This is a genomic window from Bacillus sp. FSL R5-0439, assembly GCF_038008805.1.
GTDB lineage: Bacteria > Bacillota > Bacilli > Bacillales > Bacillaceae > Bacillus > Bacillus safensis.
Window position 1 is genome coordinate 57,672 of sequence record NZ_JBBOZW010000001.1, and the last position, 115,343, is coordinate 173,014.

Genomic DNA, 115,343 nt, shown 5'->3' on the forward strand with positions numbered 1-115,343 from the left:
TGAAGGCAATTTCCACGAGTTTTTTCATTCGAAAGCGTAAGCTTTGATCAAACATGTATTTGAATGGGAGAGATTGATATGACAAAAGTTGTTCAAACCAAACATGCACCAGCAGCCATTGGACCTTACTCTCAAGGAATTATTGTCAATAACATGTTTTACAGCTCAGGGCAGATTCCATTAACCCCAGCTGGAGATTTTGTTAATGGAGATATTAAAGAACAAACACATCAAGTATTCCGTAATCTTGAGGCTGTTCTTGAAGCAGCAGGTGCTTCCTTTGAAACAGTCGTGAAAGCAACTGTTTTCATCAAAGATATGGAACAATTCGCTGAAGTGAATGAAGTGTACGGTGAGTATTTCCATACACACAAGCCAGCTCGTTCATGCGTGGAAGTGGCAAGACTTCCAAAAGATGCGCTTGTAGAAATAGAAGTAGTTGCATTAGTAAAATAAACAGGCACTCTCGATGAAAGCCGTTTGGTTTCATCATATGCAGGGAAAGACATCATCATGATGTCTTTTTTCATGCTGAGGATGTAAGCGCCGTCACTAATATGACAAATAATGTATAAATATCCCGATATTTCAAAAAAAGTTTAAAAAAAGAGCAGGAGAATCACCACGATCGTTGAATACCTAAGTAATGCTTTTATATTGGGAAAAGGTGGTGAACTACTGTGGAAGTTACTGACGTAAGATTACGCCGCGTGAATACCGATGGTCGCATGAGGGCGATTGCATCCATCACGCTGGACCACGAATTTGTTGTTCATGATATTCGTGTGATTGATGGAAACAATGGGTTGTTTGTTGCAATGCCTAGCAAACGCACGCCTGATGGAGAGTTTCGCGATATTGCACATCCAATTAATTCAAGCACTCGGGGTAAAATCCAAGATGCTGTATTAAATGAATATCATCGCTTAGGCGAAGAGGAAGAAACAATTGAATATGAAGAAGCTGGAGCTTCTTAATCATACTTAAACCTAAAAAGACGGCTTTAAGAGAAAATGAATGTTTTCTTTTAAATGCTGTCTTTTTTGCGTTCTTTCTCTTGTTTCTTAAGTCTTTCATCTGTTAGAAAATTATTGTACTTCCTTTTGTATCCTTGAAATCAGTCTTTATTTAGGATATATTTTTCTATGGATAATAGGGATATTGGAGGCCAATCAATGGATAAGCGGTTCGCAGTGATTTTAGCAGCGGGAAAAGGGACGAGAATGAAGTCGAAGCTATATAAAGTACTTCATCCAGTTTGCGGAAAACCAATGGTCGAGCATGTGGCAGATGAAGCGTTAAAGCTTTCTTTAGCCAAGCTAGTGACGATTGTCGGTCATGGAGCAGAGGACGTCAAAGAGCAGCTTGGAGACAGAAGTGAGTATGCACTTCAAGAAGAACAGCTGGGAACAGCTCATGCCGTCAAACAAGCAAAGTCGTTCCTTGCGCAGGAAAAGGGAACAACCATTGTCATTTGTGGTGATACGCCATTATTGACAGCGGAAACAATGGAAGCCATGTTAAGCGAGCATCAAAAACATCAAGCGAAAGTCACTATTTTAACAGCACATGCGGACGATCCGACAGGCTATGGCCGAATTATTCGTGACGAAACAGGTGCTGTCGTAAAAATTGTGGAGCATAAAGATGCGAACGATGCAGAGCGTCAAGTGAATGAAATTAATACAGGGACTTATTGCTTTTCAAATGAAGATCTCTTCCGTGTGATTGAGCAAGTATCGAATGAAAATGCACAGGGTGAATACTACTTGCCAGACGTCATTGAAATTTTAAAAAATGAAGGGCAAACAGTTGCAGCTTATCAAACACCGCATTTTGAAGAAACACTTGGAGTTAATGACCGTATCGCTCTATCACAAGCAGAGCAATTCATGAAGCGACGTATTAATCATCAGCATATGAAGAATGGTGTGACCTTGATTGATCCTGAGAACACGTATATTTCGCCAGATGCTGTCATCGGTGAAGATACAGTTATTTATCCTGGGACGGTCATCAAAGGGAATGTAAAAATCGGTGCAGACGCCACTATTGGGCCAAACACTGAAATTGTTGACAGCATCGTCGGAGATCGAACAGTCATTAAGCAATCTGTCGTCTGCGATAGTGAGGTTGGAGTTGATGTGACAATTGGACCGTTTGCTCATATTCGCCCGTTGTCGAAAATTGGCGATGAAGTGAAAATCGGGAATTTTGTCGAAATCAAGAAAACAGTTTTCGGAGACCGCAGCAAAGCATCTCATTTAAGCTATATTGGAGACGCAGAGGTCGGAACTGATGTAAATCTTGGCTGTGGTTCCATTACAGTCAACTATGATGGGAAAAACAAATTCTTAACGAAGATTGAAGACGGCGCCTTTATTGGTTGTAATTCAAATCTCGTTGCACCAGTCACTGTCGGAAAAGGGGCATATGTTGCAGCCGGTTCAACAGTTACAGAAGATGTACCGCAGGATGCATTGTCTATTGCTAGAGCAAGACAAGTCAATAAAGAAGATTATGTGAAAAATATTCATAAAAAATAATCCAAATACCCGGAGGTTTACCATGTCTAATCGTTATGCTGATGCGAATTTAAAGATATTCTCTTTGAATTCAAACCCTGAACTTGCCAAAGAAATTGCCGATCGTATCGGAGTTGATGTAGGAAAGAGCTCTGTTAAACGTTTTAGTGACGGTGAAGTCCAAATCAATATTGAAGAAAGTATCCGCGGCTGTGATTGTTATGTCATTCAATCAACAAGTGCGCCAGTCAATGAGCATATTATGGAACTGCTCATTATGGTGGATGCGCTAAAACGCGCTTCTGCGAAAACTGTCAATATTGTGATCCCTTATTACGGATATGCACGTCAAGATCGTAAGGCAAAACCTCGTGAGCCAATCACTGCGAAGCTTTTTGCAAACTTGCTTGAAACAGCAGGTGCTACACGTGTTATTGCACTGGATCTTCATGCGCCGCAAATCCAAGGTTTCTTTGATATTCCAATCGATAACTTAATGGCTGTGCCAATCTTAACAAACTATTTCGAACAGAAGAACTTGAATGATATCGTTGTTGTGTCTCCTGACCACGGTGGTGTGACGCGTGCGCGTAAAATGGCAGACCGCCTGAAAGCGCCAATCGCAATTATCGACAAACGCCGTCCAAAGCCAAACGTTGCTGAAGTCATGAACATTATTGGTAACATTGAAGGCAAAACAGCTATTTTGATTGATGATATCATTGATACAGCTGGTACCATTACACTTGCAGCAAATGCGCTAGTCGAAAATGGAGCAGCTGAAGTCTATGCTTGCTGTACGCACCCAGTATTGTCTGGACCAGCAGTAGAACGCATCACAAACTCTAAAATTAAAGAATTAGTTGTGACAAACAGTATTCAATTAACTGATGACAAGAAAGTTGGAAAATTCATTCCGCTTTCAGTTGGGCCTTTGCTTGCAGAAGCCATCATCCGTGTACATGAAGAAGAATCTGTGAGCTACCTTTTCAGCTAATTTTATTATGGAAAAGGCCCTAGGCATCAGCCTAGGGTCTTTTTGCTTTCATCAATCACAGGCAAACATGTTTAAAATGATTCGGTTATGGGTAATTATGAGAGTAGTGACAAAAAAGAAATAGGATGGTGCTGAATATGGCAACTTTAAAAGCAAATAAAAGAACTGATTTCAAACGTTCCACACTGCAAAAAATCCGTCATTCAGGACACGTTCCTGGTGTCATATACGGAAAAAATACAGACAGCCTGGCTGTTTCATTAGACAGCATCGACTTATTAAAAACCTTACGTGATGAAGGGAAGAATACAATCATTACCTTAGACGTGGGTGGTGAAACGAAATCTGTGATGGTGACAGAGTTACAAACAGATCCGTTGAAAAACGAACTTGTCCATGCTGATTTCCAAGTCGTTGACTTACAGCGTGAAATTGACGCGGATGTACCAGTGCAGCTGATTGGCGAGTCTAAAGGGGTAAAAGATGGCGGTGTGCTTCAGCAGCCACTATTTGAACTATCTGTTACAGCGAAACCAAAAGATATCCCGCAGAATATTGAAGCTGATATTACAAACTTAGAAGTCAATGATGTCTTAACAGTTGCTGATCTGCCTGTTCAGTCATCTTATCAAATCAATAACGATCCAGAAGAAGTCGTTGCATCCATTCTGCCGCCTCAGCAATCAGAGGTTCCTGAGCCAGATAGCGAAGAGGAGCCGCAAGAGCCTGAGGCTATTAAAGAAAAGGATGACGATGGAGAATAACTGGTCATTTAGAGACGTAACCCTCCCGCGGTTGCGTCTTTTGTGCTAGAATGAAAAGAATTCATACGTTTTACATGAGGCAATCTGATTGGCTCATTTTTTAGGCGTGTGCTGTGTGACAAAGGAGGTTATTGGTTTCATGATTGCATTCGTTGGATTGGGTAATCCAGGAAAAGAATATGAAAAAACAAGACATAATGTCGGGTTTATGACAATAGATGAACTATCGAAAAAATGGGACATTCCTTTAAATCAATCAAAATTCCATGGACAATTTGGAACTGGGTTTGTTTCGGGGCAAAAGGTTCTACTTGTAAAGCCGCTTACATATATGAACTTATCAGGAGAATGTGTGCGTCCGCTGATGGACTATTACGATATTCCCCTTGAACATTTGAAAGTGATCTATGATGATCTTGATTTGCCAACTGGCCGAATTCGCTTACGTACAAAAGGAAGTGCAGGCGGGCATAATGGAATCAAATCATTGATTCAGCATTTAGGTTCACCTGAATTTGACCGATTCCGTATCGGCATTGGACGTCCTCAAAACGGCATGAAGGTCGTTGATTACGTACTAGGACGTTTCTCAGAAGAGGAACAGCCTGACATCGAATCAGCCATTCAATCGTCTGTCGAGGCCTGTGAAGCGGCTTTAAAAAAGCCATTTTTAGAAGTGATGAATGATTTTAACAAGAAGGTATAAGAATGATAAGCAAAGCACATACTGATCATAAAATCTCAGCATGGGAGGATCACGTATGGCTTTGCATTATTACTGCCGCCACTGTGGTGTAAAGGTTGGCAGTCTAGATGAATCCGCTGTCCAAAGTGAAGCACTTGGATTTCATCACTTAACAAATGAGGAAAGAAACGATATGATTTCTTATAGGGAAAATGGTGATTTACATGTACAAACCATTTGTGAGGATTGCCAAGAGGCGCTCGAAAGAAATCCTGATTACCATCAGTATCATACTTTTATTCAATAAAAAAGCTTTGGTGTAGATATTAGACCAAAGCGTTTTTCTGTTTTAAACAAACAGGGAGGAGGAGCCAAATGAAAAACATACAATCATTTATCAAACAAAGTGATGATTTTCAGTCTATTTTTAATGGACTAAAGGAAGGGTTAAAAGAACAGCTGCTTGCCGGACTATCAGGCTCCGTCAGATCTTTATTTACAGCCGCGATATCAGACGAACTGAAGCGGCCAATGTTTATTGTGACTCACAATTTATATCAGGCACAGAAGGTAACAGATGATCTAGCAAGTGTGATGCCGGATCGCTCGGTTCTTCTTTATCCTGTCAATGAGCTTATTGCCTCAGAAATTGCAGTGGCAAGCCCTGAGCTGAGAGCACAGCGTTTAGATGTCCTGAACCGGCTTGCGAATGGAGAAAACCCCATTATCGTCACTCCCGCTGCTGCGGTGCGCAGGATGCTTCCACCAGTTGAGCTCTGGAAGGAGAGTCAGATCCATTTAAAGATCGGTGAAGAAATTGATTTGGAGGCGTTTTCAAAACAACTCGTACAAATTGGTTATGACCGGACGTCGATGGTTGCGGCGCCCGGAGATTTTAGTGTGCGCGGAGGAATCATCGACATCTATGCGTTAACGGAAGATCATCCAATCCGTATTGAACTGTTTGATACAGAAGTAGACTCGATTCGAACGTTTCATTCGGATACACAGCGTTCATTAGAAACCCTTCAAGAAATTAAAATAGGTCCTGCAAAAGAGCTGATTGTGAGAGGTCCTGAACGAGTGAGAGCCATTGAACAGCTTGATCAAGGGCTGGCGAAGAGCTTAAAGAAATTCAACTCAGATCAGCAAAAAGAGCTGCTTCATCAAAATATTTCTGCTGACCGCGAGAAGCTGCTAGAAGGCATCGTGACACAGGAAATGACGAAGTACCTAGCCTATTTCTATGAAAAGCCTGCTAGTTTGCTAGATTATACATCGCAGGATACGATTATTATTTTAGATGAAATCAGCAGAATTCAGGAGATGGAAGAACAGCTTGAACAGGAAGAAGCCGATTGGACAATTAGTCTGCTTGAAGAAGGGAATATTCTTCATGATTTATCTCTTTCTTTCCCGTTCCAAGAACTGATCAATCAGCAATCAAGGTCCATTCTGTACTACTCCTTGTTCCTGAGACATGTCCAGCAGACAAATCCGCAAAATATCGTCAATGTATCTAGTAAGCAAATGCAGAATTTCCACGGGCAGATGAATGTGCTGGCGAGTGAAATTGAACGCTATAAAAAACAGCAATACACGGTTGTCTTCTTAGGTGCGGATGAAGAGCGGACAGAAAAGCTATCGTCTGTTCTGCATGATTATGACATTGAAGCTGCTCTTGCTAAACCGGACGCTGAACTTGTGAGCGGACAGGTGTATATTTTACAAGGTGAGCTGCAAACAGGCTTTGAACTTCCGTTATCAAAAATTGCTGTGATCACAGAAGGTGAACTCTTCAAGAAACGTGTGAAAAAGCAGGCACGTAAGCAAAAGCTGACCAATGCAGAGCGAATCAAGAGCTATTCAGAGCTTCAAGTCGGCGATTATGTGGTGCACATTAACCACGGGATCGGTAAATATTTAGGAATTGAAACGCTTGAAATCGGCGGCATTCATAAAGATTATTTAAATATTCATTATCAAGGAAGCGACAAGCTTTATGTACCGGTCGAACAAATTGATCAGGTCCAGAAATATGTAGGATCAGAAGGTAAAGAACCAAAGCTGTACAAACTTGGCGGCAGCGATTGGAAACGCGTGAAGAAAAAAGTTGAAACATCCGTACAGGACATCGCAGATGATCTGATTAAGCTGTACGCAGAACGCGAGGCTAGCAAAGGATATGCCTTCTCGCCTGACCATGAGATGCAGCGCCAGTTTGAATCTGCGTTCCCTTACCAGGAAACAGATGATCAAATCCGTTCGATTCACGAAATTAAGCAGGATATGGAGCGGGAACGTCCAATGGACCGTCTGCTTTGTGGAGATGTGGGCTACGGAAAAACAGAGGTGGCTATTCGTGCGGCCTTCAAAGCGATTGCTGACGGGAAGCAGGTAGCCCTGCTAGTTCCGACAACTATCTTAGCGCAGCAGCATTTTGACACAATCATGGACCGATTCCAAGACTACCCTGTCAAAATCGCGCAGCTGAGCCGTTTCCGTACAAGAAAAGAAACAACTGAAACGTTAAAAGGGCTGAAAAACGGGACGATCGATATGGTCATCGGCACACACCGTCTTCTTTCAAAAGACATCGTCTACAAGGATTTAGGGCTGTTGATCATTGATGAGGAACAGCGTTTTGGTGTGACGCATAAAGAGAAAATTAAGCAGATGAAAGCCAATATCGATGTACTGACATTAACGGCTACGCCAATTCCCCGTACGCTTCATATGTCCATGCTTGGTGTGCGGGATTTATCGGTTATTGAAACACCGCCTGAAAACCGATTCCCTGTTCAAACCTATGTGGTTGAGTACAACGGCGCTTTAGTCAGAGAAGCAATTGAGCGAGAATTAGCACGCGGCGGTCAAGTGTACTTCCTTTACAACCGTGTTGAAGATATCGAACGAAAAGCAGACGAAATCTCTATGCTAGTCCCAGACGCAAAAGTCAGTTATGCACACGGGAAAATGAGTGAGAACGAGCTGGAATCAGTGATGATCAATTTCCTTGAAGGTGAATCAGATGTATTGGTCAGTACCACCATCATTGAAACGGGAGTCGATATTCCAAATGTGAACACGCTCATCGTCCACGATGCAGATAAAATGGGGCTTTCTCAGCTGTACCAGCTAAGAGGACGAGTAGGACGCTCGAATCGTGTCGCATATGCTTATTTCACATATCGAAAAGATAAAGTTCTTTCTGAAGTTGCAGAGAAAAGACTTCAAGCCATTAAAGAATTCACAGAGCTTGGATCTGGGTTTAAAATTGCGATGCGTGATTTAACGATTCGAGGAGCAGGGAACTTACTTGGGGCTCAGCAGCATGGCTTCATTGATTCGGTTGGATTCGACCTCTATTCTCAAATGCTGAAAGAAGCCATTGAGGAAAGAAGAGGCGATACAACGGCTCAAGATAAATTCGAGCCAGAAATTGATCTGCAAATTGATGCGTACATCCCAGACACTTATATTTCGGATGGCAAGCAGAAGATTGAGATGTATAAACAGTTCAGAGCAATTGGATCGATTGAAGAGCGAAAAGAGCTTCAGGATGAAATGATCGACCGATTTGGTGAATATCCGCAAGAAGTGGCAGACTTGTTTACGATTGCGACAATGAAGGTGTACGCTGTCCAGGAACGTGTCGAGCTGATCAAGATGGAGAAAGGCATTGTCAGAATGACCCTTGATGAGCAAGCAAGCAGTGAAATCGACGGTCAAAAATTATTTGAGCTTGGCAGTAAATATGGACGTGAAATTGGGTTGGGAATGGAAGGCAGCAAGCTGATTATTTCTGTCCAAACGAAAGGCAAGAAAACGGAGGAATGGCTTGAGGTTGTTCTTAATATGCTTCGAGGCCTTCAAGATGTGAAAAAAGAAACCATTCCATCTTCATAAAATTTTGTTTGTCTCTCGTGTATATTACGTTTGATGTGACGGATACTAAACTCAGGGTCAAGTGGTGAATGTTGCATAAAGTGGACGCTTTTGTTCCATTCACCCAACACATCATCAAACGAAAGAGAGGCAGCAGTGAATGAAAGCAACTGGAATTGTACGCCGTATCGATGATCTAGGTAGAGTGGTTATTCCGAAGGAGATTCGCAGAACATTGCGCATCCGGGAAGGAGATCCGCTTGAGATTTTCGTCGACCGCGATGGAGAAGTGATTTTGAAGAAGTATTCGCCGATTAGTGAGCTAGGAGACTTTGCGAAGGAATATGCTGATGCATTATTCGACAGTTTGGGTCATTCCATCCTGATCTGTGATCGAGATACGTATATTGCTGTATCCGGCAGTTCGAAAAAAGAGTACTTAAACAAATCGATCAGTGATTTACTTGAACGAACAATGGATCAGCGTAATTCTGTTTTAGAAGAAAGCAAAAAAGAAATTCAACTTGTCGATGGTATTGATGATGACGTATCTGCTTATACCATTGCACCTATTGTTGCAAACGGAGATCCGATTGGCGCCGTCGTCTTATTTTCTAAAGAGCGTTCAATGGGAGAAGTGGAGCATAAAGCGGCAGAAACGGCAGCTGGCTTCTTAGCCCGTCAAATGGAACATTAGGTCTAATAACTCTATATCATTTTGATAAAACGAAAAAATGCCGATGAAATCATTTGATTTTGTCGGTTTTTTATATGGGATGAAACAAATCGGGACATGTGCCGTCTACTCCTTAGAAAGAAACGGCTTTTCATTCACGTATGATATAATGAGTTCGTTTAACTGTAGATCTATTTTAAAGGAGTCATCCATGAAAAATGCTGTGAATCAGCCGCATTGGCTTTTCCAGGGTGCGGTGATTTTGACCATCGCAGGCCTGTTATCAAAGGTACTAAGTGCCGTTTACCGTGTCCCGTTTCAAAACATCGTAGGGGACACAGGGTTTTATATTTATCAGCAGGTATATCCTTTCCTTGGTATTGCCATCATGCTTGGTACAACAGGTTTTCCTGTCATGGTGTCCAAGCTTCTGAGTGAGCATGGGGAAGAGAATCGACAGATCATTACAAGGGTATCCTTGGTATATATCACTTTACTGAGCTTGGTCTTATTTCTTTGTCTTTACATAGGAGCAGGCACAATGGCGAGCCTTATGGCAGATAGTCAATTAATTCTGCTCATCCAGATGAGTGCTTTTGTGTTTCTATTTCTGCCGCTCACTGTGATGCTGAGGGGAGTTTTTCAGAGTGACGGTCTGATGCTTCCGACGGCTGTTTCTCAATTGGTTGAGCAGTTCATCAGGGTAGGCGTCCTGCTTGTTTTATCCTTTTATTTCGTGAGACACGGCTATTCGCTTTATGAAACAGGGGCGGGTGCGGTGTTCTCTTCTATCGCGGGAAGTGCGGCGTCGCTCATTTTGCTTCTTTTCCTTTGGTTGACCTATCGAAAACCGTCTGCTGCAAGTATGTCAGGCAAACAGGCGACACTTCGAAAAAAAGATATTTTGAAGAGTTTGGTGCTGTATACATTGACGATTTGTGTCAGCGGTTTGCTTATTTTATGGATGCAAATGATTGATGCTTTTCATCTGTATGCGTTGCTGCGCAGTGAGGGGCTCAGTGAAGCGGCGGCAAAGGCGGCAAAAGGTGTGTATGACCGAGGTCAGCCGTTCTTGCAGCTAGGGACGGTGTTTGCCATCAGCATCGGAACCTCTCTTGTGCCATTTTTATCGGCAGCCATGAGGAATGGGGAGCATGAAACGATACGGCAAAAAGTGCGGTCATCGGTTAAGACCACGTCGGTATTAGGGATTGGGTCAGCTGTTGGGCTGATTTGTATTTTATCACCAGTAAATACAATGCTTTTTCGTAATGATTTAGGCACAGATGCCCTGCAAATATTCTGTATATCGATTGCGTTTACGTCGATTGCCATTACGCAGGCGGCTTTACTGCAAGGGCTCGGACATACTGTGTATCCCGCTGTTGTGGTGATCATCAGCGTGCTGGTGAAATGGATTCTAACGATTGCGCTTGTTCCGTTATTTGGCATCCACGGTGCCGCATGGTCAACTGTATGTGGTTTTCTCACAGCAGCCGTGCTCAATGCTGTTTATTTGAAGCATAAAGGATGGATTTCATTGAGAGAGCTATTCCCAGTGAAAATTCTTTTATCAGCTGCCTTCATGGCTGTGGTCTTAATGGGATATCAGGCTTTGTTTTCCTGGGTAATCCCTTTTGAAAAACGTCCGTTTTCCGTTTTAGAGAGCCTGACATCAGTTTTTATTGGTGGTTTCGCCTTTTTATATAGTATTCTTAAGCTAGAAGTATTCACGGAAGAGGAATGGAGACTCATTCCATTAGGAAAAAAGATTTTATATTTTAAACAGATGAGAGGGAATCAAAATGGCAGGTAAGATTACCGTCGTCGGTCTCGGGGCAGGCGACATGGATCAGCTGACGCTCGGTGTATATAAGCAGCTGAAGCAGGCGAAAGAAGTATATATGAGAACGCAGGACCATCCGCTTACCGCAGAGTTAATGCAGGAGGTCCCATCTCTCACCTTTTTTGATGAAATTTATGAAAAGCACGATCAGTTTGATCAGGTGTATCAGGAAATTACCGAAATATTATTTGCAGAGGCAGCGGAAAAAGACATTGTGTACGCAGTACCTGGTCATCCATTTGTGGCAGAAAAGACCGTACAGCTGCTCGTCGCCGGGCAGAAAGAGCGCGGGATTGAGGTGTCTGTCGCTGGTGGACAAAGCTTTTTAGATGCGACATTCAACTCCTTGCAGATTGACCCCATCGAAGGATTACAATTCGTTGATGCAGGGGATATGAGAGCGGATGATCTGAAATTAACCCAGCACGTCCTGATTTGTCAGGTATATGATCAGATGACAGCATCGAATGTGAAGCTCACGCTGATGGAAAAGCTTCCTGACGATTATGAAGTTTATATTGTGACTGCAGCTGGAAGCAGTCAGGAACAGATTACTGCCGTTCCTTTATTTGAACTTGATCGAGATGTGTCGATAAATAACTTAACAAGTGTTTATGTTCCTCCAATTCAAGATGAACAGCTGCTTTATCAACAATTTGACACCTTCCGTGACGTCATACGTACATTAAGAGGTCCGGGCGGCTGTCCATGGGATCAAAAACAAACCAATGAATCACTCAAACCATATTTAATTGAAGAATGCTATGAGCTGCTTGAAGCGATAGATGAAGATGACCCAGATCATATGGTGGAAGAGCTTGGCGATGTGCTGCTACAGGTGCTACTTCACGCTCAAATTGGCGAAGATGACGGTTATTTCTCAATCGATGACGTCATTCAGCATGTCACAGAAAAAATGATTCGGCGACATCCCCATGTGTTTGGTGACACGAATGTTTCTGAGGCAGCAGATGTGGTGGCCAACTGGGAAAAAATCAAGCAGCAGGAGAAGCCAGAGCGGACCGGTTCTATTTTGCAATCGATTCCGGCGACACTTCCAGCATTAACAAAGGCATATAAACTCCAAAAGAAAGCCGCCAAGGTAGGCTTTGATTGGACAGATGTTCAAGATATTTGGAACAAATACGAAGAAGAAAAGCAGGAATTTCTTGTTGAAGTGGCAGAGAAGACGGACGAAGGTGCAACGAAGCAGATGAAAGATGAATTTGGAGATCTTTTGTTTGTTCTCGTCAATATTGGACGGTTCTATCACCTAGAGCCTGAAACGGCGCTCGCTTCTGCCAACACAAAATTCATGCGGCGCTTTAAGCATATCGAACAAAAAGCAAAGGACATGGGACGTTCACTAGATGACTTAACGCTAGAGGAAATGGACGATCTATGGAACGATGCGAAACGTATAGAAAGAGGTGAACATACATGAGACTAGATAAGTTTTTAAAAGTGTCCCGTTTAATTAAAAGAAGAACATTGGCAAAGGAAGTAGCTGATCAAGGCAGGATTTCTATTAACGGAACACAGGCGAAAGCAAGCTCTGACGTGAAAGAAGGAGATGAGCTGCAAATCCGCTTTGGTCAAAAGCTAGTGACTGTTCAAGTCAACGAGTTAAAGGACACGACGAAAAAAGAAGAAGCGGCTGGCATGTATACTGTGCTAAAAGAAGAAAAAACAGCAGAATAGGGCTTGTTCTAAATGACCCTCTTATCACATACAATGCAGTAACATGCAAGTATGAGATATGGGGGATGTATAAATGAATCAATATTATAATCAACCTCAAGGCACGAAGCTGTCATCAGACGCGGAGCACAATGTCACAATGCGAAACAGAAAGCATTTAGATATCACTGGTGTCAAACAAGTGGAAAGCTTTGATAGTGAGGAATTTCTGCTGGAGACGGTCATGGGGATTCTCGCCATCCGCGGAGAAAATCTGCAAATGAAGAACCTAGACGTCGAAAAGGGCGTTGTGTCGATCAAAGGGCGTGTCTTTGATTTAATCTATGTTGATGAGCAGCACGGGGAGAAAGCTAAAGGATTTTTTAGCAAGCTGTTTAAATGACGCTGACAGTCCAGTTTTATACGATGCTTTCCATGGCGGCGATGGGCATCTGGCTGGGCGCATCGCTTGATACGTACAAGCTGTTTGTGAACCGGGAAAAAACAGCAAAATGGCTTTTGGCTATACACGATCTCCTTTTTTGGATGGTGCAGGGTCTCTTATTCTTTTACGTCCTGCTGCTGACAAATGAGGGAGAATTCAGGCTTTATATTTTTCTAGCCGTTGCTCTAGGTTTCTCGATGTATCAGGCATTGATGAAACAGCTGTATCTCAAGATTCTCAAGTTTATCATGATGTGTGTATATCAGACCGTTCTCTTCCTGAAAAGGCTGGTCATGTCGATTGTCTTCCAACCGATCCGCTGGATGATCACATTGGTCATAAGTGCTATTCTGTTCTTGCTCCACTCGCTCTTACGTCTAGTTCGTTTTACGTTTCGGCTCGTGTGGAAGGTGCTGTCGATTGTTTGTTATCCGCTCATCTGGTTACTCAATGTGACCATTATTCATCGGATTCCCGAAAAATGGCTAACATCAATGAGATTGTTTTTCTCAAAAGGAGCAGGAATTTTACAAGGGGCCAAGAAATTATCTGGTACCATCAAAACGAAATGGAAACAATTCTGGACAAAGTAAGAGAGGAGGCCTTCAACCTTGAACAAGAGAAAAAGAAATATCGCACAAATTCAAAATGATTACCAAAAACAAATGGAACAGCAAGCACAGCGCTTAAAACGCAAACGTCGCGGACTCCTTAGAAGGCTTACCGTGTTTGGTGTGATCGTGCTCATGTTTGCTGTCTTGGTGACAAGTGCCCTCTGGTCGCAATCGTCTTCACTAAAGGAAAAAGAAGAGAAGAAGGTTGCGCTCGAAAAAGAGTTGAAGCAATTACAAACAAAGCAGGAAGATATTTCTGATGAAATTAAGAAGCTGAAAAGCAAGGAATACGTACTCGAACTGGCACGACGGGACTATTATATGTCCAAAAAAGGCGAAAAAATCTTTGATGTGGGCAATAAGAGCGATTAGCCTTGTTGACACTTAAAATTCAGTTTATGTATAATTGAACAAATGAGATTTTTTTATAAGTCTAAGGAGGAGCACTTTTTTTATGTCGATTGAAGTTGGCAGCAAGTTACAAGGGAAAGTTACGGGCATTACAAATTTTGGAGCTTTTGTGGAGTTGCCAGGCGGTTCAACTGGTCTCGTTCATATCAGTGAGGTAGCCGATAACTATGTAAAAGATATTAATGAGCATTTAAAAGTCGGTGAACAAGTTGAAGTGAAAGTGATTAACGTTGAAAAAGACGGTAAAATCGGCTTGTCCATTAAAAAAGCAAAAGATCGTCCTCAACAACAATCAAGACCAAGCAGAAATGATTTCCGTCCGAAGGAATCGTTTGAACAAAAAATGAACAAATTCTTAAAAGATAGCGAAGATCGCTTAACATCTTTAAAACGTAACACGGAATCAAAACGTGGGGGGCGCGGAGCAAGAAGAGGTTAACTTGTTGCTGCTTTCTATATATTTTCACAACAAAGCATCTGCTGTTCAGCAGGTGCTTTTTTTCATGACCTATCCTACATTTTTTGAGATTTCGTCATTTAATTTAAAACTTTCTATTGACGGACAAGCGAATCCTTTGTATTATAGTTCTTGTGCTTCTTAGCGCATTATTATTATGGCGGTGTAGCTCAGCTGGCTAGAGCGTACGGTTCATACCCGTGAGGTCGGGGGTTCGATCCCCTCCGCCGCTATCCTTTTAACTAGAACATAAAGCAAGGCCCGTTGGTCAAGCGGTTAAGACACCGCCCTTTCACGGCGGTAACACGGGTTCGAATCCCGTACGGGTCATCTTCGAAACAGCTTTCTATAGGAAAGCTGTTTTTTTGTGCTTTCGTAAAATTCTGATGAAAGACATCGACTTTCATGAAAGTATGCCTCTTTGACGAATAAAGCGTCGAACGTTTTATGGAAACGACAACTTCTTTTGACAAAATTTCTTTTTCACCTTCGCTATAATGACAAGCAACGAATATCAGGTGGGGGATGAGAAGATGGAAAAACTAGAAAGAAGAACTGATTTAACAGGAGCGGGGTTTGAAAGAATCAGTGCGGGGTTAAAAAAGATGAAAAACCTGTTTCTTCATCACACGCATTCTCTTTTTTTCTATAAAGGGTTTATTTATGTTGTTCTAGGCTTTTTATTAGGACGAGCCTTTATATTATCTGAAATTATGCCGTTTGCTCTGCCTTTCTTTGGTTCCATGCTGCTTATTAAAAGAGATAAGGCAATGCTTGCTTGTCTCGCTTTACTCGCTGGGGCGATGACGATATCACCTCAAAATGCATTGTTTGTGTTTGCATCGCTGCTTATATTTCTCCTTATGTCAAAGGTGGTTTCTTTCATCATCAAAGACCCAGTGAAAACATTACCGGTTGTCATTGTTCTCTCGATGCTGATCACCCGAGGAGCGTTTGTTTACCTAGAGCAAGGTGCTGTGCAAAGCTATGATTACGTCATGGCGGGTGTCGAAGCAGGACTTGCCTTCATTTTGACACTGATTTTTCTTCAAAGCCTGCCGATTTTTACAGTCAGGAAAATTAAACATTCTTTAAAGGTCGAAGAAATTATTTGTTTTATGATTTTAATTGCCTCAGTTTTAACTGGACTTGCTGGGATCTCATTTCAAGGGATGCAGGCAGAGCATATTTTATCACGTTATGTAGTGCTGACCTTTGCCTTTATTGGCGGAGCCAGTATTGGTTGTACGGTCGGTGTCGTGACAGGATTAATTCTCGGTCTCGCCAACATCGGAAACCTTTATCAGATGAGTCTTCTTGCCTTTTCAGGTTTATTAGGCGGATTGCTGAAAGAAGGGAAGAAAGCAGGGGCAGCCATCGGCTTAATTGTGGGTTCCTTACTCATTTCACTGTATGGGGAAGGGTCGGCAGGTCTCATGACCACATTGTATGAATCACTTATAGCGGTTGCGCTCTTTTTGCTCACGCCGCAATCAGTCACCTCCAAGGTAGCGAAATACATTCCTGGCACGGTAGAGCATGTACAAGAGCAGCAGCAATATGCTCGGAAAGTACGAGACGTGACAGCAAAAAAGGTAGACCAATTCTCTAATGTATTTCATGCGCTGTCTGAGAGTTTTGCGACATTTTACGAATCCATTCCTGAAGAGAAGAAGCAGGAAGAGGATGTAGATCTTTTTTTAAGTACGATCACAGAACGATCCTGTCAAACGTGCTATAAGAAAAATAAATGCTGGGTGCAGAACTTTGATACAACCTATGAACTAATGAAACAAGTTATGCATGAATCTGATGAAAAAACGTATGAGCATAACCGAAAATTGAAAAAGAAATTTAGTCAGCACTGCTCAAAATCAAAACATGTCGAGGAATTGATTGAAGAGGAGATCGCTTACTATAAAGCCAACCAGACACTGAAGAAAAAAGTCCAAGACAGCAGACGTCTTGTGGCTGAACAGCTGATGGGGGTCTCGCAAGTGATGGAGGATTTTTCCCGGGAAATAAAACGAGAAAGAGAACAGCATTTTATTCAAGAAGAGCAGATGATAGAAGCGCTTCAGCACTTTGGTATTGAAATTCAGCAAGTAGAAATCTATAGCTTGGAGCAGGGAAATGTCGATATTGAAATGAGAATCCCATATTGCCAAGGGCATGGGGAATGTGAAAAAATCATTGCTCCAATGCTTTCAGATATTTTAGAAGAACAGATTTTAGTCAAAGCAGAGCAGTGTGCAGAGCATCCAACAGGCTATTGTCACGTTGTATTTGGCTCTGCCAAATCATATCGAGTGGCTACAGGCGTGGCACATGCAGCAAAAGGCGGAGGACTGGTATCTGGAGACAGCTACAGCATGATGGAGCTTGGTGCAGGCAAGTATGCCGCAGCTATTAGTGATGGAATGGGTAACGGAGCACGTGCTCATTTTGAAAGCAATGAGACGATTAAGCTGTTAGAAAAAATATTGGCGTCAGGTATCAATGAAAAAGTGGCGATTAAAACCATTAATAGTATTTTATCTTTACGAACAACGGACGAGATCTATTCAACATTGGATTTATCGATTATTGATTTACAGGATGCAAGCTGTAAGTTCCTCAAGATTGGTTCAACACCCAGCTTTATTAAACGGGGTGATCAGGTGATGAAGGTACAAGCAAGCAACTTGCCGATTGGCATTATTGATGAATTCGAAGTCGAGGTTGTGAGCGAACAGATGAAAGCAGGAGATCTCTTGATTATGATGAGTGACGGCATTTTTGAAGGGCCAAAGCATATTGAAAATCATGATCTGTGGGTGAAACGGAAAATGAAAAGCTTTAAAACAGAAGATCCACAAGAAATTGCTGATTTATTAATGGAAGAGGTCATTCGAACAAGAGCAGGCCAAATTGACGACGATATGACGGTTGTTGTCATTAGGCTCGACCACAACACACCAAAATGGGCTTCCATTCCGACAGGTACATTCTATCTTGAGAAACAAGAGATTTCTTAAAATATCGTATAATATGAATTTCTTCTGGCGATGATGGGGATATAAGCATTCAGTTACAATCCCAGGAGGAATGAAGATGCGAAAAGGTCACGTCAACCAAATCTTATTGATTACAGATGGCTGCTCAAATCACGGGGAAGATCCGCTTGCGATTGCCTCATTGGCAAAGGAACAAGGGATTACAGTCAATGTCATTGGCATTATGGAAGAAAACAGACACGATCATGAAGCGATGAAAGAAGTAGAGGGGATTGCTCTCGCAGGCGGAGGCATCTATCAAGTTGTCTACGTCCAGCAATTATCTCAAACAGTACAAATGGTCACGAAAAAAGCGATGACACAAACCTTACAAGGTGTTGTGAATAAAGAATTGCAGCAAATACTCGGCAAAGACACTGAAATTGAAGAGCTTCCACCAGATAAGCGCGGGGAAGTAATGGAGGTTGTTGATGAGTTAGGAGAGACGGTTCACCTTCAAGTACTCGTGCTTGTTGATACAAGTGCAAGTATGAAACCGAAGCTGCCGACTGTCAAAGAAGCACTTATCGACCTTTCCATCAGTTTAAATTCAAGAATTGGAGAAAATCAGTTTGGGATGTGTGTATTTCCCGGGAAAAACTCAGATGCAGAAATTGTGTTGAATTGGACGCCTCGATTCGATTCATTATCATCTATTTTCCCAAAACTGACCACTGGAGGAATCACCCCAACGGGACCAGCACTTCGGGAAGCACTTCAGCATTTCAAATCAGTTCGCTCACGTAAAGGGCTGCTTGAAGCAAAGGAAGAGCATGATGATGAATTCGGTTTCTAACATCCCGTTAGGCACGGTGATTCAAGGGAAATGGCACCACCATCATTACCGTATTGTAAAAGAGCTTGGAAAAGGGGCGAACGGTGTTGTCTATCTCGCCGAATCACCACATGGGCAAGCGGCCCTTAAAGTGAGTGATGACAGTATGCTCATTGCATCTGAAGTCAATGTATTAAAATCCTTTTCAAAGGCTCCTGTGAAAACCATGGGGCCTTCTTTTTATGATATGGATGATGCAATTTATCCCGGTATGCCTCAAAAACGCTCCTTTTACGTGATGGAATATGTCAGAGGCCCATTACTGCTTGAATTTGTAAAACAAAAGGGTGATGAGTGGATCGTTGTTTTGATGATTCAGCTTTTATCTAGCCTGGCTCATTTACATCAGGAAGGCTGGATTTTTGGTGACTTAAAGCCTGATAATCTCATTGTTTCTGGTCCCCCTGCCACGATCCGGTGCATTGATGTGGGAGGAACGACAAAAGCGGGCAGGGCAATTAAGGAGTATACCGAGTTTTTTGATCGAGGCTATTGGGGATTCGGCTCACGAAAAGCTGAACCAACTTATGATTTATTTGCCCTGACCATGGTGATGGTTAACTGTGCGTATAAGAAAGAATTCAAAAAAGGAGCAGAACCAGAAAAGCAGCTTTATCGAGCCATTGAAGGACATCCTTTATTAAAGCGATATGAAAGGGTGTTAAAGGCTGCTTTACAAGGTAAATATCAATCAGCAGCAAACATGAAAAGTGCGATGCTGAAAGAAGGACAGCTGATTGAATCAAGAAAATCACGCCAAAAGAAGCAACAGCAAAAAAACGCGCCAAAACCCGCTGTTAATCAAAATCAACAAGTGGCTTCACGATCGCGGGCTGCAGCAGCAAAAAGAACGTCAGTACGTAAAAAATCAGGCGGACTTTTTGAAACCATTCTTATCGTGTGCAGTGTACTCGCCCTTTACTGTGCATATGTGGTTTTGTTCCTGTTGTAGAGCTGTAAAAAAGCAGGCTTCTTCTTTGCTTGGAGCTACTGAAAGTGATAGGATATGTATATCTTTAAATTACCTGCTCTTTGTGAGGAGGAAGTTGTGAATAGAATTGAATCTTTTTTGAAAAAACATGATGTTTACCTTGAAAATACGACAGTCATTGTCGGGGTTTCCGGCGGACCGGATTCCATGCTTTTACTGCATGAACTTAACAAGCGCCGCAAAGGTTCCTATCAGCTGATTGCAGCCCATGTAGATCACATGTTCAGAGGAGAAGAGTCCTTTGCTGATTTGGCATTTGTTGAGGCTTACTGTAAGGAGCACGAGATCCCTTTTGAATCGTCCCGCATACAGGTCACCCAATATGCAAAAGAAAACCGCTTAAACAAACAGGCAGCTGCAAGGGAGTGCAGATATGCTTTCTTTCGTCAATTGATGGAGCAATACAAGGCTCAATTTATAGCGCTTGCACATCATGGAGACGACCAAGTAGAAACAATGTTGATGAGACTTGCGAGAGGAACTGTTGGTATAGGACTCGCGGGTATCCAAGCAAAACGTCCTTTTCAAAATGGATGGCTGATTCGTCCGCTCATTGGATACTCTAAGGACGACGTGCTAAAAGCTTGTGAAAAAGAACATGTTCCCTATGTCATTGATCAAAGCAATCATACAGATGACTACTTGAGAAACCGGGTAAGAAGACACATTCTTCCCGTGTTAAAAGAAGAGGCACCTCATGTACATGAAAGCTTTCAGTTTGTAAGTGACATGCTGACTGAGGATGAGCAATACTTGCAGGCTTTAACAAAGGTACAAATGAACCAAGTGATAACGAGTCAATCGCCTAAGCAAATTGAGATCAAAACGAAGCCTTTGCTTGACCTGCCTTTGCCTTTACAAAGAAGAGGCATTCAACTAATATTAAACTATCTTTATGAAAACACTCAATCAGCGTTTTCAAACCAGCATATTCTAGGGACTTTAGACTGGTTATCTCATACTGATCAACCGTCTGGATCATTAGATTTGCCAAAAGGTTTACAAGCTGTCAAGTCTTATGATCACTGTATGTTTACCTTTGAACGATCGCATGTAGTAGACCAGTCTTATGCTCTTCACTTAAAGGTTGAGCTTGGAGAAGAGCTTTTTCTCCCAAATGGACAGTCTATCGTCGTATCAAATCATGTTCCGAAGGATGCACGGAACGGAAACCATTTTTTCTTGCTTCAAAAAGATCATGTTCGTCTCCCTTTGATCATTCGCTCACGAAAAAATGGTGATCGAATCAAACTTAAAGGGATGAATGGATCAAAAAAGGTGAAGGATATATTTATTGATAAAAAAGTGCCTCTTGCAGAAAGAGACAGCTGGCCGATCGTCACTGACTCGGATCATCAAATCATCTGGATCCCAGGTCTGAAAAAATCCGTTTTTGAAGAAATTGATATGACAAACAGCGATCTCATTGTATTACAATATAGACAGCACGAAAATTTGTAGGGGGCAAGCAAAAGCATGAAACAAGATATTGAAAAGATTTTGATCTCAGAAGAAGAGATCCAGCAAAAAGTGAAGGAACTGGGTGCAACATTAACCAGCGATTATGATGGTAAATTTCCCCTGGCTATTGGTGTTTTGAAAGGGGCTCTTCCATTCATGGCAGACCTGATCAAACACATTGATACATATTTAGAACTTGATTTTATGGATGTATCTAGCTACGGAAAGTCTACCGTATCTTCTGGAGAAGTAAAGATCATTAAGGATCTAGATACTTCTGTTGAAGGAAGAGATATTTTGATTATGGAAGATATCATCGACAGTGGGTTAACTTTGAGCTATCTGGTAGAGCTTTTCCGATACCGTAAAGCAAATTCCATTAAAATTGTGACATTGCTTGATAAACCAAGTGGCCGCAAAGCAGACATCAAAGCAGATTATGTTGGATTTGAAGTACCAGATGCATTTGTTGTCGGCTATGGATTGGATTTCGCTGAACGTTACCGAAACCTCCCGTATATTGGAGTGTTAAAACCATCTGTTTACGAAGGCTGATCAGCATACGTATACATGAGGTTATTGGTTGTGTTGGAATGATTTTCTATGATACTATTGAACATAGTTGTGCTTACTGTGGGAGGAGGTAAGGAATGAATCGGGTTTTTCGTAATACGATTTTTTATATACTTATTTTATTACTTGTGATAGGGGTCGTTAGTTGGTTAGGATCCCCAAATCAAAAGCCTGAGAACATGTCTTACAGCAAATTTTCGCAAAATCTAAGTGCGGGAAAAGTGGAGAGTATCTCCATTCAGCCTGTAAGAGGGGTTTATGAAATTCGTGGTCAATTAGATGGCGCGAAGAAAGATCAATACTTCATTACCCATGTTCCAGATGGTCAAGGTGTTGACCAAATTTACAGTGCACTGAAGAATACAGATGTAAAAGTAGAACCAGCACCTGAAACAAATGGATGGCTGCAAGTTCTGACAACCATCATTCCGTTTATCATCATCTTTATCCTGTTCTTCTTCTTATTGAATCAAGCTCAGGGCGGCGGAAGCCGAGTCATGAACTTTGGTAAGAGTAAGGCGAAGCTTTACACAGAAGAGAAGAAACGTGTGAAATTTAAAGATGTTGCTGGTGCAGATGAAGAAAAGCAAGAGCTTGTAGAAGTGGTGGAATTCCTGAAGGATCCACGTAAATTTGCGGAGCTTGGCGCAAGAATCCCTAAAGGGGTTTTACTAGTAGGACCTCCAGGTACAGGTAAAACATTGCTTGCGAGAGCATCTGCAGGAGAAGCAGGCGTTCCTTTCTTCAGCATCAGTGGTTCTGACTTCGTCGAGATGTTCGTCGGTGTCGGTGCATCACGTGTACGTGATTTATTCGAAAATGCGAAAAAGAATGCACCTTGCTTAATCTTTATTGATGAGATTGATGCAGTGGGGCGTCAGCGTGGAGCCGGTCTTGGCGGTGGTCATGACGAGCGTGAACAAACGCTTAACCAGCTTCTTGTCGAAATGGATGGTTTTAGTGCCAACGAAGGTATTATTATCATTGCTGCGACGAACCGTGCAGATATTCTAGACCCTGCATTGCTGCGTCCGGGACGTTTTGACCGTCAAATTACGGTTGACCGCCCAGATGTTATTGGCCGTGAAGAAGTACTGAAAGTTCATGCGAAAAACAAACCGCTTGACGAGTCAGTCAACTTAAAAGCCATTGCAAGCAGAACACCAGGGTTCTCTGGTGCAGATCTTGAGAACTTACTAAACGAAGCAGCGCTTGTTGCTGCACGTCAAAACAAAAAGAAAATCGATATGCGTGATATCGACGAAGCGACTGACCGTGTCATCGCTGGGCCGGCGAAGAAAAGCCGCGTCATTTCGAAGAAAGAACGTAATATCGTGGCTTACCATGAAGCCGGTCATACCGTCATTGGTCTTATCTTAGACGAAGCGGACATGGTGCATAAAGTAACGATCGTTCCTCGTGGTCAGGCAGGCGGATATGCGGTCATGCTTCCAAGAGAAGACCGTTATTTCCAAACGAAGCCAGAGCTTCTTGATAAGATTGTCGGCTTGCTCGGCGGTCGTGTTGCAGAGGAAATTACGTTTGGTGAAGTAAGTACAGGCGCTCACAACGACTTCCAGCGTGCAACAGGCATTGCAAGAAGAATGGTCACAGAGTTCGGTATGTCTGATAAACTTGGTCCGCTTCAATTCGGTCAATCACAAGGAGGTCAAGTATTCCTTGGCCGTGATTTCAACAATGAGCCGAATTATAGTGAAGCGATCGCTTACGAAATTGACCAAGAAGTTCAGCGTTTCATTAAGGAGAGCTACGAACGCGCGAAACAAATTCTCACTGAGAATAAAGATAAGCTAGAAATCATCGCACAAGCCCTTCTAGAAGTTGAAACATTAGATGCTGAACAAATTAAATCTCTTTACGAAACTGGAAAGCTTCCAGAGCGTGTATACGCAGATGACGAAGAGAAAAACGATGATGTGAAAGTAAACATCAAGAAAAAAGAAGATGAGGAGATCTAATCTCCTTCTGTGAAAGCTGCCGGGATCACCGGCAGCTTTTTTATTTCGATTCATGAATGGATCGGTTTCGAATTGTTTACAAATGGAACTCAATTCGTGTATGGTATGATAGAAAGTCGAAAAATGCTCTTTTTGAGAAACTATTCAAAGTGGTGATGAAGTTGTTACTCGTGATAGATGTAGGAAACACAAATACCGTTTTAGGTGTTTATCATAATGGCGATCTAAACTACCATTGGCGAATTGAAACAAGCCGTCATAAAACAGAAGACGAATTTGGTATGTCCATTAGGGCCTTATTCGATTATGTGGGGCTGATGTTTGATCAAATAGAAGGGATTATCATCTCGTCTGTGGTCCCGCCAATGATGTTCGCACTTGAAAGAATGTGCGAAAAGTATTTTCACCTAACACCCCAAATTGTAGGGCCTGGAATGAAGACTGGATTAAACATTATGTGTGACAATCCAAAGGAAGTCGGGGCAGATCGAATTGTCAATGCAGTAGCAGCAATTCACCTATATGGGGCGCCTCTTATTGTGGTAGACTTTGGAACAGCAACAACCTACTGTTATATCAATGAACAAAAACAATACATGGGTGGAGCGATTGCACCTGGTATTACCATCTCAACTGAGGCTTTATATACAAGAGCGGCGAAGCTGCCGAGAATTGAAATTGTCCGTCCTGATCACATTGTTGGAAAAAATACCATCAGTGCGATGCAATCCGGCATCCTTTATGGATATGTTGGTCAAGTCGAGGGAATAGTGAAACGGATGAAGCAGCAAGCCAAACAAACACCGAAAGTCATTGCAACAGGCGGTTTGTCTACATTGATTGGAAATGAATCAGACTGCATTGATATTGTCGATCCGTTCCTCACATTAAAAGGACTGCAGCTCATTTATGAACGTAATCGTGTCGGTGTATTATAGGAGGTTTAAATCAAATGGATTACTTAGTTAAAGCATTAGCATATGACGGAAAAGTCCGCGCATATGCTGCAAACACAACAGATACAATCAACGAAGCACAAAGAAGACATCATACGTGGCCGACTGCATCAGCTGCCATCGGCAGAACGATGACAGCAACCGTCATGATGGGTGCTATGCTGAAAGGTGAGAATAAGCTAACTGTCAAAATAGAAGGCGGTGGACCAATCGGCGCCATTATTGCTGATGGAAATGCAAAAGGTCAGGTGCGAGGATATGTCTCAAACCCACAAGTTCACTTTGATTTAAATGAACATGGCAAGCTGGATGTTAGACGTGCAGTCGGAACATCTGGAACCTTAAGTGTTGTCAAAGATATCGGGCTGAAGGACCACTTTACAGGACAAACGGAAATTGTTTCAGGTGAAATTGGAGATGACTTCACATATTATCTTGTTTCTTCTGAGCAAGTGCCTTCCTCTGTAGGCGTAGGCGTCCTTGTCAATCCAGATAATTCGATCCTCGCAGCAGGCGGTTTCATCATTCAATTGCTGCCTGGTACAGAAGATGCTGTTATTGAAAGACTAGAAAAGCGCCTGTCAATGATTGAACCAATCTCTAAACTCATTGAAAAAGGGATGACACCAGAAGAAATATTAGAAGAAGTACTCGGTGAAAAACCTCAAATTTTAGAAACTGTACCTGTCGAATTTTCTTGTAACTGCTCAAAAGAACGGTTTGCAAATGGCATTATCAGCCTAGGGAAAGCCGAAATTGATGATATGATTGAACAAGACGGACAAGCAGAAGCTCAATGCCATTTTTGTAACGAAACGTATGTATTTACAAAAGAAGAGCTAGAAGAGCTACGTGAAGAATTAACCCGCTAAGCTCTAAGCAGCGGGTTTTCTTTTTAGAATGGAAAGGAGACGAAAGATGAGATTAAAAGCAAGAGTGGTATGGACATTTATCCTCGTGTTGCTCATGATTAATGCCGTTGTCATTGCATATGTATTAACAAAGTCACAAATGTCACAGGCTTCTTCTAATGGGAAGAGCGGTGAAGAAATTGCATCGATTGGAAAAGAGAAGGTAACGCGTCAAGAATGGTTAAAGAAGATGGAAGACCGCTACGGAAAGGCAACACTTGAACAAATGATCAATCTGAAGGTGGTCAATCAGCTTGCCAAGCAAAACAAGCTGGACGTGTCTTCGAAAGAGATCAATCGTGAATTGCTTATGCTCAAAGCAGTATCTAATAATTTCTACGAAGATGGACATACAAGTGAGAAGGAATGGAAAGAACAGATTCGTTATCAAATTTTATTAGAGCAGCTTTTAACAAGAGATGCCGTCGTTTCTGAAAAAGAAGCGAAATCGTTTTATGAAAAAAACAAGGACTTATATCAATATGATGATTCATACCGCATTCGCCATATTGTCGTGAAGACAAAGGACGAGGCTGAAAATGTATTGAAAGATTTAAAAGGTGGATCCAGCTTTGAAGCCGTAGCAGCTGAACGTTCAATCGACCGTTACACCTCACCATACGGCGGAGATCTTGGATTTGTGACAGAAGAGCAGGAAAGCATCCCAGCCCTATACATACAAGAAGCTCAAAAGCTTCAGCCAGATGAATGGACGAAAGAGCCAATTCAGACCAAAAACGGGTATGCCATTATTCAGTTAAAAGAAAAATTAAATGGCCGCTCTTTCTCCTATGACGAAGTCAAAGATCAGATTAAAAGGCAGATCGCGATGGAAGATCTAGGTGAAAAGGCGAATGTCAAAACCCTGTGGAAGGAAGCAAAAGTCACATGGTTTTACGATGGCGAGCAGGACTAAAAGCATTGACAAAATTTTTTGAAATTGATAATTTAATATTAATACAATAAAATTACTCGGAGATAGAGGTGTTAGTGATGGCTCGTATTGCAAATTCAGTTTTTGAACTAATAGGAAATACACCAGTCGTTAAATTAAACCGTTTAGTAGATGAAGACAGTGCGGATGTCTACTTGAAACTTGAATATATGAACCCAGGCAGCAGTGTCAAAGATCGTATTGCTTTAGCGATGATCGAAGATGCTGAAGCGAAAGGTACACTAAAAGCCGGCGATACCCTTATTGAACCAACAAGTGGAAACACAGGAATCGGCCTTGCGATGGTAGCGGCTGCTAAAGGAATCAACGCGATTTTGGTTATGCCAGACACAATGAGTCAGGAGCGCCGCAACCTTTTACGCGCTTATGGTGCGGAGCTTGTCTTAACACCAGGTGCAGAAGGAATGAAAGGTGCCATCAAAAAAGCAGAAGAATTGGCAGAGGAGCATGGTTACTTCATGCCTCAGCAATTTAGCAACGAAGCCAATGCGGAGATTCACCGTCGTACAACTGGGAAAGAAATTCTTGAACAGTTTGACGGCGAGCTTGATGCATTTATTGCAGGTGTTGGTACGGGCGGTACGATTACAGGTGCTGGTGAAGTCCTAAAAGAAGCCATCCCATCCATCCAGCTTTATGCGGTAGAACCGACAGATTCCCCTGTATTGTCAGGCGGAAAGCCGGGTCCGCATAAAATTCAAGGAATTGGAGCAGGTTTTGTTCCTTCAATCCTGAACACAGAAATATATGACGGCATCATCCAAGTGAAAAACGAAGATGCATTTGAGCTTGCAAGAAAAGCAGCGAAAGAAGAAGGAATCCTTGGTGGTATTTCTTCCGGAGCAGCTATTTACGCAGCACTTCAAACAGCGAAGAAGCTTGGTAAAGGGAAAAAGGTTCTCGCAATCATCCCAAGTAACGGTGAGCGTTACCTCAGTACACCTCTTTATCAATTCGATTAAACCAATCACCCCAGCGTTTGCTGGGGTTTTTTCATGAATTCTGAAGATGGAAAGCAAATACTATTTTCTAAATAAATTGGATTGCATTACAATAAGATTAATGAAAATAAAAAAGGATGATAACATGACACAACGCAGGCCGATGGGCATCAAAATTCCTTTTACGAAAGATGCATTCTTGAAAAGATACGAACAATTAACTGCTCGTGAAACACATCATGTGCTTCTAGAAAGTGCACGCGGCGGTTCATATAGCATTGCTGGTATTCACCCGATCGCTAAAGCGAAGGGGAAAGATGGGATGACGACCATCCATTATCAAGGTGAGGTATTGTTCAAAGAAGGTGATCCATTCAGAGCGTTTACGGATTGGTTTCAAACCCTTCAAACCGAAACAAACGACGAATACCCCGACTTCCAAGGTGGAGCGATTGGGTTTTTAAGCTACGATTATGCTAGATACATCGAGCATTTTAAGATGCTGGCAATTGATGATCTTAAAACACCAGACCTTTATTTCCTCGTGTTTAACGATGTTGCAGTTTTTGATCATGAAGAGAACGCACTGTGGCTGATTACTCACACAGAGGAAGCAGAACCAATGAGTGAAGCGAATCAAAGGCTGGAAGAATGGAAGCGAAAGTGGACAAGCTCTTTTGAAGAATCAGCACAATCACCTGTCAATGAATCTTCCACAGAATTTGTACCAGCAGCACCTTTTACTGAAGAAACCTTTGGAGAAGCAGTAGAGAAAATTAAGCAATATATCGCAAACGGTGACGTGTTCCAAGTGAACTTATCTATCAGACAAGATGAACAGCTTCACACTCATCCGTATGATTTATACAAAACGTTACGTCAAGTGAATCCATCTCCTTATATGTCTTACCTGCATACGCCTGACTTCCAGATTGTTTGTGGTTCTCCAGAGCTGCTTATTAAGAAAAAAGGAACTCAGCTAGAAACAAGACCAATTGCCGGAACAAGATCACGAGGCAAAGACGACGCTGAGGATCAAGCACTGGCAAAAGAACTCATTGAAAATGAAAAAGAACGCGCAGAGCATGTCATGCTCGTTGATCTTGAGCGGAATGACCTTGGACGAGTATCTACTTATGGATCCGTAAAAGTGAACGAATTTATGGCAATTGAGAAATATTCACACGTGATGCACATTGTATCTAATGTACAAGGCGAGCTGCGTGATGAATGTGATGCAGTAGATGTGATGAGAGCTGTATTCCCAGGAGGAACGATTACAGGTGCACCAAAAGTGAGAACAATGGAAATCATAGAAGAACTTGAGCCAACAAGACGTGGGCTTTATACTGGATCTATAGGCTGGTTTGGATTCAATCAAGATATGCACTTTAATATCGTTATTCGGACTGCGTATTGTACAGAAGGAAAAGCCTTTATGCAGTCAGGTGCGGGGATCGTCATAGATTCTGTCGCAAAACACGAATACAAAGAATCCATTAAAAAAGCCTATGCAGTGAAAAAAGCAATACAGTTGAGCAAAGAAGAGACTATTTTGAGTTAGAGGTGAGCAGAGTATGATTTTAATGATTGATAATTATGATTCATTTACGTACAACCTGGTCCAGTATTTAGGGGAGCTTGGAGAAGAATTGATCGTGAAACGGAATGATCAAGTGACCATTCAAGAAATTGAAGAGCTCAAGCCGGATTTTCTCATGATTTCTCCAGGTCCATGCAGTCCTGATGAAGCGGGAATTAGTATGGAGGCGATCAAGCACTTTGCAGGAAGTATTCCGATCTTCGGTGTGTGTTTAGGCCACCAATCCATCGCACAAGTCTTTGGCGGGGATGTTGTTCGAGCAGAGCGCTTAATGCACGGTAAAACGTCAGAGATTAAACATGACGGAAAAGGTGTCTTCACAGGACTTCAAAATCCGCTCGTTGCAACGAGATACCATTCATTAATTGTCAAAAACGAGACGCTGCCAGAGTGCTTTGACGCAACAGCCAGCACAAAGGAAGGCGAGCTCATGGCGATTCGCCATAAAGAATTGCCGATTGAAAGTGTGCAATTCCATCCTGAATCAATTATGACGTCCTTCGGAAAAGAAATGCTGAAAAATTTCATTGAAACCTATCGTAAAAAGGGGCATGAAGTAAACGCATGATCATTTATCTGAACGGTCAGTATATAGAGGAGAAAGACGCGACTCTTTCTCCTTTTGATCATGGTTTTCTATATGGCATCGGTGTATTCGAAACATTTACCAGCCTGGCAGGACAAGTCTTCCTGTTGGATTGGCATCTTGAAAGGCTCAATCAATCATTACGTGACCTTTGCATCGAATCCACAATAGAGAAACCATTTGTACTCGACATCATTCATACCTTACTGAATAAAAACCAAATAGCCGGCGGCCATGCGAGAATTCGCTTGAATGTTTCTGCGGGCAGAGGAAACGGATTCTCTGCAGATCCTTATGAAGAGCCTGTCGTTTTTGTCATGATCTCTCCTTTCCGTCCAGAATCTATTTTGGATGAGAAAAAGGGAGTCATTCTTCAAACGAGAAGAAATACACCGGAAGGCCCAAGACGCCTCAAGTCTCATCATTATATGAACAACTTGCTCGCTAAAAGGGAAGTGGGGAATGACCCGTCGTTAGAAGGCATCTTTTTAACAAAAGAAGATGATGTGGCAGAAGGCATTACCTCGAATATCTTTTGGCGAAAAGATGATGTGATCTATACACCGTCACTTGATACAGGCATTTTAAATGGGGTCACTCGTCGATACTGTATGGAAACGCTCCGCGCTATGGAGGCTTCGCTAAAGGAAGGGCGATACCCAGTCTCACATTTGCTTTCTGCTGATGAGGCATGGATGACCAATTCTGTTCAGGGAGTTGTACCGTTCAGAGGAATAGGAGAAATCCACTTTCCCAAAAACAGCCGGACAATTTCAACAAAGTTAAGAATGCAATACACTAAAGAACGTCAAGACCATAAAGAGTAGGTGGACACAATGACACAACAATTGATAAAACAGCCTAAAATCATACAGGCCAAGCACCATACCCTTAGTTATGAAGAAAAGACATTAGTCATGGGCATTTTAAATGTCACACCTGACTCTTTTTCAGATGGAGGAAAGTTTAATCAAGTAGATAAAGCGCTGGCTCATGCAGCGCAGCTGATAGAAGACGGGGCACATATTATCGATATTGGCGGAGAATCGACTCGTCCGGGAGCGGCACTTGTCTCGGAAGAAGAGGAGCTTTCAAGAGTCATTCCGGTCATTGAGAAGATTACAAAAGAATTAGATGTACCTATCTCTATTGATACGTATAAAGCCCGTGTTGCAGATGAAGCGGTGAAAGCTGGAGCCTCCATTATTAATGATGTATGGGGAGCAAAGGCAGATCCCCAAATGGCACATGTGGCAGCGAAGCACAATGTTCCAATCATTTTAATGCACAATCGGCCAGAACGAAACTACACACATCTGATTTCAGATATGATCGCCGATTTGAAAGAAAGTGTCCAAATTGCCCAGCAAGCGGGTGTCAGCGATGACATGATCATATTAGATCCTGGTGTAGGATTTGCGAAAAATAAAGAGGACAACCTGAAGGTCATGAATGAACTTGAACATTTTTGTCACCTTGGGTATCCACTGCTGCTGGCTACATCTCGAAAACGATTCATTGGTGCTGTCTTAGACCTGCCGCCTGAAGAACGTACTGAAGGAACAGGTGCGACGGTCTGTCTTGGGATTCAAAAGGGCAGTGCGATGGTCCGTGTACATGATGTAAAAGAAATTGCAAGAATGGCAAAAATGATGGATGCCATGCTGAATAAGGGAGGCGCTTATCATCGATAAAGTATATGTAAACGGAATGGAATTTTACGGGTACCACGGCGTATTTGCAGAAGAAAACAAACTAGGGCAGCGATTCCGCGTGGACTTAACAGCTTCACTTGATTTAAGTAAAGCCGGACAAACTGATGACCTCAATGAGACGATCAACTATGCAGAGCTCTACCAAATCTGCAAAAGCATCGTAGAAGGTGAGCCGGTCAATCTCGTTGAAACACTGACAGAAAGAATTGCAAACCAAGTGTTAAAGGACTTTCCGACAGTCCAGGAATGTACAGTGAAGGTGATCAAGCCAGATCCGCCAATTCCAGGTCACTATCAGTCCGTTGCAATTGAAATGACGAGATCACGCACATGAATAACACGGCATACATCGCATTAGGCTCAAACATAGGTAAAAAAGAAACCTATTTAAAAGAAGCCGTTAAAAAACTGCATGAACATCCAGAGGTACAAGTGGAATTAATCTCATCAATATATGAAACAACACCTGTAGGCTATGAAAACCAAGATGACTTTTTAAATATGGCCGTGAAAATTACCACTTCACTTCGTCCAGAGGAACTACTGTCTCTTACTCAGACAATCGAGCAAGAGTTAGGCAGAACAAGAGAAGTGAGGTGGGGGCCGCGAACGGCTGACCTTGACATTTTACTTTATAATCGTGAAAATATTGAAACAGAACAACTTGTAGTGCCGCATCCTAGAATGTACGAACGTTTATTCGTCCTTGTTCCGATGAGTGAGATTTGCCCAGAAATCGGCGAAGTACAAATAAATGCCGTAACAGACCAAGAAGGTGTAAGCATATGGAAAAAGACATGTGGGGTAGAAGAATTCGTGCATACCGAAAGCTAAAAGGGTATACTCAGGAAGGGTTCGCGAAAAGACTGGGCATCTCTGTCTCTGTCTTAGGAGAAATTGAGCGAGGCAATCGATTACCAACAAACCAATTGGTTGGTCAAATAGCAGATGCTTTAAATATAACGGTGGAAGAACTTTCGCCAATCCTTGAAGAAGAAAGGAGGGGGAAAAATGTTTAAAATCGGAGATATCGAGATTAAAAACAAAGTAGTGCTCGCGCCGATGGCTGGTGTGTGCAACTCTGCCTTCAGACTGACGGTGAAAGAGTTTGGAGCGGGCTTAGTCTGCGCTGAAATGGTCAGTGACAAAGCGATCCTGATCAACAATGCAAGAACAATGGGTATGCTATACATTGATGAACGGGAAAAGCCTTTGAGCCTTCAGATATTTGGAGGGGAAAAAGACACACTCGTCGAAGCGGCAAAGTTTGTAGACAAGAATACCACAGCGGATATTATTGATATCAACATGGGCTGTCCTGTGCCGAAGATTACGAAATGTGATGCAGGAGCGAAATGGCTGCTTGATCCAAACAAAATTTATGAAATGGTCTCTGCTGTTGTAGATGCTGTAGACAAACCAGTTACAGTGAAAATGAGAATGGGCTGGGACGAAGACCATATCTTTGCTATTGATAATGCCCGTGCTGTTGAACGAGCAGGTGGACAAGCGGTTGCGCTTCACGGACGGACACGCGTGCAAATGTACGAAGGAACAGCGAATTGGGATATCATGAAAGAGGTTAAACAATCTGTATCCATTCCTGTCATCGGCAATGGCGATGTCAAAACCCCTCAAGATGCAAAACGTATGCTTGATGAAACGGGTGTGGACGCTGTCATGATCGGAAGAGCCGCACTAGGAAACCCGTGGATGATCTATCGAACGGTTCATTATTTAGAAACGGGTGAACTGAAAGAAGAGCCAAACGTGCGTGAGAAAATGTCAGTGTGCAAACTTCACTTAGACAGACTCATTGACCTGAAAGGCGAGCATGTGGCTGTCAGAGAAATGAGAAAGCACGCAGCATGGTACTTAAAAGGTGTCCGAGGCAATGCGGACGTAAGAAATCAAATCAATCAAAGTGAAACGAGAGCGGAGCTTGTACAAGTTCTTGATGACTTTACGATCGAAGCCGAGGCAAAAGAGCTTCAAAGTATAAAAGTAGGATAAGACTATCTTTCTTTTTGTAGCTCACTGCTAGTGCATGTACTGGCAGTTTTTCTGCTTTTCTCTGCAAAATACATTATTGGAGTGATATAAATGAGTAATGAAGGGCTTAATAACGAAGAATTAAATGACCAATTTCAGGTCAGACGTGACAAAATGAATAAAATGAGAGAAGAGGGTATCGATCCATTCGGTGAACGATATGACCGTTCTCATCAATCTGCGCAAATTATCGCTGAATATGACGAGTTTTCTAAAGAAGACTTAGAAGGAAAAGCGGCTCAAGTAACAATCGCTGGACGTATGATGACAAAGCGCGGAAAAGGAAAAGCTGGCTTTGCACATATTCAAGACCTAGAAGGACAAATTCAAATCTATGTTCGTAAAGATAGTGTAGGGGAAGAAGCTTACGAATTATTCAAAAGCTCAGACTTAGGCGATATCATCGGTGTAACAGGGACTGTTTTTAAAACAAATGTAGGAGAACTTTCTATTAAAGCGACCAGCTTTGAGGTTCTTACGAAAGCACTTCGCCCGCTTCCTGATAAATATCATGGATTAAAAGATGTTGAACAACGCTATCGTCAGCGCTACCTTGACCTCATTGTAAATCCAGAAAGTAAGCAGACGTTCATTATGCGAAGCAAAATCATTCAATCCATGAGAAGATACTTAGATTCTAAAGGATACTTAGAAGTTGAAACACCAACAATGCACAGCATCCCTGGTGGTGCATCAGCGCGTCCTTTCATTACTCATCACAATGCACTTGATATGCCGCTTTATATGCGTATTGCGATCGAGCTGCACTTAAAACGCCTAATTGTCGGTGGTCTAGAGAAAGTATACGAGATTGGTCGCGTATTCCGTAATGAAGGTGTATCAACTCGTCACAACCCAGAATTCACTATGATCGAGCTGTATGAAGCATACGCAGACTACAAAGACATCATGAATCTGACTGAAAACCTGATTGCTCATATTGCCCAAGAGGTGTTAGGAACAACAACCATTCAATATGGAGAAGATGAAATTGATCTCAAACCTGAATGGAAGAGACTTCATATGGTTGAAGCGGTCAAAGAAGCAACAGGTGTAGACTTCTGGCAGGAGATGTCTGTAGAAGAAGCAAAACAGCATGCTGCTGATCATGGTGTTGAAATCACGAAAAATATGACAGTAGGTCATATTATCAATGAGTTCTTCGAGCAAAAAGTAGAAGAAACATTGGTTCAGCCTACATTCATTTACGGACATCCAGTGGAGATTTCTCCATTAGCTAAGAAAAATCCTGAAGACCCTCGCTTTACTGATCGCTTTGAGCTGTTTATCGTACGCCGCGAGCATGCAAATGCATTCACAGAGCTAAACGATCCAATCGATCAAAGAGAACGCTTTGAAGCTCAATTAAAAGAACGTGAAGAAGGAAACGACGAAGCACATCTAATGGATGACGATTTTGTTGAAGCATTAGAATACGGTATGCCTCCAACAGGTGGTCTAGGAATCGGAATCGACCGATTAATCATGCTTTTAACAAATTCTCCATCAATCAGAGATGTACTGCTTTTCCCACAAATGAGAAACCGCTAATACATCAACCAAAGCGCCATTTTATCTATGGCGCTTTTTATTTTTCATAAAATGAAACTTTTTTTAAAAAAACTATTGCAAGGAAAGAATCCAGATGGTATATTATTATTCGTTGCCGCAAAACAGCAACGAGGTTAAAAAAAGAAATTGAAAAAAGTTCTTGACTTTAACTGATGCAAAATGGTAAGATATTAAAGTCGCTTACGAGCGATAACGAAAATGATCTTTGAAAACTAAACAAGACAAAACGTACCTGTTAATTCGAGTTTTTATAAAAAATCCTATGATACTTCATAGGTAGTCAGTCAAACGCTGACGAAAAACAAAACTTCGGTTTTGTACTTTTTCGGAGAGTTTGATCCTGGCTCAGGACGAACGCTGGCGGCGTGCCTAATACATGCAAGTCGAGCGGACAGAAGGGAGCTTGCTCCCGGATGTTAGCGGCGGACGGGTGAGTAACACGTGGGTAACCTGCCTGTAAGACTGGGATAACTCCGGGAAACCGGAGCTAATACCGGATAGTTCCTTGAACCGCATGGTTCAAGGATGAAAGACGGTTTCGGCTGTCACTTACAGATGGACCCGCGGCGCATTAGCTAGTTGGTGGGGTAATGGCTCACCAAGGCGACGATGCGTAGCCGACCTGAGAGGGTGATCGGCCACACTGGGACTGAGACACGGCCCAGACTCCTACGGGAGGCAGCAGTAGGGAATCTTCCGCAATGGACGAAAGTCTGACGGAGCAACGCCGCGTGAGTGATGAAGGTTTTCGGATCGTAAAGCTCTGTTGTTAGGGAAGAACAAGTGCGAGAGTAACTGCTCGCACCTTGACGGTACCTAACCAGAAAGCCACGGCTAACTACGTGCCAGCAGCCGCGGTAATACGTAGGTGGCAAGCGTTGTCCGGAATTATTGGGCGTAAAGGGCTCGCAGGCGGTTTCTTAAGTCTGATGTGAAAGCCCCCGGCTCAACCGGGGAGGGTCATTGGAAACTGGGAAACTTGAGTGCAGAAGAGGAGAGTGGAATTCCACGTGTAGCGGTGAAATGCGTAGAGATGTGGAGGAACACCAGTGGCGAAGGCGACTCTCTGGTCTGTAACTGACGCTGAGGAGCGAAAGCGTGGGGAGCGAACAGGATTAGATACCCTGGTAGTCCACGCCGTAAACGATGAGTGCTAAGTGTTAGGGGGTTTCCGCCCCTTAGTGCTGCAGCTAACGCATTAAGCACTCCGCCTGGGGAGTACGGTCGCAAGACTGAAACTCAAAGGAATTGACGGGGGCCCGCACAAGCGGTGGAGCATGTGGTTTAATTCGAAGCAACGCGAAGAACCTTACCAGGTCTTGACATCCTCTGACAACCCTAGAGATAGGGCTTTCCCTTCGGGGACAGAGTGACAGGTGGTGCATGGTTGTCGTCAGCTCGTGTCGTGAGATGTTGGGTTAAGTCCCGCAACGAGCGCAACCCTTGATCTTAGTTGCCAGCATTCAGTTGGGCACTCTAAGGTGACTGCCGGTGACAAACCGGAGGAAGGTGGGGATGACGTCAAATCATCATGCCCCTTATGACCTGGGCTACACACGTGCTACAATGGACAGAACAAAGGGCTGCAAGACCGCAAGGTTTAGCCAATCCCATAAATCTGTTCTCAGTTCGGATCGCAGTCTGCAACTCGACTGCGTGAAGCTGGAATCGCTAGTAATCGCGGATCAGCATGCCGCGGTGAATACGTTCCCGGGCCTTGTACACACCGCCCGTCACACCACGAGAGTTTGCAACACCCGAAGTCGGTGAGGTAACCTTTATGGAGCCAGCCGCCGAAGGTGGGGCAGATGATTGGGGTGAAGTCGTAACAAGGTAGCCGTATCGGAAGGTGCGGCTGGATCACCTCCTTTCTAAGGATATATGGAGCAGCGTATGTTTTCGTCTTGTTTAGTTTTGAAGGATCATTCCTTCAAAACATGTCTCTAGCGAGACAGGATTGTTCTTTGAAAACTAGATAACAATAAGTAATACATTCACATTGAATGCAATGCAAAGTTCATCACACATAGTGATTCTTTCTAAAGTAAGAAATGGTTAAGTTAGAAAGGGCGCACGGTGGATGCCTTGGCACTAGGAGCCGATGAAGGACGGGACGAACACCGATATGCTTCGGGGAGCTGTAAGCAAGCTTTGATCCGGAGATTTCCGAATGGGGAAACCCACTGCTCGTAATGGAGTAGTATCCATACTTGAATACATAGAGTATGAGAAGGCATACCCGGGGAACTGAAACATCTAAGTACCCGGAGGAAGAGAAAGCAAATGCGATTCCCTGAGTAGCGGCGAGCGAAACGGGAACAGCCCAAACCAAGAGGCTTGCCTCTTGGGGTTGTAGGACACTCTATACGGAGTTACAAAGGAACGATATAAGCGAAGAGGTCTGGAAAGGCCCGCCAAAGAAGGTAACAGCCCTGTAACTGAAATGTTGTTCTCTCCAGAGTGGATCCTGAGTACGGCGGAACACGTGAAATTCCGTCGGAATCCGGGAGGACCATCTCCCAAGGCTAAATACTCCCTAGTGACCGATAGTGAACCAGTACCGTGAGGGAAAGGTGAAAAGCACCCCGGAAGGGGAGTGAAATAGATCCTGAAACCGTGTGCCTACAAGTAGTCAGAGCCCGTTAACGGGTGATGGCGTGCCTTTTGTAGAATGAACCGGCGAGTTACGATCCCGTGCAAGGTTAAGCAGAAGATGCGGAGCCGCAGCGAAAGCGAGTCTGAATAGGGCGCATGAGTACGTGGTCGTAGACCCGAAACCAGGTGATCTACCCATGTCCAGGGTGAAGTTCAGGTAACACTGAATGGAGGCCCGAACCCACGCACGTTGAAAAGTGCGGGGATGAGGTGTGGGTAGGGGTGAAATGCCAATCGAACCTGGAGATAGCTGGTTCTCTCCGAAATAGCTTTAGGGCTAGCCTCAAGGTAAGAGTCTCGGAGGTAGAGCACTGATTGGACTAGGGGCCCCTACCGGGTTACCGAATTCAGTCAAACTCCGAATGCCGATGACTTATCCTTGGGAGTCAGACTGCGAGTGATAAGATCCGTAGTCGAAAGGGAAACAGCCCAGACCGCCAGCTAAGGTCCCAAAGTATACGTTAAGTGGAAAAGGATGTGGAGTTGCTTAGACAACCAGGATGTTGGCTTAGAAGCAGCCACCATTTAAAGAGTGCGTAATAGCTCACTGGTCGAGTGACTCTGCGCCGAAAATGTACCGGGGCTAAACGTATCACCGAAGCTGCGGACTGTTCTTACGAACAGTGGTAGGAGAGCGTTCTAAGGGCTGTGAAGCCAGACCGGAAGGACTGGTGGAGCGCTTAGAAGTGAGAATGCCGGTATGAGTAGCGAAAGACGGGTGAGAATCCCGTCCACCGAATGCCTAAGGTTTCCTGAGGAAGGCTCGTCCGCTCAGGGTTAGTCGGGACCTAAGCCGAGGCCGAAAGGCGTAGGCGATGGACAACAGGTTGATATTCCTGTACCACCTCCTCACCATTTGAGCAATGGGGGGACGCAGGAGGATAGGGTAAGCGCGGTATTGGATATCCGCGTCCAAGCAGTTAGGCTGGGAAATAGGCAAATCCGTTTCCCGTAAAGGCTGAGCTGTGATGGCGAGCGAAATTTAGTAGCGAAGTTCCTGATTCCACACTGCCAAGAAAAGCCTCTAGCGAGGTGAGAGGTGCCCGTACCGCAAACCGACACAGGTAGGCGAGGAGAGAATCCTAAGGTGATCGAGAGAACTCTCGTTAAGGAACTCGGCAAAATGACCCCGTAACTTCGGGAGAAGGGGTGCTTCTTAGGGTGTTAAAGCCCCGAGAAGCCGCAGTGAATAGGCCCAGGCGACTGTTTAGCAAAAACACAGGTCTCTGCGAAGCCGTAAGGCGAAGTATAGGGGCTGACGCCTGCCCGGTGCTGGAAGGTTAAGAGGAGCGCTTAGCGTAAGCGAAGGTGCGAATTGAAGCCCCAGTAAACGGCGGCCGTAACTATAACGGTCCTAAGGTAGCGAAATTCCTTGTCGGGTAAGTTCCGACCCGCACGAAAGGCGCAACGATCTGGGCACTGTCTCAACGAGAGACTCGGTGAAATTATAGTACCTGTGAAGATGCAGGTTACCCGCGACAGGACGGAAAGACCCCGTGGAGCTTTACTGCAGCCTGATATTGAATGTTGGTACAGCTTGTACAGGATAGGTAGGAGCCTTGGAAACCGGAGCGCTAGCTTCGGTGGAGGCATCGGTGGGATACTACCCTGGCTGTATTGACCTTCTAACCCGCTGCCCTTATCGGGCAGGGAGACAGTGTCAGGTGGGCAGTTTGACTGGGGCGGTCGCCTCCTAAAATGTAACGGAGGCGCCCAAAGGTTCCCTCAGAATGGTTGGAAATCATTCGCAGAGTGTAAAGGCACAAGGGAGCTTGACTGCGAGACCTACAAGTCGAGCAGGGACGAAAGTCGGGCTTAGTGATCCGGTGGTTCCGCATGGAAGGGCCATCGCTCAACGGATAAAAGCTACCCCGGGGATAACAGGCTTATCTCCCCCAAGAGTCCACATCGACGGGGAGGTTTGGCACCTCGATGTCGGCTCATCGCATCCTGGGGCTGTAGTCGGTCCCAAGGGTTGGGCTGTTCGCCCATTAAAGCGGTACGCGAGCTGGGTTCAGAACGTCGTGAGACAGTTCGGTCCCTATCCGTCGCGGGCGCAGGAAATTTGAGAGGAGCTGTCCTTAGTACGAGAGGACCGGGATGGACGCACCGCTGGTGTACCAGTTGTTCTGCCAAGGGCATCGCTGGGTAGCTATGTGCGGACGGGATAAGTGCTGAAAGCATCTAAGCATGAAGCCCCCCTCAAGATGAGATTTCCCATTCCGCAAGGAAGTAAGATCCCTGAAAGATGATCAGGTTGATAGGTCTGAGGTGGAAGCGTGGTGACACGTGGAGCTGACAGATACTAATAGATCGAGGACTTAACCTATATTCTAATGTGAAACATGAACATTGTTATCTAGTTTTGAGAGAACATTCTCTCCATCAGGTTTGGTGGCGATAGCGAAGAGGTCACACCCGTTCCCATACCGAACACGGAAGTTAAGCTCTTCAGCGCCGATGGTAGTTGGGGGTTTCCCCCTGTGAGAGTAGGACGCCGCCAAGCTTCTATCAGGATCAGTTCCATTTGGAACTGGTCTTTTTTGTGTTTTTGAATGATTTGCTTCTATATAATAGGTTGTTAAAGTAAAAATACGTTGTTCCCACGTGATTGCTACATAAATCAAACTTCATGCTCCTTCAATTTAACATGTCGGTCATCATATGAACCGGCAGCTCAAATCATCAAGGGCATCACTAAAAGCATAGAAAACCTCACCTTGGTCTAAATAGATATAGAAAGACGATGTATAGGGCTACTAAATAGAAAGACCTCATCCCGAAGGGGTTGGTCAGCCATTGTTGAATTTTCAAATTTAAAAAGATAGAAGAAATGAAAAAAACGATACTCATTTTATATCTCCTGCTAAAATTTTATATCGATGATAAAGCTGTTGAATATTTGAAGCAGCAGAAAAAAATGATGCGAAACGATTTGCTGAAAAATAGTAAAGGCCAGCAACATTTTCACACTTTTTTATGCGAAAAAGATTTCTCAGAAAAATAAAATAATAACAGAACTTCTTATTTAAATGTTTTTATCCAGAGATATATGAAATAAAATTAGGGTATAGAAGCTTCAAAAATGCTGTTTCCACAGTGATAAAGCCTTATTAGAACTCTTTTTAACAAAAAAACATAAAAAAATGAAAAAAAGGCTTTTAAAATGATGAGACAAGTGGTAAACTTCTTTAGGTGCCTTAACGAAAAGATGAAAAAACAGCTTTAAAATAAATTCAAAAATTATTTTAAAAAAGTCTTTACAAACAATATCTTATCGTTATATAATACTATTTGTCAGATCGAGAGACACTTCGAAACGACACAATATGGAGGATTAGCTCAGCTGGGAGAGCATCTGCCTTACAAGCAGAGGGTCGGCGGTTCGAGCCCGTCATCCTCCACCATATTTATTCTTACATAATGTTAGGATAGATAAAGCCGGTGTAGCTCAACTGGTAGAGCAACTGACTTGTAATCAGTAGGTTGGGGGTTCAAGTCCTCTTGCCGGCACCACTTTCATATGGTAAGATAGACAAGTCGCTTTTAAAGCGAGCCATTAGCTCAGTTGGTAGAGCATCTGACTTTTAATCAGAGGGTCGAAGGTTCGAGTCCTTCATGGCTCACCATGTTTCATGCGGGTGTGGCGGAATTGGCAGACGCGCTAGACTTAGGATCTAGTGTCTTTATGACGTGGGGGTTCAAGTCCCTTCACCCGCATTGCCAAATAAAATAAAGAAATCCTGTAATGCGGAAGTAGTTCAGTGGTAGAACACCACCTTGCCAAGGTGGGGGTCGCGGGTTCGAATCCCGTCTTCCGCTTATACCATCCACGCCGGGGTGGTGGAATTGGCAGACACACAGGACTTAAAATCCTGCGGTAGGTGACTACCGTGCCGGTTCAAGTCCGGCCCTCGGCATTATAAATAAGCGCCCGTAGCTCAATTGGATAGAGCGTTTGACTACGGATCAAAAGGTTAGGGGTTCGACTCCTCTCGGGCGCGCCATTAAGATCGGGAAGTAGCTCAGCTTGGTAGAGCACTTGGTTTGGGACCAAGGGGTCGCAGGTTCGAATCCTGTCTTCCCGACCATCTTTTATGGGGCCTTAGCTCAGCTGGGAGAGCGCCTGCCTTGCACGCAGGAGGTCAGCGGTTCGATCCCGCTAGGCTCCACCAATATGATCTTTGAAAACTAAACAAGACAAAACGTACCTGTTAATTCGAGTTTTTATAAAAAAATCCTATGATACTTCATAGGTAGTCAGTCAAACGCTGACGAAAAACAAAACTTCGGTTTTGTACTTTTTCGGAGAGTTTGATCCTGGCTCAGGACGAACGCTGGCGGCGTGCCTAATACATGCAAGTCGAGCGGACAGAAGGGAGCTTGCTCCCGGATGTTAGCGGCGGACGGGTGAGTAACACGTGGGTAACCTGCCTGTAAGACTGGGATAACTCCGGGAAACCGGAGCTAATACCGGATAGTTCCTTGAACCGCATGGTTCAAGGATGAAAGACGGTTTCGGCTGTCACTTACAGATGGACCCGCGGCGCATTAGCTAGTTGGTGGGGTAATGGCTCACCAAGGCGACGATGCGTAGCCGACCTGAGAGGGTGATCGGCCACACTGGGACTGAGACACGGCCCAGACTCCTACGGGAGGCAGCAGTAGGGAATCTTCCGCAATGGACGAAAGTCTGACGGAGCAACGCCGCGTGAGTGATGAAGGTTTTCGGATCGTAAAGCTCTGTTGTTAGGGAAGAACAAGTGCGAGAGTAACTGCTCGCACCTTGACGGTACCTAACCAGAAAGCCACGGCTAACTACGTGCCAGCAGCCGCGGTAATACGTAGGTGGCAAGCGTTGTCCGGAATTATTGGGCGTAAAGGGCTCGCAGGCGGTTTCTTAAGTCTGATGTGAAAGCCCCCGGCTCAACCGGGGAGGGTCATTGGAAACTGGGAAACTTGAGTGCAGAAGAGGAGAGTGGAATTCCACGTGTAGCGGTGAAATGCGTAGAGATGTGGAGGAACACCAGTGGCGAAGGCGACTCTCTGGTCTGTAACTGACGCTGAGGAGCGAAAGCGTGGGGAGCGAACAGGATTAGATACCCTGGTAGTCCACGCCGTAAACGATGAGTGCTAAGTGTTAGGGGGTTTCCGCCCCTTAGTGCTGCAGCTAACGCATTAAGCACTCCGCCTGGGGAGTACGGTCGCAAGACTGAAACTCAAAGGAATTGACGGGGGCCCGCACAAGCGGTGGAGCATGTGGTTTAATTCGAAGCAACGCGAAGAACCTTACCAGGTCTTGACATCCTCTGACAACCCTAGAGATAGGGCTTTCCCTTCGGGGACAGAGTGACAGGTGGTGCATGGTTGTCGTCAGCTCGTGTCGTGAGATGTTGGGTTAAGTCCCGCAACGAGCGCAACCCTTGATCTTAGTTGCCAGCATTCAGTTGGGCACTCTAAGGTGACTGCCGGTGACAAACCGGAGGAAGGTGGGGATGACGTCAAATCATCATGCCCCTTATGACCTGGGCTACACACGTGCTACAATGGACAGAACAAAGGGCTGCAAGACCGCAAGGTTTAGCCAATCCCATAAATCTGTTCTCAGTTCGGATCGCAGTCTGCAACTCGACTGCGTGAAGCTGGAATCGCTAGTAATCGCGGATCAGCATGCCGCGGTGAATACGTTCCCGGGCCTTGTACACACCGCCCGTCACACCACGAGAGTTTGCAACACCCGAAGTCGGTGAGGTAACCTTTATGGAGCCAGCCGCCGAAGGTGGGGCAGATGATTGGGGTGAAGTCGTAACAAGGTAGCCGTATCGGAAGGTGCGGCTGGATCACCTCCTTTCTAAGGATATATGGAGCAGCGTATGTTTTCGTCTTGTTTAGTTTTGAAGGATCATTCCTTCAAAACATGTCTCTAGCGAGACAGGATTGTTCTTTGAAAACTAGATAACAATAAGTAATACATTCACATTGAATGCAATGCAAAGTTCATCACACATAGTGATTCTTTCTAAAGTAAGAAATGGTTAAGTTAGAAAGGGCGCACGGTGGATGCCTTGGCACTAGGAGCCGATGAAGGACGGGACGAACACCGATATGCTTCGGGGAGCTGTAAGCAAGCTTTGATCCGGAGATTTCCGAATGGGGAAACCCACTGCTCGTAATGGAGTAGTATCCATACTTGAATACATAGAGTATGAGAAGGCATACCCGGGGAACTGAAACATCTAAGTACCCGGAGGAAGAGAAAGCAAATGCGATTCCCTGAGTAGCGGCGAGCGAAACGGGAACAGCCCAAACCAAGAGGCTTGCCTCTTGGGGTTGTAGGACACTCTATACGGAGTTACAAAGGAACGATATAAGCGAAGAGGTCTGGAAAGGCCCGCCAAAGAAGGTAACAGCCCTGTAACTGAAATGTTGTTCTCTCCAGAGTGGATCCTGAGTACGGCGGAACACGTGAAATTCCGTCGGAATCCGGGAGGACCATCTCCCAAGGCTAAATACTCCCTAGTGACCGATAGTGAACCAGTACCGTGAGGGAAAGGTGAAAAGCACCCCGGAAGGGGAGTGAAATAGATCCTGAAACCGTGTGCCTACAAGTAGTCAGAGCCCGTTAACGGGTGATGGCGTGCCTTTTGTAGAATGAACCGGCGAGTTACGATCCCGTGCAAGGTTAAGCAGAAGATGCGGAGCCGCAGCGAAAGCGAGTCTGAATAGGGCGCATGAGTACGTGGTCGTAGACCCGAAACCAGGTGATCTACCCATGTCCAGGGTGAAGTTCAGGTAACACTGAATGGAGGCCCGAACCCACGCACGTTGAAAAGTGCGGGGATGAGGTGTGGGTAGGGGTGAAATGCCAATCGAACCTGGAGATAGCTGGTTCTCTCCGAAATAGCTTTAGGGCTAGCCTCAAGGTAAGAGTCTCGGAGGTAGAGCACTGATTGGACTAGGGGCCCCTACCGGGTTACCGAATTCAGTCAAACTCCGAATGCCGATGACTTATCCTTGGGAGTCAGACTGCGAGTGATAAGATCCGTAGTCGAAAGGGAAACAGCCCAGACCGCCAGCTAAGGTCCCAAAGTATACGTTAAGTGGAAAAGGATGTGGAGTTGCTTAGACAACCAGGATGTTGGCTTAGAAGCAGCCACCATTTAAAGAGTGCGTAATAGCTCACTGGTCGAGTGACTCTGCGCCGAAAATGTACCGGGGCTAAACGTATCACCGAAGCTGCGGACTGTTCTTACGAACAGTGGTAGGAGAGCGTTCTAAGGGCTGTGAAGCCAGACCGGAAGGACTGGTGGAGCGCTTAGAAGTGAGAATGCCGGTATGAGTAGCGAAAGACGGGTGAGAATCCCGTCCACCGAATGCCTAAGGTTTCCTGAGGAAGGCTCGTCCGCTCAGGGTTAGTCGGGACCTAAGCCGAGGCCGAAAGGCGTAGGCGATGGACAACAGGTTGATATTCCTGTACCACCTCCTCACCATTTGAGCAATGGGGGGACGCAGGAGGATAGGGTAAGCGCGGTATTGGATATCCGCGTCCAAGCAGTTAGGCTGGGAAATAGGCAAATCCGTTTCCCGTAAAGGCTGAGCTGTGATGGCGAGCGAAATTTAGTAGCGAAGTTCCTGATTCCACACTGCCAAGAAAAGCCTCTAGCGAGGTGAGAGGTGCCCGTACCGCAAACCGACACAGGTAGGCGAGGAGAGAATCCTAAGGTGATCGAGAGAACTCTCGTTAAGGAACTCGGCAAAATGACCCCGTAACTTCGGGAGAAGGGGTGCTTCTTAGGGTGTTAAAGCCCCGAGAAGCCGCAGTGAATAGGCCCAGGCGACTGTTTAGCAAAAACACAGGTCTCTGCGAAGCCGTAAGGCGAAGTATAGGGGCTGACGCCTGCCCGGTGCTGGAAGGTTAAGAGGAGCGCTTAGCGTAAGCGAAGGTGCGAATTGAAGCCCCAGTAAACGGCGGCCGTAACTATAACGGTCCTAAGGTAGCGAAATTCCTTGTCGGGTAAGTTCCGACCCGCACGAAAGGCGCAACGATCTGGGCACTGTCTCAACGAGAGACTCGGTGAAATTATAGTACCTGTGAAGATGCAGGTTACCCGCGACAGGACGGAAAGACCCCGTGGAGCTTTACTGCAGCCTGATATTGAATGTTGGTACAGCTTGTACAGGATAGGTAGGAGCCTTGGAAACCGGAGCGCTAGCTTCGGTGGAGGCATCGGTGGGATACTACCCTGGCTGTATTGACCTTCTAACCCGCTGCCCTTATCGGGCAGGGAGACAGTGTCAGGTGGGCAGTTTGACTGGGGCGGTCGCCTCCTAAAATGTAACGGAGGCGCCCAAAGGTTCCCTCAGAATGGTTGGAAATCATTCGCAGAGTGTAAAGGCACAAGGGAGCTTGACTGCGAGACCTACAAGTCGAGCAGGGACGAAAGTCGGGCTTAGTGATCCGGTGGTTCCGCATGGAAGGGCCATCGCTCAACGGATAAAAGCTACCCCGGGGATAACAGGCTTATCTCCCCCAAGAGTCCACATCGACGGGGAGGTTTGGCACCTCGATGTCGGCTCATCGCATCCTGGGGCTGTAGTCGGTCCCAAGGGTTGGGCTGTTCGCCCATTAAAGCGGTACGCGAGCTGGGTTCAGAACGTCGTGAGACAGTTCGGTCCCTATCCGTCGCGGGCGCAGGAAATTTGAGAGGAGCTGTCCTTAGTACGAGAGGACCGGGATGGACGCACCGCTGGTGTACCAGTTGTTCTGCCAAGGGCATCGCTGGGTAGCTATGTGCGGACGGGATAAGTGCTGAAAGCATCTAAGCATGAAGCCCCCCTCAAGATGAGATTTCCCATTCCGCAAGGAAGTAAGATCCCTGAAAGATGATCAGGTTGATAGGTCTGAGGTGGAAGCGTGGTGACACGTGGAGCTGACAGATACTAATAGATCGAGGACTTAACCTATATTCTAATGTGAAACATGAACATTGTTATCTAGTTTTGAGAGAACATTCTCTCCATCAGGTTTGGTGGCGATAGCGAAGAGGTCACACCCGTTCCCATACCGAACACGGAAGTTAAGCTCTTCAGCGCCGATGGTAGTTGGGGGTTTCCCCCTGTGAGAGTAGGACGCCGCCAAGCTTCTATCAGGATCAGTTCCATTTGGAACTGGTCTTTTTTGTGTTTTTTGGAGGTTTGGCACCATATAAATGTGGAAATAATATTGTTAGTTGAGCGATTATCTTGAAAAATCGACCGAAAAAATTTATAGTAAGATTAAAGTCAAATATAGTCAAAGTCAATGGAGGAGGAGGCGGAGTGGCACAAAATATTTCTGATATCATCGAGCAGTATTTGAAGGAAGTCTTGGATCAGAACGGTCGAGAAATATTAGAAATTAAACGCAATGAAATTGCAGATAAATTTCAATGCGTACCTTCACAAATTAACTATGTTATCAATACACGCTTTACGAGCGAGAGAGGCTATATCGTTGAAAGTAAGCGTGGCGGCGGTGGCTATATCCGCATCATTAAAGTCAAAATGAATGATGAAGTGGACTTATTGAACAACATTATTTCCCAAATATATCATCGTTTATCACAGGCTGCATCTGATCACATCATCATGCGTCTTGTTGAAAATAACATTTTATCTGAAAGAGAAGCTAAGATGATGATTAGTGTCATGGACCGTTCTGTATTGCATATTGATTTACCTGAACGTGATGAACTCCGGGCTCGGATGATGAAAGCGATGTTAAATGCTTTGAAATTAAAGTAAAGCGGGTGAAAAGATTGATTTGTCAAGAATGTAATGAGAGACCAGCCACTTTTCACTTTACGAAAGTTATAAATGGAGAAAAACAAGAAATGCACATATGTGAACAATGTGCAAAAGAAAACAGTGATTCATATGCTATGAGTGGAAACCAAGGTTTCTCGATTCACAACTTATTATCAGGCTTATTAAATATTGATCCTAGCTTCACCACAAGTGCTAACAAGAGCTCGTCTATTTTTCAAGAAGCAAAAGAAGTGGATCAATGTCCTAAGTGTGGCTTAACCTTTCAGCAGTTCAGAAAAACAGGCCGATTTGGCTGTGCAGAATGCTATCGTACATTTGATCAGTATCTGAACCCTGTTTTACGGAAAGTCCATAGTGGAAATACAGTCCATAATGGGAAAGTCCCAAAACGAATTGCCGGCAGCCTGCATGTCCGCCGGAAACTTGAGTTAATGCAGCAAGAGCTGAAGCAGCTGATTGAACAGGAAGAGTTCGAAAAAGCAGCAGAAGTTCGAGATCAAATTCGTGCATTAGAGCATGAGCAATCTCAGCAGAGGGAGGGAGATTAACGACATGTCGCTCCAGCATTTTATTCAAGACGCTCTAAGTCAGTGGATGAAACAAAAAGGACCAGAAAGTGACATTGTTCTAAGCAGTCGAATCCGGCTAGCGCGCAATCTAGAGCATGTTCGTTTCCCAACTCAGTTTTCTCAAGAAGAAGCTGAAGCTGTTCTCCAGCAATTCGAGCAAAAGTTTGCTAGCCAGGAAGTGAAGGACATTGGAAACTTTGTTCTGATTCGAATGAATGAAACGCAGCCTTTAGCAAAGAGAGTACTTGTTGAAAAACATTTGATCAGCCCCAATTTAGCTGAATCAAGATTTGGCGGCTGTTTGCTTTCTGAAAATGAAGAAATCAGTGTGATGTTGAATGAAGAAGACCATATTCGAATCCAATGCTTATTCCCAGGTTTTCAGCTAGCCAATGCACTAAAAGCGGCTAATCAGGTAGATGACTGGATTGAAGAGCAAGTGGATTATGCATTTTCTGAAAAGCGAGGATACTTAACAAGTTGTCCGACTAATGTAGGTACAGGTATTAGGGCTTCGGTCATGATGCATTTACCGGCATTAGCGCTCACGAGACAAATGAATCGTATTATTCCCGCCATTAATCAATTAGGACTTGTGGTCAGAGGAATTTATGGTGAGGGCAGCGAAGCAATAGGGAACATCTTTCAAATTTCAAATCAAATGACACTTGGTCAATCAGAAGAAGACATTGTAGATGACTTGAATAGTGTGACCGCTCAGCTCATTGAACAAGAGCGATCTGCACGAAAAGCATTATATCAAACATCTAAAATTGAACTTGAGGACAGAGTGTACCGGTCCTTAGGGATTTTGGCTAATTGTCGTATGATTGAATCAAAAGAAACAGCAAAGTGTTTGTCAGATGTGCGGCTTGGAATTGATTTAGGTATCATTAAGGGGCTTTCAAGTAATATACTGAATGAACTCATGATTTTGACCCAGCCTGGTTTCCTTCAACAATATTCAGGAGGAGCCTTGGAGCCAAATGAACGAGATATAAAACGAGCAGCGATTATTAGAGAAAGGCTGCGCTTAGAAATGCATAGGAATGGACAGGAGGATGAAACGATATGATGTTTGGAAGATTCACTGAAAGAGCTCAAAAGGTATTAGCACTTGCACAAGAAGAAGCCATTCGCCTAGGCCATAAGAATATTGGTACTGAGCACATTTTACTTGGCCTTGTACGTGAAGGGGAGGGCATCGCTGCCAAAGCGTTAGAAGCACTGGGCCTTGTTTCAGATAAAATCCAAAAAGAAGTCGAAAGCTTGATTGGAAGAGGGCAAGAGGTGTCTCAAGCTATTCCTCATTATACGCCTAGAGCGAAGAAGGTCACTGAGCTTTCAATGGATGAAGCAAGAAAGCTAGGTCATTCCTATGTAGGGACAGAACATATTCTATTAGGTCTTATTCGTGAGGGAGAGGGTGTCGCTGCCCGTGTCTTAAATAACCTAGGAGTGAGCTTAAATAAAGCACGTCAGCAAGTCCTGCAGCTGCTTGGAAGCAATGAAACAGGTGCATCTGCGGCAGGCTCTAATAGCAATGCAAATACACCAACACTTGATAGCTTGGCAAGAGATTTGACTGCTATTGCAAAAGAGGACAGCTTGGACCCAGTCATTGGCCGAAGCAAAGAAATTCAACGTGTCATTGAGGTTCTAAGTAGAAGAACAAAAAATAACCCTGTGCTGATTGGTGAGCCTGGTGTTGGTAAAACAGCCATCGCAGAAGGTCTTGCACAGCAAATTATTCATAACGAAGTGCCTGAAATCCTGCGTGATAAACGAGTGATGACACTGGATATGGGAACCGTTGTAGCTGGAACGAAATATCGTGGTGAATTCGAGGATCGTTTGAAAAAAGTCATGGACGAAATTCGTCAGGCAGGAAATATCATTCTCTTTATCGATGAGCTTCATACACTCATTGGTGCTGGTGGAGCAGAGGGTGCAATTGATGCGTCTAATATTCTAAAACCATCTTTAGCACGTGGTGAGCTTCAATGTATTGGAGCGACAACATTAGATGAGTACCGTAAATACATTGAAAAGGATGCTGCGCTTGAACGACGTTTCCAGCCAATTCAAGTAGATCAGCCTTCTGTTGATGAGAGTATTCAAATCTTAAGAGGACTTAGAGACCGGTATGAAGCACATCACCGTGTGTCTATTACAGATGAAGCGATTGAGGCGGCAGTGAAGCTGTCTGACCGTTATATCTCTGACAGATTCCTTCCAGATAAGGCGATTGATTTAATTGATGAGGCAGGTTCGAAAGTCCGTTTGCGTTCGTTCACAACACCGCCTAACCTAAAAGAACTAGAGCAAAAGCTGGATGAAGTACGCAAGGAAAAGGATGCGGCAGTTCAAAGTCAAGAATTTGAAAAAGCAGCTTCTCTTCGCGATACAGAGCAGCGTTTGCGTGAAAAAGTAGAAGTTACAAAGAAATCATGGAAAGAAAAGCAGGGACAAGAGAATTCAGAGGTATCTGTAGATGATATCGCAATGGTCGTTTCCAGCTGGACGGGAGTGCCTGTTTCAAAAATTGCTCAAACGGAGACAGATAAGCTTCTGAATATGGAACAATTACTCCACTCTCGTGTGATCGGGCAGGATGAAGCAGTTGTTGCTGTAGCGAAAGCTGTGAGACGTGCGCGTGCAGGCCTAAAAGATCCAAAACGTCCAATCGGTTCCTTTATCTTCTTAGGACCAACAGGGGTTGGTAAAACAGAGCTTGCAAGAGCACTCGCCGAGTCTATTTTCGGTGATGAAGAAGCAATGATCCGTATTGATATGTCTGAATACATGGAGAAACACTCTACATCCAGACTTGTTGGGTCACCTCCAGGATATGTCGGTTATGATGAAGGTGGACAGCTGACTGAAAAAGTGAGAAGAAAACCTTATTCTGTCGTTCTATTAGACGAGATTGAAAAGGCTCATCCAGATGTATTTAATATCTTACTGCAAGTATTAGAAGATGGTCGTCTGACGGATTCTAAAGGGCGTACCGTTGACTTTAGAAATACGATTTTGATTATGACATCAAACGTTGGAGCTAGTGAGCTGAAGCGCAATAAATACGTTGGCTTTAACGTGCAGGACGAAAGTCAAAATTACAAGGATATGAAAGGCAAAGTGATGGGCGAGTTGAAACGTGCGTTTAGACCTGAGTTTATCAACCGTATTGATGAAATCATTGTCTTCCACTCGCTTGAGAAGAAACATCTCAAAGAGATCGTGTCTCTCATGTCTGATCAATTGACAAAACGATTAAAAGAACAAGACCTATCAATTGAATTGACGGAAGCAGCAAAAGCGAAGATTGCCGACGAAGGAGTAGATCTTGAGTACGGTGCGCGTCCGTTAAGAAGAGCGATTCAAAAGCATGTAGAAGATCGACTTTCTGAGGAGCTTCTGAAGGGCAATATTGAAAAAGGTCAACATATCGTATTAGATGTGGAAGATGGAGAAATTGTCGTAAAAGCGACGGCTGCTACGAACTAATATAGTAAGAAAAAAGTGTGAGGCATACCAGCAAGGTGTATGCCTCCCTTTACTTATTTTCTGACCAGTATAAGGAGTTGTATTCTTCAATCTATGGCTAAGACAAAATCAAAATTTATATGCCAATCGTGCGGTTATGAGTCAGCCAAATGGATGGGGAAATGTCCAGGCTGCGGCACGTGGAACAGTATGATAGAAGAGGTCGTTCGCAAAGAGCCGGCAAACCGTCGTAGTGCTTTTAATCATTCTGTTCAAACCATTCAAAAACCTTCACCTATATCTGCAATTGAAACATCCGAAGAACCCCGAATTAAAACGAATTTAGAAGAATTTAACCGAGTATTAGGAAGTGGAATTGTCAAAGGCTCTCTTGTTCTCATTGGCGGAGACCCTGGGATTGGGAAGTCCACTTTATTATTACAAGTATCAGCACAGCTCTCAGATAAAAATCAGAATGTGTTGTACATATCTGGTGAGGAGTCCATTAAACAAACGAAGCTAAGAGCGGACCGCCTTGGTATTGAAAGCGCCTCTTTACATGTTTTGGCTGAAACCGATATGGAGTATATAACGTCTGCTATACAGGAGATGAAACCTGCTTTTGTTGTGGTGGATTCGATTCAAACCGTTTATCAAAGCGATATCACGTCAGCTCCCGGCTCTGTATCTCAAGTAAGAGAATGTACAGCACAGCTGATGAAAATTGCCAAGACAAATGGGATTCCTATTTTTATCGTTGGTCACGTGACCAAAGAAGGCTCGATCGCAGGTCCACGCCTTTTAGAGCATATGGTGGATACAGTTCTTTATTTTGAAGGCGAGCGTCATCATACGTTTCGTATCTTACGGGCGGTTAAAAACCGATTTGGTTCAACGAATGAATTGGGGATCTTTGAAATGAGAGAGGAAGGACTCACGGAAGTATTAAACCCATCAGAAATCTTTTTAGAAGAGCGGTCGGCAGGTGTATCTGGTTCGTGTGTTGTTGCCTCAATGGAAGGAACAAGACCCGTACTTGTCGAGATACAGGCATTAATTTCCCCGACAAGCTTTGGGAATCCGCGAAGAATGGCCACTGGCCTTGATCATAATCGAGTATCGCTGCTCATGGCAGTTTTAGAAAAACGCGTGGGGCTGCTGCTGCAAAACCAAGATGCGTATTTAAAGGTCGCAGGCGGTGTGAAGCTTGACGAACCGGCGATTGACTTAGCTATTGCCGTCAGTATTGCATCAAGCTTTAAAGACGCAGCGCCGCATCAAGCGGATTGCTTTATAGGAGAGGTCGGTCTGACGGGAGAAGTCAGAAGAGTATCAAGAATTGAACAGCGAGTGCAGGAAGCTGCGAAACTAGGATTTAAGCGAATGTTTATTCCTCAGGCGAATATAGACGGATGGAAAAAGCCGAGAGGGATTGAGTTAGTTGGTGTAGAAAATGTAGCGGAGGCACTTCGAATTTCACTAGGGGGATCATAGAAATGGAAAAAGAGAAAAAAGGAGCGAGAGAACTCGATCTCTTAGATATTGTACAGTTTGTGGCACCAGGAACACCTCTGCGGGCAGGGATTGAAAACGTCTTGCGAGCCAATACTGGCGGGCTCATTGTTGTTGGTTATAATGACAAAGTAAAGAGTGTGGTAGATGGAGGATTTCACATTAATTCTGCCTTCTCTCCAGCACATTTATATGAATTGGCGAAGATGGACGGGGCTATTATTCTTAGCGATTCTGGTCAAAAAATCTTGTATGCGAATACACAGCTGATGCCAGATGCCACCATCCATTCATCGGAAACAGGCATGAGGCACCGGACGGCTGAACGTGTAGCGAAGCAGACAGGCTGCTTAATCATTGCCATTTCTGAACGGAGGAACGTCATTACCTTATACCAAGGGAATCGTCGTTATACGCTGAAAGATATTGGTTTTATTTTAACAAAGGCGAATCAAGCCATTCAAACACTTGAGAAATATAAAACCATTTTAGATCACGCCATTTCTGCGTTAAGCGCCCTAGAATTTGAAGAGCTTGTGACCTTTGGTGATGTATTATCCGTGCTGCACCGCTACGAAATGGTTCTTAGAATCAAAAATGAAATCAATATGTATATCAAAGAGCTTGGAACAGAGGGACACTTGATCCGTCTGCAGGTCAATGAGCTGATTACAGATATGGAGCAGGAAGCGGCTTTATTTATTAAAGATTACGTGAAAGAAAAGATCAAAGATCCGTATGTGCTGCTTAAACAACTTCAAGATATGTCGAGCTTTGAGCTTTTAGATGATTCCATTCTGTACAAGTTACTTGGATATCCAGCTTCTACAAATATTGACGAATATGTGTACACAAGAGGATACAGGTTGCTCCATAAAATCCCTAGATTGCCAATGCCGATCGTTGAAAATGTGGTTGAAGCATTCGGTGTGCTAGATCGAATTATGGAAGCCGATGTACAAGAATTGGATGAAGTAGAAGGAATTGGAGAAGTAAGAGCGAAAAAGATAAAAAAAGGATTAAAAAGGTTACAAGAAAAACATTATATCGACCGTCAGCTTTAAGAAGAGAAATTTTTCTCTATTACGGTTAAAAATGGATGAATATGGGTATATTAATGATGGTTTTGTTTTCTGTTGCTCATGATAGGAAACTTAAACATATATCAATGTCAGATGAAGGTGGATTGACAGATGAAAAATAAAGGAGGTGAAGGTATGTTAAAAAGAATCGTTCAGGCGTTTTTTATCATTTTTGGTGCAGTTGTGGGGATTTTTATCATTCCAGAGTTATTTCTGCTTTTAAATGTAAAGGACATACCTTTCATAACAAATGCTTACTCTTCAGCACTAATAGGAGCCGCTGTATTCTTGATCATCGGCAAATGGTGCACAGGTTATGTGGTAAATTGGGTGAAATGGATCGAGGATTCTCTATTGAAGGCGCCTCTTCCTGATCTTATATCTGGAAGTTTCGGATTAGTATTTGGACTTATTCTAGCATATCTTATTGTAAACGTGATCCCGCTAAACAATATCCCATATCATATTTTTGGTACCATTATTCCGATTTTCCTGGCTTTCTTTTTAGGATACCTTGGGTTTCAGGTAGGCTTTAAGAAGAAGGATGAAATGATGGGGCTGTTCTCCCGGTCTGCAAAGGTCAGCAAGAAAAAAGGAGCAGCTGATGATGAACCTGAAATAGAAGATAAAAAGCTGAAAATTTTAGACACAAGTGTTATCATTGATGGAAGAATCGCAGATATTTGCCAAACTGGATTCTTAGAAGGCGTCATGGTTATTCCTCAATTTGTACTCGAGGAATTACAGCATATTGCAGACTCCTCAGATGTATTAAAGAGAAATAGAGGCCGAAGAGGTCTTGATATTTTAAATCGTATTCAAAAAGAGTTGGATATTAAAGTTGAAATTTACGAAGGTGACTTCGAAGACATTCAAGAGGTTGATAGCAAGCTTGTGAAGCTCGCGAAATTAACTTCAGGTGTTGTTGTGACCAATGATTTTAATTTAAATAAAGTATGCGAACTTCAAAAAGTAGCAGTGTTAAACATCAATGATCTAGCCAATGCGGTTAAACCGGTTGTACTGCCTGGGGAAGAAATGAAGGTACAGGTCATCAAAGATGGGAAAGAGCATAACCAAGGTGTTGCTTACTTAGATGACGGTACGATGATTGTGGTCGAAGAAGGACGCAATTACATTGGAAAAGACATCGATGTACTCGTCACTAGTGTGCTGCAGACTGCTGCTGGAAGAATGATTTTTGCGAAGCCAAAACTTCTGGAGAAGGCGCTCTAAAGGGAGAACGAACATGTATTATGAAGTAGTTATTCCGGCTGCGGGGCAGGGGAAACGAATGAAGGCCGGCCGCAATAAGCTTTTTATCGAGCTGAAAAGAATGCCGGTCATCATTCATACATTAAAGGTGTTTGACGCTCATTCACAATGCAAACGCATGATCCTAGCGATCAATGAGGAGGAGCGTCAAGACTTTGAAAGGCTACTCAAGGTACACGCTTTTCAAACGCCTGTTTCACTTGTCACTGGCGGTGAAGAACGTCAGCAAAGTGTATACGAAGGATTAAAGGCTGTGAAAGATGCGGACATCGTGCTTGTTCATGATGGGGCAAGGCCTTTTATTAAGCATACACAGATTGACTTGCTCGTTAAAGCAGCGATTGAAAAAGGCTCCGCAGTTGTAGCGGTACCAGTGAAAGACACAATCAAACGCGTTCAAGAAGGCAAAGTGGAACAAACCATTGAACGTCAGAGCTTGTGGGCGGTCCAGACCCCACAAGCTTTTCGTCATTCTATTTTAAAAGAGGCGCATGAACATGCGGAGCGGACAGGCTTCCTTGGAACAGATGACGCCAGTCTTGTTGAACAATTACATGGCGAGAATGTGTATATTGTCCAAGGAGACTATACCAATATTAAGCTGACAACACCGGATGATTTATTGGTTGCCAAGGCAATTATGGATGCGGAAAGAGGGTACTAGATCATGTTGAGAATAGGACAAGGCTTTGATGTACATCAATTAACAGAGGGGAGACCTCTGATTATCGGGGGGGTCACCATCCCTTATGAAAAGGGACTGCTAGGGCATTCAGACGCTGACGTACTGCTTCACACAGTGGCAGATGCCTGCCTGGGTGCGATTGCTGAAGGAGATATCGGCAGACATTTCCCAGACACAGATCCTGAGTTTAAGGATGCAGATTCTTTTAAATTATTGCAGCATGTGTGGGCACTTGTGAAAGAAAAAGGTTACACACTTGTGAATATTGACTGCACCATCATGGCGCAAAAGCCCAAAATGGCACCTTACATTCAACCTATGTGTGAGAAAATTGCAGAAGCGCTTGAGGCAGATGTCACACAGGTGAACGTCAAAGCAACAACGACAGAGAAACTCGGATTTACAGGAAGAGGCGAAGGAATTGCTTCTCAGGCAACAGTGCTTCTTCAGAAAAAGTAAAATCCATTTTGATGAGAATGGGTTTTGATGATAAAATACGTTTATAAAAAATTGGTGTCAGACAACATGATGCAGATGAAAGGAAGTTAAACTCATGGGAAATGAAGTGCGTGTTCGTTATGCACCGAGTCCAACTGGTCATTTACATATTGGGAATGCTAGAACGGCTCTTTTCAACTATTTGTTCGCACGCAGCCAAGGCGGCAAATTTATTATTCGAATCGAGGATACGGATCAAAAGCGTAATGTAGAAGGCGGGGAGGAAAGCCAGCTTCGCCACCTGCAATGGCTCGGTATTGATTGGGATGAGAGCATTGATAAAGATGGCGGTTACGGTCCTTACAGACAATCAGAGCGAAATGATATTTACAAAAAATATTATGACGAGCTCTTAGAGAAGGACTTGGCGTATAAGTGCTATTGTACGGCTGAAGAGCTAGAGGCAGAGCGTGAAGCACAAATCGCCCGCAGTGAAATGCCTCGATATTCTGGTAAATGCAGTCATTTATCAAAAGAAGAAGAGGACAAGCTAATTGCTGAAGGAAGAGAGCCAAGCATCCGCTTCCGAGTGCCAAAAGGAGAAATCATCAAATTTGACGACATGGTTAAAGGCGATATTTCGTTTGAAACAGATGGCATCGGTGATTTTGTTATTGTGAAGAAAGATGGCACGCCAACTTATAACTTTGCCGTAGCCGTGGATGATCATTTGATGAAAATGACTCACGTTCTTCGCGGAGAGGATCATATTTCAAATACGCCTAAACAAATTATGGTTTTTAATGCATTTGGCTGGGATGTTCCGCTATTTGGACATATGACGTTGATTGTGAACGAAAACCGCAAGAAATTAAGTAAACGTGATGAATCAATTATTCAATTCATCGAGCAATATAAGAATTTAGGATATTTACCTGAAGCTCTGTTTAACTTCATTGCATTACTTGGATGGTCTCCAGTGGGCGAAGAAGAACTGTTTACAAAAGAGCAATTCATCGACATTTTCGATGTGAATCGACTTTCTAAGTCACCAGCTCTATTTGATATGCATAAACTAAAATGGGTGAACAACCAATACGTGAAAGCACTTGATCTTGATCAGGTTGTGGCACTAACACTTCCGCATCTTCAAAAAGCAGGCAAGGTAAGTGAGCAGCTGACAGAAGAAGAAAACACATGGGTACGCAAGCTTATTTCTCTGTATCACGAACAATTAAGCTACGGAGCAGAAATTGTTGAGTTAACAGAGTTGTTCTTTAAGGAGCAAATTGAGTATAATCAAGAGGCAAAGGAAGTTCTAGCAGAGGAGCAAGTACCAGAAGTCATGGCATCTTTTGCAGGTCAGCTTGAACAGCTTGAGTCTTTCACACCTGATGAAATCAAGGCTGCCATTAAAGCGGTACAAAAAGAAACAGGGCATAAAGGCAAGAAACTATTCATGCCGATTCGTGTGGCTGTCACAGGACAAACGCATGGCCCAGAACTTCCGCAAAGTATTGAATTACTAGGTAAAGAAACGGTATTAAACCGCATTAAACAAATATAAGGAAATCGTTGCGAGGGAGAAGTACAATGTACTCGTCCATCACAGAAAGAGTCTCCACCGGCTGAAAGAGACTTATGGGCAGACGTTGGAAATGCACCCTCAAGACCCTTGAGGAACACGTACGTTAGTATGCAAGGGCGGTACCCTCCGTTATGGGATTAAGTTGAGAAGGCTGAAAGATAAGTGGCTTTCTAAACAGAGTGGAACCGCGTTTTCAAAACGTCTCTGTCATTTGGCAGAGGCGTTTTTTATTTGTCCAAAAAAAGAGAGCAAGTCCTAAGAGAGATTGATGGGGAAGAACGGGGGGAGCATGTGTTTTTCAAAATGCTGAAAGAAGATATTGATACTGTGTTTGATCAAGATCCTGCTGCTAGAAGCTATATTGAAGTAGTGCTAACCTATTCAGGGCTTCATGCGATTTGGGCTCACCGTATTGCGCACGCATTTTATAAGCGGAAGCTGTATTTTATTGCGCGGATCATTTCTCAGGTCAGCCGTTTTTTCACAGGGGTGGAAATTCACCCGGCGGCAACCATTGGCAGGCGGTTCTTCATTGATCACGGCATGGGTGTTGTGATCGGGGAAACATGTGAAATTGGAGACAACGTCACTGTTTTCCAAGGCGTGACATTAGGGGGAACAGGGAAAGAAAAGGGAAAGCGGCATCCGACCATTTTAGACGATGCCCTCATTGCGACAGGTGCCAAGGTGCTTGGTTCCATTACAGTTGGAAAAGGAGCCAAGATTGGAGCGGGGTCGGTTGTGTTAAAGGACGTACCCGACCATTCCACCGTTGTCGGTATACCTGGGCGAGTCGTCGTTCAAAATGGAAAGAAAATCAATCGTGATCTCAATCATCAAGATTTGCCAGATCCAATTTCCGATCGTTTTAAAGAATTGGAACGAGAAATGGAAAAGCTAAAAGGTGAGCTGGCTTCATTGAGCAGAAAGGAAGAACAATCATGACAATCAATATTTATAATACATTGACACGTAAGAAAGAAGAATTTGTCCCGCTTGAGCCAGGAAAGGTCAAGATGTATGTGTGCGGACCAACCGTTTATAACTACATTCATATCGGGAATGCTAGACCTGCTATTGTTTATGACACTGTACGTAAGTATTTAGAATACAGCGGTTACGATGTGAACTTTGTATCAAACTTTACAGATGTGGATGATAAACTCATCAAAGCAGCCAATGAACTCGGAGAGGATGTGCCGACAATTGCTGACCGGTTTATCCAAGCTTACTTTGAAGACGTCAGTGCACTAGGCTGCAAAAAAGCAGACCTTCACCCGCGAGTAACGGAAAACATGGATGATATCATTGCGTTTATTGCGACATTGATTGAAAAAGGCTACGCCTATGAAGCAGATGGCGACGTGTATTACAGCACACGCTCATTTGAAGGCTATGGAAAGCTTTCACATCAATCGATTGATGAACTGAAGACAGGTGCCCGTATTCGTGTAGGTGAAAAGAAACGAGATGCACTGGACTTTGCCCTATGGAAGGCTGCAAAGGATCAGGAAATCTCATGGGATAGCCCATGGGGCGAAGGACGCCCAGGCTGGCATATCGAATGCTCGGCAATGGTCAAAAAATATTTAGGTGATACGATCGACATTCATGCTGGCGGACAGGATCTAACATTCCCACACCATGAGAATGAAATTGCCCAATCTGAGGCTTTGACAGGGAAGCCTTTTGCGAAGTATTGGATGCATAACGGGTATATTAATATTGATAATGAAAAAATGTCAAAATCACTTGGCAACTTTGTGCTGGTGCATGACATTGTGAAAGAACAAGATCCTGATGTGCTCCGCTTCTTTATGTTGTCGGTTCACTATCGTCACCCAATTAACTACTCAATGGATTTATTAGAAAGTACAAAGAGTGCATTTAACCGACTCAAAACATCGTATGCGAATTTACACCATCGCCTTGAGAGCAGCACGAATATCACGGAAGACAATGCTGAATGGCTGGCAAAAATTGAAGAACAGCGTGCGACATTTATTTCTGAAATGAATGATGACTTCAATACAGCAAATGCGATCTCTGTTTTATTCGAATTAGCGAAACAGGCGAATTATTATATGGAAAATGATCATACTTCGGAGGAAGTGATCAAGGCATTTATCGGCTTGTTCCAAGAAATTACGTCTGTTCTTGGCTTCTCATTAGAAGAAAAGCACACGCTTGACGAAGAGGTAGAAGCGTTAATTGAAAAACGTAATGAAGCTAGAAGAAATCGTGATTTTGCCCTATCTGATCAAATTCGTGACCAATTAAAGAACATGAATATTGTGTTGGAGGACACTCCTCAAGGTACTCGCTGGAAAAGAGGAGAATAGGCAATGTTGAATTTTGAAAAGCTGAAAGACGGTAAACAGCTGAACGGACTTGCGCTAGCTTATATGGGTGATGCCATTTTTGAAGTATATGTGAGGCATCACCTCCTCCAAACGGGGGCGACAAAACCAAATGAGCTGCACAAACGAGCAAGCAAAATTGTTTCAGCTAAATCACAGGCTGCTATTTTATTTACGCTTCAGCAGCAAGGCTTTTTCACTGAAGCAGAAGAAGCGGTGCTGAAAAGAGGAAGAAACGCAAAATCAGGCACAGTGCCTAAAAACACAGACGTTCAAACGTATCGTTATAGTACAGCGTTTGAAGCGCTCATGGGTTATTTATTTATCGAAAAGCAGGACGAACGCTTAGAAGAGCTGATTGGTCAGGCGATTGAAATCGGAACGTCAGGGAGGAAGACAAATGAGTCAGCAACATGATTATGTCATTGGGAAAAATGCAGTGATTGAGACACTGAAGTCAGATCGGGAGTTATACAAGCTCTGGATGGCAGAAAACACTGTAAAAGGACAAGCCCAGCAGGTCATTGAACTCGCTAAAAAGCAAAATATCACCATTCAGTATGTTCCGAGGAAAAAGCTTGATCAAATGGTGACAGGTCAGCACCAGGGAATCGTTGCACAAGTAGCAGCATATGAATATGCAGAATTGGACGATCTGTATCAAATTGCTGAAAAGCGGAATGAGCAGCCATTCTTTCTGATTTTAGATGAAATTGAAGATCCGCATAATTTAGGATCGATTATGCGTACGGCAGATGCTGTAGGGGCACACGGGATTGTCATTCCAAAAAGGAGAGCGGTCGGTCTAACAACAACAGTTGCTAAGGCATCCACTGGAGCAATTGAGCATATTCCTGTTGCAAAAGTGACCAATCTTTCAAGAGCCCTTGATGAAATGAAAGAAAGAGGAATCTGGGTTGCGGGAACAGATGCGTCTGCTAAACAGGATTACAGACAATTTGATGGTACAATGCCGCTGGCTCTTGTGATTGGCAGTGAAGGAAAAGGTATTGGCCGATTGATTAAGGAAAAGTGTGATTTTCTGATTAAACTGCCTATGGCCGGGAAGGTTACTTCTTTAAATGCATCAGTTGCCGCTGGTCTATTGATGTATGAAGTGTATCGAAAACGTTATCCGTTAGGAGAATAGAGATGGATATCCTCTTAGTCGATGGATACAACATGATAGGTGCATGGCCTCAGTTGCAGCACTTAAAGGAAAACAGCTTTGAAGAAGCCAGAGACGTGCTGATTCAACATTTAGCAGAATATCAAGCATACACAGGGTATCGAGTCATTGTCGTATTCGATGCCCATATGGTTAAAGGAATTGAAAAGAAGCGGACCAATCACCGAGTAGAGGTCATCTTTACGAGAGAGAATGAAACGGCGGATGAGCGGATTGAAAAGCTGGCGCAGGATTTGAATAATATTCGGACGCAAATTCATGTGGCAACCTCAGATTTTACGGAACAATGGGCTATTTTTGGACAGGGAGCTCTTCGGAAGTCGGCTCGTGAGCTTTTAAGAGAGATTGAAGTGATAGAACGAAAGATTGAAACGAGAGTCAAAAAGATTACTTCTGATAAACCAGCATCTAAGATTGAATTGTCAGAAGATGTATTGAAAACGTTTGAAAAATGGCGGCGCGGGAATCTGGAATAGCTTGACGATATTTCAACCATTAATGTATAATATTTCTATCTAGGTGCGGTCGGGGGGATCGAAGTGAATCTAAACAACAGCAAGGGTAAGTCCATCAGAGAGCAATTTTGCCAGTTGGAAGATGAACAAGTCATTGAAAGGGTTCATGTCGGAGATAGTGATGCGCTAGATTATTTAATAACGAAATACCGCAATTTTGTACGTGCGAAAGCAAGATCTTATTTCTTGATAGGAGCGGATCGAGAGGACATTGTCCAAGAGGGAATGATCGGACTTTATAAGTCTATCCGCGATTTCAGAGAGGACAAGCTTACTTCATTTAAGGCTTTTGCAGAATTATGTATTACCCGCCAAATTATCACCGCAATTAAAACAGCTACTCGCCAAAAACATATCCCGTTAAATTCCTATGTATCATTAGACAAGCCGATCTACGATGAAGAATCGGACAGAACATTATTGGATGTCATTTCCGGTGCTAAAGCGCTTAACCCAGAAGACTTAATCATTAGCAAAGAAGAATTTGATGATATCGAAATGAAGATGGGTGAACTGCTTAGCGAGCTGGAAAGAAAGGTACTTGTGCTTTATCTTGATGGTAGATCCTATCAAGAGATTTCTGAAGATTTAAACCGTCATGTGAAATCAATTGATAACGCACTCCAAAGAGTAAAGAGAAAATTAGAGAAATATTTAGAGCTTCGCGAGATTAGTCTCTAATCAAACCTATATTGACAGCTTTTTCGACACTGTGATAAGGTACTAATGAAATGATGTCGAGAAAATAGGTGTAAATATGAGGAAAAAGATTACTCTAGCCTGTAAAGACTGCGGAAGCCGCAATTATACGACAATGAAAAGTGTTGCTTCAGCAGCTGAAAGATTAGAAGTTAAGAAATATTGCAAGACTTGTAATTCACATAAAACACATTTAGAAACGAAGTAAGATTTGCGTTCTTTATTCTGTGGAGGTCTTTTACATGCGTATTATCAGTTTCTTAAAAAGTGTCGGAAAAGAAATGAAAAAGGTCAGCTGGCCAAAGAAGAACGAAATGGTCCGCTATACAATTACTGTTATTTTAACAGTCGTATTCTTTGCAATCTTTTTCTCTTTTCTTGATATAGGAATCTCACAATTAATCGAATTAATTCATTAATACTTGAATAATGGTCTGCTGAACGTGCTATAATAGATCATAATATGACTTGCCAAAAAACCCGTTTTACGGGTTTTTTCAATTGCTTGAAAATATTTACCGGTACTCGAGATTCGTCAAATAGACATTATGAAATGTGGGGAGGGAAGGACTAAATAGTCCTGAACGAAAATGGAAAAGAATTGGTATGTTGTGCATACGTACTCTGGCTATGAAAACAAAGTAAAAGCGAACTTGGAAAAGCGTGTTGAATCAATGGGCATGCAGGATAAAATCTTCCGCGTCGTCGTACCAGAAGAAGAAGAAACAGATATTAAAAATGGTAAGAAAAAAGTCGTCAAAAAGAAAGTATTCCCTGGCTATGTCCTAGTGGAAATCGTGATGACTGACGACTCTTGGTATGTTGTTCGTAATACACCGGGTGTCACTGGATTCGTTGGATCAGCTGGATCAGGCTCAAAGCCAACTGCGCTGCTGCCAGGTGAAGCTGAAACCATTCTGAAGAGAATGGGTCTTGAAGAACGCAAAACAGAAATCGACTTTGAGCTCAAAGAAACAGTTAAGGTTATCGATGGACCGTTTGCTAACTTCACTGGCTCTATTGAAGAAATTGATTACGATAAAAGCAAAGTCAAAGTATTCGTTAATATGTTTGGTAGAGAAACACCTGTTGAACTTGAGTTCACGCAGATCGATAAATTGTAATTCAAAAGAGCTTGAAATGAGTGTATAGAAGTGGTAATATAGCAAAGGTACGTCTTGAGTTCACTCAAGATCGCTAGCTAGTTATTTCGTCATTCATATAAAGAATGAAGTTGTTGAGTGGGAGGGGGATTCCCCTATTACCACATCACGGACTTTAAGGAGGTGTGTCTCGTGGCTAAAAAAGTAGTTAAAGTTGTTAAATTGCAAATTCCTGCTGGAAAAGCTAACCCAGCTCCACCAGTTGGACCTGCACTAGGTCAAGCCGGTGTTAATATCATGGGATTCTGTAAGGAGTTTAACGCTCGTACAGCTGACCAAGCTGGTCTTATCATTCCTGTTGAAATTTCGGTTTTTGAAGACCGTTCATTTACATTTATTACTAAAACTCCACCTGCTGCAGTTTTACTTAAAAAAGCAGCTGGTATTGAGTCTGGTTCTGGTGAACCTAACCGTAATAAAGTGGCAACTGTTAAGCGTGATAAAGTACGCGAAATCGCGGAAACAAAAATGCCTGACTTAAACGCTGCTAGCGTTGAATCAGCTATGCGCATGGTTGAAGGTACTGCACGCAGTATGGGTATTGTCATCGAAGATTAATTTTTTGTCTTGTTGGGTTGCGAGTTTGGTTTTGACAAGTTCGCAACCCTTATTCGTGGGAGGTTATTCCGCTAAAACCACATAAGGAGGATTTTTATAATGGCTAAAAAAGGTAAAAAGTATGTAGAAGCTGCTAAGCTGATCGAACGTACTAAAGCGTATGATGTAGCTGAAGCTGTTTCTCTTACAAAAAAAGCAAATACAGCGAAATTTGATGCGACTGTAGAAGTTGCTTTTCGTTTGGGCGTAGACCCTCGTAAAAACGATCAACAAATCCGCGGTGCAGTTGTACTTCCTAACGGAACTGGTAAAACTCAACGCGTTCTTGTGTTCGCTAAAGGCGAAAAAGCAAAAGAAGCAGAAGCTGCTGGAGCAGACTACGTTGGAGATTCTGATTACATCACTAAAATCCAACAAGGTTGGTTCGAATTCGATGTAATCGTTGCGACACCTGACATGATGGGTGAAGTTGGTAAGATCGGTCGTGTACTTGGACCAAAAGGTCTTATGCCAAACCCTAAAACAGGAACTGTAACGTTCGAAGTTGAAAAAGCAATCAATGAAATCAAAGCTGGTAAAGTAGAATACCGCGTTGATAAAGCTGGTAACATCCACGCGCCAATCGGAAAGGTTTCTTTCGAGGACGAAAAGCTTGTTGAGAACTTTGCAACAATCTATGACACAATCCTTAAAGCAAAACCTGCAGCGGCTAAAGGTGTATACGTGAAAAACGTTTCTGTTACATCTACTATGGGCCCTGGCGTGAAAGTGGATCCATCTTCTTTCTCTGCAAAATAATTCTTGACTTATGACAACCATTTTGATAATATCAAAATGTTGTAAAATAGAATAATGTCCATTTATACCGTAGACAGCAGGGGCCTTATGGCTTAATTAACCCGCCGAGGTGTATATGTCACAGTCTTACGTTAACGTATGCTTGTATATACAGCCTCCATGTCTTAATGGAGGCTTTTTATATGGAGAACCGTTCGTTAGGAACGTGATGGCCTGATCGGTATAAGTGTTACACAAAGAATGTACAGGAGGTGTAACCATGAGCAATGCAATCGATACTAAAAAAGTTGTCGTTGATGAAATTACTTCTAAATTTAAAGATAGTATGTCTACTGTCATTGTAGATTACCGCGGTCTTTCAGTTTCTGAAGTGACTGAACTTCGTAAACAGCTTCGTGAAGCTGGCGTAGAATTCAAAGTTTACAAAAACACTTTGACTCGCCGTGCAGTTGAACAAGTTGAACTAACGGGTTTAAACGATTTCTTAACAGGTCCAAACGCTATCGCATTCAGTAACGAAGATGTTATCGCACCTGCGAAAATCATCAACGAATTTGCGAAAAGCCACGAAGCTTTAGAAATCAAAGCTGGTGTCATCGAAGGAAACGTAGCGACTGTAGAAGAAGTGAAGGCTCTTGCGGAACTTCCGTCTCGCGAAGGCTTACTTTCTATGTTGCTTAGCGTTCTTCAAGCTCCAGTTCGTAATCTTGCTCTTGCTACTAAAGCAGTTGCAGATCAAAAAGAAGAACAAGGCGCTTAATGCGTACTTTACGTTTACGTAAAAAAACTTAAAATGGAGGAATTACAAATGGCTTTAAATATCGAAGAAATCATTGCTTCAGTTAAAGAAGCAACTGTACTTGAGTTAAACGACTTAGTAAAAGCAATCGAAGAAGAATTTGGCGTAACTGCTGCTGCTCCTGTAGCTGTAGCTGCTGGTGGCGGTGCTGCTGCTGAAGAAAAAACTGATTTTGATCTAGTACTTGCTGGTGCTGGAGACCAAAAAATCAAAGTTATCAAAGTGGTTCGTGAAATCACTGGTCTTGGCTTGAAAGAAGCTAAAGAACTTGTTGACAACACTCCAAAACCACTTAAAGAAGGTATTGCTAAAGAAGAAGCTGAAGAACTTAAAGCTAAGCTTGAAGAAGTTGGCGCTTCTGTAGAAGTTAAGTAATCTTCGCCTAATCTTTTGGGAAAGCTCGCTTTTACTGGCGGGCTTTTTCTTTTCTAATCTCCTGAAACGATTGAATCCAGAGGAGGTCCATTCACCATGAGTGACCACTATTATACGGAAAAGCCATCAGTGAAAAGCAATAAACAGACATGGGACTTCACCTTGAGAAACCGTACCTTTACTTTTACAAGTGACAGTGGAGTGTTTTCTAAGAAAGAAGTCGACTTTGGTTCAAGGCTTTTAATTGAAGCTTTCGAAGAACCTGACTTGGATGGCGATGTCTTAGATGTCGGTTGCGGTTATGGACCGATCGGCTTATCGTTAGCAAACGAAATGACTAGCCGTACCATTCATATGATTGATGTGAACGAAAGAGCAGTCGAACTTTCAAAGGAAAACGCTAAACATAATCGCATTGATAATGTTCACATCTATCAAAGTGATTTGTTCTCGAATGTTCATTCCTCAGCTGCTTTTGCCTCTATACTGACCAATCCCCCAATACGGGCAGGGAAGAAAGTTGTACATGCGATCTTTGAAAAAAGTGCTGATCATTTATTGCCGGAAGGTGAGTTGTGGGTGGTTATTCAGAAAAAGCAAGGTGGACCATCTGCGATTGAAAAATTAGAGCAGCTCTTTGGAGAAGTCGAGGTTGTATTGAAAAAAAAGGGCTACTATATAATCAAAGCTAAAAAAGTTTGACGCAGTTTCCTAGCTGTGTTAACATTATAAAATGCCAATGTGTATATTTTGCTTGATAGGCTTAAAAAACAACTATTTTGTATAAATTATGCATACTTGGGAAAACTAATAAAATCGGTATTTGTTTTTGGATGTGGTTTTCTTATTTTAGAAACCCTTTTTTCTTTTGTCTTGTAAAAGTATTTCTTTACTGACATTTGAAAGACAGAAATACTTTTTACACATATAATACGCATGATTTGAGGGGTGAATCAGTTGACAGGTCAACTAGTTCAGTATGGACGACACCGCCAGCGCAGAAGCTACGCACGCATAAGCGAAGTGTTAGAATTACCAAATCTCATTGAAATTCAAACCTCTTCTTATCAGTGGTTTCTTGATGAGGGTCTTAGAGAGATGTTTCAAGATATATCCCCAATTGAGGATTTTACTGGTAACCTTTCTCTTGAATTCATTGATTACAGCCTAGGGGATCCTAAGTATCCTGTAGCAGAATCAAAAGAACGTGATGTAACTTACTCTGCTCCACTAAGAGTAAAAGTTCGTTTAATTAACAAAGAAACTGGAGAAGTAAAAGACCAAGACGTGTTCATGGGTGATTTCCCAATCATGACAGACACAGGTACTTTTATCATTAATGGTGCGGAACGTGTAATCGTTTCTCAGTTAGTGCGTTCTCCAAGTGTATATTTCAGTGGTAAAGTAGACAAAAACGGTAAAAAAGGTTTTACTGCGACTGTCATTCCAAACCGTGGCGCATGGTTAGAATACGAAACTGATGCGAAGGATGTAGTCTATGTACGCATCGATCGCACACGTAAGTTGCCGGTTACGGTTCTTTTGCGTGCTCTCGGCTTCAGCTCTGATCAAGAGATTCTTGACCTCATTGGCGAGAATGAATACTTACGCAACACGCTGGAAAAAGACAATACAGAGAATGCGGATAAAGCACTTCTCGAAATCTACGAGCGCCTCCGCCCTGGAGAGCCGCCAACTGTTGAAAATGCGAAAAGCTTGCTAGACTCTCGCTTCTTCGATCCGAAGAGATATGACCTAGCAAATGTTGGACGCTACAAGATTAATAAGAAGCTTCATATTAAAAATAGACTGTTCAATCAAAAATTGGCTGAAACGTTAGTTGACCCTGAAACAGGTGAAATTCTAGCAGAAAAAGGTCAAATTTTAGACAGAAGAGTTCTTGATAAAGTTCTTCCATACTTAGAAAACGGCATCGGATTTAGAAAGCTTTATCCTAATGGTGGCGTAGTAGAAGATGAAGTAGAACTTCAATCTATTAAGATTTATGCACCGTCTGATCAAGAAGGCGAGCAAGTGATTAACGTGATTGGAAATGCATATGTAGAGGAAGCTGTGAAAAACATCACGCCTTCTGACATCATTGCATCAATCAGTTACTTCTTCAACCTTCTTCATGGTGTAGGTGACACAGATGATATCGACCACCTTGGTAACCGTCGTCTGCGTTCCGTAGGTGAACTTCTGCAAAACCAATTCCGTATTGGTTTAAGCAGAATGGAGCGTGTTGTTCGTGAAAGAATGTCAATTCAAGACACAAACACAATCACACCTCAGCAGCTGATCAACATTCGTCCTGTGATCGCTTCTATCAAAGAGTTCTTTGGTAGTTCTCAGCTATCTCAGTTCATGGATCAAACAAACCCGCTTGCTGAATTGACGCACAAACGTCGTCTGTCAGCGCTTGGACCGGGTGGTTTGACACGTGAGCGTGCAGGAATGGAAGTTCGTGACGTTCACTACTCTCACTATGGACGTATGTGTCCGATTGAAACACCAGAGGGTCCAAACATTGGTTTGATCAACTCTCTATCTTCATTCGCAAAAGTGAATCGCTTCGGATTTATCGAAACACCTTACCGCCGGGTTGATCCTGAAACTGGTAAAGTGACACCGAGAATCGATTACTTAACTGCTGATGAAGAGGATAACTACGTAGTAGCACAAGCGAACGCTATATTAGGTGAAGATGGTTCGTTTATTGATGATAATATCATTGCTCGTTTCAGAGGGGAAAACACCGTTGTTCCTCGAAACCGCGTTGACTACATGGACGTTTCGCCAAAGCAGGTTGTTTCTGCAGCGACAGCATGTATCCCATTCTTAGAAAACGATGACTCTAACCGTGCTCTAATGGGAGCGAACATGCAGCGTCAGGCTGTGCCTTTGATGCAGCCAGAATCACCGATTGTTGGTACAGGTATGGAGTACGTATCAGGTAAAGACTCTGGTGCTGCTGTCATCTGCCGTTACCCAGGTGTTGTAGAACGCGTAGAAGCAAAAAATATTTGGGTTCGCCGTTATGAAGACGTTGACGGACAACAAGTCAAAGGAAACCTAGACAAATACAGCTTGCTGAAATTTGTCCGCTCTAACCAAGGGACTTGCTACAACCAGCGTCCTATCGTAAGTGTTGGAGATGAAGTCGTTAAAGGAGAAATCCTTGCAGACGGACCTTCTATGGAAAAAGGTGAATTGGCTCTAGGACGTAACGTCATGGTCGGCTTCATGACTTGGGACGGTTACAACTACGAGGATGCGATCATCATGAGTGAGCGCCTTGTAAAAGATGACGTCTACACGTCTATTCATATTGAAGAATATGAATCAGAAGCTCGTGATACAAAGCTTGGACCAGAAGAAATCACTCGTGATATTCCAAACGTTGGGGAAGATGCTTTACGCAACCTTGACGAGCGCGGAATCATCCGTATTGGTGCAGAAGTAAAAGACGGAGACCTTCTTGTAGGAAAAGTAACGCCTAAAGGTGTAACTGAACTAACAGCTGAAGAACGTCTATTACATGCAATCTTCGGTGAAAAGGCTCGTGAAGTGCGTGATACGTCTCTACGTGTTCCACACGGCGGCGGCGGAATTATCCACGATGTAAAAGTCTTTAACCGTGAAGATGGAGATGAATTACCTCCAGGTGTAAACCAGTTAGTCCGCGTATACATCGTTCAGAAGCGTAAGATTTCTGAAGGTGACAAAATGGCCGGACGACATGGTAACAAAGGGGTTATCTCTAAAATCCTTCCAGAAGAAGATATGCCGTATCTTCCAGACGGAACACCGATCGATATCATGTTGAACCCTCTAGGGGTACCATCTCGTATGAACATCGGTCAGGTACTTGAGCTTCATATGGGTATGGCTGCACGTTACCTTGGCATCCACATTGCGTCACCAGTATTTGATGGTGCGCGCGAGGAAGATGTTTGGGAAACGCTTGAAGAAGCAGGTATGTCTCGTGATGCGAAAACAGTCCTTTATGACGGTCGAACTGGTGAACCATTCGACAACCGTGTATCTGTCGGAATCATGTACATGATCAAACTGGCTCACATGGTTGACGATAAACTTCACGCTCGTTCAACTGGACCATACTCACTTGTTACGCAGCAGCCACTTGGCGGTAAAGCACAGTTTGGTGGTCAGCGTTTCGGAGAGATGGAAGTATGGGCACTTGAAGCTTACGGTGCAGCATATACACTTCAAGAGATCTTAACAGTTAAATCGGATGACGTTGTGGGTCGTGTGAAAACATACGAAGCCATCGTCAAAGGGGATAACGTACCTGAACCAGGTGTCCCTGAATCATTCAAAGTGTTAATCAAAGAACTTCAAAGTTTAGGTATGGATGTGAAAATCCTATCTGGCGATGAAGAAGAGATAGAAATGAGAGATTTAGAAGACGATGAGGAAACGAAGAAAGCAGACGGATTAGCGTTATCTAATGACGAAGATGCTGCAGACCTCGCACCTGTCGATCTTGAACGTGACGCAGTCACAAAAGAATAGCAGAAACGATTAGAGCAAGTGACTAGGGTATAACCCGAAGATTAAAAGGGAGGTAGGCCCCTTGCTAGATGTGAACAATTTTGAGTATATGAACATCGGTCTCGCATCACCTGATAAAATCCGTTCTTGGTCTTTTGGTGAAGTGAAAAAGCCTGAAACGATTAACTATCGTACACTGAAACCTGAAAAAGATGGTCTCTTTTGTGAACGTATCTTCGGACCACAAAAAGACTGGGAATGTCATTGTGGGAAGTATAAACGCGTTCGGTATAAGGGTGTTGTATGTGACCGTTGTGGTGTAGAAGTAACACGGGCAAAAGTCCGTCGTGAGAGAATGGGGCATATCGAACTGGCTGCCCCAGTTTCCCACATTTGGTATTTCAAAGGTATCCCAAGCCGTATGGGTCTTGTTCTTGATATGTCACCACGTGCGTTAGAAGAAGTGATCTACTTCGCTTCTTACGTCGTGACAGATCCGGGCAACACACCGCTTGAGAAGAAACAACTTCTTTCTGAGAAAGAATTCCGTGCTTATTTAGATAAATACGGTAATACATTCCAAGCAGCTATGGGTGCAGAAGCAATCAACAAACTTCTTCAAGATATCGATCTTGTAAAAGAAGTAGATACACTGAAAGAAGAGCTGAAAACTGCTCAAGGACAGCGTCGTACACGTGCGATCAAACGCCTTGAAGTATTAGAAGCCTTCCGTAACTCAGGAAACAAACCATCTTGGATGATTCTTGATGTACTTCCGGTGATTCCGCCAGAATTACGTCCAATGGTTCAGCTTGATGGTGGACGTTTTGCTACTTCTGACTTGAACGACCTTTATCGTCGTGTCATCAACCGTAACAATCGTCTGAAGCGTTTATTAGATCTTGGCGCGCCAAGCATCATCGTTCAGAACGAGAAGCGTATGCTTCAAGAAGCTGTCGATGCATTGATTGATAATGGACGTAGAGGCCGACCAGTAACAGGACCAGGAAATAGACCATTGAAATCTCTTTCTCACATGCTGAAAGGGAAACAAGGACGTTTCCGTCAAAACTTGCTTGGTAAACGTGTTGACTATTCTGGACGTTCCGTTATCGTCGTAGGACCACATTTGAAAATGTATCAGTGTGGACTTCCGAAAGAAATGGCTCTTGAATTATTCAAACCATTCGTGATGAAGGAGCTTGTTGAAAAAGGATTAGCTCACAACATCAAGAGTGCGAAGCGTAAAATTGAGCGCGTGCAGCCAGAAGTATGGGATGTTTTAGAATCAGTTATTCGTGAGCATCCAGTCTTACTAAACCGCGCACCGACTCTTCACAGACTTGGTATTCAAGCGTTTGAACCTACACTTGTGGAAGGACGCGCAATTCGTCTGCATCCACTTGTATGTACAGCCTACAACGCTGACTTTGACGGTGACCAAATGGCGGTTCACGTACCATTATCTGCTGAAGCTCAAGCTGAAGCTCGTATCTTAATGCTTGCTGCGCAAAACATTTTGAACCCGAAAGATGGAAAACCAGTTGTTACGCCATCTCAGGATATGGTGCTTGGTAACTACTACCTTACACTTGAGCGCAAAGGTGCTATCGGAGAAGGTATGGTCTTCAAAGATACTGACGAAGCCCTTCTTGCTTATCAAAATGGATATGTGCATCTTCATACACGTGTAGCTGTTGCAGCTAGCTCGTTGAAGAATGTGACATTCACTGATGAACAGCGTTCTAAATTGTTGATTACAACAGTTGGAAAACTGATCTTTAACGAAATCTTACCGGAATCATTCCCATACATGAATGAGCCGACAAAGAGCAATATTGAAGAAAAAACGCCTGATCGTTTCTTCCTTGAAAAAGGTGAGGATGTAAAAGCTGCGATCGAGAAACAAGAAATCAATGCGCCGTTCAAAAAAGGTATTTTAGGTAAAATCATTGCAGAAATCTTTAAGAGATTCCATATCACTGAGACATCTAAAATGCTTGACCGCATGAAAAATCTTGGTTTCAGATACTCTACTAAAGCCGGTATTACGGTTGGTGTGTCTGATATCGTCGTATTAGATGATAAGCAGCAAATTCTTGAAGAAGCACAAGCAAAAGTAGATAACGTCATGAAGCAATTCAGACGTGGTTTGATTACTGAAGAAGAGCGTTATGAGAGAGTTATTTCAATCTGGAGTTCTTCTAAAGATGTCATCCAAGGTAAACTGATGAAGTCCCTTGATGAAGTCAACCCAATCTACATGATGAGTGACTCTGGAGCGCGTGGTAACGCATCTAACTTCACTCAGCTGGCTGGTATGCGTGGTCTGATGGCCAACCCGGCTGGACGTATCATTGAACTTCCGATTAAATCTAGTTTCCGTGAAGGTTTAACTGTATTGGAATACTTTATTTCCACTCACGGTGCGCGTAAAGGTCTTGCCGATACAGCCCTTAAAACAGCTGACTCAGGTTACCTCACGCGTCGTCTCGTTGACGTTGCACAGGATGTCATCATCCGTGAAACAGATTGCGGTACAGACCGTGGAATTTTGGCGAAGTCCATTAAAGAAGGAAATGAAATTATTGAGAAACTTGAAGAACGTCTAATCGGACGTTTTGCAAGAAAACCAATTGTTCATCCTGAAACAGGCGAAGTCATTGTAGCCGAAAACGAACTAATTGATGAAGATAAAGCACTTGAAGTAGTTGAAGCAGGAATTGAGGAAGTATGGATCCGTTCTGCATTTACATGTAACACGCCTCATGGTGTATGTAAACGATGCTACGGCCGTAACCTTGCAACTGGTACTGACGTTGAAGTCGGTGAAGCAGTTGGAATCATCGCTGCACAATCAATCGGTGAGCCAGGAACTCAGCTTACAATGCGTACGTTCCACACCGGTGGGGTAGCAGGAGACGATATCACTCAAGGTCTACCTCGTATCCAAGAGCTGTTTGAAGCGCGTAATCCGAAAGGGCAAGCGACAATTTCTGAAATTGATGGTGTCGTTGCTGAAATTAACGATGTTCGTGACAAGCAGCAGGAAATTGTGGTTCAAGGCGAAGTTGAAACTCGCTCTTACACAGCTCCTTACAATGCACGTCTAAAAGTTGTTGAAGGTGACAAAGTCACTCGTGGTCAAGTGCTTACAGAAGGTTCAATCGATCCGAAAGAACTTCTTAAAGTGACTGACATGACAGCTGTTCAAGAATATCTGCTTCATGAAGTACAAAAAGTATACCGTATGCAAGGGGTAGAAATCGGAGATAAGCACGTAGAGGTAATGGTTCGCCAAATGCTTCGCAAAGTGCGTGTCGCTGATGCAGGGGATACAGACGTATTACCAGGCACACTTCTTGATGTACATCAATTCACTGAAGCAAACAAAAAAGTACTATTCGAAGGCAAACGTCCTGCAACAGGCCGTCCAGTTCTTCTTGGTATTACAAAAGCTTCGCTTGAAACAGACTCATTCTTGTCTGCGGCATCCTTCCAAGAAACGACTCGTGTCCTAACAGATGCAGCGATCAAAGGAAAACGTGATGAACTGCTTGGCTTGAAAGAGAATGTTATCATTGGTAAACTTGTTCCTGCTGGAACGGGAATGCCGAACTACCGTAAAGTTAAGCCGGTTTCGCAAGTGCAGCCGTCTGACGACATGGTTCCTGTAGAGTAATCTTTCTCGTGAGATTCCTATAAAATCATCAAAAAATGGTGAAGGATGTCAAGATAATCTGTCATATCATATTGACATCCTTCTGCCATGATGATAATATAACCAAGGTGCTCAAAATAAAACCTGTTACTTTGGAGGATATTCGATGTCTTATGATAAAGTATCACAGGCTCAATCCATTATTATTGGTACGAAGCAAACAGTAAAAGCTCTGAAACGAGATTCAGTAAAGGAAGTCGTCGTAGCGAAAGATGCTGATCCTGCTTTAACTGCTGGTGTATTGAAACTAGCGCAAGAGAAGGGTGTAGACATTTTAGTGGTAGATTCCATGAAAAAGCTCGGCAAGGCCTGCGGAATTGAAGTTGGGGCAGCAGCTGTTGCCATTATGTTATAACGTACTTGTTTTGTTTTTGCATGCTTAAAATGCAAAAGCATTGTTTTTTGCCTTTTGATGAACCACCTGGGTATGTGGGTTATAAAAAAAGTAATGAAGGGAGGAATAACAACATGCCTACAATTAATCAGCTAATACGCAAAGGACGCGTGAGTAAAGTTGAAAACTCAAAGTCTCCTGCACTTAACAAAGGATACAACAGTTTCAAAAAAGAGCACACTAACGTAACATCTCCACAGAAGCGCGGGGTTTGTACTCGTGTCGGTACAATGACACCGAAAAAACCAAACTCAGCACTACGTAAATATGCTCGTGTACGTTTGTCTAACCTGATTGAGGTAACAGCTTACATTCCTGGTATCGGACATAACCTACAAGAGCACAGTGTAGTACTTATCCGTGGCGGACGTGTAAAAGACTTACCGGGTGTACGTTACCACATCGTTCGTGGTGCGCTTGATACTGCCGGAGTTGACGGTCGTATGCAAGGACGTTCTAAATACGGAACAAAACGCCCTAAACAAAGCAAATAATATAAACAAACATAAGGGTTTTTAGAAGTTGATAACAGATCAGTGGAGTCAGGAAGCTGACAATGATATTGAGATGAGAGACAGATAGAAATCCTTTTAAAAGAGAAGGGAGGCTATTCAGATGCCACGTAAAGGTCCTGTAGCAAAAAGAGACGTATTGCCAGATCCAATTTACAATTCTAAACTTGTATCTCGTTTGATCAACAAAATGATGATCGACGGTAAAAGAGGAAAGTCACAAACTATTCTCTACAAGTCATTTGATATCATCAAAGAACGTACTGGTAATGAAGCGATGGAGGTTTTCGAACAAGCCTTGAAAAACATCATGCCAGTTCTTGAAGTTAAAGCACGTCGTGTAGGTGGAGCTAACTACCAAGTTCCTGTAGAAGTTCGCCCAGACCGTCGTACTACTTTAGGTCTTCGCTGGTTAGTAAACTACGCTCGTCTTCGTGGAGAAAAAACGATGGAAGAGCGTCTTGCTAACGAAATCCTTGACGCAGCTAACAACACTGGTGCTGCTGTTAAGAAACGTGAAGACACACACAAAATGGCAGAAGCGAACAAAGCATTCGCTCACTACCGCTGGTAGGATTTATACCAAACTAAAAAAACTATTCCCTAATGAGGAAGGAGAAATTACCCAATGGCAAGAGAGTTCTCCTTAGACAAAACTCGTAATATTGGTATCATGGCTCACATCGATGCCGGTAAAACGACAACGACTGAGCGTATCTTGTACTACACTGGTCGTATCCATAAAATTGGTGAAACTCACGAAGGAGCTTCACAAATGGACTGGATGGAGCAGGAGCAAGAACGTGGTATTACAATCACTTCTGCTGCTACTACAGCACAATGGAAAGGTTACCGTGTAAACATCATCGATACACCAGGACACGTAGACTTCACTGTTGAAGTTGAACGTTCTTTACGTGTACTTGATGGTGCGGTTGCTGTCCTTGATGCACAATCAGGTGTAGAGCCACAAACTGAAACAGTTTGGCGCCAAGCAACAACTTACGGAGTACCTCGTATCGTATTCGTTAACAAAATGGATAAAACCGGTGCGGACTTCCTTTACTCTGTAAGCACATTAAGAGATCGTCTTCAAGCGAACGCTCATGCAATTCAATTGCCGATCGGCGCTGAAGATCAATTCGAAGGAATCATCGACCTTGTAGAAAACGTAGCATACTTCTACGAAGATGACCTTGGAACTCGCTCTGATGCACAAGAAATCCCTGCAGAGTATAAAGACAAAGCTGAAGAGCTTCGCAGCAGCCTAATTGAAGCTGTCGCTGAGCTTGATGAAGAGCTTATGGAAAAATACCTTGAGGGTGAAGAAATCACAATTCCTGAATTGAAAGCTGCAATCCGTAAAGGAACATTGAATGTTGAATTCTACCCAGTTCTTGTTGGATCTGCTTTCAAAAACAAAGGTGTTCAGCTTGTACTTGACGCTGTGCTTGACTACCTTCCTGCACCAACTGATGTTGCTGCAATCAAAGGTATCCTGCCAGATTCAAATGAAGAGGTTGTTCGTGAGTCTACTGATGACGCACCATTCGCAGCTCTTGCATTTAAAGTTATGACTGACCCTTATGTTGGGAAACTAACTTTCTTCCGCGTATACTCTGGAACACTTGATTCTGGTTCATACGTGAAGAACTCTTCTAAGAACAAGCGTGAACGTGTTGGACGTATCCTTCAAATGCACGCAAACAGCCGTGAAGAAATCTCTACTGTATACGCAGGGGATATCGCAGCAGCTGTAGGTCTTAAAGATACATCTACTGGTGACACTCTTTGTGACGAGAAAGATCTTGTTATCCTTGAGTCTATGGAATTCCCAGAGCCAGTTATCGATGTAGCTATCGAGCCTAAATCAAAGGCTGACCAAGATAAAATGGGTATCGCTTTAGCTAAACTAGCTGAAGAGGATCCAACATTCCGTACACAAACAAACCCTGAAACTGGTCAAACGATCATCTCTGGTATGGGTGAGCTTCACCTTGATATCATTGTTGACCGTATGAAGCGTGAGTTCAAGGTTGAAGCTAACGTAGGTGCTCCTCAAGTTGCGTACCGTGAAACATTCCGTTCTGGTGCAAAAGTTGAAGGTAAATTCGTACGTCAGTCTGGTGGACGCGGTCAGTTCGGACACGTTTGGATCGAATTCGAACCAAACGAAGAAGGCGCAGGCTTTGAATTTGAAAATGCAATCGTCGGTGGGGTTGTTCCACGTGAATACATCCCAGCAATTCAAGCAGGTCTTGAAGACTCACTTGAAAATGGTGTATTAGCTGGATTCCCATTAATCGACATCAAAGCAAAATTATTTGATGGATCTTACCACGATGTTGACTCGAACGAAATGGCGTTCAAAATTGCTGCATCTATGGCATTGAAAAATGCTGTCAGCAAATGTAACCCAGTTCTACTTGAGCCAATGATGAAAGTGGAAGTTGTTATCCCTGAAGAATACATGGGAGACATCATGGGTGATATCACATCTCGTCGTGGACGTGTAGAAGGTATGGAAGCTCGCGGTAACGCTCAAGTTGTTCGCGCTATGGTTCCACTTTCTGAAATGTTCGGATATGCAACTGCACTCCGTTCTAACACACAAGGACGCGGTACTTTCACTATGCACATGGATCACTACGAAGAAGTGCCTAAGAGCATCAGTGAAGAAATCATCAAAAAAAATAAAGGTGAATAATTGATTTTGCCTTTAAACTAAAGTATAACTACTATTGAAGATCAGAAAGTGAGAGGTAACTCTTCACTTTCTATCACTCTATACCAAATACAATGAACCTTTAAGGAGGATTTTTAGAATGGCTAAAGAAAAATTCGACCGTTCCAAATCGCATGCTAACATTGGTACAATTGGACACGTTGACCATGGTAAAACAACTCTAACTGCTGCTATCTCAACAGTTCTTCATAAGAAATCTGGTAAAGGTACAGCTATGGCTTATGACCAAATCGATGGTGCTCCAGAAGAGCGCGAGCGTGGAATCACAATCTCAACTGCACACGTTGAGTATGAAACTGAAACTCGTCACTATGCACACGTAGACTGCCCAGGACACGCTGACTATGTTAAAAACATGATCACTGGTGCTGCTCAAATGGACGGCGCGATCTTAGTAGTATCTGCTGCTGACGGTCCAATGCCACAAACACGTGAGCACATCCTACTTTCTCGTAACGTAGGTGTACCATACATCGTAGTATTCCTTAACAAATGTGACATGGTTGACGATGAAGAGTTACTTGAACTTGTTGAAATGGAAGTTCGTGACCTTCTTTCTGACTATGACTTCCCTGGTGATGATGTACCAGTTATCAAAGGTTCTGCTCTTAAAGCTCTTGAAGGAGATGCTGATTACGAAGCAAAAATCTTTGAACTTATGGATGCGGTTGATGAGTACATCCCAACTCCAGAGCGTGACACTGAGAAGCCATTCATGATGCCAGTTGAGGACGTATTCTCAATCACTGGTCGTGGAACAGTTGCTACTGGTCGTGTTGAGCGTGGACAAGTTAAAGTCGGTGACGAAGTTGAAATCATCGGTCTTCAAGAAGAAAACGGTAAAACAACTGTTACAGGTGTTGAAATGTTCCGTAAACTTCTTGACTATGCTGAAGCTGGTGACAACATCGGTGCACTACTTCGTGGTGTATCTCGTGAAGATATCCAACGTGGTCAAGTACTTGCTAAACCAGGTACAATCACTCCACATAGCCGTTTCAAAGCTGAAGTTTATGTACTTTCTAAAGAAGAGGGTGGACGTCATACTCCATTCTTCGCTAACTACCGTCCGCAGTTCTACTTCCGTACAACTGACGTAACTGGTATCGTACATCTTCCAGAAGGTACTGAAATGGTAATGCCTGGCGATAACACTGAGATGGAAGTTGAACTTATCTCTACTATCGCTATCGAAGAAGGAACTCGTTTCTCTATCCGTGAGGGTGGACGTACTGTAGGTTCTGGCGTCGTTTCAACTATCATTAAGTAATTAAACATACAGAAGAGACTCCTTGCAAAAGGGTCTCTTTTTTTGCTTTTCCAGATCAGAACGGCTACTATAAGCTATAGAATCTAAATGGAACCGAGAGGATCGCTGGAATGGCAAAGACATATTTGAAAAAATGGTTGATCGGCGGGATTGACCAATGGATTATGATGAAAGAAGATGAGACGAGTGAAACAAAGCCTGTACTTTTATTTTTACACGGCGGGCCCGGCTCAGCTCAAATCAGTTATATTGATTCCTTTCACGAGGAACTTGATCAGGACTTTACAGTTGTCCATTGGGATCAGCGTGGCGCAGGACTTTCCTATCAAGAGAATCTTCCTGATGAATCGATGACCATTCAGCAATTTATAGAAGACACGATTGAACTGACTGAGAAGCTCCTATCACATCTAGGTCACTCAAAATTGTATATCGCAGGATACTCGTGGGGATCATTAATTGCCATACAAGCAGTACATAAGCGTCCAGATCTTTATCATGCTTATTACGGGATTAGTCAGGTAGTAGATGTGTTAAAGGAAGATATCGTATCGTACGAGCTTCTTATGAAGAAATATCATAACAATCGGCTGTTTACTGGGTGTCTGCGATTACTGACGCCGCCTCCTTGGAAACGGACATCAGCTCATGCCTTGTTCTCTCTATATAAAGAGTTTGCAAGCGTAGGTCTCACGCATAGATGGAAGCCGGTTTTTCAAATGCTAAAAGGGTTTCTTTTTAGTAAGCAATATCAGCTGAAAGATAAATGGAAGTTCATGAAAGGGCAGAAGTTTAGTCAAGACAAGCTATGGAATCAGCTCATGAATGAGAGTATTCAATACCGAGTTTCTACTATATTAATACCGTGCTACTTTCTCATTGGCGATCACGACATGATTACCCCAGCTGCTGTATCAAAACCATATGTTGATCAATTAAAAGCACCCATCAAAGAATGGTTTACCTTTAAAGACTCTGCCCATTCCCCGCACATCGAGGAGCCAGATGAATTTATACGTATCATCAGAAAGACTGCTATACATCATCTTCAGGGAAAGCTTGATTTATAGGCTGAATCCCTGTATAATATGAAAAGTGTGCAAATCATAAATTTATCCGATTTATTATTGCAACACGCAGGCCAATTTGGTACAATAGTGCATGTTGGTCTTTGACTGCGATGAAGTGAGAGGTTGCTGACACACCCGGCCGCTTTGCCATGGCGAGGTGATCAGGTTTTTCTCACGGAGAACTGTCTAACGTAAGTAGGCGAAAAGGAGGGAAAATAATGGCAAAACAAAAAATTCGTATTCGTTTAAAAGCATATGATCATAGAATTCTTGATCAATCTGCTGAGAAGATTGTTGAAACGGCTAAGCGTTCTGGTGCTAGTGTATCTGGTCCAATCCCGCTTCCAACTGAAAAATCAGTTTACACAATCCTTCGTGCGGTGCATAAGTACAAAGATTCTCGTGAGCAATTCGAGATGCGTACTCACAAACGTCTAATCGACATCGTGAATCCAACTCCACAAACAGTTGATGCACTTATGCGTTTAGATTTACCATCTGGTGTAGATATCGAAATCAAACTTTAATTCAAATAGAAAACACATATTATAGGAGGTGTGACTAATGACCAAAGGAATCTTAGGTAGAAAAATTGGTATGACGCAAGTATTCGCAGAAAACGGTGATCTTATCCCTGTAACTGTTGTTGAGGCTGCTGCTAACGTTGTTCTTCAAAAGAAGACTGTTGACACGGATGGCTATGAAGCAATCCAAATCGGTTTTGATGACAAACGTGAAAAGCTTTCTAACAAACCAGAGAAAGGCCACGTTGCTAAAGCGGAAACTGCTCCTAAGCGCTTCGTAAAAGAATTACGCGGTGCGGAGTTAGATGCGTATGAAGTTGGTCAGGAAGTCAAAGTTGATATTTTCGCAAATGGAGATATCGTAGATGTAACAGGAACATCAAAAGGTAAAGGATTCCAAGGGGCTATCAAACGCCACGGACAATCACGCGGACCAATGACTCACGGTTCACGTTACCACCGTCGTCCTGGTTCAATGGGACCTGTTGATCCAAACCGTGTATTCAAAGGTAAACTTCTTCCAGGTCGTATGGGCGGAGAGCAAATCACTGTCCAAAACCTTGAGATCGTTAAAGTTGATGCAGAACGCAATCTTCTATTGATCAAAGGAAACGTACCAGGAGCTAAAAAATCTCTAGTAACTGTAAAGAGTGCAGTTAAATCTAAATAACTCTCTTAGGAAAGGAGGAAACAAGTCATGCCAAAAGTAGCATTATTTAACCAAAACGGTTCTACTAACGGTGAAATCGAATTAAACGCTTCTGTGTTTGGAATTGAGCCAAACGAAAGCGTAGTATTCGATGCTATTCTTATGCAAAGAGCTTCCTTACGTCAAGGAACTCACAAAGTAAAAACTCGTTCTGAAGTACGTGGCGGAGGTCGTAAGCCTTGGAGACAGAAGGGTACAGGTCGTGCTCGTCAAGGTTCTATCCGTTCACCACAATGGCGCGGAGGCGGTATCGTATTCGGTCCAACACCACGCAGCTATTCTTATAAATTACCTAAAAAAGTTCGCCGCTTGGCTATCAAGTCAGTATTGTCTTCTAAAGTAATCGACAACAACATCATCGTTCTTGAAGATCTGACTCTTGATGCAGTGAAAACGAAAGAATTCGCAGGCATCCTTAAAGGATTATCTGTTGAGAAGAAAGCGTTGATCGTCACTGCGGATGCAAACGAAACAGTTGCTTTATCTGCTCGTAACATCCCTGGAGTAACAGTTGTTGAAGCTAACGGTATCAACGTTCTTGACGTTGTCAACCACGACAAACTTCTGATCACTAAAGCAGCGGTTGAAAAAGTAGAGGAGGGACTTGCATAATGAAAGATCCTCGTGATGTTCTAAAGCGCCCTATCATTACTGAACGTTCTGCTGATCTAATGACAGAGAAGAAGTACACGTTCGAAGTTGATGTCAGAGCTAACAAAACAGAAGTGAAAGACGCTGTTGAAGAAATCTTTGGAGTGAAAGTTGAGAAAGTCAACGTTCAAAACTACAAAGGAAAATCAAAACGCGTTGGACGCTACACTGGTATGACTAGCCGTCGCAGAAAAGCGATCGTGAAATTAACTGCTGACAGCAAAGAAATCGAAATTTTTGAAGCGTAAATCTTAAAAAGAAGGAGGGAAATTCAAAATGGCGATTAAAAAGTATAAACCAACCAGTAATGGTCGTCGTGGCATGACTACTTCAGATTTTGCTGAAATCACGACTGACAAACCAGAAAAATCGTTGCTTGCACCGCTACACAAAAAAGGCGGACGTAACAACCAAGGTAGATTGACTGTTCGTCATCAAGGTGGCGGTCACAAACGTCAATACCGTATCATCGACTTTAAGCGTGATAAAGACGGTATACCTGGACGCGTTGCTACAATCGAGTATGATCCAAACCGTTCAGCGAACATCGCTCTTGTAAACTATGCAGATGGTGAGAAACGTTACATTCTTGCTCCGAAAGGAATCCAAGTTGGTACTGAAGTTACTTCTGGACCAGAAGCTGACATCAAACCAGGTAATGCTCTTCCACTTATCAACATCCCAGTTGGTACAGTTGTGCATAACATTGAATTAAAACCAGGTAAAGGTGGACAATTAGTTCGTTCTGCTGGTACTTCTGCTCAAGTTCTAGGTAAAGAAGGTAAATACGTTCTTGTACGTTTGAACTCAGGAGAAGTTCGCATGATTCTTTCTGCTTGCCGTGCGACTATCGGTCAAGTTGGAAACGAGCAACACGAATTAATTAACATCGGTAAAGCTGGACGTTCTCGCTGGAAAGGCGTACGCCCAACAGTTCGTGGTTCTGTAATGAACCCTAACGATCACCCACACGGTGGTGGTGAAGGACGCGCTCCAATCGGACGTAAATCACCAATGTCTCCATGGGGTAAACCGACTCTTGGATTCAAGACTCGTAAGAAAACCAACAAGTCTGATAAATTCATTGTACGTCGTCGTAAAAACAAGTAACGGGGTTGTCTACGGTTCATTTAGGACCGTAGTTCAATCACGAAGGGAGGTTCCACAATGGCTCGCAGCTTAAAAAAAGGACCATTTGTTGATGATCATTTGATGGCTAAAGTCGAGAAATTGAATGAAACTGACAAAAAGCAAGTCGTAAAAACTTGGTCTCGTCGTTCTACAATTTTCCCACAATTCATCGGTCACACAATCGCTGTCTATGACGGACGCAAACATGTACCTGTTTTCATTTCTGAAGATATGGTAGGTCACAAATTGGGCGAATTCGCACCAAGCCGTACTTACAAAGGTCATGCTAGTGACGATAAAAAAACAAGACGCTAATGAGAGGAGGCTTTTAAATGCAAGCTAAAGCTGTCGCAAGAACAGTCCGTATTGCTCCTCGTAAAGCACGTCTAGTAATGGACCTGATCCGAGGTAAGCAAGTAGGAGAAGCAGTTTCTATCTTAAACCTTACACCTAAGGCTGCTTCACCAATTATTGAAAAAGTATTAAAATCTGCTATCGCAAACGCTGAGCACAACTACGAGTTGGACGCTAACAGCCTAGTGATTACTCAAGCATTCGTTGACGAAGGTCCAACACTTAAGAGATTCCGTCCACGTGCTATGGGTCGTGCGAGCGCAATTAACAAACGTACTAGCCACATTACAATCGTTGTATCAGAAAAGAAGGAGGGATAATCCGTGGGTCAAAAGGTAAATCCAGTAGGTCTTCGTATTGGCGTCATTCGTGATTGGGAATCTAAATGGTTCGCAGGAAAAGATTACGCTGACTTCTTACATGAAGACTTGAAAATCCGTGAATTCATCAGCAAGCGTTTGTCTGACGCGTCTGTTTCTAAAGTAGAAATCGAACGTGCTGCAAACCGCGTAAATATCACAATCCACACGGCTAAACCAGGTATGGTAATTGGTAAAGGCGGATCTGAAGTTGAAGCACTTCGTAAAGCTCTTAACAGCCTAACTGGCAAACGTGTACACATCAACATTCTTGAAATCAAGAGAGCAGATCTTGATGCTCAGCTAGTTGCTGAAAACATCGCTCGTCAACTTGAAAACCGTATTTCATTCCGTCGTGCACAAAAACAAACAATCCAACGCACAATGCGTGCTGGAGCACAAGGAATCAAAACAATGGTTTCTGGTCGTCTTGGCGGTGCAGATATTGCTCGTTCTGAATATTACAGTGAAGGTACTGTTCCATTGCACACACTTCGTGCTGACATCGACTATGCTACTGCTGAAGCTGATACTACTTATGGTAAGCTTGGCGTAAAAGTATGGATCTATCGTGGAGAAGTCCTTCCAACTAAGAAGAATACTGCGGAAGGAGGAAAATAATATGTTATTGCCAAAACGCGTGAAGTATCGCAGAGAACATCGTGGAAAAATGCGTGGTCGTGCAAAAGGCGGTACTGAAGTACATTTCGGTGAGTACGGTATCCAAGCTCTTGAAGCTTCTTGGATCACAAACCGTCAAATCGAAGCTGCTCGTATTGCTATGACTCGTTACATGAAACGTGGCGGTAAAGTTTGGATTAAAATTTTCCCTTCTAAGCCATACACAGCTAAACCTCTAGAGGTCCGCATGGGTTCCGGTAAAGGTGCTCCAGAAGGATGGGTAGCTGTAGTAAAACCGGGCAAAGTTTTATTTGAAATTTCTGGTGTGTCTGAAGAAGTGGCTCGTGAAGCTCTTCGTCTTGCATCTCACAAATTGCCAATTAAAACGAAGTTCGTAAAACGTGAAGAAATTGGTGGTGAATCAAATGAAAGCTAATGAAATTCGTGACCTTACCACTGCTGAAATTGAACAAAAAGTAAAGTCTCTTAAAGAAGAACTTTTCAATCTTCGTTTCCAATTAGCGACTGGGCAGCTTGAAAATACTGCTCGCATTCGTGAAGTGCGTAAATCAATCGCACGCATGAAAACTGTGATTCGTCAAAGAGAAATCGCTGCTAATAAATAATAATTAGAGGGGAGGCCCCGCAAACATGAGCGAACGTAACCAACGTAAAGTGTATCAAGGTCGTGTTGTTTCTGACAAAATGGATAAAACCATCACTGTTGTAGTTGAAACATACAAAAAGCATTCACTTTATGGCAAACGTGTAAGATACTCTAAAAAGTTCAAAGCACATGATGAAAACAACCAAGCAAAAATCGGAGACATCGTAAAGGTCATGGAAACTCGTCCTTTATCTGCGACTAAACGCTTTCGTCTAGTTGAAGTTGTCGAAGAAGCCGTTATTATCTAATAAAGTTCGGATTTCTTTTTCCGAAAGGAGGTAACATTAATGATTCAACAGGAGACTCGTTTAAAAGTAGCTGACAACTCTGGCGCACGCGAAGTACTAACGATTAAAGTTCTTGGTGGCTCTGGACGTAAAACGGCTAACATCGGTGATGTCATTGTTTGTACGGTTAAACAAGCAACACCTGGAGGCGTTGTCAAAAAAGGTGAAGTTGTGAAAGCAGTTATCGTTCGTACTAAGAGCGGAGCTCGCAGAAACGATGGATCTTACATCAGTTTCGACGAAAATGCTTGTGTCATCATCCGTGACGACAAGAGCCCACGTGGAACTCGTATCTTCGGACCAGTAGCACGTGAACTTCGTGAAAACAACTATATGAAAATTGTTTCTCTAGCACCAGAAGTACTTTAATGAATACAATCCGCGACTCAAGGAGGTGCGATTAAATGCATGTTAAAAAGGGCGATAAAGTAGTGGTTATCTCTGGTAAAGATAAAGGTAAACAAGGTGTCATCCTTGCTGCTTTCCCTAAAAAGGAACGTGTTTTAGTAGAAGGTATTAACCTTGTGAAAAAACACTCTAAACCAACCCAAGCTAACCCTCAAGGCGGGATTTCTGAACAAGAAGCGCCGATCCACGTATCAAACGTAATGCCGCTTGATCCTAAAACGGGTGAAGTGACACGTGTTGGGTATAAAGTTGAGGACGGAAAGAAAGTCCGTGTAGCGAAAAAGTCTGGGCAAGTTCTAGATAAATAGTAAATAAGGAAGGGAGGTCTTTCTCATGAACCGCCTTAAAGAAAAGTATGTAAAAGAAATTACACCTGCATTAGTTTCTAAGTTTGAATACACTTCAGTAATGCAAGTGCCAAAAATCGAAAAAATCGTGATCAACATGGGTGTTGGTGACGCCGTTCAAAACGCTAAAGCAATCGATACTGCTGTTGAAGAATTAACGTTTATCGCTGGTCAAAAACCTGTCGTTACTCGTGCGAAGAAGTCTATTGCTGGATTCCGTCTACGTGAAGGAATGCCAATCGGTGCGAAAGTAACACTTCGCGGAGAGCGCATGTATGATTTCCTTGATAAACTTATTTCTGTGTCTTTACCACGTGTACGTGACTTCCGCGGGATTTCTAAGAAATCTTTCGACGGTCGTGGAAACTACACGCTTGGTATTAAAGAACAGTTAATCTTCCCAGAAATTGATTACGATAAAGTAACAAAGGTCCGCGGTATGGATATCGTTATCGTTACTACTGCCAATACGGACGAAGAAGCACGTGAGTTATTAACTCAAGTAGGTATGCCGTTCCAGAAATAATCAATGAAAGGGAGGCGAAATCGTGGCTAAAAAGTCTATGATTGCGAAACAACAACGCAAACAAAAGTTTAAAGTTCAAGAGTATACGCGCTGCGAACGTTGTGGACGTCCACATTCAGTTATTCGTAAGTTTAAACTTTGCCGTATTTGTTTCCGCGAACTTGCATATAAAGGACAAATTCCTGGCGTTAAAAAAGCCAGCTGGTAATCCCCATAAATGGGAAGGAGGTTATTAAATAATGGTTATGACAGATCCGATTGCAGATTTGCTGACTCGTATTCGCAATGCGAACATGGTACGTCATGAGAAGCTAGAAGTACCGGCTTCAAAAATCAAAAGAGAAATTGCTGAAATCTTAAAGCGTGAAGGTTTTATCCGTGACGTTGAGTACGTCGAAGACAGCAAACAAGGAATTATCCGTTTGTTCCTTAAATACGGCCAAAACAACGAACGTGTTATCACTGGTCTTAAAAGAATCAGTAAACCTGGTTTACGCGTATATGCGAAATCAAATGAAGTACCACGTGTACTTAACGGACTTGGAATCGCAATTATTTCAACATCACAAGGTGTTTTATCGGACAAAGAAGCCCGTGCTAAACAAGCTGGTGGAGAAGTACTTGCTTACGTATGGTAAAAAAAGTTTAAGATGAATGGAGGTGCTTGGTATGTCTCGTATAGGTAAAAAACTAATCGAGATCCCTTCAGGAGTAACTGTGACAAACAACGATAACACAGTGACAGTAAAGGGACCAAAAGGTGAACTAACTCGTGCATTTCACCCTGATATGGAAATTAAAATTGAGGACAACGTCTTAACTGTAAGCCGTCCGTCTGAAAATAAAGAACACCGTGCATTACATGGTACAACACGTAGCTTGATTGCTAACATGGTTGAAGGTGTATCTAAAGGTTTCGAAAGAGGTTTAGAACTTATCGGTGTCGGTTACCGTGCAGCTAAATCTGGAAACAAACTTGTTCTTAACGTTGGATACTCTCACCCAGTTGAAATCGTTCCTGAGGCTGGAGTTGAAGTAGAAGTTCCATCTCAAACGAAAGTAATCGTTAAAGGTATCGATAAAGAGCGTGTAGGAGCTCTAGCTTCTAACATCCGCGCTGTCCGTGCTCCAGAGCCTTACAAAGGTAAAGGAATTCGTTACGAAGGTGAATTCGTTCGCCGTAAAGAAGGAAAAACTGGTAAGTAAGATCGCTTAAAGTGAAGAAAGGAGTGACTCGGATGATTACGAAAACTAGCAAAAACGCTACTCGTCTTAAAAGACATGCTCGTGTTCGTGCGAAACTTTCAGGTACTGCTGAAAGACCTCGCCTTAACGTTTTCCGTTCTAACAAGAATATCTACGCTCAAGTAATTGATGATGTTAACGGTGTAACACTTGTAAGTGCTTCTACTCTTGATAAAGAGTTAAAGATCGAGAATAGTTCTGACACTGCAGCTGCTACGAAAGTTGGCGAACTTGTTGCAAAACGTGCTGTTGAAAAAGGAATCTCTAACGTGGTATTTGACCGCGGAGGATACCTATATCATGGACGTGTAAAAGCTCTAGCTGAAGCTGCTCGTGAGGCTGGACTTAAATTTTAATAAAAGAAGGAGGGACACATCCGAATGAGTCGTATTGACCCAAGCAAATTAGAGTTAGAAGAACGCTTAGTTACGGTTAACCGCGTAGCGAAAGTTGTTAAAGGTGGACGTCGTTTCCGTTTTGCAGCTTTAGTTGTTGTCGGTGACAAAAACGGTCATGTAGGTTTCGGTACTGGTAAAGCACAAGAAGTACCAGAAGCGATCCGCAAAGCTGTTGAAGATGCGAAAAAGAATTTAATTGAAGTACCAATGGTTGGAACTACAATTCCACATGAAATCATCGGTCGATTCGGTGCAGGAAACGTTCTATTGAAGCCTGCTTCAGAAGGTACAGGAGTTATCGCTGGAGGCCCAGTGCGTGCGGTACTTGAGCTTGCTGGTCTAGCTGATATCCTTTCTAAATCTCTAGGTTCTAATACACCGATCAACATGATCCGCGCAACACTTCAAGGTTTAAGTGAGCTTAAACGTGCTGAAGATGTAGCGAAGCTTCGTGGAAAATCTGTAGAAGACCTGTTAGGATAAGGAGGGAACAATAATGGCAAATAAATTAGAAATTACCCTCAAACGCAGTGTAATCGGTCGCCCTGAAGATCAGCGTGTCACTGTTCGTACTCTTGGTCTTAAGAAAACAAACCAAACAGTCGTACATGAAGACAATGCAGCGATCCGCGGCATGATTAACAAGGTGTCTCATTTAGTTTCTGTTAAAGAACAATAAAACATTTTTAATCGATAAGGAGGTGCCCAAATGAAACTTCATGAATTGAAGCCTTCAGAAGGTTCACGTAAAGTACGCAACCGTGTTGGTCGTGGTATTGGATCAGGTAACGGTAAAACTTCTGGTAAAGGTCATAAAGGTCAAAACGCTCGTTCTGGCGGCGGTGTACGCCCTGGTTTCGAAGGTGGTCAGATGCCTTTATTCCAACGCCTTCCAAAACGTGGTTTTACAAACATCAACCGTAAAGATTACGCGGTAATCAACTTAGACAGATTAAACAGTTTTGACGAAGGAACGGAAGTAACTCCTGAACTTCTTCTAGAGACTGGTGCAATAAGCAAGTTAAAAGCAGGAGTAAAAATTCTTGGCAACGGTAAATTAGAAAAAAAATTAACTGTAAAAGCCAATAAATTCTCTGCTTCTGCGAAAGAAGCGATTGAAGCTGCTGGCGGTACAGCCGAGGTGATCTAACTTGTTTAAGACAATCTCCAATTTTATGCGCGTGAAAGATATACGGAATAAGATTATATTCACACTTTTAATGTTAGTCGTCTTTCGTATAGGTGCTTTCATCCCTGTGCCTAATGTGAACGCCGAAGTTCTCCAGGCACAGGATCAAATGAGTGTTTTCGGAATCCTCAACACGTTTGGGGGCGGGGCACTTTTCCAATTCTCCATTCTTGCAATGGGGATTATGCCGTATATCACTGCTTCGATCATCATTCAGCTCTTGCAGATGGATGTTGTTCCGAAGTTTACTGAGTGGTCAAAGCAAGGAGAGGTTGGCCGCCGAAAATTAGCACAATTCACAAGGTATTTTACAATTGTTCTAGGATTTATCCAGGCGTTAGGAATGTCATATGGATTCAACAATATGGCAGGAGGCATGCTGATTGAAAACCCTGGTGTATCAACGTATCTCTTAATTGCGGTCGTACTCACTGCGGGAACAGCATTTTTAATGTGGCTGGGCGAGCAGATTACTGCTCACGGTGTTGGTAACGGTATTTCGATTATTATCTTTGCCGGTATCATCGCTGGTATCCCTCAAACATTAAAACAAGTGTACGCTCAACAATTTGTAGGTGGAGATGGACAGCTGTTCATGCAAATCCTTAAAATTGCCCTTATTGTAATTGCCATTCTTGTCATTGTTATCGGTGTTATTTACATTCAAATGGCAGTGAGAAAGATTGCAATTCAATATTCAAAAGGTACTGGTCGTGCACAAATGTCTGCTAGTCAAGCTACGCACCTTCCATTGAAAGTGAATCCAGCAGGGGTGATTCCAGTCATCTTTGCCGTTTCTTTCATTATTACTCCGCAGACGATCGCATCGTTCTTCGGAACCAATAATGTGACAACTTGGATAACCAACAACTTTGACTATACTAAGCCAATCGGTATGACGATTTATGTAGCACTGATTGTTGCTTTCACATATTTTTATGCCTTTGTCCAAGTCAATCCTGAACAAATGGCTGAAAATCTGCAAAAGCAGGGTGGCTATATCCCGGGAGTTCGTCCAGGGAAAATGACTCAAGATAGAATTACGAGCATTTTGTACCGACTCACGTTTGTGGGCGCCATTTTCTTAGCCGTGATTTCAATACTTCCTATCTTTTTCATTCAATTCGCTGGATTACCTTCCGCTGCACAAATTGGCGGCACAAGTCTTCTCATTGTTGTAGGTGTTGCACTTGAAACAATGAAACAGCTTGAAAGCCAATTAGTGAAACGAAATTACCGTGGATTTATGAAATAAAACAGAGGGCTGGGCAGCTGCCCAACCTCTCTAAGTAAGGAAGGGGAAATCCGAAATGAACTTAGTCTTAATGGGGCTTCCGGGTGCTGGTAAAGGCACTCAGGCAGAACGAATTGTTGATGATTATGGGATCCCTCATATCTCAACAGGAGATATGTTCCGCGCTGCTATGAAAGAGGAGACACAACTTGGGCTCGAAGCAAAATCCTTTATCGATAAAGGAGAGCTTGTTCCTGATGAGGTCACAATCGGTATTGTTAGAGAAAGACTTGGCAAAAATGATTGTGAACAAGGTTTTCTTCTGGACGGATTTCCGCGAACAGTCGCTCAGGCTGAAGCTTTAGAAGAAATTCTAAAGGACCTTGGCAGAACGATTGATTATGTCATTAATATTAAAGTCGATAAAGATGCTTTGATGGAGCGTCTGACTGGCCGAAGAATTTGCAAAAATTGCGGAGCAACATATCATTTAGTATTTAATCCGCCTGCGAAAGAAAATGTTTGTGACAAGTGTGGAGGCGAGCTTTATCAACGTGCAGATGATAATGCAGAAACCGTTTCGACTAGACTTGAAGTGAACTTAAAGCAGACTGAACCTTTACTGAACTTCTATTCAGAAAAAGGATATCTTGCAAACATTGATGGTGCGAAGCACATTAACGATGTATATGCAGATATCAAGGACCTGCTTGGAGGATTAAATAAATGATTATCTGTAAAACTCCTCGCGAGCTTGAGATTATGAGAGAAGCTGGACGTATTGTCGCACTGACTCATGAAGAGCTGAAGAAACACATAAAACCAGGTATTTCGACAAAAGAATTGGATCAAATTGCCGAACGTTTTATTACAAAGCAGGGTGCAATCCCATCTTTTAAAGGGTATAATGGTTTTCGCGGGAGCATTTGCGTTTCGGTGAATGAAGAACTCGTTCACGGTATTCCTGGTAAACGGGTTTTACGTGATGGTGACATCATTAGTATCGATATTGGCGCAAAGTTAAATGGCTATCATGGTGACTCTGCTTGGACTTATCCAGTTGGGGTAATCAGTGATGAAGACCGCAAACTACTGGAAGTCACAGAGGAATCTCTATATAAAGGCTTACAGGAAGCAAAGCCAGGCGAACGTCTGTCGAACATTTCCCATGCCATACAAACGTATGTTGAAAATGAGAATTTTTCAGTTGTTAGAGAATATGTTGGACATGGGGTCGGACAGGATCTTCATGAGGACCCTCAAATTCCTCATTATGGTCCGCCCAACAAAGGCCCACGGCTAAAACCAGGGATGGTGTTGGCCATCGAACCGATGGTGAACGCAGGCAGCCGATATGTGAAAACATTGGCTGATAACTGGACGGTTGTAACGGTTGATGGGAAAAAGTGTGCTCACTTTGAGCATACGATTGCGATTACAGATACAGGTTTTGATATACTGACTAAGATTTAGGTCTTCACTGAAGCCTTTCAGGCCCAAATCGGGCAGGTTGTCTGTATAGTCCAAAGAAAGAACAAGATCAGTATACAGGTGTCATCGGCATGTTCGTTGGCTGCCATGTACTAATCGCAGACGGAGAAAAGCGTAAATTTCATTCTCCTAAGAAAAAATATCAATCATATAACCTTTTATGATTGCGTATCTCCGGAAGTTCAGAACAGTATATTCAAAACAGGTCGGGTGATAGATGAACAATTGAGAGATTCTCATTTGGACATTTGTCAGAGAGCAAGTTACTGATTTGAAGAAGGGAGAACACTTGAATGGCGAAAGACGATGTAATTGAAGTGGAAGGTACTGTAGCAGAAACTTTGCCAAACGCAATGTTCAAAGTTGAACTAGAGAATGGTCATACAGTTTTGGCTCATGTATCAGGAAAAATCCGTATGCACTTCATTCGCATTTTACCTGGAGACAAAGTTACGGTAGAATTATCTCCATATGACTTAACTCGTGGTAGAATTACGTACCGTTACAAATAAAGCAACTCCGGAAGAAGGAGGTTGGAAACACATGAAAGTGAGACCATCTGTTAAACCTATCTGTGAAAAATGTAAAGTGATTCGCAGAAAAGGAAAAGTAATGGTGATCTGTGAAAACCCAAAACATAAACAAAAACAAGGCTAATAACAAGGAGGTGCCCAAATCATGGCTCGTATTGCTGGTGTAGATATTCCACGTGATAAGCGTGTTGTCATTTCTTTAACATATGTTTTTGGAATTGGTCGTACGACTGCGCAACAAGTCCTTAAAGAAGCAGGTGTTTCTGAAGACACTCGCGTTCGCGATCTAACTGAAGACGAACTTGGTAAAATCCGTGATATCATTGACAAACTTAAAGTAGAAGGTGACCTTCGTCGTGAAGTTTCACTTAACATTAAGCGTCTAATTGAAATCGGAAGCTACCGCGGAATCCGTCATCGTAGAGGACTTCCTGTTCGTGGACAAAACACAAAAAACAACGCGCGTACTCGTAAAGGTCCGCGTCGTACTGTAGCTAACAAGAAAAAATAAGTAAAGGAGGTAGTTAAAGAATGGCTGCTGCTCGTAAACAAAATACGCGTAAACGTCGCGTGAAAAAGAATATTGAAGCTGGAATTGCTCATATTCGTTCCACTTTCAACAACACGATTGTAACGATTACTGATGTTCATGGAAACGCAATTTCTTGGTCAAGTGCTGGTGCATTAGGATTCAGAGGTTCTCGTAAATCTACTCCTTTCGCTGCACAAATGGCTGCTGAAACTGCTGCTAAAGGTTCTATCGAACATGGTCTTAAAACACTTGAAGTAACTGTTAAAGGTCCTGGTTCTGGTCGTGAAGCTGCAATTCGTGCGCTTCAAGCTGCTGGTCTTGAAGTTACTGCAATTAGAGACGTAACTCCAGTTCCTCATAACGGATGCCGTCCACCAAAACGTCGCCGCGTGTAATTTGTTTGTATAGATTTTGTGTCCCTGTCAATAATGGGTTATGATACAGTTATTTATGAGACGAATACACGACTCGTTGCCTGAGCACATACGGGACTAAACAATGAGGAATTTCGGATGGAATCTCATATGATTCTATTCGAGGTTTCGACGTTTTGAAGGAGGGTTTTATTAGATGATCGAAATTGAAAAACCAAAAATCGAAACGGTTGAAATCAGCGACGATGCCAAGTATGGCAAGTTTGTCGTAGAGCCACTTGAGCGTGGATATGGTACCACTTTAGGGAACTCCCTTCGTCGTATCCTTTTATCCTCACTTCCTGGTGCAGCTGTAACATCGATCCAGATAGATGGTGTCTTACACGAATTCTCAACGATCGAAGGCGTGGTTGAAGATGTTACAACGATTATCTTAAACATTAAAAAGCTTGCACTCAAAATCTACTCTGAAGAAGAGAAGACGCTTGAAATTGATGTACAAGATGAAGGTACTGTAACAGCTGCTGATATTACACACGACAGCGATATTGAAATCTTAAATCCAGATCTTCACATCGCAACTCTTGGCAAGAATGCGAGCTTCCGTGTTCGCTTAACTGCACAAAGAGGTCGCGGGTATAATCCTGCTGATGCAAACAAAAGAGACGATCAGCCAATCGGTGTGATTCCGATCGACTCAATCTATACACCTGTATCTCGTGTGACTTATCAAGTGGAGAACACCCGTGTTGGGCAAATCACAAACTATGATAAATTAACACTAGATGTATGGACTGATGGAAGCACAGGACCGAAAGAAGCGATCGCTCTAGGTTCTAAGATTTTAACTGAACACCTGAATATTTTCGTTGGGTTAACTGACGAAGCTCAGCATGCTGAAATCATGGTTGAGAAAGAAGAAGACCAAAAAGAAAAAGTGCTTGAAATGACAATTGAAGAGCTTGATCTTTCTGTTCGTTCTTACAACTGTTTGAAGCGTGCGGGTATTAACACTGTTCAAGAGCTTGCTAACAAGACAGAAGAGGATATGATGAAAGTTCGTAACCTTGGACGTAAATCTCTTGAAGAAGTGAAAGCGAAACTAGAAGAACTTGGACTGGGTCTTCGTAAAGACGATTGACTAGTTTCATTGTGAACTAGGATTTTCGTGTGTTTTTTATTCATACAGCATCTCTAATTAAGGAGGGGACATCACATGGCATACAGAAAGCTAGGACGCACTAGTGCACAACGTAAAGCAATGCTTCGTGACCTAACGACTGATTTGATCATCAACGAACGCATCGAAACAACTGAAACACGTGCGAAAGAACTTCGCTCTGTAGTTGAAAAAATGATCACTCTTGGCAAACGCGGAGATCTTCATGCTCGCCGTCAAGCTGCAGCTTACATTCGTAATGAAGTAGCTAACGCTGAAACAAACCAAGATGCACTTCAAAAATTATTCGCTGACGTTGCAACTCGCTACGAAGATCGCCAAGGTGGATACACTCGTATCATGAAGCTTGGACCTCGTCGCGGCGATGGCGCACCAATGGCTGTCATTGAATTAGTTTAATCACATATCGTGTATCTAAGAAAGGGCGGGACAGTTCATAACTGGATCTATGCCCTTTTTTAGGTACTACGGCTTTTTTTAGGAATAAGCAAAGAAGAGGTTGAGCTGAGAGGAGGTCCGGTAGAGATGGGGAAGACATTAATTGACGTAAAGGACATTGTATTTCGTTATCACAAGGATGCGGACAAGCCCGCTTTAGATCAAGTGTCACTGCATGTGAATCAAAATGAATGGCTCGCCATTGTTGGTCATAACGGTTCAGGTAAATCCACACTTGCACGTGTGCTGAATGGGCTCATTTTACCGGATGCTGGTACGGTCAAGGTTGGAGAGATTGAGCTCAAAGAAGAAAGTGTCTGGGATATTCGCAAAAAGGTCGGAATGGTCTTTCAAAACCCAGATAACCAATTTGTGGGCTCAACGGTTCGTGATGATGTGGCTTTTGGTTTAGAAAATAACGGGGTTGAGCGGGAATTGATGATAGAACGTGTAGATTGGGCTGTCAAACAGGTCAATATGCAGGAGTTTCTTGATCAAGAGCCGCACCATCTATCAGGCGGGCAGAAGCAGAGAGTCGCTATTGCAGGTGTGCTTGCCGCAAGCCCTGACATCATGATCTTGGATGAAGCAACATCAATGCTTGATCCGATTGGCCGTGAAGAAGTGTTAGAGACTGTTAGACTACTGAAGGAACAAGGAACAGTCACAGTCATTTCCATCACACATGATTTAGACGAGGCTGCCAAGGCAGACCGCGTCATTGTGATGAATGGCGGGAAGAAATTTGCCGAGGGAACGCCAGAGGAAGTATTTGAACTAGATGAACAGCTGGTTCAGATTGGACTTGATCTGCCATTCTCCTATCGATTGAGCAAGCAATTGAAGCAGCAAGGTGTGCCGCTTGCAAATGCCCATTTGACACAAGAAGGATTGGTGAAAGAGCTATGGACATTACGATCAAAGAATTAGAGCATCGTTATCAAATGAAAACGCCGTTTGAGCGTCTCGCTTTGTATGATGTCAATGCTTCCATCAAAGAGGGCAGCTATGTCGCTGTCATTGGTCATACGGGCTCTGGCAAGTCTACATTGCTGCAGCATTTAAATGGATTGCTCAAACCAACGAAGGGGAGCATTGCGCTTGGAGAGACAGTTTTACAAGCCAATAAAAAGCAGAAGGATATGAAACCCCTCCGGAAAAAGGTAGGCATCGTATTTCAGTTTCCTGAGCATCAGCTCTTTGAGGAAACCATCTTCAAGGATATCTGCTTCGGCCCGATGAACTTCGGTGTTCCTCAAGAGAAAGCAGAAGCGAAGGCGAAGGAGATGCTGAAACTGGTGGGTCTTCCTGAATCCCTATTATCTCGATCTCCCTTTGAACTAAGCGGTGGTCAAATGAGACGTGTGGCGATTGCTGGCGTTTTAGCGATGGAGCCAGAAGTGCTTGTGCTTGATGAGCCGACTGCTGGACTGGATCCACGCGGGCGGAAGGAAATTATGGACATGTTCTATGACCTTCATCAAAAGGCAAACCTCACCACGATCCTAGTCACACACAGTATGGAGGACGCCGCTCATTATGCGGATCAAATGATTGTGATGCATAAAGGGACAGTGAAGGCGACAGGCACACCGAGAGAGTTGTTTGCCAATCGTACAGACATGTCTTCGTTTGGTCTCGACCTCCCGGAAACGATTAAATTCCAGCAGACTGTAGAAGAAAAGCTAGGTATTACGTTTCCTAGGCCGCTTCTGACCATGGATGAAATGGCAGAAGCCTTAACAGCTCTTTATCAGGAGGACACGACATCATGATGGATAGTATGATTATCGGCAAATATGTGCCAGGTTCATCCTTTGTCCATCGTCTTGATCCAAGGACAAAGCTGTTATCAATTTTCTTTTTTGTCTTTATCGTCTTTTTTGCTAATAATTACATCACTTACGGGCTGTTAGGTGTCTTTACCATTCTTGTGGTGATGGTTTCTCAGGTGCCGCTATACTTTATTCTCAAGGGAATGAAGCCGATCCTATGGATTGTCCTGTTTACCTTTATTCTGCATATTTTCATGACAAAGGATGGCGCCTTGCTATTCCACTTTGGTTTTCTGAATATTTATGAAGAAGGTTTAAAGCAGGGGATCTTCATTTCACTCCGTTTTGTCTATCTCATTATGATGACGACACTTCTTACGTTAACCACAACGCCTATAGAAGTGACAGACGGAATGGAGAAGCTGCTGCACCCATTCCGTAAAATCAAACTGCCAGTTCATGAGCTTGCTCTCATGATGTCCATCTCTCTTCGGTTTATTCCGACTTTACTAGAAGAGACGGACAAAATCATGAAGGCTCAAATGGCACGAGGCGTTGATTTTACAAGCGGACCTCTAAAGGATCGCATGAAAGCCATCGTTCCTTTGCTTGTTCCTCTTTTCGTCAGTGCGTTTAAGCGTGCAGAAGAACTGGCGACCGCGATGGAAGCAAGAGGCTACCGCGGGGGAGAAGGACGGACGAAATACCGTCAGCTTGTCTGGGGCTTAAAGGACACGTTCACGCTGCTTCTATTCATCCTGTTAACAGCGCTCCTTGTGCTGCTTAGAAATTAGGTGATTCCTAGATGAAGGTCAAATGTACTGTATCCTACGATGGGACACATTTTAAAGGCTATCAGGTGCAGCCAGGGCAGCGAACCGTACAGACGGAGATCGAGTCTGCCCTTGCAAGAATGCACAAACAGGATGAACCGATTCCGATTGTGGCTTCCGGCCGGACAGACAGCGGTGTTCATGCAAAGGGACAGGTCATCCATTTTGAGACCCCGCTCTCGATCCCGATGGAGAGATGGCCTTTTGCCCTCAACAGCCTGCTGCCGGATGATATCCGTGTTTTAAAGGCTGAGGAGGTCGATGAATCGTTTCATGCCAGATTTGGTGTTGTTTCGAAAGAGTACCGTTATAAGGTCTCAACAGAAACACACCAAAATGTGTTCACGAGACAGTATGCCTGCCACTATCCTTACCGGCTGGATATCGATAAAATGAGAAAAGCCGCTGAGCACCTAATTGGGACACATGACTTTACAAGCTTTTGTGCGGCCAATACAGAGGTTCAGGACAAGGTGAGGGATATTTATGCCCTCGAGTGGAAAAACGTCTCAGACGGGCTTGAAATGCGTGTGAGAGGGAATGGTTTTTTATACAACATGGTGCGGATTATCGCTGGAACGTTGCTTGAAATCGGTTCTGGTAAATTTCACCCTGAGGAGATAAAAGCCATGCTTGCCGCCCGAAATCGCGAAGCGGCAGGCAAGACTGCGCCTAGTCACGGACTGTATTTATGGGAAGTTTTCTATGACAACTAAACCAGGTGTAACATGTTCTTGACACAGGAAGCAGAAAGTTATAAGATATCATATGGTATGTATTTCAACCCCACAAATAAGCCCCGGAAGACTTATCTGTGTTTTGAAATAGAACGTAGCATTTGATTCAAGGAAAATTCATTGATTTATTTAGGAGGGAAACTCATGCGTACAACACCAATGGCGAACGCAAGCACAATTGAGCGCAAATGGCTAGTTGTTGATGCGGCAGGCAAGACTCTAGGTCGTCTTTCTACTGAAGTAGCATCACTTTTGCGCGGTAAGCACAAACCAACTTATACACCACACGTTGATACAGGTGATCATGTCATCATCATCAATGCTGAGAAAATCGAATTAACTGGTAAGAAATTGACGGACAAAATTTACTACCGTCACACTATGCACCCAGGTGGTTTGAAACAAAGAACTGCTCTTGAGATGCGTACAAACTACCCTGAAAAAATGTTGGAGCTTGCTATCAAAGGTATGCTTCCAAAGGGTCCACTAGGTCGTCAAATGTTCAAAAAATTAAATGTGTACCGTGGTTCTGAGCATCCACATCAAGCACAACAACCTGAAGTTTACGAACTTCGCGGTTAATTATAAGGGAGGTTAACAATTTGGCACAGGTTCAATATTACGGTACAGGTCGTCGTAAAAGTTCTGTAGCGCGCGTTCGCTTAGTTCCAGGTGAAGGCCGTATCGTCGTTAATAATCGTGAAATTACTGAATACATTCCATTCGCTGCTTTAATCGAAGACGTGAAACAGCCTTTGAACATCACAGAAACAGCTAACAGCTACGATGTTCTTGTAAATGTTCACGGTGGTGGATTCTCTGGTCAAGCTGGAGCAATTCGTCACGGTATCTCTCGTGCTCTTCTAGAAGTAGATCCTGAGTACCGTACATCACTTAAACGTGCTGGACTTCTTACTCGTGACCCACGTATGAAAGAGCGTAAGAAATACGGTCTTAAAGGCGCACGTCGCGCACCTCAGTTCTCAAAACGTTAATCAATTTTATATTGTATGGACGTTTTACAAAGGTTTGTTACAGACAAACCTTATAAAAAAAGCATCAGCATCCTGCTGGTGCTTTTTTATTTGTGTTTTTTTCTGTTTGGAAACAAATAAAATAGGATCATAGCAAGGTTTCTGTTTAAAAAACGAAGTCTATGGAGGGTGTCATATGAATCTAACAACAGAAAGGTGTATCATTCGATCATTTTCTGAGGATGATTGGCATGATGTTTATGCATATACATCTGATCCGGCGGTAATGAAGTATATTCCGGAAGGTGTTTTTTCTAAAGAAAATGCGCAGGAATTTGTTAAAAATAATCGTCTTAAAACAGCTAAGAATTTTGCTGTTCTATTAAAAGTAGATCAGATATGCATCGGGCATATCGTGTTCCATCCAACCTTTGGTGAGCACACATATGAAATTGGGTGGGTCTTCAATTCTGCCTATCAAAACAAAGGCTATGCATCAGAAGCGGCTTATGCCGTTCTGCATCATGGTTTTCACACAATGAATTTACATCGAATCATTGCCACTTGTCAGCCTGAAAATGTGCCATCTTGGAGAGTGATGGAGAAAATGGGGATGAGGAGAGAGGGGGATTTTAAAAAATGTATACCACAAGGAAATGAGTGGTGGGATGAGTTTTACTATGCCATCTTACAAGAGGAATGGTTCGTGAAGAGGGCTTGATCAGTTTTCATGATATGAAGTATTTTGATGAAAAAGCAGCTGAACAAATCTTATATGAGAATGGTATTTTGGTAAGTGAAAACAGTCTTCCATCCATCATAGGAGGTGCTTTCATTGAATTTAAATCAATTGACATTGAGAGAAGCCGTGCAAGAAGACCTCGACAAAATCGTCTTCATGCTTTCAGATGATAAGTTAGGTCAAAAGAGAGAGCGTTACACTCGCCCATTATTAGAAAGCTATATCAAAGCCTTTCATTCAATCGATGCTGATCCAAATATTGAACTCATTGTTGCGTGTGACCAGGAAGAAGCAGTTGGTGTTCTTCAGTTAACCATGACGCCATTTCTTACACATCAAGGGGGATGGAGAGCATCCATTGAAGGAGTTCGTACGGCTTCGAGTCATAGAGGAAAAGGAGTCGGTTCGCTGCTTATCAAGTGGGCCATTCAACGCGCAAGCGACCGCGGCTGTCATATGATTCAGCTGACAACAGATAAACAGAGGCCAGAAGCACGCCATTTTTATGAGAAATTAGGGTTTGAAGCCACTCATGAAGGAATGAAGCTGCATTTGCCCCATGAATAAGGATATCAAGAAGCGGAGGATTCAAGAGCCTCTGCCTTTTTTGTGCCTTTATTTGAAATATTTGTTATATTTAATATATAAATCTTCTGTTATTTGGAAAGGAGAAACATGTTACTCAAAGTCGGTCTAGTTGTCATAGGTGTGGTCATACTTTACGTGGTGGTTCAAGTCTTGTTGTATAAAAGAGATATGAAGAAAACGAAGGAAGATCTTTTGACATTTGTCGCAAAAAACAAAAAGGACGTTTCAGTGACAATCATTGAAAATGATGATGTGGTGTTAGAATGGAATGCTGATCAAAAAACACCACTTGCAAGTACGGTGAAATTAGTGGTTTTATTTCATTTTGTTAAAGCTGTATCGAGCGGCGCCATTAAGCTAGAGGAAAAAGTGGCATTGTCTGATATAGAGCGGTTTTATATTGATAGAACAGACGGTGGTGCGCACGCGTACTGGCTGGAGGTCAATGATTTTTCTGAGCATGCGACTTTATTAGATGTTGCCAAAGGGATGATGCAATTCAGTTCGAATGCTTGTACGGATTATTTGATTGACCGGCTGGGCTTAGAAAAGATCAATGATCAGATGAAACAAGCAGGTCTTACAGAACATGGTGAACTCATACCGCTGACGCCGATGATTTTGTGGTCCGCTTATGTATCTAATCGTCGGCGGGATGCATTCAAGAAAATGAGCGGTGTATCCGAAGAACAATACAAATCTCTAATGAATGAGATTTTTAATATCATGAAAAATGACCCAGAGCATAAAAAGGCGTTAGAAGAAAAAATGAAAAAAAAGAACTTATTAGGGTGGCGTATACAATCATTACTGACGCAAAAAATGACAAAGTCTACAACCAATGAATATACATATTTTATGAAACGTCTTCATGACGAGCTGTTAACAACAGAAGAAAAAAGTCTTTTTAGCCAAATCGTACTGGGAGAAACATTGAAAAAGGAAACAGATCAATATTTTTGGTATAAAGGCGGAGCAACATTGTTTGTTTTCACAGGTGCTTTATATCGAAGAACAGATACATCCTCTATCTCCATCTCTCTTTTTATCAATGATCCGAAAGCGAACAATTCTCATTGGATAGGGGAAGTATTCAACGAATTTATGCTTACTGCAGCAGTGGATCAAAACTTTCGACAACGTTTGATTCAGGCTATCACTACATAAACATCAAAAAACAGAGGGGCAAATCCCTCTGTTTTATTATTTCTGCATTGGAAACGCTTTGTATACATCTTGGCGTTTCTCTTTTGACTTCACAACTCCATCAACCAGTTCCTTTTGCCAAAGCGCTGTATCATCTTTGTACTTTTTAAAAGAGTGAGGGAGCTTTTTTTCTAGCTGTTTTCTTTTAAACGTGACGGACGGCTCATCGTTAGAGTTCATCTTGAGTGTTACTTGCTCTACATTATCGATAAGAATAAAAAGTGCGATTGCGTTGTATAAATACGTTTTTTCGATCGTGTCCTTTTGATCAAACCAGAAGGCGTCAAACTGTTCTTCTGTATAGCTGTCATTTTCTTTTGCCCCATATGTGACGTCTAATGCTTTTCCATCGATGATTTCAAATTCACGAATTACGCCTCCAGGAAGATCTGATAAGATTTCACGAATGGCTGAATTGTCACCGAGATACGTGTTTTTGTGTTTTGAAAGTTGTTTTAAGGATATGTCTTCTATTCCTTTTATATCGCTCTTTTTCTCTGTGGCTTGACTGCTGCATGCAGATAGGACGACTGTTAATAGCAGCAGGATATATATCCATTTCTTCATTGATTTTGCCCCTTTATCATTCTTTCTATATTCAAATGCCTATTTTATCACAATTTTCCATTACGATCGTTCACTGACCGTCATTTCCATTTACTGAACTGCATGTTTTGTTCAAACCAACGAACAATACAAAGAAAAAAGGAGTTCAGTCCATGGCAGAAGTGCTTTCATTTTATCAATTGAAAACAAAACGAGATGTCACGCTTGAAAAGAAGCTTTTGCGTACATTGTCTCTTCAACAAGTAACGGCTGCTTCCGAAAAATTCACGAAGAAGCTGTTTCCATTTGCAGATGATCCAGCTGGTATTATGAGTGATGGCTGTATCGATTTCGCCATTGAAGCTTTTTTAGCTGGCGGGAGGTACGGTGAGTCGAGTAAATACGGCGAATCGTTGGACGATATCAAGAAGCGGTCCTCTCAGGAGGAAACTGAGCTGATAGAAGAGCTGGCAGGATGCTTGCAATCTTGGGGGAATATGTTCCGTATGGAGCGGAAGATGTCGTGTTTGTATCCATCTGCGAAAGAATTTTTAAGCATGTGGTGGCAGGAAGGCTTTCGTGAATCAGAAAAAAGACACAAGCTTCGGCTGCACTAAGCATATTTCCAGCCCTTGTCCCATATCTATAAAATAATGGTGTATGGGAGGGACAGGGATGAAAAGAAAGCTGAAGTGGACAGGGTTTTTAATTGGGTTTATTGTCCTCTTATTCTTATTCAGGTTTCAATTTCTAAATGATGATTCGTGGAAATCGTGGAATTTGCCTCTAAGCGGGAAGATCATTTATTTAGATCCGGGTCACGGTGGTCCAGATGGCGGGGCTGTAGGAGGAGAGCTGCTTGAGAAAGAGATTGCGCTAGATGTATCCATGAAGATACGTGACTATTTGCAGGAGCAGGGAGCGCTTGTTCTCATGACCCGAGAGGATGATTCTGATTTATCATCAAAGAATACAAGGGGATATGCCCGGAAGAAAGCGGAGGATTTAAGGAACCGCGTCAAAGTCATCAATGAATCTGAAGCGGATCTCTATTTAAGCATTCATTTAAATGCGATACCATCTAACAAATGGAGCGGGGCTCAGACGTTTTTTTACGGAAAGTATGAAGAAAATGAAAAGGCAGCGAAGTTCATTCAAGATGAATTGCGCAGAAACCTTGAAAACACAGATCGAAAGGCGAAGCGGATCAACGGCATTTATTTAATGCAAAATGTCACAAAGCCAGGAGCTCTTGTGGAAATTGGATTTCTCTCCAATCCAAAAGAGGCTGGCCAACTGGCAACACCTAAATATCAGGATCAAATTGCCGCCTCTATTTATAAAGGGATTTTAAGATATTTAACAGAGCAAAAAGAGCCGCCTGAATAAGGGGCTTTTTCCTTTTGATCGCAGGCAAACAGGACAGACATTGTAAGGATATGTATGATATACTTGGATTGTAAACGAATTCAATAAAGGGTGAGGTTCTGCTATGATCGGACAAGATGATGTGAGAAAACTAGTTGGGAAGATGGACGAACCTTTCCTTCATATACCGCTTGGTGAGCTGGATGCCATCAAGGAAATCAGCCTAAAGCCTGAGAAAGAGCATGTGAGCCTGAAGGTGGCTATTGCAAAAACAGGCACTGCTGAGCAGATGAAGCTGCAGCAAGACATCGTACAAGCCTTGAAGTCAGCAGGCGCTAACACAGTAGGACTTCGTTTTGAGGAACTGCCTCAGGAAACACTTGAAAAGTTTATGCCATCACAAGAAGAGGAAGAAACCCTGCTTAACTCTAAAAACCCGCCTGAGTTCTTAGCGATTGCGAGTGGAAAGGGCGGCGTTGGTAAATCGACTGTTTCTGTTAACCTTGCTGTAGCACTGGCTCGTCTAGGGAAAAAAGTCGGGCTGATTGATGCTGATATTTATGGATTTAGCGTACCGGATATGATGGGAATCACTGTCAGACCAACAGTTAAAGGGGAAAAAATTATTCCTGTGGAGCGCTTTGGAGTCAAAGTGATTTCAATGGGCTTTTTTGTTGAAGAAAATGCACCGGTTATTTGGAGAGGGCCGATGCTTGGAAAAATGTTAAATAACTTCTTCCACGAAGTTGAGTGGGGAGAATTAGATTACTTACTATTAGACCTTCCGCCTGGAACGGGAGATGTGGCGCTTGATATTCATACAATGCTGCCTAGCTGTAAAGAAATCATTGTTACTACACCGCATCCTACGGCTGCCTTCGTTGCAGCAAGAGCAGGCGCAATGGCACTGCAAACAGATCATGAGGTGCTCGGTGTCGTTGAGAATATGAGCTATTATGAAAGCAAAAAAACAGGTGAGAAGGAATATGTCTTTGGAAAAGGCGGCGGGGACAAGCTGGCTGAAGAGCTGCGAGTAACAGTCCTTGGCCAAATTCCTTTAAGACAGCCTGATTGGAATGAGGATGATTTCGCGCCTTCTGTCTATGATGCAAGTCATCCAACAGGAGAAGTGTATCAACACATTGCGAATAAAGTCATTGAACAATTAGCAGTGAAAGCATAATAAAAGCCCGAGTGGATCAATGCCACTCGGGTGATGTTTAACTGTCGCTTCCTTCGCTGCCTTGCGATCCGGAATCACTGCTGCTTTCAGATGCTGCCTTTTTGAGCTCATCTTCGAATTTCTTCTTATAAAGAGGGCTGCTTAATGTTTCCGTAATGACTTTTTCTAAGTGCTTTCTAAACTCTTTGCTTTTTATCAGTTCACCGTATTTCTTTTCCATCTCAGGATCCTTGAGAATATCCATCATCAGCTGTTGATAGTCAGGATCCTTCATTAACTGTTTTAACATCCTTTCATGCTGTTGCTGCATGGATTTTGCGAAAGTCTCGGCAAATTTAGAATCCTCAAAGACCTTCTTCCAGAACTCTTTGCCTTTATCAGAAGTCAGTGTTTTCTCTATCGTTTTTTTCACAGTTTGTTCATCCATTACCAAAGCTTCATTCATTGCCTCGTCATTTAATAACTGTTGAATGGCCTTTTTACCGTCATCTGTCTTTAATATATCGACGACCATTTTTTTTGTTTCGTCATAGTCCATATTAGATGAGGATTGGGTTTTGGGAGCACAAGCTGTTAGAGATAAAAGAAGAAAACAGCTCACTATACGCAAGATGCCTTTTGACATACTGTGGCTCCTTTCGTTACATGTCTTACTTTTAATATGAATGTTTCACGTGAATTTATACATAACAAAAATAGGGGTTGGATCAATTCAATGAAAAGTCGGGATTTAGTTCGTTTTTTCTTCTCTGTGCTAGCTGTTGGAGCGGTCATTACAAGCGTGGTAGGCTTTGCGCTGGAGTGGGGAAAATATCAGAAGCTTTTTATATCGTTTGAAATTCTAGAGATCGCATCTGTGTTGTTTTGGTTCATTGGTGTAGGGATGATCTTTAGTGTCATTAGCCAGATGGGGTTTGTTGTCTTCTTGACGGTGCACCGGTTTGCGTTAGAGATTTTCCGGTCACAATCTTTATGGAATACCATTCAGCTGTTTCTTGTGATTTTTGTGCTGTTTGATTTAGCTTACTTGCGATTTTTGTTTTTCGGAGAGAATGAATCATTTCTTCCATACTTGTGGCTGCCTTTATTTATCGGTGTGTTTGCTTTGATCGTGGCTTACTTTAAACAGCAGCAGTCCTCTAAGAAAACATTTATTTCTGCAATGTTTCTCATGGTCGTCATCACGTCGTTAGAATGGTTCCCGGCGCTCAGAGTCAATGAAGAGGACTGGCTGTATTTAATGCTATTCCCGCTATTAGGCTGTAATGCGTTTCAGCTGTTAGCGATGCCGCGGTTTTCAAAAGCGAAAGCTACTTAACTTCCGATGACTTTGTTTTCGTGTTGGAGATCAGTTCGCCAACCGTCACATTTTTTAAATGCTTTTCTTTTATTTGTTTCAAAATAGCAGGTAAGGCTTGAGCGGTTTGGGTTGCTGAATCCGAGGCGTGAAGGAGAACAATGTCTCCGCTTTTCATTCGGTCATTTACATTCTGAACAATCTGGTCGACACCCGGATTCAGCCAATCCTGTGAATTAATGCTGTAATGAACAACGGTATAACCGTACTGAGTGGCAATTTTCAGTGCTGTTTCGTTAAACTGTCCAGTCGGCGGTCTTAATAGTTGAATGTCATCTAGTCCAAGCTTTTGAAATGTATTTTGTGCACGGACAAGATCTTGCTTGATTTCACTATCCTCAAGCTGGCTATAATTTTTATAAGCATAGCCGAGGCTTCCAATTTGGTGGCCGTCCTCCCTAATTTGTTTCACGATATCAGGATGACGCTCAGCCCAAGAAGCAGACAGAAAGAAAGTGGCGTTCTTTATGCCGTACTCTCGAAGGACATTTAAAATAGGAACAGCCTTCTCATCCCCCCAGCCAATATTAAAAGTGAGAGAGATATGCTTTGATGAAGTCTCGCCTTTATAAATGGCTCGGGGTCCATGTTCAGTTTTAAATACCGACAGCGGCGGTGCCTTTTGTACATAAAAAAAGGTTGCAGCTGCAAGGGCTGCTACAAGAATAATGACAACTTGCTTCAGCCGTTTAATAGGCAACACATATAATCGACTCAATTCAAACACTCCTGCCTTGTCCAAGATTGTTACTTGATTGTATGCAGGACAAGGATTTAAGATGCTTAATAAAACTATTTCAAAAAAAGTTTTGAAAAGGCGTTGACCAAAAGAATGTTTTCGTGATATATTATTAATCGTCGCTGACACACAGTGACAAACACAAAACGCTTCGGGAAATAAACTTGAAAAAAAGTTGTTGACATAAGATGAAGCGAAATGTTATATTATTAAAGCCGCTAAGAACGGCGAAGATGATCTTTGAAAACTAAACAAGACAAAACGTACCTGTTAATTAGAGTTTTTATAAAAAAATCCTATGATACTTCATAGGTAGTCAGTCAAACGCTGACGAAAAACAAAACTTCGGTTTTGTACTTTTTCGGAGAGTTTGATCCTGGCTCAGGACGAACGCTGGCGGCGTGCCTAATACATGCAAGTCGAGCGGACAGAAGGGAGCTTGCTCCCGGATGTTAGCGGCGGACGGGTGAGTAACACGTGGGTAACCTGCCTGTAAGACTGGGATAACTCCGGGAAACCGGAGCTAATACCGGATAGTTCCTTGAACCGCATGGTTCAAGGATGAAAGACGGTTTCGGCTGTCACTTACAGATGGACCCGCGGCGCATTAGCTAGTTGGTGGGGTAATGGCTCACCAAGGCGACGATGCGTAGCCGACCTGAGAGGGTGATCGGCCACACTGGGACTGAGACACGGCCCAGACTCCTACGGGAGGCAGCAGTAGGGAATCTTCCGCAATGGACGAAAGTCTGACGGAGCAACGCCGCGTGAGTGATGAAGGTTTTCGGATCGTAAAGCTCTGTTGTTAGGGAAGAACAAGTGCGAGAGTAACTGCTCGCACCTTGACGGTACCTAACCAGAAAGCCACGGCTAACTACGTGCCAGCAGCCGCGGTAATACGTAGGTGGCAAGCGTTGTCCGGAATTATTGGGCGTAAAGGGCTCGCAGGCGGTTTCTTAAGTCTGATGTGAAAGCCCCCGGCTCAACCGGGGAGGGTCATTGGAAACTGGGAAACTTGAGTGCAGAAGAGGAGAGTGGAATTCCACGTGTAGCGGTGAAATGCGTAGAGATGTGGAGGAACACCAGTGGCGAAGGCGACTCTCTGGTCTGTAACTGACGCTGAGGAGCGAAAGCGTGGGGAGCGAACAGGATTAGATACCCTGGTAGTCCACGCCGTAAACGATGAGTGCTAAGTGTTAGGGGGTTTCCGCCCCTTAGTGCTGCAGCTAACGCATTAAGCACTCCGCCTGGGGAGTACGGTCGCAAGACTGAAACTCAAAGGAATTGACGGGGGCCCGCACAAGCGGTGGAGCATGTGGTTTAATTCGAAGCAACGCGAAGAACCTTACCAGGTCTTGACATCCTCTGACAACCCTAGAGATAGGGCTTTCCCTTCGGGGACAGAGTGACAGGTGGTGCATGGTTGTCGTCAGCTCGTGTCGTGAGATGTTGGGTTAAGTCCCGCAACGAGCGCAACCCTTGATCTTAGTTGCCAGCATTCAGTTGGGCACTCTAAGGTGACTGCCGGTGACAAACCGGAGGAAGGTGGGGATGACGTCAAATCATCATGCCCCTTATGACCTGGGCTACACACGTGCTACAATGGACAGAACAAAGGGCTGCAAGACCGCAAGGTTTAGCCAATCCCATAAATCTGTTCTCAGTTCGGATCGCAGTCTGCAACTCGACTGCGTGAAGCTGGAATCGCTAGTAATCGCGGATCAGCATGCCGCGGTGAATACGTTCCCGGGCCTTGTACACACCGCCCGTCACACCACGAGAGTTTGCAACACCCGAAGTCGGTGAGGTAACCTTTATGGAGCCAGCCGCCGAAGGTGGGGCAGATGATTGGGGTGAAGTCGTAACAAGGTAGCCGTATCGGAAGGTGCGGCTGGATCACCTCCTTTCTAAGGATATATGGAGCAGCGTGCGTTTTCGTCTTGTTTAGTTTTGAAGGATCATTCCTTCAAAACATGTCTCTAGCGAGACAGGATTGTTCTTTGAAAACTAGATAACAATAAGTAATACATTCACATTGAATGCAATGCAAAGTTCATCACACATAGTGATTCTTTCTAAAGTAAGAAATGGTTAAGTTAGAAAGGGCGCACGGTGGATGCCTTGGCACTAGGAGCCGATGAAGGACGGGACGAACACCGATATGCTTCGGGGAGCTGTAAGCAAGCTTTGATCCGGAGATTTCCGAATGGGGAAACCCACTGCTCGTAATGGAGTAGTATCCATACTTGAATACATAGAGTATGAGAAGGCATACCCGGGGAACTGAAACATCTAAGTACCCGGAGGAAGAGAAAGCAAATGCGATTCCCTGAGTAGCGGCGAGCGAAACGGGAACAGCCCAAACCAAGAGGCTTGCCTCTTGGGGTTGTAGGACACTCTATACGGAGTTACAAAGGAACGATATAAGCGAAGAGGTCTGGAAAGGCCCGCCAAAGAAGGTAACAGCCCTGTAACTGAAATGTTGTTCTCTCCAGAGTGGATCCTGAGTACGGCGGAACACGTGAAATTCCGTCGGAATCCGGGAGGACCATCTCCCAAGGCTAAATACTCCCTAGTGACCGATAGTGAACCAGTACCGTGAGGGAAAGGTGAAAAGCACCCCGGAAGGGGAGTGAAATAGATCCTGAAACCGTGTGCCTACAAGTAGTCAGAGCCCGTTAACGGGTGATGGCGTGCCTTTTGTAGAATGAACCGGCGAGTTACGATCCCGTGCAAGGTTAAGCAGAAGATGCGGAGCCGCAGCGAAAGCGAGTCTGAATAGGGCGCATGAGTACGTGGTCGTAGACCCGAAACCAGGTGATCTACCCATGTCCAGGGTGAAGTTCAGGTAACACTGAATGGAGGCCCGAACCCACGCACGTTGAAAAGTGCGGGGATGAGGTGTGGGTAGGGGTGAAATGCCAATCGAACCTGGAGATAGCTGGTTCTCTCCGAAATAGCTTTAGGGCTAGCCTCAAGGTAAGAGTCTCGGAGGTAGAGCACTGATTGGACTAGGGGCCCCTACCGGGTTACCGAATTCAGTCAAACTCCGAATGCCGATGACTTATCCTTGGGAGTCAGACTGCGAGTGATAAGATCCGTAGTCGAAAGGGAAACAGCCCAGACCGCCAGCTAAGGTCCCAAAGTATACGTTAAGTGGAAAAGGATGTGGAGTTGCTTAGACAACCAGGATGTTGGCTTAGAAGCAGCCACCATTTAAAGAGTGCGTAATAGCTCACTGGTCGAGTGACTCTGCGCCGAAAATGTACCGGGGCTAAACGTATCACCGAAGCTGCGGACTGTTCTTACGAACAGTGGTAGGAGAGCGTTCTAAGGGCTGTGAAGCCAGACCGGAAGGACTGGTGGAGCGCTTAGAAGTGAGAATGCCGGTATGAGTAGCGAAAGACGGGTGAGAATCCCGTCCACCGAATGCCTAAGGTTTCCTGAGGAAGGCTCGTCCGCTCAGGGTTAGTCGGGACCTAAGCCGAGGCCGAAAGGCGTAGGCGATGGACAACAGGTTGATATTCCTGTACCACCTCCTCACCATTTGAGCAATGGGGGGACGCAGGAGGATAGGGTAAGCGCGGTATTGGATATCCGCGTCCAAGCAGTTAGGCTGGGAAATAGGCAAATCCGTTTCCCGTAAAGGCTGAGCTGTGATGGCGAGCGAAATTTAGTAGCGAAGTTCCTGATTCCACACTGCCAAGAAAAGCCTCTAGCGAGGTGAGAGGTGCCCGTACCGCAAACCGACACAGGTAGGCGAGGAGAGAATCCTAAGGTGATCGAGAGAACTCTCGTTAAGGAACTCGGCAAAATGACCCCGTAACTTCGGGAGAAGGGGTGCTTCTTAGGGTGTTAAAGCCCCGAGAAGCCGCAGTGAATAGGCCCAGGCGACTGTTTAGCAAAAACACAGGTCTCTGCGAAGCCGTAAGGCGAAGTATAGGGGCTGACGCCTGCCCGGTGCTGGAAGGTTAAGAGGAGCGCTTAGCGTAAGCGAAGGTGCGAATTGAAGCCCCAGTAAACGGCGGCCGTAACTATAACGGTCCTAAGGTAGCGAAATTCCTTGTCGGGTAAGTTCCGACCCGCACGAAAGGCGCAACGATCTGGGCACTGTCTCAACGAGAGACTCGGTGAAATTATAGTACCTGTGAAGATGCAGGTTACCCGCGACAGGACGGAAAGACCCCGTGGAGCTTTACTGCAGCCTGATATTGAATGTTGGTACAGCTTGTACAGGATAGGTAGGAGCCTTGGAAACCGGAGCGCTAGCTTCGGTGGAGGCATCGGTGGGATACTACCCTGGCTGTATTGACCTTCTAACCCGCTGCCCTTATCGGGCAGGGAGACAGTGTCAGGTGGGCAGTTTGACTGGGGCGGTCGCCTCCTAAAATGTAACGGAGGCGCCCAAAGGTTCCCTCAGAATGGTTGGAAATCATTCGCAGAGTGTAAAGGCACAAGGGAGCTTGACTGCGAGACCTACAAGTCGAGCAGGGACGAAAGTCGGGCTTAGTGATCCGGTGGTTCCGCATGGAAGGGCCATCGCTCAACGGATAAAAGCTACCCCGGGGATAACAGGCTTATCTCCCCCAAGAGTCCACATCGACGGGGAGGTTTGGCACCTCGATGTCGGCTCATCGCATCCTGGGGCTGTAGTCGGTCCCAAGGGTTGGGCTGTTCGCCCATTAAAGCGGTACGCGAGCTGGGTTCAGAACGTCGTGAGACAGTTCGGTCCCTATCCGTCGCGGGCGCAGGAAATTTGAGAGGAGCTGTCCTTAGTACGAGAGGACCGGGATGGACGCACCGCTGGTGTACCAGTTGTTCTGCCAAGGGCATCGCTGGGTAGCTATGTGCGGACGGGATAAGTGCTGAAAGCATCTAAGCATGAAGCCCCCCTCAAGATGAGATTTCCCATTCCGCAAGGAAGTAAGATCCCTGAAAGATGATCAGGTTGATAGGTCTGAGGTGGAAGCGTGGTGACACGTGGAGCTGACAGATACTAATAGATCGAGGACTTAACCTATATTCATTTGTGAAGCATGAACATTGTTATCTAGTTTTGAGAGAACATTCTCTCCATCAGGTTTGGTGGCGATAGCGAAGAGGTCACACCCGTTCCCATACCGAACACGGAAGTTAAGCTCTTCAGCGCCGATGGTAGTTGGGGGTTTCCCCCTGTGAGAGTAGGACGCCGCCAAGCTTTTTATTTATATCCTTCCAATGGAAGAAGTTACTTTATCATTCCGCAGTAGCTCAGTGGTAGAGCTATCGGCTGTTAACCGATCGGTCGTAGGTTCGAGTCCTACCTGCGGAGCCATGCTTCCATAGCTCAGTAGGTAGAGCACTTCCATGGTAAGGAAGAGGTCAGCGGTTCGAGCCCGCTTGGAAGCTTTCCTCTATATGTTGATATGACAAGGTTTCTCGATGATGAGAAGGCTTTTTTTGTTTGTTTACATATATACTGAATTGCTCAATGATCAGTAGACTGATGACATTAGGAAAGCGAATAAAACGGCTTGCACAGTATTGTTGCATCGCCTTTTCCTTCTTTTTGTTCTTGATTCTTTATTCTCTTTCTTTTATTCTTACTAAAGTGATATCCTCTATATCAAAAGACTCTGTACGTTCCTCTTTTCCCCCGAAAGTGAAGTATCGTTTGTTTTCCCTTTCTTTATCTCCAGGTATAGTTGATCTTCTTTTTCCATGTACGGTATGTATATAAAAAGGAGTAGATGGTTTGAAAGATTTATTTGTAAAGCAAGAATGGTTTGGACATGTACGTCAGGACGTGCTTGCGGGTATATTAGTCGCACTGGCTTTAATTCCTGAGGCAATTGCGTTTTCGATTATTGCGGGCGTTGATCCGAAGGTCGGCTTGTATGCATCATTTTGTATCGCGATTGTGATTTCGTTTGTTGGTGGACGCCCAGGCATGATTTCGGCTGCAACAGGGGCTATGGCTCTCGTCATGGTTAACTTGGTCGCTGATCATGGGTTGCAATATTTGTTTGCAGCTACGATTTTGACGGGTTTGATTCAAATTGTGTTTGGATTGTGCCGAGTGTCTCGTTTGATGAAATTTATTCCGAGGTCCGTCATGGTTGGTTTTGTCAATGCGTTGGCTATTATGATTTTCATGGCTCAGCTTCCACATTTCGTTGGGGAATCAATGGCCATGTATATGATGACAGGTGGTGCCTTGCTGATCATTTATTTATTGCCTATGGTGATAAAGGTGATACCTTCCCCACTCATAGCCATTATTGTAATGACGATAATTGCTGTATTTGGACATATTGATGTTAGAACCGTTGGAGATATGGGAGAGCTTCCTAGTTCTTTGCCTGTTTTTCTGATACCTCAAGTTCCGTTTAACTGGGAAACACTTGCTATCATTTTGCCTTATTCTTTAGCACTTGCGATGGTTGGTTTACTTGAGTCTCTTTTAACCGCACAGATTGTCGATGATATGACAGAGACGTCTAGTAATAAGAACAAGGAAGCGAGAGGTCAAGGGATTGCCAATGTGGTTGCGGGATTCTTTGGTGGTATGGCTGGCTGTGCGATGATTGGCCAATCTGTGATTAATACGAAGGCAGGAGGACGAGGCCGGCTTTCTACCTTTGTAGCGGGTGCTTTTTTAATGGTGTTGATTTTTGTACTAGGTGATGTCGTGGTTCAAATTCCGATGGCTGCTCTAGTGGCTGTGATGTTCATGGTTTCCATTGGCACATTTGATTGGAGTTCCTTTCAGCAGCTAAAAAAGAATCCGAAAACAGATTCTATTGTGATGGTTGTCACGGTCATGACGGTGGTGTTGACTCATGATTTATCAAAAGGTGTTTTTGCAGGTGTACTGCTTAGTGCGATATTCTTTGTCGCAAAGATATCGAAGCTCCATATTACGTCTAAAGAAAGCCAGGCAGGTACTTGGGTATATCGAGTTAAAGGGCAAATTTTCTTTGCTTCTGTCACTGACTTGATCCAAGCTTTCCATCAGGGGAAAGAACTCCAATCTGTTGTAATTGATTTGTCTGAAGCACGTATATGGGATGAATCAGGCGTAGCAGCGATAGAACGTATAAAGGAAAGGTATCAAGCAAATGGCGTCCAGGTGGACGTAGTTGGAATGGATACATCAAGTCAAAAGCTTGTGAAACAAG

At 43.4% G+C, this 115,343-nt stretch carries 114 protein-coding genes, 13 tRNA genes, 9 rRNA genes, 2 pseudogenes and 2 other annotated features (2 of these 140 cut by a window edge); of the genes and pseudogenes, 135 read left to right on the forward strand and 3 right to left on the reverse strand.

Going from position 1 to position 115,343, the window contains the following annotated elements; all coding sequences use genetic code 11:
• The 125 genes and pseudogenes from purR to NST59_RS00925 all read left to right on the forward strand — a co-directional run.
• Positions 1 to 40, forward strand: the end of a protein-coding gene (purR, locus tag NST59_RS00305) for a pur operon repressor (RefSeq protein ID WP_024425638.1). Its footprint begins 794 nt before the window's first position; the window shows 40 of its 834 coding nt (coding positions 795-834); its start codon lies off the left edge, out of view; the stop codon is at positions 38 to 40.
• A 38-nt stretch (positions 41 to 78) separates the two neighbouring features.
• Entirely contained in the window at positions 79 to 456 is a 378-nt protein-coding gene (gene ridA / locus NST59_RS00310; protein ID WP_024425639.1) for a 2-iminobutanoate/2-iminopropanoate deaminase, read from the forward strand.
• A 224-nt stretch (positions 457 to 680) separates the two neighbouring features.
• Positions 681 to 977, forward strand: a complete 297-nt coding sequence (gene spoVG / locus NST59_RS00315) for a septation regulator SpoVG (protein WP_008357439.1) — start codon at positions 681 to 683, stop codon at positions 975 to 977.
• 198 nt (positions 978 to 1,175) lie between these two features.
• Positions 1,176 to 2,546, forward strand: coding sequence for a bifunctional UDP-N-acetylglucosamine diphosphorylase/glucosamine-1-phosphate N-acetyltransferase GlmU (gene glmU / locus NST59_RS00320; RefSeq protein WP_047203889.1), 1,371 nt, complete (start codon positions 1,176 to 1,178; stop codon positions 2,544 to 2,546).
• A gap of 22 nt (positions 2,547 to 2,568) precedes the next feature.
• Positions 2,569 to 3,522 carry a ribose-phosphate diphosphokinase gene (locus NST59_RS00325; protein ID WP_024425641.1) on the forward strand — a complete coding sequence of 318 codons (954 nt, stop codon included), beginning with the start codon at positions 2,569 to 2,571 and terminating at the stop codon, positions 3,520 to 3,522.
• Positions 3,523 to 3,659: 137 nt separating this feature from the next.
• Entirely contained in the window at positions 3,660 to 4,286 is a 627-nt protein-coding gene (locus tag NST59_RS00330; RefSeq protein ID WP_039175914.1) for a 50S ribosomal protein L25/general stress protein Ctc, read from the forward strand.
• A gap of 139 nt (positions 4,287 to 4,425) precedes the next feature.
• Complete coding sequence (gene pth, locus NST59_RS00335; protein ID WP_151283930.1) at positions 4,426 to 4,992, forward strand: aminoacyl-tRNA hydrolase; 567 nt, start codon at positions 4,426 to 4,428, stop codon at positions 4,990 to 4,992.
• Between the two features lie 55 nt (positions 4,993 to 5,047).
• Positions 5,048 to 5,278, forward strand: coding sequence for an anti-sigma-F factor Fin family protein (locus NST59_RS00340; protein ID WP_003217967.1), 231 nt, complete (start codon positions 5,048 to 5,050; stop codon positions 5,276 to 5,278).
• A 68-nt stretch (positions 5,279 to 5,346) separates the two neighbouring features.
• Positions 5,347 to 8,880, forward strand: a complete 3,534-nt coding sequence (gene mfd, locus NST59_RS00345; RefSeq protein WP_039175917.1) for a transcription-repair coupling factor — start codon at positions 5,347 to 5,349, stop codon at positions 8,878 to 8,880.
• Between the two features lie 139 nt (positions 8,881 to 9,019).
• Complete coding sequence (gene spoVT, locus NST59_RS00350) at positions 9,020 to 9,556, forward strand: stage V sporulation protein T (RefSeq protein ID WP_003217990.1); 537 nt, start codon at positions 9,020 to 9,022, stop codon at positions 9,554 to 9,556.
• 190 nt (positions 9,557 to 9,746) lie between these two features.
• The gene (locus NST59_RS00355; RefSeq protein ID WP_126681982.1) at positions 9,747 to 11,351 is read left to right on the forward strand and encodes a putative polysaccharide biosynthesis protein; all 1,605 of its coding nucleotides are present in this window, start codon (positions 9,747 to 9,749) and stop codon (positions 11,349 to 11,351) included.
• Positions 11,341 to 12,825, forward strand: coding sequence for a nucleoside triphosphate pyrophosphohydrolase (mazG, locus tag NST59_RS00360; protein WP_064498781.1), 1,485 nt, complete (start codon positions 11,341 to 11,343; stop codon positions 12,823 to 12,825). Before NST59_RS00355 ends, mazG begins: the two co-directional genes overlap by 11 nt.
• Positions 12,822 to 13,082: an RNA-binding S4 domain-containing protein gene (locus NST59_RS00365; protein WP_008341839.1), complete on the forward strand. Its 261-nt coding sequence runs from the start codon at positions 12,822 to 12,824 to the stop codon at positions 13,080 to 13,082. The genes mazG and NST59_RS00365 overlap by 4 nt, the downstream gene beginning before the upstream one ends.
• A 73-nt stretch (positions 13,083 to 13,155) precedes the next feature.
• Positions 13,156 to 13,464, forward strand: coding sequence for a sporulation protein YabP (gene yabP / locus NST59_RS00370; RefSeq protein WP_024425646.1), 309 nt, complete (start codon positions 13,156 to 13,158; stop codon positions 13,462 to 13,464).
• Complete coding sequence (gene yabQ, locus NST59_RS00375) at positions 13,461 to 14,099, forward strand: spore cortex biosynthesis protein YabQ (RefSeq protein ID WP_144490965.1); 639 nt, start codon at positions 13,461 to 13,463, stop codon at positions 14,097 to 14,099. The genes yabP and yabQ overlap by 4 nt, the downstream gene beginning before the upstream one ends.
• 18 nt (positions 14,100 to 14,117) lie before the next feature.
• Complete coding sequence (locus NST59_RS00380) at positions 14,118 to 14,492, forward strand: FtsB family cell division protein (protein ID WP_003217952.1); 375 nt, start codon at positions 14,118 to 14,120, stop codon at positions 14,490 to 14,492.
• 82 nt (positions 14,493 to 14,574) lie between these two features.
• Positions 14,575 to 14,970 (forward strand): S1 domain-containing RNA-binding protein, encoded by a 396-nt coding sequence (locus NST59_RS00385; RefSeq protein WP_008357409.1) that lies wholly within the window; start codon positions 14,575 to 14,577, stop codon positions 14,968 to 14,970.
• 177 nt (positions 14,971 to 15,147) lie between these two features.
• Positions 15,148 to 15,221, forward strand: a tRNA-Met gene (locus NST59_RS00390).
• 25 nt (positions 15,222 to 15,246) lie between these two features.
• Positions 15,247 to 15,318, forward strand: a tRNA-Glu gene (locus tag NST59_RS00395).
• 203 nt (positions 15,319 to 15,521) lie between these two features.
• Complete coding sequence (gene spoIIE, locus NST59_RS00400) at positions 15,522 to 18,005, forward strand: stage II sporulation protein E (RefSeq protein WP_144490966.1); 2,484 nt, start codon at positions 15,522 to 15,524, stop codon at positions 18,003 to 18,005.
• 76 nt (positions 18,006 to 18,081) lie between these two features.
• The gene (locus tag NST59_RS00405; protein WP_058838226.1) at positions 18,082 to 18,819 is read left to right on the forward strand and encodes a vWA domain-containing protein; all 738 of its coding nucleotides are present in this window, start codon (positions 18,082 to 18,084) and stop codon (positions 18,817 to 18,819) included.
• Complete coding sequence (locus tag NST59_RS00410) at positions 18,803 to 19,810, forward strand: protein kinase domain-containing protein (protein WP_144490967.1); 1,008 nt, start codon at positions 18,803 to 18,805, stop codon at positions 19,808 to 19,810. The genes NST59_RS00405 and NST59_RS00410 overlap by 17 nt, the downstream gene beginning before the upstream one ends.
• A gap of 96 nt (positions 19,811 to 19,906) precedes the next feature.
• Positions 19,907 to 21,329, forward strand: a pseudogene (gene tilS / locus NST59_RS00415) (tRNA lysidine(34) synthetase TilS).
• Positions 21,326 to 21,865 carry a hypoxanthine phosphoribosyltransferase gene (gene hpt / locus NST59_RS00420; RefSeq protein ID WP_008357399.1) on the forward strand — a complete coding sequence of 180 codons (540 nt, stop codon included), beginning with the start codon at positions 21,326 to 21,328 and terminating at the stop codon, positions 21,863 to 21,865. The pseudogene tilS and the gene hpt overlap by 4 nt, the downstream one beginning before the upstream one ends.
• Before the next feature lie 95 nt (positions 21,866 to 21,960).
• Entirely contained in the window at positions 21,961 to 23,862 is a 1,902-nt protein-coding gene (gene ftsH, locus NST59_RS00425) for an ATP-dependent zinc metalloprotease FtsH (RefSeq protein ID WP_034284252.1), read from the forward strand.
• Between the two features lie 161 nt (positions 23,863 to 24,023).
• Positions 24,024 to 24,800 carry a type III pantothenate kinase gene (locus tag NST59_RS00430; protein ID WP_039175940.1) on the forward strand — a complete coding sequence of 259 codons (777 nt, stop codon included), beginning with the start codon at positions 24,024 to 24,026 and terminating at the stop codon, positions 24,798 to 24,800.
• Positions 24,801 to 24,814: 14 nt separating this feature from the next.
• The gene (gene hslO / locus NST59_RS00435) at positions 24,815 to 25,690 is read left to right on the forward strand and encodes an Hsp33 family molecular chaperone HslO (RefSeq protein WP_059376325.1); all 876 of its coding nucleotides are present in this window, start codon (positions 24,815 to 24,817) and stop codon (positions 25,688 to 25,690) included.
• 46 nt (positions 25,691 to 25,736) lie between these two features.
• Positions 25,737 to 26,645, forward strand: coding sequence for a peptidyl-prolyl cis-trans isomerase (locus NST59_RS00440; protein WP_039175942.1), 909 nt, complete (start codon positions 25,737 to 25,739; stop codon positions 26,643 to 26,645).
• Positions 26,646 to 26,722: 77 nt separating this feature from the next.
• Positions 26,723 to 27,646, forward strand: coding sequence for a cysteine synthase A (gene cysK / locus NST59_RS00445; protein ID WP_024425655.1), 924 nt, complete (start codon positions 26,723 to 26,725; stop codon positions 27,644 to 27,646).
• A 124-nt stretch (positions 27,647 to 27,770) separates the two neighbouring features.
• The gene (locus tag NST59_RS00450) at positions 27,771 to 29,189 is read left to right on the forward strand and encodes an anthranilate synthase component I family protein (protein ID WP_126681979.1); all 1,419 of its coding nucleotides are present in this window, start codon (positions 27,771 to 27,773) and stop codon (positions 29,187 to 29,189) included.
• 13 nt (positions 29,190 to 29,202) lie between these two features.
• Positions 29,203 to 29,796 carry an aminodeoxychorismate/anthranilate synthase component II gene (gene pabA / locus NST59_RS00455; RefSeq protein ID WP_024425656.1) on the forward strand — a complete coding sequence of 198 codons (594 nt, stop codon included), beginning with the start codon at positions 29,203 to 29,205 and terminating at the stop codon, positions 29,794 to 29,796.
• Complete coding sequence (gene pabC, locus NST59_RS00460; protein WP_126681978.1) at positions 29,793 to 30,641, forward strand: aminodeoxychorismate lyase; 849 nt, start codon at positions 29,793 to 29,795, stop codon at positions 30,639 to 30,641. The genes pabA and pabC overlap by 4 nt, the downstream gene beginning before the upstream one ends.
• A 9-nt stretch (positions 30,642 to 30,650) precedes the next feature.
• Positions 30,651 to 31,508, forward strand: a complete 858-nt coding sequence (gene folP / locus NST59_RS00465; protein ID WP_058838231.1) for a dihydropteroate synthase — start codon at positions 30,651 to 30,653, stop codon at positions 31,506 to 31,508.
• Positions 31,501 to 31,863 (forward strand): dihydroneopterin aldolase, encoded by a 363-nt coding sequence (gene folB / locus NST59_RS00470; RefSeq protein ID WP_024425659.1) that lies wholly within the window; start codon positions 31,501 to 31,503, stop codon positions 31,861 to 31,863. The genes folP and folB overlap by 8 nt, the downstream gene beginning before the upstream one ends.
• Positions 31,860 to 32,363 carry a 2-amino-4-hydroxy-6-hydroxymethyldihydropteridine diphosphokinase gene (folK, locus tag NST59_RS00475; RefSeq protein WP_039175953.1) on the forward strand — a complete coding sequence of 168 codons (504 nt, stop codon included), beginning with the start codon at positions 31,860 to 31,862 and terminating at the stop codon, positions 32,361 to 32,363. The genes folB and folK overlap by 4 nt, the downstream gene beginning before the upstream one ends.
• Positions 32,315 to 32,548 carry a helix-turn-helix domain-containing protein gene (locus NST59_RS00480; RefSeq protein ID WP_024425661.1) on the forward strand — a complete coding sequence of 78 codons (234 nt, stop codon included), beginning with the start codon at positions 32,315 to 32,317 and terminating at the stop codon, positions 32,546 to 32,548. Before folK ends, NST59_RS00480 begins: the two co-directional genes overlap by 49 nt.
• Positions 32,541 to 33,542 (forward strand): tRNA dihydrouridine synthase DusB, encoded by a 1,002-nt coding sequence (dusB, locus tag NST59_RS00485; RefSeq protein WP_039175955.1) that lies wholly within the window; start codon positions 32,541 to 32,543, stop codon positions 33,540 to 33,542. Before NST59_RS00480 ends, dusB begins: the two co-directional genes overlap by 8 nt.
• A 90-nt stretch (positions 33,543 to 33,632) precedes the next feature.
• On the forward strand, positions 33,633 to 35,132 hold the full coding sequence (lysS, locus tag NST59_RS00490; protein ID WP_034284259.1) for a lysine--tRNA ligase: 1,500 nt from the start codon (positions 33,633 to 33,635) through the stop codon (positions 35,130 to 35,132).
• Between the two features lie 343 nt (positions 35,133 to 35,475).
• A 16S ribosomal RNA gene (locus NST59_RS00495) occupies positions 35,476 to 37,024 on the forward strand.
• Positions 37,025 to 37,206: 182 nt separating this feature from the next.
• Positions 37,207 to 40,137, forward strand: a 23S ribosomal RNA gene (locus tag NST59_RS00500).
• 61 nt (positions 40,138 to 40,198) lie between these two features.
• Positions 40,199 to 40,314, forward strand: a 5S ribosomal RNA gene (rrf, locus tag NST59_RS00505).
• Positions 40,315 to 41,139: 825 nt separating this feature from the next.
• Positions 41,140 to 41,215: transfer RNA gene (locus NST59_RS00510), tRNA-Val, on the forward strand.
• 33 nt (positions 41,216 to 41,248) lie between these two features.
• Positions 41,249 to 41,324, forward strand: a tRNA-Thr gene (locus NST59_RS00515).
• 37 nt (positions 41,325 to 41,361) lie between these two features.
• A tRNA-Lys gene (locus tag NST59_RS00520) sits at positions 41,362 to 41,437 on the forward strand.
• A gap of 8 nt (positions 41,438 to 41,445) precedes the next feature.
• Positions 41,446 to 41,528 (forward strand) — tRNA-Leu (locus tag NST59_RS00525).
• A 30-nt stretch (positions 41,529 to 41,558) separates the two neighbouring features.
• Positions 41,559 to 41,630, forward strand: a tRNA-Gly gene (locus NST59_RS00530).
• Between the two features lie 12 nt (positions 41,631 to 41,642).
• Positions 41,643 to 41,728 (forward strand) — tRNA-Leu (locus NST59_RS00535).
• Between the two features lie 10 nt (positions 41,729 to 41,738).
• A tRNA-Arg gene (locus tag NST59_RS00540) sits at positions 41,739 to 41,815 on the forward strand.
• Positions 41,816 to 41,822: 7 nt separating this feature from the next.
• Positions 41,823 to 41,899: transfer RNA gene (locus tag NST59_RS00545), tRNA-Pro, on the forward strand.
• Between the two features lie 8 nt (positions 41,900 to 41,907).
• Positions 41,908 to 41,983: transfer RNA gene (locus NST59_RS00550), tRNA-Ala, on the forward strand.
• 127 nt (positions 41,984 to 42,110) lie between these two features.
• Positions 42,111 to 43,659: ribosomal RNA gene (locus NST59_RS00555) — 16S ribosomal RNA — on the forward strand.
• 182 nt (positions 43,660 to 43,841) lie between these two features.
• Positions 43,842 to 46,772, forward strand: a 23S ribosomal RNA gene (locus tag NST59_RS00560).
• A gap of 61 nt (positions 46,773 to 46,833) precedes the next feature.
• A 5S ribosomal RNA gene (rrf, locus tag NST59_RS00565) occupies positions 46,834 to 46,949 on the forward strand.
• Together the 16S, 23S and 5S rRNA genes with 9 tRNA genes alongside form the textbook arrangement of a ribosomal RNA operon.
• A 177-nt stretch (positions 46,950 to 47,126) precedes the next feature.
• Positions 47,127 to 47,591: a CtsR family transcriptional regulator gene (locus tag NST59_RS00570; protein ID WP_003217184.1), complete on the forward strand. Its 465-nt coding sequence runs from the start codon at positions 47,127 to 47,129 to the stop codon at positions 47,589 to 47,591.
• 14 nt (positions 47,592 to 47,605) lie between these two features.
• Entirely contained in the window at positions 47,606 to 48,163 is a 558-nt protein-coding gene (locus NST59_RS00575; protein WP_064497446.1) for a UvrB/UvrC motif-containing protein, read from the forward strand.
• Between the two features lie 4 nt (positions 48,164 to 48,167).
• Complete coding sequence (locus NST59_RS00580) at positions 48,168 to 49,259, forward strand: protein arginine kinase (protein ID WP_058838237.1); 1,092 nt, start codon at positions 48,168 to 48,170, stop codon at positions 49,257 to 49,259.
• Positions 49,256 to 51,691, forward strand: a complete 2,436-nt coding sequence (gene clpC / locus NST59_RS00585) for an ATP-dependent protease ATP-binding subunit ClpC (RefSeq protein ID WP_007496263.1) — start codon at positions 49,256 to 49,258, stop codon at positions 51,689 to 51,691. The genes NST59_RS00580 and clpC overlap by 4 nt, the downstream gene beginning before the upstream one ends.
• A 93-nt stretch (positions 51,692 to 51,784) precedes the next feature.
• Positions 51,785 to 53,164: a DNA repair protein RadA gene (radA, locus tag NST59_RS00590; RefSeq protein WP_203129126.1), complete on the forward strand. Its 1,380-nt coding sequence runs from the start codon at positions 51,785 to 51,787 to the stop codon at positions 53,162 to 53,164.
• A 2-nt stretch (positions 53,165 to 53,166) separates the two neighbouring features.
• Positions 53,167 to 54,246 carry a DNA integrity scanning diadenylate cyclase DisA gene (disA, locus tag NST59_RS00595; protein WP_024425581.1) on the forward strand — a complete coding sequence of 360 codons (1,080 nt, stop codon included), beginning with the start codon at positions 53,167 to 53,169 and terminating at the stop codon, positions 54,244 to 54,246.
• A 153-nt stretch (positions 54,247 to 54,399) separates the two neighbouring features.
• Positions 54,400 to 55,500: a PIN/TRAM domain-containing protein gene (locus tag NST59_RS00600; RefSeq protein ID WP_047203808.1), complete on the forward strand. Its 1,101-nt coding sequence runs from the start codon at positions 54,400 to 54,402 to the stop codon at positions 55,498 to 55,500.
• Positions 55,501 to 55,513: 13 nt separating this feature from the next.
• The gene (gene ispD / locus NST59_RS00605; protein WP_039175965.1) at positions 55,514 to 56,203 is read left to right on the forward strand and encodes a 2-C-methyl-D-erythritol 4-phosphate cytidylyltransferase; all 690 of its coding nucleotides are present in this window, start codon (positions 55,514 to 55,516) and stop codon (positions 56,201 to 56,203) included.
• A gap of 3 nt (positions 56,204 to 56,206) precedes the next feature.
• Positions 56,207 to 56,683, forward strand: a complete 477-nt coding sequence (ispF, locus tag NST59_RS00610; RefSeq protein WP_003216928.1) for a 2-C-methyl-D-erythritol 2,4-cyclodiphosphate synthase — start codon at positions 56,207 to 56,209, stop codon at positions 56,681 to 56,683.
• 94 nt (positions 56,684 to 56,777) lie between these two features.
• Positions 56,778 to 58,229, forward strand: a complete 1,452-nt coding sequence (gltX, locus tag NST59_RS00615; RefSeq protein ID WP_039175968.1) for a glutamate--tRNA ligase — start codon at positions 56,778 to 56,780, stop codon at positions 58,227 to 58,229.
• Positions 58,229 to 58,459: a binding site (T-box leader), on the forward strand. It overlaps the preceding gene by 1 nt.
• 82 nt (positions 58,460 to 58,541) lie before the next feature.
• On the forward strand, positions 58,542 to 59,195 hold the full coding sequence (cysE, locus tag NST59_RS00620; RefSeq protein WP_034283914.1) for a serine O-acetyltransferase: 654 nt from the start codon (positions 58,542 to 58,544) through the stop codon (positions 59,193 to 59,195).
• The gene (cysS, locus tag NST59_RS00625; protein ID WP_034283904.1) at positions 59,192 to 60,592 is read left to right on the forward strand and encodes a cysteine--tRNA ligase; all 1,401 of its coding nucleotides are present in this window, start codon (positions 59,192 to 59,194) and stop codon (positions 60,590 to 60,592) included. Before cysE ends, cysS begins: the two co-directional genes overlap by 4 nt.
• 3 nt (positions 60,593 to 60,595) lie before the next feature.
• Positions 60,596 to 61,027, forward strand: a complete 432-nt coding sequence (locus NST59_RS00630) for a Mini-ribonuclease 3 (protein WP_024425587.1) — start codon at positions 60,596 to 60,598, stop codon at positions 61,025 to 61,027.
• Positions 61,011 to 61,760, forward strand: a complete 750-nt coding sequence (rlmB, locus tag NST59_RS00635) for a 23S rRNA (guanosine(2251)-2'-O)-methyltransferase RlmB (protein WP_024425588.1) — start codon at positions 61,011 to 61,013, stop codon at positions 61,758 to 61,760. Before NST59_RS00630 ends, rlmB begins: the two co-directional genes overlap by 17 nt.
• Before the next feature lie 2 nt (positions 61,761 to 61,762).
• Positions 61,763 to 62,275, forward strand: a complete 513-nt coding sequence (gene rae1 / locus NST59_RS00640) for a ribosome-dependent mRNA decay endonuclease Rae1/YacP (protein WP_024425589.1) — start codon at positions 61,763 to 61,765, stop codon at positions 62,273 to 62,275.
• Positions 62,276 to 62,338: 63 nt separating this feature from the next.
• On the forward strand, positions 62,339 to 62,995 hold the full coding sequence (sigH, locus tag NST59_RS00645; RefSeq protein ID WP_008345424.1) for an RNA polymerase sporulation sigma factor SigH: 657 nt from the start codon (positions 62,339 to 62,341) through the stop codon (positions 62,993 to 62,995).
• Between the two features lie 76 nt (positions 62,996 to 63,071).
• A complete protein-coding gene (gene rpmG, locus NST59_RS00650) occupies positions 63,072 to 63,221 on the forward strand; it encodes a 50S ribosomal protein L33 (RefSeq protein WP_008356502.1) in 150 nt (49 codons plus the stop codon).
• A 34-nt stretch (positions 63,222 to 63,255) separates the two neighbouring features.
• Positions 63,256 to 63,432, forward strand: coding sequence for a preprotein translocase subunit SecE (gene secE, locus NST59_RS00655; protein WP_008345422.1), 177 nt, complete (start codon positions 63,256 to 63,258; stop codon positions 63,430 to 63,432).
• 171 nt (positions 63,433 to 63,603) lie between these two features.
• Entirely contained in the window at positions 63,604 to 64,137 is a 534-nt protein-coding gene (nusG, locus tag NST59_RS00660) for a transcription termination/antitermination protein NusG (protein WP_003217197.1), read from the forward strand.
• A 171-nt stretch (positions 64,138 to 64,308) separates the two neighbouring features.
• Complete coding sequence (gene rplK, locus NST59_RS00665) at positions 64,309 to 64,734, forward strand: 50S ribosomal protein L11 (protein ID WP_003216956.1); 426 nt, start codon at positions 64,309 to 64,311, stop codon at positions 64,732 to 64,734.
• Positions 64,735 to 64,833: 99 nt separating this feature from the next.
• Positions 64,834 to 65,532, forward strand: a complete 699-nt coding sequence (gene rplA, locus NST59_RS00670) for a 50S ribosomal protein L1 (RefSeq protein WP_007496292.1) — start codon at positions 64,834 to 64,836, stop codon at positions 65,530 to 65,532.
• Between the two features lie 49 nt (positions 65,533 to 65,581).
• Positions 65,582 to 65,722, forward strand: a sequence feature (ribosomal protein L10 leader region).
• A 69-nt stretch (positions 65,723 to 65,791) separates the two neighbouring features.
• Positions 65,792 to 66,292, forward strand: a complete 501-nt coding sequence (gene rplJ / locus NST59_RS00675) for a 50S ribosomal protein L10 (protein ID WP_024425590.1) — start codon at positions 65,792 to 65,794, stop codon at positions 66,290 to 66,292.
• A 48-nt stretch (positions 66,293 to 66,340) separates the two neighbouring features.
• Positions 66,341 to 66,706: a 50S ribosomal protein L7/L12 gene (gene rplL / locus NST59_RS00680; RefSeq protein ID WP_008345418.1), complete on the forward strand. Its 366-nt coding sequence runs from the start codon at positions 66,341 to 66,343 to the stop codon at positions 66,704 to 66,706.
• A 96-nt stretch (positions 66,707 to 66,802) separates the two neighbouring features.
• The gene (locus NST59_RS00685) at positions 66,803 to 67,408 is read left to right on the forward strand and encodes a class I SAM-dependent methyltransferase (RefSeq protein WP_039175972.1); all 606 of its coding nucleotides are present in this window, start codon (positions 66,803 to 66,805) and stop codon (positions 67,406 to 67,408) included.
• Between the two features lie 255 nt (positions 67,409 to 67,663).
• Complete coding sequence (gene rpoB / locus NST59_RS00690; protein ID WP_003217223.1) at positions 67,664 to 71,245, forward strand: DNA-directed RNA polymerase subunit beta; 3,582 nt, start codon at positions 67,664 to 67,666, stop codon at positions 71,243 to 71,245.
• Between the two features lie 61 nt (positions 71,246 to 71,306).
• Positions 71,307 to 74,906 (forward strand): DNA-directed RNA polymerase subunit beta', encoded by a 3,600-nt coding sequence (rpoC, locus tag NST59_RS00695; protein WP_039175975.1) that lies wholly within the window; start codon positions 71,307 to 71,309, stop codon positions 74,904 to 74,906.
• A gap of 145 nt (positions 74,907 to 75,051) precedes the next feature.
• Positions 75,052 to 75,300, forward strand: coding sequence for a 50S ribosomal protein L7ae-like protein (locus NST59_RS00700; protein ID WP_144490951.1), 249 nt, complete (start codon positions 75,052 to 75,054; stop codon positions 75,298 to 75,300).
• A 113-nt stretch (positions 75,301 to 75,413) separates the two neighbouring features.
• Positions 75,414 to 75,833: a 30S ribosomal protein S12 gene (rpsL, locus tag NST59_RS00705; protein WP_003216962.1), complete on the forward strand. Its 420-nt coding sequence runs from the start codon at positions 75,414 to 75,416 to the stop codon at positions 75,831 to 75,833.
• 121 nt (positions 75,834 to 75,954) lie between these two features.
• Entirely contained in the window at positions 75,955 to 76,425 is a 471-nt protein-coding gene (gene rpsG / locus NST59_RS00710; protein ID WP_003216884.1) for a 30S ribosomal protein S7, read from the forward strand.
• A gap of 54 nt (positions 76,426 to 76,479) precedes the next feature.
• Positions 76,480 to 78,558, forward strand: a complete 2,079-nt coding sequence (fusA, locus tag NST59_RS00715; RefSeq protein ID WP_048240166.1) for an elongation factor G — start codon at positions 76,480 to 76,482, stop codon at positions 78,556 to 78,558.
• Positions 78,559 to 78,676: 118 nt separating this feature from the next.
• Positions 78,677 to 79,867 (forward strand): elongation factor Tu, encoded by a 1,191-nt coding sequence (tuf, locus tag NST59_RS00720; protein ID WP_034283892.1) that lies wholly within the window; start codon positions 78,677 to 78,679, stop codon positions 79,865 to 79,867.
• A gap of 110 nt (positions 79,868 to 79,977) precedes the next feature.
• Entirely contained in the window at positions 79,978 to 80,937 is a 960-nt protein-coding gene (locus NST59_RS00725; protein ID WP_099662826.1) for an alpha/beta fold hydrolase, read from the forward strand.
• Between the two features lie 218 nt (positions 80,938 to 81,155).
• Positions 81,156 to 81,464 (forward strand): 30S ribosomal protein S10, encoded by a 309-nt coding sequence (rpsJ, locus tag NST59_RS00730; RefSeq protein ID WP_003156464.1) that lies wholly within the window; start codon positions 81,156 to 81,158, stop codon positions 81,462 to 81,464.
• A 37-nt stretch (positions 81,465 to 81,501) separates the two neighbouring features.
• Positions 81,502 to 82,131 (forward strand): 50S ribosomal protein L3, encoded by a 630-nt coding sequence (gene rplC, locus NST59_RS00735; RefSeq protein WP_024425597.1) that lies wholly within the window; start codon positions 81,502 to 81,504, stop codon positions 82,129 to 82,131.
• 27 nt (positions 82,132 to 82,158) lie between these two features.
• Positions 82,159 to 82,782, forward strand: coding sequence for a 50S ribosomal protein L4 (gene rplD, locus NST59_RS00740; RefSeq protein WP_007496312.1), 624 nt, complete (start codon positions 82,159 to 82,161; stop codon positions 82,780 to 82,782).
• Entirely contained in the window at positions 82,782 to 83,069 is a 288-nt protein-coding gene (gene rplW, locus NST59_RS00745; protein ID WP_003217016.1) for a 50S ribosomal protein L23, read from the forward strand. The genes rplD and rplW overlap by 1 nt, the downstream gene beginning before the upstream one ends.
• Positions 83,070 to 83,097: 28 nt before the next feature.
• Positions 83,098 to 83,931 carry a 50S ribosomal protein L2 gene (gene rplB, locus NST59_RS00750; RefSeq protein ID WP_024425599.1) on the forward strand — a complete coding sequence of 278 codons (834 nt, stop codon included), beginning with the start codon at positions 83,098 to 83,100 and terminating at the stop codon, positions 83,929 to 83,931.
• A 57-nt stretch (positions 83,932 to 83,988) separates the two neighbouring features.
• Positions 83,989 to 84,267, forward strand: coding sequence for a 30S ribosomal protein S19 (rpsS, locus tag NST59_RS00755; protein WP_003216920.1), 279 nt, complete (start codon positions 83,989 to 83,991; stop codon positions 84,265 to 84,267).
• Between the two features lie 17 nt (positions 84,268 to 84,284).
• Positions 84,285 to 84,626, forward strand: coding sequence for a 50S ribosomal protein L22 (gene rplV, locus NST59_RS00760; RefSeq protein WP_007496316.1), 342 nt, complete (start codon positions 84,285 to 84,287; stop codon positions 84,624 to 84,626).
• 3 nt (positions 84,627 to 84,629) lie between these two features.
• Complete coding sequence (rpsC, locus tag NST59_RS00765; protein ID WP_003217241.1) at positions 84,630 to 85,286, forward strand: 30S ribosomal protein S3; 657 nt, start codon at positions 84,630 to 84,632, stop codon at positions 85,284 to 85,286.
• A 1-nt stretch (position 85,287) separates the two neighbouring features.
• Positions 85,288 to 85,722: a 50S ribosomal protein L16 gene (gene rplP, locus NST59_RS00770; RefSeq protein WP_003156478.1), complete on the forward strand. Its 435-nt coding sequence runs from the start codon at positions 85,288 to 85,290 to the stop codon at positions 85,720 to 85,722.
• Positions 85,712 to 85,912 carry a 50S ribosomal protein L29 gene (rpmC, locus tag NST59_RS00775; protein WP_003217155.1) on the forward strand — a complete coding sequence of 67 codons (201 nt, stop codon included), beginning with the start codon at positions 85,712 to 85,714 and terminating at the stop codon, positions 85,910 to 85,912. Before rplP ends, rpmC begins: the two co-directional genes overlap by 11 nt.
• 25 nt (positions 85,913 to 85,937) lie before the next feature.
• The gene (gene rpsQ, locus NST59_RS00780; protein WP_003216906.1) at positions 85,938 to 86,201 is read left to right on the forward strand and encodes a 30S ribosomal protein S17; all 264 of its coding nucleotides are present in this window, start codon (positions 85,938 to 85,940) and stop codon (positions 86,199 to 86,201) included.
• Between the two features lie 39 nt (positions 86,202 to 86,240).
• A complete protein-coding gene (gene rplN / locus NST59_RS00785; RefSeq protein WP_003216882.1) occupies positions 86,241 to 86,609 on the forward strand; it encodes a 50S ribosomal protein L14 in 369 nt (122 codons plus the stop codon).
• A gap of 35 nt (positions 86,610 to 86,644) precedes the next feature.
• Complete coding sequence (gene rplX / locus NST59_RS00790) at positions 86,645 to 86,956, forward strand: 50S ribosomal protein L24 (RefSeq protein WP_008356538.1); 312 nt, start codon at positions 86,645 to 86,647, stop codon at positions 86,954 to 86,956.
• A gap of 25 nt (positions 86,957 to 86,981) precedes the next feature.
• Complete coding sequence (gene rplE, locus NST59_RS00795; protein ID WP_024425600.1) at positions 86,982 to 87,521, forward strand: 50S ribosomal protein L5; 540 nt, start codon at positions 86,982 to 86,984, stop codon at positions 87,519 to 87,521.
• 22 nt (positions 87,522 to 87,543) lie between these two features.
• Positions 87,544 to 87,729: a 30S ribosomal protein S14 gene (gene rpsN, locus NST59_RS00800; protein ID WP_008356542.1), complete on the forward strand. Its 186-nt coding sequence runs from the start codon at positions 87,544 to 87,546 to the stop codon at positions 87,727 to 87,729.
• Between the two features lie 31 nt (positions 87,730 to 87,760).
• Positions 87,761 to 88,159 carry a 30S ribosomal protein S8 gene (gene rpsH, locus NST59_RS00805; protein ID WP_007496327.1) on the forward strand — a complete coding sequence of 133 codons (399 nt, stop codon included), beginning with the start codon at positions 87,761 to 87,763 and terminating at the stop codon, positions 88,157 to 88,159.
• Between the two features lie 31 nt (positions 88,160 to 88,190).
• Positions 88,191 to 88,727 (forward strand): 50S ribosomal protein L6, encoded by a 537-nt coding sequence (rplF, locus tag NST59_RS00810; RefSeq protein WP_008345395.1) that lies wholly within the window; start codon positions 88,191 to 88,193, stop codon positions 88,725 to 88,727.
• A gap of 32 nt (positions 88,728 to 88,759) precedes the next feature.
• Positions 88,760 to 89,122, forward strand: a complete 363-nt coding sequence (rplR, locus tag NST59_RS00815) for a 50S ribosomal protein L18 (RefSeq protein WP_008356544.1) — start codon at positions 88,760 to 88,762, stop codon at positions 89,120 to 89,122.
• A gap of 24 nt (positions 89,123 to 89,146) precedes the next feature.
• Positions 89,147 to 89,647 carry a 30S ribosomal protein S5 gene (gene rpsE, locus NST59_RS00820; RefSeq protein ID WP_007496332.1) on the forward strand — a complete coding sequence of 167 codons (501 nt, stop codon included), beginning with the start codon at positions 89,147 to 89,149 and terminating at the stop codon, positions 89,645 to 89,647.
• A 13-nt stretch (positions 89,648 to 89,660) separates the two neighbouring features.
• Positions 89,661 to 89,843: a 50S ribosomal protein L30 gene (rpmD, locus tag NST59_RS00825; protein WP_003217067.1), complete on the forward strand. Its 183-nt coding sequence runs from the start codon at positions 89,661 to 89,663 to the stop codon at positions 89,841 to 89,843.
• Positions 89,844 to 89,873: 30 nt separating this feature from the next.
• Positions 89,874 to 90,314 (forward strand): 50S ribosomal protein L15, encoded by a 441-nt coding sequence (gene rplO, locus NST59_RS00830; protein ID WP_003216888.1) that lies wholly within the window; start codon positions 89,874 to 89,876, stop codon positions 90,312 to 90,314.
• Between the two features lies 1 nt (position 90,315).
• Positions 90,316 to 91,608, forward strand: coding sequence for a preprotein translocase subunit SecY (gene secY / locus NST59_RS00835; protein WP_007496334.1), 1,293 nt, complete (start codon positions 90,316 to 90,318; stop codon positions 91,606 to 91,608).
• A gap of 55 nt (positions 91,609 to 91,663) precedes the next feature.
• Positions 91,664 to 92,317 (forward strand): adenylate kinase, encoded by a 654-nt coding sequence (locus tag NST59_RS00840; protein WP_024425604.1) that lies wholly within the window; start codon positions 91,664 to 91,666, stop codon positions 92,315 to 92,317.
• The gene (gene map, locus NST59_RS00845; RefSeq protein WP_003217210.1) at positions 92,314 to 93,060 is read left to right on the forward strand and encodes a type I methionyl aminopeptidase; all 747 of its coding nucleotides are present in this window, start codon (positions 92,314 to 92,316) and stop codon (positions 93,058 to 93,060) included. The genes NST59_RS00840 and map overlap by 4 nt, the downstream gene beginning before the upstream one ends.
• Before the next feature lie 27 nt (positions 93,061 to 93,087).
• Positions 93,088 to 93,394: pseudogene (locus tag NST59_RS00850) on the forward strand (KOW domain-containing RNA-binding protein).
• A complete protein-coding gene (gene infA / locus NST59_RS00855) occupies positions 93,372 to 93,590 on the forward strand; it encodes a translation initiation factor IF-1 (protein ID WP_003217190.1) in 219 nt (72 codons plus the stop codon). Before NST59_RS00850 ends, infA begins: the two are co-directional and overlap by 23 nt.
• Before the next feature lie 31 nt (positions 93,591 to 93,621).
• Complete coding sequence (rpmJ, locus tag NST59_RS00860; protein WP_003156543.1) at positions 93,622 to 93,735, forward strand: 50S ribosomal protein L36; 114 nt, start codon at positions 93,622 to 93,624, stop codon at positions 93,733 to 93,735.
• Between the two features lie 21 nt (positions 93,736 to 93,756).
• Positions 93,757 to 94,122, forward strand: coding sequence for a 30S ribosomal protein S13 (gene rpsM, locus NST59_RS00865; protein ID WP_003217023.1), 366 nt, complete (start codon positions 93,757 to 93,759; stop codon positions 94,120 to 94,122).
• 20 nt (positions 94,123 to 94,142) lie between these two features.
• Positions 94,143 to 94,538, forward strand: coding sequence for a 30S ribosomal protein S11 (gene rpsK, locus NST59_RS00870; RefSeq protein ID WP_003217231.1), 396 nt, complete (start codon positions 94,143 to 94,145; stop codon positions 94,536 to 94,538).
• A 175-nt stretch (positions 94,539 to 94,713) separates the two neighbouring features.
• Positions 94,714 to 95,658, forward strand: a complete 945-nt coding sequence (locus NST59_RS00875; RefSeq protein WP_003217009.1) for a DNA-directed RNA polymerase subunit alpha — start codon at positions 94,714 to 94,716, stop codon at positions 95,656 to 95,658.
• 75 nt (positions 95,659 to 95,733) lie between these two features.
• Complete coding sequence (rplQ, locus tag NST59_RS00880) at positions 95,734 to 96,096, forward strand: 50S ribosomal protein L17 (protein WP_003216944.1); 363 nt, start codon at positions 95,734 to 95,736, stop codon at positions 96,094 to 96,096.
• Between the two features lie 126 nt (positions 96,097 to 96,222).
• On the forward strand, positions 96,223 to 97,065 hold the full coding sequence (locus NST59_RS00885; RefSeq protein ID WP_008356549.1) for an energy-coupling factor ABC transporter ATP-binding protein: 843 nt from the start codon (positions 96,223 to 96,225) through the stop codon (positions 97,063 to 97,065).
• Complete coding sequence (locus NST59_RS00890; protein ID WP_341039633.1) at positions 97,041 to 97,910, forward strand: energy-coupling factor ABC transporter ATP-binding protein; 870 nt, start codon at positions 97,041 to 97,043, stop codon at positions 97,908 to 97,910. The genes NST59_RS00885 and NST59_RS00890 overlap by 25 nt, the downstream gene beginning before the upstream one ends.
• Positions 97,907 to 98,704, forward strand: coding sequence for an energy-coupling factor transporter transmembrane component T family protein (locus NST59_RS00895; protein ID WP_151283938.1), 798 nt, complete (start codon positions 97,907 to 97,909; stop codon positions 98,702 to 98,704). The genes NST59_RS00890 and NST59_RS00895 overlap by 4 nt, the downstream gene beginning before the upstream one ends.
• 11 nt (positions 98,705 to 98,715) lie before the next feature.
• On the forward strand, positions 98,716 to 99,459 hold the full coding sequence (truA, locus tag NST59_RS00900; RefSeq protein ID WP_341039635.1) for a tRNA pseudouridine(38-40) synthase TruA: 744 nt from the start codon (positions 98,716 to 98,718) through the stop codon (positions 99,457 to 99,459).
• Positions 99,460 to 99,624: 165 nt separating this feature from the next.
• Positions 99,625 to 100,062, forward strand: coding sequence for a 50S ribosomal protein L13 (gene rplM, locus NST59_RS00905; protein ID WP_003217042.1), 438 nt, complete (start codon positions 99,625 to 99,627; stop codon positions 100,060 to 100,062).
• Between the two features lie 20 nt (positions 100,063 to 100,082).
• Complete coding sequence (gene rpsI, locus NST59_RS00910) at positions 100,083 to 100,475, forward strand: 30S ribosomal protein S9 (protein ID WP_039175996.1); 393 nt, start codon at positions 100,083 to 100,085, stop codon at positions 100,473 to 100,475.
• Positions 100,476 to 100,650: 175 nt separating this feature from the next.
• Positions 100,651 to 101,175 (forward strand): GNAT family N-acetyltransferase, encoded by a 525-nt coding sequence (locus NST59_RS00915; RefSeq protein ID WP_064498595.1) that lies wholly within the window; start codon positions 100,651 to 100,653, stop codon positions 101,173 to 101,175.
• Between the two features lie 114 nt (positions 101,176 to 101,289).
• Positions 101,290 to 101,763: a GNAT family N-acetyltransferase gene (locus NST59_RS00920; protein WP_081258467.1), complete on the forward strand. Its 474-nt coding sequence runs from the start codon at positions 101,290 to 101,292 to the stop codon at positions 101,761 to 101,763.
• A 108-nt stretch (positions 101,764 to 101,871) separates the two neighbouring features.
• Positions 101,872 to 102,951, forward strand: coding sequence for a serine hydrolase (locus tag NST59_RS00925; protein ID WP_341039638.1), 1,080 nt, complete (start codon positions 101,872 to 101,874; stop codon positions 102,949 to 102,951).
• Between the two features lie 36 nt (positions 102,952 to 102,987).
• On the opposite strand, the gene NST59_RS00930 is transcribed toward NST59_RS00925, so the two are convergent.
• On the reverse strand, positions 102,988 to 103,557 hold the full coding sequence (locus NST59_RS00930) for a DUF4825 domain-containing protein (RefSeq protein WP_144490956.1): 570 nt from the start codon (positions 103,555 to 103,557) through the stop codon (positions 102,988 to 102,990).
• Between the two features lie 152 nt (positions 103,558 to 103,709).
• Here NST59_RS00930 and NST59_RS00935 point away from each other — a divergent pair, with 152 nt between their 5' ends.
• The 3 genes from NST59_RS00935 to NST59_RS00945 all read left to right on the forward strand — a co-directional run bounded on the left by NST59_RS00935 (position 103,710) and on the right by NST59_RS00945 (position 106,087).
• Entirely contained in the window at positions 103,710 to 104,153 is a 444-nt protein-coding gene (locus tag NST59_RS00935) for a YbaK family protein (RefSeq protein ID WP_341039641.1), read from the forward strand.
• 58 nt (positions 104,154 to 104,211) lie between these two features.
• Entirely contained in the window at positions 104,212 to 104,925 is a 714-nt protein-coding gene (gene cwlD / locus NST59_RS00940) for an N-acetylmuramoyl-L-alanine amidase CwlD (protein ID WP_034283867.1), read from the forward strand.
• A gap of 103 nt (positions 104,926 to 105,028) precedes the next feature.
• Entirely contained in the window at positions 105,029 to 106,087 is a 1,059-nt protein-coding gene (locus NST59_RS00945; protein WP_144495884.1) for an Mrp/NBP35 family ATP-binding protein, read from the forward strand.
• 37 nt (positions 106,088 to 106,124) lie between these two features.
• On the opposite strand, the gene gerD is transcribed toward NST59_RS00945, so the two are convergent.
• Positions 106,125 to 106,712 carry a spore germination lipoprotein GerD gene (gene gerD / locus NST59_RS00950; RefSeq protein WP_341039644.1) on the reverse strand — a complete coding sequence of 196 codons (588 nt, stop codon included), beginning with the start codon at positions 106,710 to 106,712 and terminating at the stop codon, positions 106,125 to 106,127.
• Positions 106,713 to 106,802: 90 nt separating this feature from the next.
• On the opposite strand from gerD, the gene NST59_RS00955 reads away from it, so the two are divergent.
• The gene (locus NST59_RS00955; protein ID WP_268465655.1) at positions 106,803 to 107,405 is read left to right on the forward strand and encodes a KinB-signaling pathway activation protein; all 603 of its coding nucleotides are present in this window, start codon (positions 106,803 to 106,805) and stop codon (positions 107,403 to 107,405) included.
• Here the strand turns inward: NST59_RS00955 and pdaB are convergent.
• Entirely contained in the window at positions 107,398 to 108,162 is a 765-nt protein-coding gene (gene pdaB, locus NST59_RS00960) for a polysaccharide deacetylase family sporulation protein PdaB (RefSeq protein ID WP_024425876.1), read from the reverse strand. The genes NST59_RS00955 and pdaB overlap by 8 nt on opposite strands.
• A 379-nt stretch (positions 108,163 to 108,541) precedes the next feature.
• On the opposite strand from pdaB, the gene NST59_RS00965 reads away from it, so the two are divergent.
• From NST59_RS00965 to NST59_RS00990, 6 genes are all read left to right on the forward strand, one after another.
• Positions 108,542 to 110,090: ribosomal RNA gene (locus NST59_RS00965) — 16S ribosomal RNA — on the forward strand.
• 182 nt (positions 110,091 to 110,272) lie between these two features.
• Positions 110,273 to 113,203 (forward strand): 23S ribosomal RNA (locus tag NST59_RS00970).
• 61 nt (positions 113,204 to 113,264) lie between these two features.
• A 5S ribosomal RNA gene (gene rrf, locus NST59_RS00975) occupies positions 113,265 to 113,380 on the forward strand.
• 42 nt (positions 113,381 to 113,422) lie between these two features.
• A tRNA-Asn gene (locus tag NST59_RS00980) sits at positions 113,423 to 113,497 on the forward strand.
• A 1-nt stretch (position 113,498) separates the two neighbouring features.
• A tRNA-Thr gene (locus tag NST59_RS00985) sits at positions 113,499 to 113,571 on the forward strand.
• 346 nt (positions 113,572 to 113,917) lie between these two features.
• Positions 113,918 to 115,343: the 5' portion of a SulP family inorganic anion transporter gene (locus NST59_RS00990; protein ID WP_341039650.1), read on the forward strand. It continues 14 nt past the right edge of the window; 1,426 of the gene's 1,440 nt are visible here — the first part of the coding sequence; its start codon is at positions 113,918 to 113,920; its stop codon lies off the right edge, out of view.

Bases quoted from the DNA above. Each gene is read 5' to 3' on its own strand.
- ridA (WP_024425639.1), top strand. From the start codon at position 79: ATGACAAAAGTTGTTCAAACCAAACATGCACCAGCAGCCATTGGACCT.
- glmU (WP_047203889.1), top strand. From the start codon at position 1,176: ATGGATAAGCGGTTCGCAGTGATTTTAGCAGCGGGAAAAGGGACGAGA.
- NST59_RS00325 (WP_024425641.1), top strand. From the start codon at position 2,569: ATGTCTAATCGTTATGCTGATGCGAATTTAAAGATATTCTCTTTGAAT.
- NST59_RS00330 (WP_039175914.1), top strand. From the start codon at position 3,660: ATGGCAACTTTAAAAGCAAATAAAAGAACTGATTTCAAACGTTCCACA.
- pth (WP_151283930.1), top strand. From the start codon at position 4,426: ATGATTGCATTCGTTGGATTGGGTAATCCAGGAAAAGAATATGAAAAA.
- NST59_RS00340 (WP_003217967.1), top strand. From the start codon at position 5,048: ATGGCTTTGCATTATTACTGCCGCCACTGTGGTGTAAAGGTTGGCAGT.
- mfd (WP_039175917.1), top strand. From the start codon at position 5,347: ATGAAAAACATACAATCATTTATCAAACAAAGTGATGATTTTCAGTCT.
- spoVT (WP_003217990.1), top strand. From the start codon at position 9,020: ATGAAAGCAACTGGAATTGTACGCCGTATCGATGATCTAGGTAGAGTG.
- NST59_RS00355 (WP_126681982.1), top strand. From the start codon at position 9,747: ATGAAAAATGCTGTGAATCAGCCGCATTGGCTTTTCCAGGGTGCGGTG.
- mazG (WP_064498781.1), top strand. From the start codon at position 11,341: ATGGCAGGTAAGATTACCGTCGTCGGTCTCGGGGCAGGCGACATGGAT.
- NST59_RS00365 (WP_008341839.1), top strand. From the start codon at position 12,822: ATGAGACTAGATAAGTTTTTAAAAGTGTCCCGTTTAATTAAAAGAAGA.
- yabP (WP_024425646.1), top strand. From the start codon at position 13,156: ATGAATCAATATTATAATCAACCTCAAGGCACGAAGCTGTCATCAGAC.
- yabQ (WP_144490965.1), top strand. From the start codon at position 13,461: ATGACGCTGACAGTCCAGTTTTATACGATGCTTTCCATGGCGGCGATG.
- NST59_RS00385 (WP_008357409.1), top strand. From the start codon at position 14,575: ATGTCGATTGAAGTTGGCAGCAAGTTACAAGGGAAAGTTACGGGCATT.
- spoIIE (WP_144490966.1), top strand. From the start codon at position 15,522: ATGGAAAAACTAGAAAGAAGAACTGATTTAACAGGAGCGGGGTTTGAA.
- NST59_RS00405 (WP_058838226.1), top strand. From the start codon at position 18,082: ATGCGAAAAGGTCACGTCAACCAAATCTTATTGATTACAGATGGCTGC.
- NST59_RS00410 (WP_144490967.1), top strand. From the start codon at position 18,803: ATGAATTCGGTTTCTAACATCCCGTTAGGCACGGTGATTCAAGGGAAA.
- hpt (WP_008357399.1), top strand. From the start codon at position 21,326: ATGAAACAAGATATTGAAAAGATTTTGATCTCAGAAGAAGAGATCCAG.
- ftsH (WP_034284252.1), top strand. From the start codon at position 21,961: ATGAATCGGGTTTTTCGTAATACGATTTTTTATATACTTATTTTATTA.
- hslO (WP_059376325.1), top strand. From the start codon at position 24,815: ATGGATTACTTAGTTAAAGCATTAGCATATGACGGAAAAGTCCGCGCA.
- NST59_RS00440 (WP_039175942.1), top strand. From the start codon at position 25,737: ATGAGATTAAAAGCAAGAGTGGTATGGACATTTATCCTCGTGTTGCTC.
- cysK (WP_024425655.1), top strand. From the start codon at position 26,723: ATGGCTCGTATTGCAAATTCAGTTTTTGAACTAATAGGAAATACACCA.
- NST59_RS00450 (WP_126681979.1), top strand. From the start codon at position 27,771: ATGACACAACGCAGGCCGATGGGCATCAAAATTCCTTTTACGAAAGAT.
- pabA (WP_024425656.1), top strand. From the start codon at position 29,203: ATGATTTTAATGATTGATAATTATGATTCATTTACGTACAACCTGGTC.
- pabC (WP_126681978.1), top strand. From the start codon at position 29,793: ATGATCATTTATCTGAACGGTCAGTATATAGAGGAGAAAGACGCGACT.
- folP (WP_058838231.1), top strand. From the start codon at position 30,651: ATGACACAACAATTGATAAAACAGCCTAAAATCATACAGGCCAAGCAC.
- folK (WP_039175953.1), top strand. From the start codon at position 31,860: ATGAATAACACGGCATACATCGCATTAGGCTCAAACATAGGTAAAAAA.
- NST59_RS00480 (WP_024425661.1), top strand. From the start codon at position 32,315: ATGGAAAAAGACATGTGGGGTAGAAGAATTCGTGCATACCGAAAGCTA.
- dusB (WP_039175955.1), top strand. From the start codon at position 32,541: ATGTTTAAAATCGGAGATATCGAGATTAAAAACAAAGTAGTGCTCGCG.
- lysS (WP_034284259.1), top strand. From the start codon at position 33,633: ATGAGTAATGAAGGGCTTAATAACGAAGAATTAAATGACCAATTTCAG.
- NST59_RS00580 (WP_058838237.1), top strand. From the start codon at position 48,168: ATGTCGCTCCAGCATTTTATTCAAGACGCTCTAAGTCAGTGGATGAAA.
- clpC (WP_007496263.1), top strand. From the start codon at position 49,256: ATGATGTTTGGAAGATTCACTGAAAGAGCTCAAAAGGTATTAGCACTT.
- radA (WP_203129126.1), top strand. From the start codon at position 51,785: ATGGCTAAGACAAAATCAAAATTTATATGCCAATCGTGCGGTTATGAG.
- disA (WP_024425581.1), top strand. From the start codon at position 53,167: ATGGAAAAAGAGAAAAAAGGAGCGAGAGAACTCGATCTCTTAGATATT.
- NST59_RS00600 (WP_047203808.1), top strand. From the start codon at position 54,400: ATGTTAAAAAGAATCGTTCAGGCGTTTTTTATCATTTTTGGTGCAGTT.
- ispD (WP_039175965.1), top strand. From the start codon at position 55,514: ATGTATTATGAAGTAGTTATTCCGGCTGCGGGGCAGGGGAAACGAATG.
- ispF (WP_003216928.1), top strand. From the start codon at position 56,207: ATGTTGAGAATAGGACAAGGCTTTGATGTACATCAATTAACAGAGGGG.
- gltX (WP_039175968.1), top strand. From the start codon at position 56,778: ATGGGAAATGAAGTGCGTGTTCGTTATGCACCGAGTCCAACTGGTCAT.
- cysS (WP_034283904.1), top strand. From the start codon at position 59,192: ATGACAATCAATATTTATAATACATTGACACGTAAGAAAGAAGAATTT.
- NST59_RS00630 (WP_024425587.1), top strand. From the start codon at position 60,596: ATGTTGAATTTTGAAAAGCTGAAAGACGGTAAACAGCTGAACGGACTT.
- rlmB (WP_024425588.1), top strand. From the start codon at position 61,011: ATGAGTCAGCAACATGATTATGTCATTGGGAAAAATGCAGTGATTGAG.
- rae1 (WP_024425589.1), top strand. From the start codon at position 61,763: ATGGATATCCTCTTAGTCGATGGATACAACATGATAGGTGCATGGCCT.
- rpmG (WP_008356502.1), top strand. From the start codon at position 63,072: ATGAGGAAAAAGATTACTCTAGCCTGTAAAGACTGCGGAAGCCGCAAT.
- secE (WP_008345422.1), top strand. From the start codon at position 63,256: ATGCGTATTATCAGTTTCTTAAAAAGTGTCGGAAAAGAAATGAAAAAG.
- nusG (WP_003217197.1), top strand. From the start codon at position 63,604: ATGGAAAAGAATTGGTATGTTGTGCATACGTACTCTGGCTATGAAAAC.
- rplA (WP_007496292.1), top strand. From the start codon at position 64,834: ATGGCTAAAAAAGGTAAAAAGTATGTAGAAGCTGCTAAGCTGATCGAA.
- rplJ (WP_024425590.1), top strand. From the start codon at position 65,792: ATGAGCAATGCAATCGATACTAAAAAAGTTGTCGTTGATGAAATTACT.
- rplL (WP_008345418.1), top strand. From the start codon at position 66,341: ATGGCTTTAAATATCGAAGAAATCATTGCTTCAGTTAAAGAAGCAACT.
- NST59_RS00685 (WP_039175972.1), top strand. From the start codon at position 66,803: ATGAGTGACCACTATTATACGGAAAAGCCATCAGTGAAAAGCAATAAA.
- NST59_RS00700 (WP_144490951.1), top strand. From the start codon at position 75,052: ATGTCTTATGATAAAGTATCACAGGCTCAATCCATTATTATTGGTACG.
- rpsL (WP_003216962.1), top strand. From the start codon at position 75,414: ATGCCTACAATTAATCAGCTAATACGCAAAGGACGCGTGAGTAAAGTT.
- rpsG (WP_003216884.1), top strand. From the start codon at position 75,955: ATGCCACGTAAAGGTCCTGTAGCAAAAAGAGACGTATTGCCAGATCCA.
- fusA (WP_048240166.1), top strand. From the start codon at position 76,480: ATGGCAAGAGAGTTCTCCTTAGACAAAACTCGTAATATTGGTATCATG.
- tuf (WP_034283892.1), top strand. From the start codon at position 78,677: ATGGCTAAAGAAAAATTCGACCGTTCCAAATCGCATGCTAACATTGGT.
- NST59_RS00725 (WP_099662826.1), top strand. From the start codon at position 79,978: ATGGCAAAGACATATTTGAAAAAATGGTTGATCGGCGGGATTGACCAA.
- rpsJ (WP_003156464.1), top strand. From the start codon at position 81,156: ATGGCAAAACAAAAAATTCGTATTCGTTTAAAAGCATATGATCATAGA.
- rplC (WP_024425597.1), top strand. From the start codon at position 81,502: ATGACCAAAGGAATCTTAGGTAGAAAAATTGGTATGACGCAAGTATTC.
- rplD (WP_007496312.1), top strand. From the start codon at position 82,159: ATGCCAAAAGTAGCATTATTTAACCAAAACGGTTCTACTAACGGTGAA.
- rplW (WP_003217016.1), top strand. From the start codon at position 82,782: ATGAAAGATCCTCGTGATGTTCTAAAGCGCCCTATCATTACTGAACGT.
- rplB (WP_024425599.1), top strand. From the start codon at position 83,098: ATGGCGATTAAAAAGTATAAACCAACCAGTAATGGTCGTCGTGGCATG.
- rpsS (WP_003216920.1), top strand. From the start codon at position 83,989: ATGGCTCGCAGCTTAAAAAAAGGACCATTTGTTGATGATCATTTGATG.
- rplV (WP_007496316.1), top strand. From the start codon at position 84,285: ATGCAAGCTAAAGCTGTCGCAAGAACAGTCCGTATTGCTCCTCGTAAA.
- rplP (WP_003156478.1), top strand. From the start codon at position 85,288: ATGTTATTGCCAAAACGCGTGAAGTATCGCAGAGAACATCGTGGAAAA.
- rpmC (WP_003217155.1), top strand. From the start codon at position 85,712: ATGAAAGCTAATGAAATTCGTGACCTTACCACTGCTGAAATTGAACAA.
- rpsQ (WP_003216906.1), top strand. From the start codon at position 85,938: ATGAGCGAACGTAACCAACGTAAAGTGTATCAAGGTCGTGTTGTTTCT.
- rplN (WP_003216882.1), top strand. From the start codon at position 86,241: ATGATTCAACAGGAGACTCGTTTAAAAGTAGCTGACAACTCTGGCGCA.
- rplX (WP_008356538.1), top strand. From the start codon at position 86,645: ATGCATGTTAAAAAGGGCGATAAAGTAGTGGTTATCTCTGGTAAAGAT.
- rplE (WP_024425600.1), top strand. From the start codon at position 86,982: ATGAACCGCCTTAAAGAAAAGTATGTAAAAGAAATTACACCTGCATTA.
- rpsH (WP_007496327.1), top strand. From the start codon at position 87,761: ATGGTTATGACAGATCCGATTGCAGATTTGCTGACTCGTATTCGCAAT.
- rplF (WP_008345395.1), top strand. From the start codon at position 88,191: ATGTCTCGTATAGGTAAAAAACTAATCGAGATCCCTTCAGGAGTAACT.
- rplR (WP_008356544.1), top strand. From the start codon at position 88,760: ATGATTACGAAAACTAGCAAAAACGCTACTCGTCTTAAAAGACATGCT.
- rpsE (WP_007496332.1), top strand. From the start codon at position 89,147: ATGAGTCGTATTGACCCAAGCAAATTAGAGTTAGAAGAACGCTTAGTT.
- rpmD (WP_003217067.1), top strand. From the start codon at position 89,661: ATGGCAAATAAATTAGAAATTACCCTCAAACGCAGTGTAATCGGTCGC.
- rplO (WP_003216888.1), top strand. From the start codon at position 89,874: ATGAAACTTCATGAATTGAAGCCTTCAGAAGGTTCACGTAAAGTACGC.
- NST59_RS00840 (WP_024425604.1), top strand. From the start codon at position 91,664: ATGAACTTAGTCTTAATGGGGCTTCCGGGTGCTGGTAAAGGCACTCAG.
- map (WP_003217210.1), top strand. From the start codon at position 92,314: ATGATTATCTGTAAAACTCCTCGCGAGCTTGAGATTATGAGAGAAGCT.
- infA (WP_003217190.1), top strand. From the start codon at position 93,372: ATGGCGAAAGACGATGTAATTGAAGTGGAAGGTACTGTAGCAGAAACT.
- rpmJ (WP_003156543.1), top strand. From the start codon at position 93,622: ATGAAAGTGAGACCATCTGTTAAACCTATCTGTGAAAAATGTAAAGTG.
- rpsM (WP_003217023.1), top strand. From the start codon at position 93,757: ATGGCTCGTATTGCTGGTGTAGATATTCCACGTGATAAGCGTGTTGTC.
- rpsK (WP_003217231.1), top strand. From the start codon at position 94,143: ATGGCTGCTGCTCGTAAACAAAATACGCGTAAACGTCGCGTGAAAAAG.
- NST59_RS00875 (WP_003217009.1), top strand. From the start codon at position 94,714: ATGATCGAAATTGAAAAACCAAAAATCGAAACGGTTGAAATCAGCGAC.
- rplQ (WP_003216944.1), top strand. From the start codon at position 95,734: ATGGCATACAGAAAGCTAGGACGCACTAGTGCACAACGTAAAGCAATG.
- NST59_RS00885 (WP_008356549.1), top strand. From the start codon at position 96,223: ATGGGGAAGACATTAATTGACGTAAAGGACATTGTATTTCGTTATCAC.
- NST59_RS00890 (WP_341039633.1), top strand. From the start codon at position 97,041: ATGGACATTACGATCAAAGAATTAGAGCATCGTTATCAAATGAAAACG.
- NST59_RS00895 (WP_151283938.1), top strand. From the start codon at position 97,907: ATGATGGATAGTATGATTATCGGCAAATATGTGCCAGGTTCATCCTTT.
- truA (WP_341039635.1), top strand. From the start codon at position 98,716: ATGAAGGTCAAATGTACTGTATCCTACGATGGGACACATTTTAAAGGC.
- rplM (WP_003217042.1), top strand. From the start codon at position 99,625: ATGCGTACAACACCAATGGCGAACGCAAGCACAATTGAGCGCAAATGG.
- NST59_RS00915 (WP_064498595.1), top strand. From the start codon at position 100,651: ATGAATCTAACAACAGAAAGGTGTATCATTCGATCATTTTCTGAGGAT.
- NST59_RS00925 (WP_341039638.1), top strand. From the start codon at position 101,872: ATGTTACTCAAAGTCGGTCTAGTTGTCATAGGTGTGGTCATACTTTAC.
- NST59_RS00930 (WP_144490956.1), bottom strand. From the start codon at position 103,557: ATGAAGAAATGGATATATATCCTGCTGCTATTAACAGTCGTCCTATCT.
- NST59_RS00935 (WP_341039641.1), top strand. From the start codon at position 103,710: ATGGCAGAAGTGCTTTCATTTTATCAATTGAAAACAAAACGAGATGTC.
- cwlD (WP_034283867.1), top strand. From the start codon at position 104,212: ATGAAAAGAAAGCTGAAGTGGACAGGGTTTTTAATTGGGTTTATTGTC.
- NST59_RS00945 (WP_144495884.1), top strand. From the start codon at position 105,029: ATGATCGGACAAGATGATGTGAGAAAACTAGTTGGGAAGATGGACGAA.
- gerD (WP_341039644.1), bottom strand. From the start codon at position 106,712: ATGTCAAAAGGCATCTTGCGTATAGTGAGCTGTTTTCTTCTTTTATCT.
- NST59_RS00955 (WP_268465655.1), top strand. From the start codon at position 106,803: ATGAAAAGTCGGGATTTAGTTCGTTTTTTCTTCTCTGTGCTAGCTGTT.